General features: G+C 71.4%; 100 protein-coding genes, 1 tRNA gene, 2 pseudogenes and 1 riboswitch. Of the genes and pseudogenes, 17 read left to right on the top strand and 86 right to left on the bottom strand.

Going from position 1 to position 113,771, the window contains the following annotated elements:
• Positions 1 to 83: 83 nt before the first annotated feature.
• A complete protein-coding gene (locus tag ACFXAE_RS17310) occupies positions 84 to 524 on the bottom strand; it encodes an Lrp/AsnC family transcriptional regulator (RefSeq protein ID WP_030867874.1) in 441 nt (146 codons plus the stop codon).
• 267 nt (positions 525 to 791) lie between these two features.
• Here ACFXAE_RS17310 and ACFXAE_RS17315 point away from each other — a divergent pair, with 267 nt between their 5' ends.
• Positions 792 to 1,226, top strand: coding sequence for a hypothetical protein (locus tag ACFXAE_RS17315; protein ID WP_384714846.1), 435 nt, complete (start codon positions 792 to 794; stop codon positions 1,224 to 1,226).
• A 353-nt stretch (positions 1,227 to 1,579) separates the two neighbouring features.
• Here ACFXAE_RS17315 and ACFXAE_RS17320 read toward each other — a convergent pair whose 3' ends face one another.
• Positions 1,580 to 2,752: an acyl-CoA dehydrogenase family protein gene (locus ACFXAE_RS17320; protein ID WP_384715107.1), complete on the bottom strand. Its 1,173-nt coding sequence runs from the start codon at positions 2,750 to 2,752 to the stop codon at positions 1,580 to 1,582.
• A 326-nt stretch (positions 2,753 to 3,078) separates the two neighbouring features.
• On the opposite strand from ACFXAE_RS17320, the pseudogene ACFXAE_RS17325 reads away from it, so the two are divergent.
• Positions 3,079 to 3,671: pseudogene (locus ACFXAE_RS17325) on the top strand (glycosyl hydrolase family 18 protein); the annotation flags it as partial.
• 6 nt (positions 3,672 to 3,677) lie between these two features.
• On the opposite strand, the gene ACFXAE_RS17330 reads toward ACFXAE_RS17325, so the two are convergent.
• The 3 genes from ACFXAE_RS17330 to ACFXAE_RS17340 all read right to left on the bottom strand — a co-directional run bounded on the left by ACFXAE_RS17330 (position 3,678) and on the right by ACFXAE_RS17340 (position 6,092).
• Positions 3,678 to 4,334, bottom strand: a complete 657-nt coding sequence (locus tag ACFXAE_RS17330; protein WP_384714849.1) for a TetR/AcrR family transcriptional regulator — start codon at positions 4,332 to 4,334, stop codon at positions 3,678 to 3,680.
• Positions 4,335 to 4,428: 94 nt separating this feature from the next.
• Positions 4,429 to 4,569, bottom strand: a complete 141-nt coding sequence (locus ACFXAE_RS17335) for an SCO1431 family membrane protein (RefSeq protein ID WP_384714852.1) — start codon at positions 4,567 to 4,569, stop codon at positions 4,429 to 4,431.
• A gap of 140 nt (positions 4,570 to 4,709) precedes the next feature.
• Entirely contained in the window at positions 4,710 to 6,092 is a 1,383-nt protein-coding gene (locus ACFXAE_RS17340) for a peptidase C39 family protein (protein ID WP_384714855.1), read from the bottom strand.
• Positions 6,093 to 6,400: 308 nt separating this feature from the next.
• Between ACFXAE_RS17340 and ACFXAE_RS17345 the strand changes: the two genes are divergently transcribed.
• Together ACFXAE_RS17345 and ACFXAE_RS17350 are read left to right on the top strand one after the other, a co-directional pair.
• The gene (locus tag ACFXAE_RS17345) at positions 6,401 to 7,021 is read left to right on the top strand and encodes a uridine kinase (RefSeq protein ID WP_384715110.1); all 621 of its coding nucleotides are present in this window, start codon (positions 6,401 to 6,403) and stop codon (positions 7,019 to 7,021) included.
• Between the two features lie 429 nt (positions 7,022 to 7,450).
• Positions 7,451 to 9,313, top strand: a complete 1,863-nt coding sequence (locus ACFXAE_RS17350) for an AAA family ATPase (protein ID WP_384715113.1) — start codon at positions 7,451 to 7,453, stop codon at positions 9,311 to 9,313.
• 214 nt (positions 9,314 to 9,527) lie between these two features.
• On the opposite strand, the gene ACFXAE_RS17355 is transcribed toward ACFXAE_RS17350, so the two are convergent.
• The 9 genes from ACFXAE_RS17355 to ACFXAE_RS17395 all read right to left on the bottom strand — a co-directional run bounded on the left by ACFXAE_RS17355 (position 9,528) and on the right by ACFXAE_RS17395 (position 16,990).
• Positions 9,528 to 10,604, bottom strand: coding sequence for a hemolysin family protein (locus tag ACFXAE_RS17355; protein WP_384714858.1), 1,077 nt, complete (start codon positions 10,602 to 10,604; stop codon positions 9,528 to 9,530).
• On the bottom strand, positions 10,601 to 11,932 hold the full coding sequence (locus ACFXAE_RS17360; RefSeq protein WP_384714861.1) for a hemolysin family protein: 1,332 nt from the start codon (positions 11,930 to 11,932) through the stop codon (positions 10,601 to 10,603). The genes ACFXAE_RS17355 and ACFXAE_RS17360 overlap by 4 nt, the downstream gene beginning before the upstream one ends.
• A gap of 283 nt (positions 11,933 to 12,215) precedes the next feature.
• Positions 12,216 to 12,686 (bottom strand): PH domain-containing protein, encoded by a 471-nt coding sequence (locus ACFXAE_RS17365; RefSeq protein ID WP_384714864.1) that lies wholly within the window; start codon positions 12,684 to 12,686, stop codon positions 12,216 to 12,218.
• A gap of 19 nt (positions 12,687 to 12,705) precedes the next feature.
• Positions 12,706 to 13,590, bottom strand: a complete 885-nt coding sequence (hisG, locus tag ACFXAE_RS17370) for an ATP phosphoribosyltransferase (protein ID WP_384714867.1) — start codon at positions 13,588 to 13,590, stop codon at positions 12,706 to 12,708.
• 47 nt (positions 13,591 to 13,637) lie between these two features.
• The gene (locus ACFXAE_RS17375) at positions 13,638 to 13,910 is read right to left on the bottom strand and encodes a phosphoribosyl-ATP diphosphatase (RefSeq protein ID WP_029383007.1); all 273 of its coding nucleotides are present in this window, start codon (positions 13,908 to 13,910) and stop codon (positions 13,638 to 13,640) included.
• Positions 13,911 to 13,944: 34 nt separating this feature from the next.
• The gene (gene ribH, locus ACFXAE_RS17380; RefSeq protein WP_384714871.1) at positions 13,945 to 14,430 is read right to left on the bottom strand and encodes a 6,7-dimethyl-8-ribityllumazine synthase; all 486 of its coding nucleotides are present in this window, start codon (positions 14,428 to 14,430) and stop codon (positions 13,945 to 13,947) included.
• A gap of 21 nt (positions 14,431 to 14,451) precedes the next feature.
• Positions 14,452 to 15,741, bottom strand: coding sequence for a bifunctional 3,4-dihydroxy-2-butanone-4-phosphate synthase/GTP cyclohydrolase II (locus tag ACFXAE_RS17385; protein WP_384714874.1), 1,290 nt, complete (start codon positions 15,739 to 15,741; stop codon positions 14,452 to 14,454).
• Positions 15,738 to 16,379, bottom strand: a complete 642-nt coding sequence (locus ACFXAE_RS17390) for a nicotinamide riboside transporter PnuC (RefSeq protein ID WP_384714877.1) — start codon at positions 16,377 to 16,379, stop codon at positions 15,738 to 15,740. The genes ACFXAE_RS17385 and ACFXAE_RS17390 overlap by 4 nt, the downstream gene beginning before the upstream one ends.
• Complete coding sequence (locus ACFXAE_RS17395) at positions 16,376 to 16,990, bottom strand: riboflavin synthase (RefSeq protein ID WP_384714880.1); 615 nt, start codon at positions 16,988 to 16,990, stop codon at positions 16,376 to 16,378. Before ACFXAE_RS17395 ends, ACFXAE_RS17390 begins: the two co-directional genes overlap by 4 nt.
• Before the next feature lie 145 nt (positions 16,991 to 17,135).
• Positions 17,136 to 17,266: riboswitch (FMN riboswitch) on the bottom strand.
• Between the two features lie 292 nt (positions 17,267 to 17,558).
• Between ACFXAE_RS17395 and ACFXAE_RS17400 the strand changes: the two are divergent.
• Together ACFXAE_RS17400 and ACFXAE_RS17405 are read left to right on the top strand one after the other, a co-directional pair.
• Positions 17,559 to 17,738, top strand: a pseudogene (locus ACFXAE_RS17400) (hypothetical protein); the annotation flags it as partial.
• Between the two features lie 387 nt (positions 17,739 to 18,125).
• Complete coding sequence (locus tag ACFXAE_RS17405; RefSeq protein ID WP_384714883.1) at positions 18,126 to 18,884, top strand: SDR family oxidoreductase; 759 nt, start codon at positions 18,126 to 18,128, stop codon at positions 18,882 to 18,884.
• Between the two features lie 184 nt (positions 18,885 to 19,068).
• Here the strand turns inward: ACFXAE_RS17405 and ACFXAE_RS17410 are convergent, their stop codons facing one another.
• Entirely contained in the window at positions 19,069 to 20,259 is a 1,191-nt protein-coding gene (locus ACFXAE_RS17410; protein WP_384714886.1) for an ROK family transcriptional regulator, read from the bottom strand.
• Positions 20,260 to 20,410: 151 nt separating this feature from the next.
• Here ACFXAE_RS17410 and ACFXAE_RS17415 point away from each other — a divergent pair, with 151 nt between their 5' ends.
• Complete coding sequence (locus tag ACFXAE_RS17415; protein WP_384714889.1) at positions 20,411 to 21,616, top strand: MFS transporter; 1,206 nt, start codon at positions 20,411 to 20,413, stop codon at positions 21,614 to 21,616.
• Here the strand turns inward: ACFXAE_RS17415 and ACFXAE_RS17420 are convergent.
• Entirely contained in the window at positions 21,576 to 22,034 is a 459-nt protein-coding gene (locus ACFXAE_RS17420; protein ID WP_384714892.1) for an acyl-CoA thioesterase, read from the bottom strand. The two genes, ACFXAE_RS17415 and ACFXAE_RS17420, sit on opposite strands and share 41 nt — an antisense overlap.
• A gap of 177 nt (positions 22,035 to 22,211) precedes the next feature.
• Between ACFXAE_RS17420 and ACFXAE_RS17425 the strand changes: the two genes are divergently transcribed.
• A complete protein-coding gene (locus tag ACFXAE_RS17425; protein WP_384714895.1) occupies positions 22,212 to 23,615 on the top strand; it encodes a uracil-xanthine permease family protein in 1,404 nt (467 codons plus the stop codon).
• Here the strand turns inward: ACFXAE_RS17425 and ACFXAE_RS17430 are convergent.
• The gene (locus tag ACFXAE_RS17430; RefSeq protein ID WP_384715116.1) at positions 23,597 to 24,721 is read right to left on the bottom strand and encodes a glycoside hydrolase family 6 protein; all 1,125 of its coding nucleotides are present in this window, start codon (positions 24,719 to 24,721) and stop codon (positions 23,597 to 23,599) included. The two genes, ACFXAE_RS17425 and ACFXAE_RS17430, sit on opposite strands and share 19 nt — an antisense overlap.
• A gap of 172 nt (positions 24,722 to 24,893) precedes the next feature.
• On the opposite strand from ACFXAE_RS17430, the gene ACFXAE_RS17435 reads away from it, so the two are divergent.
• A complete protein-coding gene (locus ACFXAE_RS17435) occupies positions 24,894 to 25,580 on the top strand; it encodes a DUF5995 family protein (protein ID WP_384714898.1) in 687 nt (228 codons plus the stop codon).
• A 21-nt stretch (positions 25,581 to 25,601) separates the two neighbouring features.
• Here ACFXAE_RS17435 and ACFXAE_RS17440 read toward each other — a convergent pair whose 3' ends face one another.
• The 8 genes from ACFXAE_RS17440 to rpe form a co-directional block, all read right to left on the bottom strand.
• A complete protein-coding gene (locus ACFXAE_RS17440) occupies positions 25,602 to 27,299 on the bottom strand; it encodes a flavin monoamine oxidase family protein (protein ID WP_384714901.1) in 1,698 nt (565 codons plus the stop codon).
• Positions 27,300 to 27,342: 43 nt separating this feature from the next.
• Positions 27,343 to 28,131, bottom strand: a complete 789-nt coding sequence (locus ACFXAE_RS17445; RefSeq protein WP_384714904.1) for a carbon-nitrogen hydrolase family protein — start codon at positions 28,129 to 28,131, stop codon at positions 27,343 to 27,345.
• 439 nt (positions 28,132 to 28,570) lie between these two features.
• Entirely contained in the window at positions 28,571 to 29,761 is a 1,191-nt protein-coding gene (locus ACFXAE_RS17450; protein ID WP_384714907.1) for an MFS transporter, read from the bottom strand.
• Positions 29,762 to 29,892: 131 nt separating this feature from the next.
• A complete protein-coding gene (locus ACFXAE_RS17455; protein WP_103545112.1) occupies positions 29,893 to 30,345 on the bottom strand; it encodes an Lrp/AsnC family transcriptional regulator in 453 nt (150 codons plus the stop codon).
• 10 nt (positions 30,346 to 30,355) lie between these two features.
• On the bottom strand, positions 30,356 to 31,834 hold the full coding sequence (locus tag ACFXAE_RS17460) for an amino acid permease (RefSeq protein ID WP_384714910.1): 1,479 nt from the start codon (positions 31,832 to 31,834) through the stop codon (positions 30,356 to 30,358).
• 285 nt (positions 31,835 to 32,119) lie between these two features.
• Positions 32,120 to 33,562 carry a GuaB1 family IMP dehydrogenase-related protein gene (locus tag ACFXAE_RS17465; protein WP_384715119.1) on the bottom strand — a complete coding sequence of 481 codons (1,443 nt, stop codon included), beginning with the start codon at positions 33,560 to 33,562 and terminating at the stop codon, positions 32,120 to 32,122.
• 417 nt (positions 33,563 to 33,979) lie between these two features.
• Complete coding sequence (locus ACFXAE_RS17470; RefSeq protein WP_384714913.1) at positions 33,980 to 35,023, bottom strand: sugar-binding transcriptional regulator; 1,044 nt, start codon at positions 35,021 to 35,023, stop codon at positions 33,980 to 33,982.
• A 78-nt stretch (positions 35,024 to 35,101) separates the two neighbouring features.
• Entirely contained in the window at positions 35,102 to 35,788 is a 687-nt protein-coding gene (rpe, locus tag ACFXAE_RS17475) for a ribulose-phosphate 3-epimerase (RefSeq protein ID WP_384714916.1), read from the bottom strand.
• A gap of 161 nt (positions 35,789 to 35,949) precedes the next feature.
• Here rpe and ACFXAE_RS17480 point away from each other — a divergent pair, with 161 nt between their 5' ends.
• Positions 35,950 to 38,091: an MMPL family transporter gene (locus ACFXAE_RS17480; RefSeq protein ID WP_384714919.1), complete on the top strand. Its 2,142-nt coding sequence runs from the start codon at positions 35,950 to 35,952 to the stop codon at positions 38,089 to 38,091.
• Here the strand turns inward: ACFXAE_RS17480 and ACFXAE_RS17485 are convergent.
• Together ACFXAE_RS17485 and fmt are read right to left on the bottom strand one after the other, a co-directional pair.
• On the bottom strand, positions 38,072 to 39,490 hold the full coding sequence (locus ACFXAE_RS17485; protein ID WP_384714922.1) for an RsmB/NOP family class I SAM-dependent RNA methyltransferase: 1,419 nt from the start codon (positions 39,488 to 39,490) through the stop codon (positions 38,072 to 38,074). The genes ACFXAE_RS17480 and ACFXAE_RS17485 overlap by 20 nt on opposite strands.
• Positions 39,491 to 39,555: 65 nt before the next feature.
• Complete coding sequence (gene fmt, locus ACFXAE_RS17490; protein ID WP_384714925.1) at positions 39,556 to 40,488, bottom strand: methionyl-tRNA formyltransferase; 933 nt, start codon at positions 40,486 to 40,488, stop codon at positions 39,556 to 39,558.
• A gap of 334 nt (positions 40,489 to 40,822) precedes the next feature.
• On the opposite strand from fmt, the gene ACFXAE_RS17495 reads away from it, so the two are divergent.
• On the top strand, positions 40,823 to 41,365 hold the full coding sequence (locus ACFXAE_RS17495) for a hypothetical protein (RefSeq protein ID WP_384714927.1): 543 nt from the start codon (positions 40,823 to 40,825) through the stop codon (positions 41,363 to 41,365).
• Positions 41,366 to 41,540: 175 nt separating this feature from the next.
• On the opposite strand, the gene ACFXAE_RS17500 is transcribed toward ACFXAE_RS17495, so the two are convergent.
• From ACFXAE_RS17500 to pyrR, 14 genes are all read right to left on the bottom strand, one after another.
• Positions 41,541 to 43,688, bottom strand: coding sequence for a primosomal protein N' (locus ACFXAE_RS17500; protein WP_384714930.1), 2,148 nt, complete (start codon positions 43,686 to 43,688; stop codon positions 41,541 to 41,543).
• A gap of 315 nt (positions 43,689 to 44,003) precedes the next feature.
• The gene (metK, locus tag ACFXAE_RS17505; protein ID WP_384714934.1) at positions 44,004 to 45,212 is read right to left on the bottom strand and encodes a methionine adenosyltransferase; all 1,209 of its coding nucleotides are present in this window, start codon (positions 45,210 to 45,212) and stop codon (positions 44,004 to 44,006) included.
• Positions 45,213 to 45,450: 238 nt separating this feature from the next.
• Positions 45,451 to 46,653 (bottom strand): bifunctional phosphopantothenoylcysteine decarboxylase/phosphopantothenate--cysteine ligase CoaBC, encoded by a 1,203-nt coding sequence (gene coaBC, locus ACFXAE_RS17510; RefSeq protein WP_384714937.1) that lies wholly within the window; start codon positions 46,651 to 46,653, stop codon positions 45,451 to 45,453.
• A 120-nt stretch (positions 46,654 to 46,773) separates the two neighbouring features.
• A complete protein-coding gene (gene rpoZ / locus ACFXAE_RS17515) occupies positions 46,774 to 47,046 on the bottom strand; it encodes a DNA-directed RNA polymerase subunit omega (RefSeq protein WP_004933985.1) in 273 nt (90 codons plus the stop codon).
• Positions 47,047 to 47,108: 62 nt separating this feature from the next.
• Positions 47,109 to 47,666 (bottom strand): guanylate kinase, encoded by a 558-nt coding sequence (gmk, locus tag ACFXAE_RS17520; RefSeq protein ID WP_384714940.1) that lies wholly within the window; start codon positions 47,664 to 47,666, stop codon positions 47,109 to 47,111.
• A gap of 60 nt (positions 47,667 to 47,726) precedes the next feature.
• Entirely contained in the window at positions 47,727 to 48,050 is a 324-nt protein-coding gene (locus tag ACFXAE_RS17525) for an integration host factor (RefSeq protein ID WP_003977346.1), read from the bottom strand.
• Between the two features lie 256 nt (positions 48,051 to 48,306).
• Positions 48,307 to 49,152, bottom strand: a complete 846-nt coding sequence (pyrF, locus tag ACFXAE_RS17530; RefSeq protein ID WP_384714943.1) for an orotidine-5'-phosphate decarboxylase — start codon at positions 49,150 to 49,152, stop codon at positions 48,307 to 48,309.
• Positions 49,149 to 50,255: a quinone-dependent dihydroorotate dehydrogenase gene (locus ACFXAE_RS17535; protein WP_384714946.1), complete on the bottom strand. Its 1,107-nt coding sequence runs from the start codon at positions 50,253 to 50,255 to the stop codon at positions 49,149 to 49,151. The genes pyrF and ACFXAE_RS17535 overlap by 4 nt, the downstream gene beginning before the upstream one ends.
• Before the next feature lie 51 nt (positions 50,256 to 50,306).
• On the bottom strand, positions 50,307 to 53,615 hold the full coding sequence (carB, locus tag ACFXAE_RS17540) for a carbamoyl-phosphate synthase large subunit (protein ID WP_384714949.1): 3,309 nt from the start codon (positions 53,613 to 53,615) through the stop codon (positions 50,307 to 50,309).
• Positions 53,608 to 54,765: a glutamine-hydrolyzing carbamoyl-phosphate synthase small subunit gene (carA, locus tag ACFXAE_RS17545; RefSeq protein ID WP_384714952.1), complete on the bottom strand. Its 1,158-nt coding sequence runs from the start codon at positions 54,763 to 54,765 to the stop codon at positions 53,608 to 53,610. Before carA ends, carB begins: the two co-directional genes overlap by 8 nt.
• Positions 54,762 to 55,322 (bottom strand): hypothetical protein, encoded by a 561-nt coding sequence (locus ACFXAE_RS17550; protein WP_384714955.1) that lies wholly within the window; start codon positions 55,320 to 55,322, stop codon positions 54,762 to 54,764. The genes carA and ACFXAE_RS17550 overlap by 4 nt, the downstream gene beginning before the upstream one ends.
• The gene (locus ACFXAE_RS17555) at positions 55,319 to 56,605 is read right to left on the bottom strand and encodes a dihydroorotase (protein WP_384714958.1); all 1,287 of its coding nucleotides are present in this window, start codon (positions 56,603 to 56,605) and stop codon (positions 55,319 to 55,321) included. Before ACFXAE_RS17555 ends, ACFXAE_RS17550 begins: the two co-directional genes overlap by 4 nt.
• A 5-nt stretch (positions 56,606 to 56,610) precedes the next feature.
• The gene (locus ACFXAE_RS17560) at positions 56,611 to 57,591 is read right to left on the bottom strand and encodes an aspartate carbamoyltransferase catalytic subunit (protein WP_384714961.1); all 981 of its coding nucleotides are present in this window, start codon (positions 57,589 to 57,591) and stop codon (positions 56,611 to 56,613) included.
• Between the two features lie 103 nt (positions 57,592 to 57,694).
• Positions 57,695 to 58,270 (bottom strand): bifunctional pyr operon transcriptional regulator/uracil phosphoribosyltransferase PyrR, encoded by a 576-nt coding sequence (gene pyrR, locus ACFXAE_RS17565; RefSeq protein ID WP_384714964.1) that lies wholly within the window; start codon positions 58,268 to 58,270, stop codon positions 57,695 to 57,697.
• Between the two features lie 264 nt (positions 58,271 to 58,534).
• Here pyrR and bldD point away from each other — a divergent pair, with 264 nt between their 5' ends.
• Entirely contained in the window at positions 58,535 to 59,038 is a 504-nt protein-coding gene (bldD, locus tag ACFXAE_RS17570) for a transcriptional regulator BldD (RefSeq protein WP_030832813.1), read from the top strand.
• 221 nt (positions 59,039 to 59,259) lie between these two features.
• Here bldD and nusB read toward each other — a convergent pair whose 3' ends face one another.
• The 19 genes from nusB to ACFXAE_RS17665 form a co-directional block, all read right to left on the bottom strand.
• Positions 59,260 to 59,691, bottom strand: a complete 432-nt coding sequence (gene nusB / locus ACFXAE_RS17575; RefSeq protein WP_384714967.1) for a transcription antitermination factor NusB — start codon at positions 59,689 to 59,691, stop codon at positions 59,260 to 59,262.
• 2 nt (positions 59,692 to 59,693) lie between these two features.
• Positions 59,694 to 60,260, bottom strand: a complete 567-nt coding sequence (efp, locus tag ACFXAE_RS17580; RefSeq protein WP_384714970.1) for an elongation factor P — start codon at positions 60,258 to 60,260, stop codon at positions 59,694 to 59,696.
• A gap of 70 nt (positions 60,261 to 60,330) precedes the next feature.
• On the bottom strand, positions 60,331 to 61,437 hold the full coding sequence (locus ACFXAE_RS17585) for an aminopeptidase P family protein (protein WP_384714973.1): 1,107 nt from the start codon (positions 61,435 to 61,437) through the stop codon (positions 60,331 to 60,333).
• 258 nt (positions 61,438 to 61,695) lie between these two features.
• Complete coding sequence (locus ACFXAE_RS17590; protein WP_384714975.1) at positions 61,696 to 62,565, bottom strand: Pro-rich N-terminal domain-containing protein; 870 nt, start codon at positions 62,563 to 62,565, stop codon at positions 61,696 to 61,698.
• A gap of 126 nt (positions 62,566 to 62,691) precedes the next feature.
• The gene (gene aroB / locus ACFXAE_RS17595) at positions 62,692 to 63,786 is read right to left on the bottom strand and encodes a 3-dehydroquinate synthase (RefSeq protein ID WP_384714978.1); all 1,095 of its coding nucleotides are present in this window, start codon (positions 63,784 to 63,786) and stop codon (positions 62,692 to 62,694) included.
• Positions 63,783 to 64,298: a shikimate kinase gene (locus ACFXAE_RS17600; protein ID WP_384714981.1), complete on the bottom strand. Its 516-nt coding sequence runs from the start codon at positions 64,296 to 64,298 to the stop codon at positions 63,783 to 63,785. The genes aroB and ACFXAE_RS17600 overlap by 4 nt, the downstream gene beginning before the upstream one ends.
• Complete coding sequence (gene aroC, locus ACFXAE_RS17605) at positions 64,295 to 65,479, bottom strand: chorismate synthase (RefSeq protein ID WP_384714984.1); 1,185 nt, start codon at positions 65,477 to 65,479, stop codon at positions 64,295 to 64,297. The genes ACFXAE_RS17600 and aroC overlap by 4 nt, the downstream gene beginning before the upstream one ends.
• A gap of 183 nt (positions 65,480 to 65,662) precedes the next feature.
• Positions 65,663 to 66,022: a hypothetical protein gene (locus ACFXAE_RS17610; RefSeq protein ID WP_384714987.1), complete on the bottom strand. Its 360-nt coding sequence runs from the start codon at positions 66,020 to 66,022 to the stop codon at positions 65,663 to 65,665.
• A gap of 51 nt (positions 66,023 to 66,073) precedes the next feature.
• Complete coding sequence (locus ACFXAE_RS17615; RefSeq protein ID WP_384714990.1) at positions 66,074 to 66,901, bottom strand: shikimate dehydrogenase; 828 nt, start codon at positions 66,899 to 66,901, stop codon at positions 66,074 to 66,076.
• Positions 66,901 to 68,589: an endolytic transglycosylase MltG gene (gene mltG, locus ACFXAE_RS17620; protein WP_384714993.1), complete on the bottom strand. Its 1,689-nt coding sequence runs from the start codon at positions 68,587 to 68,589 to the stop codon at positions 66,901 to 66,903. Before mltG ends, ACFXAE_RS17615 begins: the two co-directional genes overlap by 1 nt.
• Positions 68,590 to 68,716: 127 nt before the next feature.
• Positions 68,717 to 69,181 carry a Holliday junction resolvase RuvX gene (gene ruvX, locus ACFXAE_RS17625; protein WP_384715122.1) on the bottom strand — a complete coding sequence of 155 codons (465 nt, stop codon included), beginning with the start codon at positions 69,179 to 69,181 and terminating at the stop codon, positions 68,717 to 68,719.
• Positions 69,182 to 69,207: 26 nt separating this feature from the next.
• Positions 69,208 to 71,877: an alanine--tRNA ligase gene (alaS, locus tag ACFXAE_RS17630; RefSeq protein ID WP_384714996.1), complete on the bottom strand. Its 2,670-nt coding sequence runs from the start codon at positions 71,875 to 71,877 to the stop codon at positions 69,208 to 69,210.
• Positions 71,877 to 72,266, bottom strand: a complete 390-nt coding sequence (locus ACFXAE_RS17635) for a hypothetical protein (protein ID WP_384714999.1) — start codon at positions 72,264 to 72,266, stop codon at positions 71,877 to 71,879. Before ACFXAE_RS17635 ends, alaS begins: the two co-directional genes overlap by 1 nt.
• A 7-nt stretch (positions 72,267 to 72,273) precedes the next feature.
• Positions 72,274 to 72,726: a DUF948 domain-containing protein gene (locus ACFXAE_RS17640; RefSeq protein WP_384715001.1), complete on the bottom strand. Its 453-nt coding sequence runs from the start codon at positions 72,724 to 72,726 to the stop codon at positions 72,274 to 72,276.
• Between the two features lie 199 nt (positions 72,727 to 72,925).
• Positions 72,926 to 73,540, bottom strand: a complete 615-nt coding sequence (rpsD, locus tag ACFXAE_RS17645; RefSeq protein ID WP_145870366.1) for a 30S ribosomal protein S4 — start codon at positions 73,538 to 73,540, stop codon at positions 72,926 to 72,928.
• A gap of 302 nt (positions 73,541 to 73,842) precedes the next feature.
• Positions 73,843 to 75,198, bottom strand: a complete 1,356-nt coding sequence (locus ACFXAE_RS17650) for a replication-associated recombination protein A (protein ID WP_384715005.1) — start codon at positions 75,196 to 75,198, stop codon at positions 73,843 to 73,845.
• Positions 75,199 to 75,241: 43 nt separating this feature from the next.
• On the bottom strand, positions 75,242 to 75,910 hold the full coding sequence (locus ACFXAE_RS17655) for a vitamin K epoxide reductase family protein (protein WP_384715008.1): 669 nt from the start codon (positions 75,908 to 75,910) through the stop codon (positions 75,242 to 75,244).
• Between the two features lie 264 nt (positions 75,911 to 76,174).
• Positions 76,175 to 77,437, bottom strand: a complete 1,263-nt coding sequence (gene hisS, locus ACFXAE_RS17660) for a histidine--tRNA ligase (RefSeq protein WP_384715010.1) — start codon at positions 77,435 to 77,437, stop codon at positions 76,175 to 76,177.
• Between the two features lie 12 nt (positions 77,438 to 77,449).
• On the bottom strand, positions 77,450 to 78,160 hold the full coding sequence (locus ACFXAE_RS17665; protein ID WP_384715013.1) for an MBL fold metallo-hydrolase: 711 nt from the start codon (positions 78,158 to 78,160) through the stop codon (positions 77,450 to 77,452).
• 183 nt (positions 78,161 to 78,343) lie between these two features.
• Here ACFXAE_RS17665 and ACFXAE_RS17670 point away from each other — a divergent pair, with 183 nt between their 5' ends.
• The gene (locus ACFXAE_RS17670) at positions 78,344 to 79,165 is read left to right on the top strand and encodes a peptidylprolyl isomerase (RefSeq protein ID WP_384715016.1); all 822 of its coding nucleotides are present in this window, start codon (positions 78,344 to 78,346) and stop codon (positions 79,163 to 79,165) included.
• 138 nt (positions 79,166 to 79,303) lie between these two features.
• Entirely contained in the window at positions 79,304 to 80,533 is a 1,230-nt protein-coding gene (locus tag ACFXAE_RS17675) for a DUF349 domain-containing protein (RefSeq protein ID WP_384715019.1), read from the top strand.
• 76 nt (positions 80,534 to 80,609) lie between these two features.
• On the opposite strand, the gene relA is transcribed toward ACFXAE_RS17675, so the two are convergent.
• From relA to pgsA, 15 genes are all read right to left on the bottom strand, one after another.
• Entirely contained in the window at positions 80,610 to 83,168 is a 2,559-nt protein-coding gene (gene relA / locus ACFXAE_RS17680) for a GTP pyrophosphokinase (protein WP_384715022.1), read from the bottom strand.
• A gap of 194 nt (positions 83,169 to 83,362) precedes the next feature.
• Positions 83,363 to 83,902, bottom strand: a complete 540-nt coding sequence (locus ACFXAE_RS17685) for an adenine phosphoribosyltransferase (RefSeq protein ID WP_384715025.1) — start codon at positions 83,900 to 83,902, stop codon at positions 83,363 to 83,365.
• Positions 83,899 to 85,017 (bottom strand): protein translocase subunit SecF, encoded by a 1,119-nt coding sequence (gene secF, locus ACFXAE_RS17690; protein WP_384715028.1) that lies wholly within the window; start codon positions 85,015 to 85,017, stop codon positions 83,899 to 83,901. Before secF ends, ACFXAE_RS17685 begins: the two co-directional genes overlap by 4 nt.
• 3 nt (positions 85,018 to 85,020) lie before the next feature.
• Complete coding sequence (gene secD, locus ACFXAE_RS17695) at positions 85,021 to 86,799, bottom strand: protein translocase subunit SecD (protein WP_384715031.1); 1,779 nt, start codon at positions 86,797 to 86,799, stop codon at positions 85,021 to 85,023.
• Between the two features lie 132 nt (positions 86,800 to 86,931).
• Positions 86,932 to 87,432: a preprotein translocase subunit YajC gene (yajC, locus tag ACFXAE_RS17700; RefSeq protein ID WP_384715034.1), complete on the bottom strand. Its 501-nt coding sequence runs from the start codon at positions 87,430 to 87,432 to the stop codon at positions 86,932 to 86,934.
• Between the two features lie 165 nt (positions 87,433 to 87,597).
• Complete coding sequence (gene ruvB, locus ACFXAE_RS17705; RefSeq protein ID WP_384715038.1) at positions 87,598 to 88,668, bottom strand: Holliday junction branch migration DNA helicase RuvB; 1,071 nt, start codon at positions 88,666 to 88,668, stop codon at positions 87,598 to 87,600.
• 42 nt (positions 88,669 to 88,710) lie between these two features.
• Positions 88,711 to 89,316, bottom strand: coding sequence for a Holliday junction branch migration protein RuvA (gene ruvA / locus ACFXAE_RS17710; protein ID WP_384715041.1), 606 nt, complete (start codon positions 89,314 to 89,316; stop codon positions 88,711 to 88,713).
• Positions 89,313 to 89,870: a crossover junction endodeoxyribonuclease RuvC gene (gene ruvC / locus ACFXAE_RS17715; protein ID WP_384715044.1), complete on the bottom strand. Its 558-nt coding sequence runs from the start codon at positions 89,868 to 89,870 to the stop codon at positions 89,313 to 89,315. Before ruvC ends, ruvA begins: the two co-directional genes overlap by 4 nt.
• A 108-nt stretch (positions 89,871 to 89,978) precedes the next feature.
• Positions 89,979 to 90,731 carry a YebC/PmpR family DNA-binding transcriptional regulator gene (locus ACFXAE_RS17720; protein ID WP_384715047.1) on the bottom strand — a complete coding sequence of 251 codons (753 nt, stop codon included), beginning with the start codon at positions 90,729 to 90,731 and terminating at the stop codon, positions 89,979 to 89,981.
• Between the two features lie 48 nt (positions 90,732 to 90,779).
• Positions 90,780 to 91,388, bottom strand: coding sequence for a pyridoxal 5'-phosphate synthase glutaminase subunit PdxT (gene pdxT / locus ACFXAE_RS17725; RefSeq protein ID WP_384715050.1), 609 nt, complete (start codon positions 91,386 to 91,388; stop codon positions 90,780 to 90,782).
• A 7-nt stretch (positions 91,389 to 91,395) separates the two neighbouring features.
• Entirely contained in the window at positions 91,396 to 92,307 is a 912-nt protein-coding gene (gene pdxS / locus ACFXAE_RS17730) for a pyridoxal 5'-phosphate synthase lyase subunit PdxS (protein WP_384715053.1), read from the bottom strand.
• Positions 92,308 to 92,448: 141 nt separating this feature from the next.
• Positions 92,449 to 92,991 (bottom strand): hypothetical protein, encoded by a 543-nt coding sequence (locus ACFXAE_RS17735; RefSeq protein ID WP_384715056.1) that lies wholly within the window; start codon positions 92,989 to 92,991, stop codon positions 92,449 to 92,451.
• A gap of 127 nt (positions 92,992 to 93,118) precedes the next feature.
• Positions 93,119 to 94,282: a glycosyltransferase family 4 protein gene (locus ACFXAE_RS17740; protein WP_384715060.1), complete on the bottom strand. Its 1,164-nt coding sequence runs from the start codon at positions 94,280 to 94,282 to the stop codon at positions 93,119 to 93,121.
• Positions 94,279 to 95,220 (bottom strand): phosphatidylinositol mannoside acyltransferase, encoded by a 942-nt coding sequence (locus tag ACFXAE_RS17745; RefSeq protein ID WP_384715063.1) that lies wholly within the window; start codon positions 95,218 to 95,220, stop codon positions 94,279 to 94,281. Before ACFXAE_RS17745 ends, ACFXAE_RS17740 begins: the two co-directional genes overlap by 4 nt.
• Positions 95,217 to 95,888 carry a phosphatidylinositol phosphate synthase gene (gene pgsA, locus ACFXAE_RS17750; protein ID WP_384715066.1) on the bottom strand — a complete coding sequence of 224 codons (672 nt, stop codon included), beginning with the start codon at positions 95,886 to 95,888 and terminating at the stop codon, positions 95,217 to 95,219. The genes ACFXAE_RS17745 and pgsA overlap by 4 nt, the downstream gene beginning before the upstream one ends.
• A 469-nt stretch (positions 95,889 to 96,357) precedes the next feature.
• On the opposite strand from pgsA, the gene ACFXAE_RS17755 reads away from it, so the two are divergent.
• Positions 96,358 to 98,556: an elongation factor G-like protein EF-G2 gene (locus ACFXAE_RS17755; RefSeq protein WP_384715069.1), complete on the top strand. Its 2,199-nt coding sequence runs from the start codon at positions 96,358 to 96,360 to the stop codon at positions 98,554 to 98,556.
• A gap of 219 nt (positions 98,557 to 98,775) precedes the next feature.
• The gene (locus tag ACFXAE_RS17760) at positions 98,776 to 100,431 is read left to right on the top strand and encodes a hypothetical protein (protein ID WP_384715072.1); all 1,656 of its coding nucleotides are present in this window, start codon (positions 98,776 to 98,778) and stop codon (positions 100,429 to 100,431) included.
• Between the two features lie 141 nt (positions 100,432 to 100,572).
• Here ACFXAE_RS17760 and ACFXAE_RS17765 read toward each other — a convergent pair whose 3' ends face one another.
• The 4 genes from ACFXAE_RS17765 to ACFXAE_RS17780 all read right to left on the bottom strand — a co-directional run bounded on the left by ACFXAE_RS17765 (position 100,573) and on the right by ACFXAE_RS17780 (position 105,157).
• A complete protein-coding gene (locus tag ACFXAE_RS17765; RefSeq protein ID WP_384715075.1) occupies positions 100,573 to 101,118 on the bottom strand; it encodes an HIT family protein in 546 nt (181 codons plus the stop codon).
• A gap of 170 nt (positions 101,119 to 101,288) precedes the next feature.
• The gene (gene thrS, locus ACFXAE_RS17770; protein WP_384715078.1) at positions 101,289 to 103,265 is read right to left on the bottom strand and encodes a threonine--tRNA ligase; all 1,977 of its coding nucleotides are present in this window, start codon (positions 103,263 to 103,265) and stop codon (positions 101,289 to 101,291) included.
• 93 nt (positions 103,266 to 103,358) lie between these two features.
• Entirely contained in the window at positions 103,359 to 104,594 is a 1,236-nt protein-coding gene (locus tag ACFXAE_RS17775) for a hypothetical protein (protein WP_384715081.1), read from the bottom strand.
• Positions 104,591 to 105,157: a DUF4365 domain-containing protein gene (locus tag ACFXAE_RS17780; RefSeq protein WP_384715084.1), complete on the bottom strand. Its 567-nt coding sequence runs from the start codon at positions 105,155 to 105,157 to the stop codon at positions 104,591 to 104,593. The genes ACFXAE_RS17775 and ACFXAE_RS17780 overlap by 4 nt, the downstream gene beginning before the upstream one ends.
• Before the next feature lie 168 nt (positions 105,158 to 105,325).
• On the opposite strand from ACFXAE_RS17780, the gene ACFXAE_RS17785 reads away from it, so the two are divergent.
• The gene (locus ACFXAE_RS17785) at positions 105,326 to 106,051 is read left to right on the top strand and encodes a 3'-5' exonuclease (protein WP_384715087.1); all 726 of its coding nucleotides are present in this window, start codon (positions 105,326 to 105,328) and stop codon (positions 106,049 to 106,051) included.
• A gap of 61 nt (positions 106,052 to 106,112) precedes the next feature.
• On the opposite strand, the gene ACFXAE_RS17790 is transcribed toward ACFXAE_RS17785, so the two are convergent.
• The 7 genes from ACFXAE_RS17790 to ACFXAE_RS17820 form a co-directional block, all read right to left on the bottom strand.
• Positions 106,113 to 106,184 (bottom strand) — tRNA-Val (locus tag ACFXAE_RS17790).
• A gap of 39 nt (positions 106,185 to 106,223) precedes the next feature.
• Positions 106,224 to 106,673 carry an SRPBCC family protein gene (locus ACFXAE_RS17795; RefSeq protein WP_384715089.1) on the bottom strand — a complete coding sequence of 150 codons (450 nt, stop codon included), beginning with the start codon at positions 106,671 to 106,673 and terminating at the stop codon, positions 106,224 to 106,226.
• A 34-nt stretch (positions 106,674 to 106,707) separates the two neighbouring features.
• The gene (locus ACFXAE_RS17800; protein ID WP_384715093.1) at positions 106,708 to 109,443 is read right to left on the bottom strand and encodes a Tat pathway signal sequence domain protein; all 2,736 of its coding nucleotides are present in this window, start codon (positions 109,441 to 109,443) and stop codon (positions 106,708 to 106,710) included.
• 202 nt (positions 109,444 to 109,645) lie between these two features.
• A complete protein-coding gene (locus tag ACFXAE_RS17805) occupies positions 109,646 to 110,245 on the bottom strand; it encodes a hypothetical protein (protein ID WP_384715095.1) in 600 nt (199 codons plus the stop codon).
• Between the two features lie 10 nt (positions 110,246 to 110,255).
• A complete protein-coding gene (locus tag ACFXAE_RS17810; RefSeq protein WP_384715098.1) occupies positions 110,256 to 111,131 on the bottom strand; it encodes a carbohydrate ABC transporter permease in 876 nt (291 codons plus the stop codon).
• Entirely contained in the window at positions 111,128 to 112,084 is a 957-nt protein-coding gene (locus tag ACFXAE_RS17815) for a carbohydrate ABC transporter permease (RefSeq protein ID WP_384715101.1), read from the bottom strand. Before ACFXAE_RS17815 ends, ACFXAE_RS17810 begins: the two co-directional genes overlap by 4 nt.
• A 14-nt stretch (positions 112,085 to 112,098) precedes the next feature.
• On the bottom strand, positions 112,099 to 113,388 hold the full coding sequence (locus ACFXAE_RS17820; protein WP_384715104.1) for an ABC transporter substrate-binding protein: 1,290 nt from the start codon (positions 113,386 to 113,388) through the stop codon (positions 112,099 to 112,101).
• Positions 113,389 to 113,771 lie beyond the last annotated feature (383 nt).

The raw sequence follows: 113,771 nt of genomic DNA on the forward strand, positions 1-113,771 counted from the left end.
CTCCTCGAACGCCGGAGGGGCTGAAGAGCAGCCCCTCCGGCGTTCGAGGACGAGGTTCGTCCAGGGCCGGCAATGCGCGGCGTTCAGATGCGCGGCGGGCGGGCTTCGTACGGGGTGGAGAGGACCACCGTCGTACGGGTGGAGACACCCGCCAGTGAGCGCACGCGGGCGAGCAGTTCCTCCAGTTCGTGCGGTGTGGACACGCGCACTTTCAGAATGTAGTTCTCGTCGCCCGCGACACTGTGGCAGGCCTCGATCTCGGGGACGCCGGCGAGACGGTCCGCGATGTCGTCGGGGGCGCTGGGGTCGAAGGGTTTGACCGAGATGAAGGCGGTCATGGGCAGGCCGACGGCCTCCGGGTCGACGACCGCGGCATAGCCGCGGATGACGCCACGCTGTTCCAGCCGGCGCACCCGCTGGTGCACGGCCGACGTGGACAGGCCCGTGGCCTTGCCCAGGTCTGTGTAGCTCATCCGCCCGTCCTTGACGAGCAGCTGCACGATCTGTCGGTCCAGCTCCTCCATGGCGCAAGAACCTACAGTGCGCTTGATCTCCTCGGATACCTGAGCCGCCCGGGTCATACCCGGTTCGTGATGTGCCGGGAACCGCCGCGCGCGGTCCGGGGGGACAAAGCCCCCGCACGGGGCACCCGCACGTGGCATGTGACGAATGCCACACCTGTCGGACGGTCTCCGTGATGTTCCCGTGATTACCCCGGAGGGGGGACGGGAAGTGCTTGCTGTGGTCGAGGCCGCAGTGCCTTCACGGCCCAGCCCGAGGGGGAGAACCCAATGCAGAGTCTTAAGCGCCTTGGTCGTACCACGTCCAAGCGGCAGCAGCCGGTCGTCGAGCTCGATCCGGAGTACGTCGAACCCGACGCCCCGGACGAGGAACCCGACGCCTACGACACCTTCGAGATGTACCGGGTCGTCTGCCCGGACTGCGCGCAGCCCATCGCCCTGCTCGCGGATGAGGACGTCCTGCCGGAGCACGCGCTGTGCGCCTCACCGTGGAACCCGTTCGGGCTCACGGTCTGCGCCGGCACCGGCCGCCGGGCCTCCGAGGCACGGCCGGCCGACGAATCCGTCACTCCCCAGGAGCAGGACACCGCCTTGCTGCTGACGCTCCCCCAGGGACTCGACTGGCGCACCCAGCCCTTCTCGCACGTCGGCGGTCCGGGCTCGCGTCCGATCCGGGTTCCGGCGATGCGGCGGCACGCCGCCTGAGCACGCGCCGGTACGAGGGCGGCGTCGTACGCCGCCCTCGTCCGCGTGGGACGGCGCCCTCGTCCGCGTGGGACGGCCGCGAACGCACGTCCTGTTCAGGGGGTCGGTGACCGCCCGGCCGCTCCCGCGTTGCCCGGGTATGACGACCCCCACGCACTCGACGACCGGGCGTCAACGCCATGTCCTCGTGCCACCGCCCACGGAGGCGGTCGCACCCGCGCCGCCCCGGCTCCCGGATCCGCCGATCTACCGCGATCTCATGCGGGCCTGGGCCGACCGGGGCCGCACGCTGCCCGGGCGGCAGGACCCGGAGTGGACCCGGCTCGCCGCGCCCTGGCGGGGGCCCGACCCGCTCAGCGGGTCTCCGGGCCCGCGAGGTGGCGGGCGATGACCATGCGCTGGATCTGATTGGTGCCCTCGACGATCTGCAGGACCTTGGCCTCGCGCAGGTAGCGCTCGGCGGGGAAGTCCGCGGTGTAGCCGTAGCCGCCGAGGATCTGCACGGCGTCGGTGGTGACCCGCATCGCCGTGTCGGTGCAGTGCAGCTTGGCCATGGCGGCCTGCTTGGCGAACGGCCGCCCCGCGTCGCGCAGCCGGGCCGCCGCCAGATACAGCGCGCGCCCCGCCTCGATCTGCGTGGCCATGTCGGCGAGCATGAACCGCAGTCCCTGGAAGTCGGCGATCGGCTTGCCGAACTGCCGCCGCTCGGTCGCGTAGCCGAGCGCCTCGTCCAGCGCCGCCTGGGCCAGGCCGATCGCGCAGGCGGCGATGCCGAGCCGGCCGCCGTCCAGCGCCGACAGGGCGATCGCGAAGCCCTGCCCCTCCTCTCCGACCCGCCGCGCGTCGGGGACCCGGACGCCGTCGAGATGGACCTGGGCGGTCGGCGAGCCCTTCATCCCCATCTTCTTCTCCGGCACGGCGGCGCTCAGCCCCTCGGCGTCACCGGGCACCAGGAACGCGGTGATGCCGCGCGGGCCCTCCTCACCCGTGCGGGCCATCACGGTGTAGAAGTCGGCGATGCCGCCGTGGGTGATCCATGCCTTGGTGCCGGTGATCACCCAGTCGCCCCCGTCGCGCACCGCCCTGGTGCGCAGGGAGGCCGCGTCGGAGCCCGAGGCGGGCTCGGAGAGGCAGTAGGCGCCGAGCAGGCCGCCGCCGAGCATCGCGGGCAGATGCTCGGCCTGCTGCTCCTTGGCGCCGTAGGCGGCGAGCGCGTAGGAGGCCAGGGTGTGCACGCTGACACCGAGGCCGACGGTGAGGCGGGCCGCGGCGAGCTCTTCGAGGACCTGGAGGTAGACCTCGTACGGCTGGTCGCCGCCGCCGTACTCGGCGTCGTAGGGCAGGCCGAGCAGTCCGGACTCGGAGAGCAGGGTGAACAGTTCGCGGGGGAAGCGTCCCGCGTCCTCCTCCTCGGCCGCCTGCGGGGCGACCTCGCGCTGCGCGATGTCGCGGACGAGCGAGATCAGGTCCCGGGCCTCGTCCGTGGGCAGTTGCCGGTCCACCGGCTGCGGGGCGCGGTCGGGCATGGCGACGCTCTCCTCCCTGTTCGGGCACATCGGCGTGCGCCTTGGGTGGAGGCGGCTCCGCCGGGGTCGTATCGGTGCCTGGCCGATGCTCGCACTCCCGGGTCTCGGAAGCTGCTGACCAGCGGCTGTGCGCTGCGAGTATGCCCGATCGGCCGCAGCAAGTCACTTGTTAACGACCGCTCACTTCAAGAAACCCCTCTCCGTCACGATCGGTCCGCACCATTGACCAACTGGTCCAGTCCTCCTGGTGTTTCGCTCCATCGGGTCATCGCGTTCATGACCATCGACTCGCGTTCCCCTCCCTCACGGGGAGACAACCGGATGCGATCCCCCACCGTCCCCGCACCCTGCGGGCGCTCGTGTCCGCCGCATGCGCCGCCGTGCTCGGCGCCGGACTGCTCGCCGGCGCGGGCGCCTCGGCCGCGACCGCGACCTCGGCTCAGGAGGCCGCCGGTTCCAAGGTCATCGGGTACTTCACCGAATGGGGCACTTACGACCGCGAGTACTACGTCAAGAACATCGGGACGCCGAGCTCCGCGGACAGGCTCACCCGCATCCGGGAGGACCCGAACACCTGCGGCGCCACCTGCGACACCAGCGGCCGGGACGCCTTCCGGAACCTGATGTCGGCGCTGCGTGCCACGTTCGGCTGCGGCGACCTGGTCACCGCGGCGATCACGGCGGACGCCACCCCGGGCGGAAGGATCGACGCGGCCGATGACGCGGGCGCCGCCCAGTACGTCGACTGGTACAACCCGATGACGTACGACTTCATCGGCGCCCGGGACGCGCCGGGCCCACCGGCCCGCACTCGGCGCTCACCTCGTACGACGGCATCCCGAAGGCGGACTTCCACGGTTCGGCGGCCATCGCGGGGCTCAAGGGTCTCGGCGTCCCCGCGTCCAAGCCGCTGCCCGGATCCGTCTCAGCCGTCGCGGCGGGCGGGCGCCGGTGCCGGGTGGGCGGGGTCCAGTTCCTCGATGGCGCGCAGGGCCCCGCCGAGCATCTTCACCAGCAGCTCGCTCATGGTCTCGCGGGACAGTTCACCGCGGTCGATCCACGCGAGCGCGGCACCCTCCACGCTGCACACCCAGGCCAGCAGCCCCATCCGCGCCACCGGTGCGATGTCGGTGCGGCCGTAGGCGCCCTCGGCGACGGTCGCGACGATGGCCTCGCGCACCCCGTCCCGGATCGCGTGCACCTCGGTGTCGAAGCCGACGCCGCCGCTGACGATCGCGCGGTAGGCGGCCTGGTTGTGCTCGGCGTACCGCAGATAGCTGTCGATGGTGCGGTGCACCCGCTCCACGGGCGGCAGTCCGGCCCCGCCGGCGGCGAAGGCGACCAGGCCGGCCACCGAGTCCTCGATGATCGCCAGGTAGTAGCCGCGCTTGGAGTGGAAGTAGTAGTAGATCAGCCCCTTGGCGACCTGCGCCTGGCGTGCGATGTCGTCCATCGAGAGCGCGTCGTACGACGTGTCCGCGAACAACCTCCGCCCGATGGCGATGAGTTCGGCGCGACGCGCGGACGAACGCTCGGTACCGCGCGCCGCGGGGCGTACGGCGGGCTGCCGGCTGATGTTCAATTTCGACCCAGGTCTTCCTGCGGGCGGTGGGACATCCCGCCGCAGTATGTCAGGTCGCCCCGAAGGCCCGGACCGGCATCCCCGTGACCTCGGGTTACAGCAGTCCCAGTTGGGTCACCAACATCGCGAGGACCACGACGAGGGTCCATCCCATGGCGTGTTCGAGGATCTTCGGGCCGTCCTCCCGGGGGCCGCCGGTGCGGGCACGAGTGACGGTGGCTGCGTTCGTGGTCATGGCTTCTCGCTGGTCTCTGTGGTGCGGTGGACTCCCCCTGCGACTGACGTCCACCTTGCCACCGTGAGCGGCTTTCGCGGCCGAGACATCGGTCACACGACAGGGGCCCCGGCCGCCCGGGGCCCGTCGGCCGGACCGGCTCAGCGCACGCCCACCGCCGCGAGCGCCCTGCGCTGCCGCGGGGTCGGCCGTGCCGGGAAGTAGAGGTAGCAGACTCCTCCGGTACCGGAGACCACCTTCCCGGAGGCGTTGTACCGCTTGGTCCGCAGCCAGATGTTCTCCCACTCGCGCCGCTCGTAGACACGGCGCACGGCCTCGTTGTCGTCCGAGGCGGGGTCGTTGGCGATCACATCGCCGTCGGTGGTGAAGCCGATCACCGTCATCAGATGCCCGGAGGTGCCGTACCCCGCCCCGGTCAGCTCCTCCGCCAGGAACGACTGCGACGTGATGGCCGGGATGCCCGCGGCGACCAGCGTCTCCAGGTCGGTGAGGGAGCCGAGGCGGGTGACCACGCCCTGGAGGCCCTCGAAGGTGGCCGCGTAGGCGGCGTTGAACGGCCAGTTGCCGCAGCCGGCGTACTGGTGGTCGTACGTGTACCGGGCCGCGTGGCAGATCTGCGGGTCGGTGTAGGACGGATCGACCCAGGACAGCTGCTCCTCGGTGAGCCGCCCGCCCCAGTACTCGATGATCATCTGCGAGGAGGTGGGGCTGCACCAGGCCTCGCCGCCGTTGTCGTACTCCGGGTACCGGCCCTTGTGGATCTCCTGCGAGTAGCGCGGGACGATCAGCTCCTCGGCGAGGCCGGGCTCCGAGGCGGGGACGGTGAACCGGTCGGGGACGTCGGAGCCCATCGCGCCGAGCCGCCACACCGTCGGGGTGAGCCGGGTGCCGGGGCGGCGGTGGAGGGTCAGCCGCAGCCGGTACGAGACGACGCGCAGGCCCGAGGCGGCGTCGTCCACGGAGAGCGTGTCCGTCCAGACGGTGCTCTTCCCGTCGCTCTGGCCGTCCACCGAGGTGCGCCGGACGTCCTGGTCGCCGGCGGCCCAGCGGCCCATGACGTACCAGGGGGTGTCCGTGCCGTCGGAGTACGTTCCCTTCAGCCCGATCTGGAGCCAGGTGCCCTCGGGGGTGTGCGCGTTCCAGGAGGCGATGACCTCCGTCGCCGGAACCCTGAGACGGTGCACGGGCGAGGTCCAGGTCGCGTACTCCCAGGCGGCCGTGCGGCCGGTGTGCGGGTCGGTGTAGTCCGTGGTGCCGGCGGGCCTCGCGATCACGAGGCCGGGGCGGACACCGGCGACGGCGCGGGTCCCGTCGACGGTGCCGCCGCGCCAGTCGGTGTACGAGATCCAGGCCCGGTTGTCGACGGGGCGGGCGGCGGTCCGGCCGGCGGTGCCGGTGGCGCGTCCGGCCGGGGTGCCGGCCGTCAGGGTGCCGGCGGACGCCGGGCCCACGCTCCCGGCGACGGCGGCGACGACCGCCGCGGCCAGGAGGTTTCTGCGGGACGGCAGTTCGGCTCTGCTCATGGGTGGAGGACCCCCAGGTGTCGGAGTCGGGACAGGACCAAAGCACGGCCGGCCGGACGGTGTACGTCCGCCGGACGGAGCGGGTGCGCCAACTATGAACGCAGCCGGGCGGATCCTGCCAGCACCCCGGCCGTACCGCGCCCGACCAACATGGGACTCGACCAATGGCGGGACCCGCGGCAGGCCTGTCCGGCCGAGGGCTCAAAGGCTTGAGGGCTTCTCCGTCCGGGCATCCGGGGCTCGTCCGTCCGGGGGCCTAGAGTGCTCCAGTAAGCCCTCCTCCCCCTTCCCCGCCCCAGGAACCAGCCATTCACGATCTCGCCTCCCGCATCCGCCGGCTCGCCCCCTCGTGCGGCCCGGTCCGGCTCGTCGGTGTCGACGGACACGCCGGCTCGGGGAAGTCGACGTTCGCCGTACGGCTGGCCGAGGCGCTGGGGGGCGCTCCGGTGCTGCGGCTCGACGACATCGCCAGCCACACCGAACTGTTCGACTGGACCGGGCGGCTGCTGAGCCAGGTGATCGAGCCGCTCGGCCGCGGCGAGACCGCGCACTACTCCCCCTACGACTGGCGGACCCGCCGCTTCGGACCGCCCCGCCCGCTGCCGCCCGCCCCCGTGATCGTCGTGGAGGGCGTCGGCGCGGGACGCCGGGCGCTGCGCCCGTATCTGGCGCTGCTGCTGTGGATGGATCTCCCCCGGGAGGAGTCCTGGTCACGGGGACGGACCCGCGACGGAGCGGAGCAGCGGGAGTTCTGGGACGGCTGGATCCGCGCGGAACACGAGCACTTCACCGGCGATCCCTCACGGCCCTTCGCCGGCCTTCTGGTGCGGCAGCGCCCCCAGGGATACGAGCTGCTTCCCGGGCCTGCCGGGGCGGGTGATTCACCCCCTCCCCTCACACACGGTGACGAGTCATCCGTGTTGTGGTGAACTCGTGAAGAGTGGTCCCGGACAAGTTGCCGGAGTACCCCAACTCGGCTTGACCGGGGGCGCGTACAGGTCTTACGTTCTCAATGTGCGGCCCTTCGGAGCCGCCGGCAGACGCGAAGCCCCCGGTTGTTCCCCCGTGATCGGGGGCTTCGTTCTGCCCTCCGCGCATTTTTCGGGCGCTCAGCGGCATATGACGATCACCCTGGGTCACCGCACGGGGTCCGCGCTCCCCCTCCCACCTCACCCTTCGGCGTGTACGGCACCCTACGGACGTGACGCCGCCGCAGGTACGATGCCCTCGGTGCGACCTACGGACGCCGCTTCGCGCACCTTGCAACTCCGGTCCGCGGCACAGCGGTTCGACCAACGGGAGCCGACGGGCGAGGACCGGCCGGCACACCGACGGGGGCACGGTTCGTGGGGGACGTGATGGACTTCGGCACGCAGAGCCCGCAGGCCCCGGCCGACCTCGCCTGGCTGCGAGGCGTGGACGCCTACACGATGGGCGCCTATCCGCAGGCGGAGGAGGAGTTCCGGGCCGCGGTGCGGATCGACCCCGGGATGGCCGACGGCTGGCTGGGTCTGCACGCGCTGCGCGTCGACACGACGACCGCGCTGCTCAGGATGTTCCGGCACCGGGAGCGCTTCGGCGAGCAGCGCACCCGGCACCGCCGCACCCTCAACTCCTGGTACTGGCTGGGCTGGTGGGTGCAGCCGGTACTGGAGAGCCCTCGCGATCTGCTGCTGGCGCACGCCTCCCACTGGCTGGACGGACGCCATGTCCCCGAACTGGACCGGGCGCTCGCCGGACTGCCCCCGGTGGACACCGATCCGCAGGTCCGTTTCCTGCACGCCTGCCGCGCCTACCTGGTCAAGGACTGGGAGCAGCTGGTCCGGCACACGGACTCCCTCGTCGAGGACCCGATGCTGGGCATCGAGGCCGGCCTGTTCGGCGGCATGGCACGGGTGCGACTGGAGATGTACGGACAGGCCGAACCGCTGCTGTCGGCGGCGCTGATGCGGTGCCGCAGCGAACAGCCGCAGCGCAAGGAGCTGCGCTACTGGCTGGCCCGCGCCCATGAGGGCACCGGCCGCAGCGCCGCCGCGCTCCCCCTGTACCGGGCCGTGCACCGGGTCGATCCGGCCTTCATGGACACCTCCGCCCGGCTCGCCGCGATCGCCGAGGGCGACGGGTACGACGACTCCGCCGATCTCGCCGCGATCACACTCACCGGGGCCGGGCAGGATGCCATGGACGGCCCCGACATGCTCGACCCTCTGTTCGGCACCGAGGGGCGTGACCTGCGGCTGTCCGAACCCGAGCCCGTGCCGGGTCCCCTTCCTCCGGTCACCGCTCCGGGCGTGCGGGAGCGGGCGGGCGCCGGGGCGTCACCGCTGCCCACCGGCCCCACGGACCCCGCGTTACTGGAGGAGGCACTCGCCGAACTGGAACGCATGGTGGGCCTGGAGCCGGTGAAACGGCAGGTCAAAGCGTTGTCGGCGCAGCTGAACATGGCGCGGCTGCGGGCCGGGCAGGGGCTTCCGGTACAGCCGCCGAAACGCCACTTCGTCTTCTCCGGACCGTCCGGGACCGGCAAGACCACGGTGGCCCGCATCCTCGGCCGGGTGTTCTACGCCCTCGGGCTGCTCGGCGGCGACCATCTGGTGGAGGCCCAGCGGGCGGATCTGGTCGGTGAGTATCTGGGGCAGACCGCGGTGAAGGCCAATGAGCTGATCGACTCCGCGCTGGGCGGGGTGCTGTTCGTGGACGAGGCGTACTCCCTGTCCAACTCCGGGTACGGCAAGGGGGACGCGTACGGGGACGAGGCGCTTCAGGTGCTGTTGAAGCGGGCGGAGGACAACCGGGATCATCTGGTGGTGATCCTCGCCGGGTATCCGGAGGGGATGGACCGGCTGCTGACCGCGAACCCGGGGCTGTCGTCGCGGTTCACCACGCGGGTGGACTTTCCCTCGTACCGGCCGCTGGAGCTGACCTCGATCGGTGAGGTGCTGGCGGAGGAGAACGGGGATGTGTGGGACGAGGAGGCGCTGGACGAGCTGCGGTCGATCGCCGGGCATGTGGTGGATCAGGGGTGGATCGACGAGCTGGGGAACGGGCGGTTCCTGCGGACGCTGTACGAGAAGAGCTGCGCTTACCGGGATCTGCGGTTGTCGGTGTATCCGGGGGCGTTGACTCGGGATGATCTGGCCACGTTGCGGTTGCCGGATCTGATGCAGGCGTATGGGGAGGTGCTGTCGGGGCGGGGGCCGACGGACCCACCGGGGTCGTGAGGCCCCGGTGGGCGGGCTGACGGGGGGGCGGGTGTCGGCTCGCCCCGCTGGAGGGGTGACTCCCCGCTCTCGGCTTCGCTCGAGCGGGGAGGACCCCCGTGAGCGGGAGGCGCCCCCACCGCCCACCCGTACCGCCCTGGGGGTACCTCCCAGGCCCTTGGGGCACTGGGGGAGGCACGGCTGCCCGCAGCTGAGGTGGCGCGGTTGCCCGCGGTCAGGTGGTCAGGGCCTCCTCCGGGGTTCCGCTCGCCCTCTGGGGGGTGACCGTCACCTCTCGGTGGGCGGGGTCGCGTACCTCGCCCACCAGGAGTTCCAGGACGTCCTCCAGGGCCACCAGGCCCACTGTCCTGCCGGAGGCGTCACAGACCTGGGCCAGGTGGGTCGCGGCGCGGCGCATCACCGTGAGGGCGTCGTCCAGGGGGAGTTCGGGGCGGAGGGTCGTCATCGGCCGCCACAGGCGCTGCGGGACGGCACGGTCGGAGTCCTCCAGGTCCAGTACGTCCTTGACGTGCAGGTAGCCCATGAAGGCACCGCTGTCCGCGGCCACCGGGAACCGGGAGTACCCGGTGCGGGCGGTGAGCTCCACGATCTGTCCCGGGGTGACCGCGGGCGTGACCGTCACCAGCGACTCGCGGTCCAGCAGGACGTCCGTCACCGGGCGGGAGCCCAGCTCCAGCGCGTCCTCCAGGCGCTCGGCCTCCTCGGGGTCGAGGAGACCCGCCTGGCCGGAGTCCTCCACCAGCCGGTTGAGCTGTTCGCTGGTGAAGACGGCCTCGACCTCGTCCTTCGGTTCGACGCGGAACAGCCGCAGGACGGCCTGGGCGCAGGCGCCGAGCGCGATCGTGACCGGCTTGCACAGACGGGCGAACCAGACCAGGCCGGGGCTCAGCCACAGCGCGGCCTTCCCGGGGGCCGCCATCGCCAGGTTCTTCGGGACCATCTCGCCGATGACGAGGTGGAAGAAGACCACCACGGCGAGCGCGATGACATAGCCGAGCGGGTGGATCACGCCGTGCGGCAGGTGCATCCACGCGAAGACCGGCTCCAGCAGGTGAGCGACCGTCGGTTCGGCGACGGCGCCCAGGGTCAGCGAGCAGACGGTGATGCCGAACTGGGCCGCCGCCATCATCTGCGGCAGGTGTTCCAGGCCGTACAGCACCTGGCGGGCGCGGGCGGTGCCGAGCGGTTCGATCTGGCTGCGGCGGACCGACACGAGCGCGAACTCGGCGCCGACGAAGAAGCCGTTGGCGAGCACGAGCAGCGCGGCGAAGAGGAGTTGCAGCACGCTCATCCGGCCACCTCCACCAGGGGCAGCGGGGCCGTTCTGACCAGGCGGACGCGTTCGGCACGGTAGTGACCGACCCTACGGACCGACAGCCGCCAGCCGGGCAGCTCCGCGCGGTCGCCGACGGCCGGGATCCGGCCGAGCAGATCGGCGACCAGGCCGGCCACCGTCTCGTAGGGGCCCTCGGGCACCTCCAGGCCTACGCGCAGCAGGGTGTCGACCCGGACGCCGCCGTCGACGTCCCAGGCGGGGTTGCCGTCCTCGGGCGGGGCGGGGACGAGTTCGGGGAGGTCCTGTCCGTCGTGCTCGTCACGCACCTCGCCGACGATCTCCTCGACGATGTCCTCCAGCGTGACGACGCCGGCCGTGCCGCCGTACTCGTCGACGACGACCGCGATGGGCTGCTCGCTGCGCAGCCGCGTGAGCAGCGGCCGTACGGGCAGGGTCTCGGGGACGAGCAGCGCCGGGCGGGCGATGCGGCCCACGGGGGTGCGCAGCCGGTCGCGCACGGACACCGCGAGGGCGTCCTTGAGGTGCACCATGCCGACGATCTCGTCGATCCGCTCCCGGTAGACGGGGAAGCGGGACAGACCGGTGGCCCGGGTCAGATTGACCACGTCCTCGGCGGTCGCCGAGGACTGCAGGGCGCTGACCTTCACGCGCGGCGTCATGACGTGCTGTGCGGTCAGTTCGCCGAGGGACAGGGTGCGGACGAAGAGGTCCGCCGTGTCCTGTTCCAGGGTGCCGGCCTGCGCGGAGTGCCGGGCCAGGGAGACGAGTTCACCGGGGGTGCGGGCGGAGGCCAGTTCCTCGGCGGGCTCGAGGCCCAGGGCCCGCACCAGGCGGTTGGCCACGGCGTTCAGCCCGGCGATGACCGGGCGGAAGAGCCGGGCGAACACGTGCTGCGGGCCGGCCACGAAGCGGGCGACCTGCAGGGGGCGGGACACCGCCCAGTTCTTCGGCACGAGTTCGCCGATCACCATCTGCACGGCGGAGGCCAGCAGCATGCCGACGACGACGGAGACACCGGGGACCGCGCCCTCGGGTATGCCGATGCCGGTGAAGGGGCCGTGCAGCAGTGCGGCCAGCGCGGGCTGGGCCAGCATGCCGACGACGAGGGAGGTGATGGTGATGCCGAGCTGGGTGCCGGAGAGCTGGAAGGAGAGTTCCCTCAGCGACTCGACGACCCGGCGGGCGCGCCGGTCGCCGCCCGCGGCGGCCCGTTCGGCGTCCGGTCGCTCGACGGTGACCAGGCCGAACTCGGCGGCCACGAAGAATCCGTTGGCCAGGATCAGCAGGAAAGCGGCTGCGAGAAGCAGCAAGGGGGTGGTCATGATGCCGCCGCCTCCGCATGGGCGCGGACCTCGTGGAACGGGTCCGCGCTTCGTCGGCAGGGGGCGGCGCAGGTACTACAGGACGATCCGTCCATCGCCGGAGAGGGTCACTCCTCGGGTAGCTGGAGCCCCTGTGCACCGGGCGGGGCGGCAGGGGCGGAAGGCGCGGTCCTCGCGCCTTCCGCCCACCAGATTAATCAAGACATGGGCGACTGCGTCAGGTGGACGTCCCCGGCGCTTCCCGGAGCCCGGCCCCGAACCGTTCCGGAGGGGCGGCCCCGGGTCAGCTCCTGGGTGCCTCGGGCCCGGCCGTGGAGTGGGCCTCGACGAGCGCCCGCAGGGCCCGCGCGTCGGCGACGGCCCGCTGTCTGGCGATGCCCGGCTGGATGCCGAGCGCGGGCAGGCTGGTGCCGTCGCTGAGGTCGAGGAAGACCCAGGGATCACCGGGACGGAGATTCACCCGCAGGACCTCCGCCCATTCCAGGCGGCGCCGGCTCACGATGTTGACGACGGTGACGCCCGTCCCGTCGGCGACGACCTTCGGCCGGGCCAGCAGGAACAGCACGCCGGCCAGCAGCGCGGCGGTGAACACGAAGCTGATCCGCTCCCCCGGACTGAGCTGGTCCAGCAGCAGCGCGATCAGGGTGATGACCACGAAGAGCGCGGTGCCGGCCGTGAGCAGCACCGCACGGGTGCGGCCCGGGCGGAAGGTGACGGGCAGTTCGGGCAGCCGGCCCGCGGTCGCGTCGGACATGGTGATGCTCCGGGCCCGGTCAGAGGCGGCAGGCGTGGATGGCCGTGGTGAGGATGGCGCGGGCGCCGATGTCGTACAGGTCGTCCATGATCCGCTGTGCCTCCTTGGACGGGACCATCGCGCGGACGGCGACCCAGCCCTCGTTGTGCAGCGGGGACACGGTGGGGGACTCCAGGCCCGGGGTGAGGGCGACGGCCTTCTCGAGCTGCTCGACGCGGCAGTCGTAGTCCATCATCACGTACGTCCGGGCGACCAGGACGCCCTGGAGGCGGCGCAGGAACTGCCGCACCTTGGGCTCCTCGCCGTCCGCGCCGGTGGTGGGGGTCCTCCCGGGCGAGTGTGTGCGAGCCCGGGGGAGGATGACGACGGCCTCGGACTGCATGATCGGCTCGCCGACGACCTCCAGGCCGGCGTTGCGCAGCGAGGTGCCCGTCTCGACGACGTCCGCGATGACCTGGGCGACACCGAGCTGGATGGCGGTCTCGACGGCGCCGTCGAGGTGGACGACGGAGGCGTCGATGCCGTTGTCGGCGAGGTGCCCCGCGACGATGCCCTCGTACGAGGTGGCGACCGTCTTGCCCTTCAGGTCCGCCAGGCCGCCGATGGTGCCCGGCTTGGTGGCGTAGTGGAAGGTGGAGCGGGCGAAGCCGAGGGGGAGGATCTCCTCGGCTTCGGCACCGGAGTCGATCAGCAGGTCGCGGCCGGTGATGCCGATGTCGAGCTGCCCGGAGGCGACGTAGATGGCGATGTCGCGCGGACGGAGGTAGAAGAACTCGACCTCGTTCGCCGGGTCGACGATCCGCAGTTCCTTGGACTCGCGGCGCTGCCGGTAGCCGGCCTCATGCAGCATCTCCGCCGCAGGGCCGGACAGGGAACCCTTGTTGGGGACGGCGATGCGCAGCATGAGGTCGGCTTCCTTCGTGTGAGGGGGTGCGGCGTGAACGGAAGGGTTCACAGGTGGGCGTAGACGTCGTCGAGGGAGATGCCGCGGGCGACCATCATCACCTGGACGTGGTACAGCAGCTGCGAGATCTCCTCGGCGGCCGCCTCCTTGCCCTCGTACTCGGCGGCCATCCAGACCTCGGCGGCCTCCTCGACGACCTTCTTGCCGATGGCATGGACGCCCTTGTCGACCAGCTCGGCGGTGCGGGAGGTGGCGGGGTCGCCGTGGGCGGCCTTCTGCTGGAGCTCGGTGAAGAGCTCCTCGAACGTCTTCTTGGACATGGTGGTCCTTACCCTACGCGGTGACGGGGCCTGCTCACCGCCAGGGTTCGGATACTGAACGCAGGCAGGCCGCGGTCGCCACGGCCGCGGTGACCGCCTCGTGGCCCTTGTCCTCGCTGGAGCCGGGCAGTCCGGCGCGGTCGAGGGCCTGCTCCTCGTCGTCACAGGTGAGCAGACCGAAGCCGACGGGCACGCCGGTGTCGACCGACACCTGGGTGAGGCCCTGGGTGACGCCCTGGCACACGTAGTCGAAGTGGGGCGTGCCGCCCCGGATGACGACGCCGAGGGCGACGACGGCGTCGTAGCCGCGGCCTGCCAGGACCTTGGCGACGACCGGGAGTTCCCAGCTGCCGGGGACCCGGAGCAGGGTCGGCTCGTCGATGCCGAGGTCGTGCAGGGCGCGCAGGGCGCCGTCCACCAGTCCGTCCATCACCTTCTCGTGCCACTGCGCCGCGATGACGGCGACCCGCAGGTCCCCCACATTGCGTACGGACAACTCCGGTGCACCCTTGCCGCTCACGTCTCTCCTCGGTGGTTCTCGTTACTGGTTGCCGCAGGCGGGCACGGTCGGCGTGTCCAGCCAGGGCAGGTCGTGGCCCATCCGGTCCCGCTTGGTGCGCAGGTAGCGGAGGTTGTGCTCGCTCGCCGTGACGGGCATCGGCTCGCGTCCGGTGACCTCGATGCCGTGGCGGACGAGCGCGTCGGACTTGTCGGGGTTGTTGGTCATCAGGCGGACGCCGCGGACGCCGAGGTCGGTGAGGATCTGCGCGCCGGCGGCGTAGTCGCGGGCGTCGGCGGGCAGGCCGAGTTCGAGGTTGGCGTCGAGGGTGTCCCGGCCGCGCTCCTGGAGTTCGTAGGCGCGCAGCTTGGACATCAGGCCGATGCCGCGTCCCTCGTGTCCGCGCAGGTAGACCACGACTCCGCGGCCCTCGGCCTGGATACGGTCCAGGGAGGCGTCGAGCTGGGGGCCGCAGTCACAGCGCCGGGAGCCGAAGACGTCGCCGGTGAGGCATTCGGAGTGGACGCGGACGAGGACGTCCTCGCCGTCGCCGATGTCGCCGTGGACGAGGGCGACGTGTTCGACGCCGTCGACGGTGGAGCGGTAGCCGTACGCGGTGAAGGTGCCGTGGGAGGTGGGCAGGTGGACCTCGGCCTCGCGGCGGACGGTGGGTTCGGCGGAGCGTCGGTAGGCGATCAGGTCCTCGATGGAGATGATCGTCAGGCCGTGCTTGCGGGCGAACGGGATCAGCTCGGGCAGCCGGAGCATGGTGCCGTCCTCGCCGGCGATCTCGACGATGGCGCCGGCCGGGCGCAGACCGGCGAGGCGGGCGAGGTCGACGGCGGCCTCGGTGTGGCCGTTGCGCACCAGTACGCCGCCGGAGCGGGCGCGCAGCGGGAAGATGTGGCCGGGGCGGACGAAGTCGTCGGCCCGCGCGGTGCCGCTCGCCAGCAGCCGGAGCGTGGTCGCGCGGTCGGCGGCGGAGATGCCGGTGGTCACGCCGTGGGCGCCCGAGCCGTCCACGGTGACGGTGAACGCGGTCCGCATGGACTCGGTGTTGTTCTCCACCATCAGCGGGATGCCGAGCCTGTCCAGCTCCTCGCCCTCCATGGGGGCGCAGATCATGCCGCGGCACTCGCTCATCATGAAGGCGACGATCTCGGGGGTGATCTTCTCCGCGGCGACGACGAGGTCGCCCTCGTTCTCGCGGTCCTCGTCGTCGACGACCACGACCGGGCGGCCGGCCGCGATGTCGGCGACGGCCTGCTCGACGGGGTCGAGCATGAGGTCCTCGACGCCGTCGGTGCTGTACAGGATCGGTGCCGTGCTCATGCGGGCGCTCCTTCCAGAGTGGGCCGCGCGTCGCGGGAGCGCAGCCACCAGTCGCGCAGTCCCCACAGGACGAGCGCGCCGTAGATGACGTAGACGAAACCGGAGAAGGCGAAGCCGTTGGCGAAGTTCAGGGGGACGCCGACGAGGTCGACGAGCAGCCAGGCGAACCAGAACTCGACCATGCCGCGGGCCTGCGCGTACATGGCGACGATGGTGCCGACGAAGATGTAGGCGTCCGGCCAGGGGTCCCAGGACAGGGACGGGTAGAGGGTGAACAGCCCGCCGACGGCGAGGGTGCCGACGGCCGCGGCCCCCAGGAGGAGAAGTCGTTCGGGGTTGGTCGCGAACCGTACGGCGACGGAGCCGTCCTGCGCCTGCCGCCGGCCGCGGTTCCACTGCCAGAAGCCCCAGGCTGCGACCAGCATGACGACGACCTGCTTGCCCGCGCTGCCCGAGAGGTGGGCGGTGGCGAAGGCCGTGAAGAGGATCAGCCCGGAGACGAACTGGGCGGGCCAGGTCCAGATGGAGCGGCGCCAGCCGAGGGCGAGGGCGATCAGACCGACCACGTTGCCGATCATGTCCGACCACTTGATGTGCTGGTCGAAGAGGGTGAAGGCCTCGGAGTTGAGCCAGTTCACCGGGCCGCCCCCTCACCGGTGGCGCGGTCGCCGAGCATCCGCTCGACGTACTTGGCGATGACGTCCACCTCGAGGTTGACCGGGTCGCCGGGCTGCTTGATGCCGAGCGTGGTCAGGGCGAGGGTGGTGGGGATCAGGCTGACGGTGAAGAAGTCGGGTCCGGCTTCGACGACGGTGAGGCTGATGCCGTCGACGGTGATGGAGCCCTTCTCCACTACGTAGCGGGAGAGGCCGGCGGGCAGGGAGATCCTCACGATCTCCCAGTTCTCCGACGGCTCGCGCTCGAGGATCTTGCCGGTGCCGTCGACGTGCCCCTGGACGATGTGGCCGCCGAGGCGGGAGCCGACGGCCGTGGGGCGTTCGAGGTTGACGCGGGAGCCGACGGCGAGGACGCCGAGGCTGGAGCGCTTCAGGGTCTCCGCCATGACGTCGGCGGTGAACTCGTCGCCCTCGTGCTCGACGACCGTGAGGCAGACGCCGTTGACGGCGATGGAGTCGCCGTGCCTCGCGCCTTCGGTGACGACGGGGCCGCGCAGCCGGAAGCGACAGGCGTCGTCGAGGGTCTCGACGGCGGTGATCTCACCCAGCTCTTCGACGATTCCGGTGAACACTTCCCGGGTCCTCCTGCCTCTTCGGGCACGGACTCCGGGGCTGTCGATGACGACAGAAACCGCGGACGAGGACACCGGGAGCGACGCCGGACAGGGCTCGCCCACACGGCGAACCGGTACGGCGGCGCGCATGGATGCCCGCCCGCCGCGCACTGCCTCCCATCCGGACTTTAACCGTCGGTCCAGGAATTTCACCTGGTCAACCGGTCGCTGGAGGCGACCGGGTCGCGGACTGTAACCGCCGGTTCGGACTTTCACCGACCCCGGAGTGCGCTGCTACTGGTACAGGGCCAGTGTGCCACGACCGGCCGTCGTCCATGCGGGCGAGGGCTGTGGAGTGGCTCACAGGAAGTGACGCGGAGACCGCCGAGAGTCGCGCGAGGAACAACTTCCCCGCCGTGACGCCCGCCTGACGGTCCGCCGAATTGGTCCATACCTATTGACGTTGTGGTCTAGTCCTCTTAGGGTCCGAGCCACCTTCCGTGGAGAGGAACCCACTGTGCCGCCCCCCTCGCGCCCCGGAGCGGGACCCGCGCCGCTCGCCTCCGCCGCCGCCGGCCTGCTGCTCGCCGCCAACCCGGCCACGGGGATGACGTGACCGGGCGTGGTCGGCGCGGAGATGGACCCGCAACTGCCCTACCAGGGCCACTTCGACCTGTTCAACAAGGTCAAGAAGCAGCACCCGGACATCAAGACACTGATCTCGGTGGGCGGTTGGGACGAGACCGGCGGCCACTTCGACGACTCCGCCCGGTGAGCCCGGCAACTGCGCCGGCCCGGCCTGGAACGCCTCGATCGCGTACGGCGGGGGCAGCGTGGTCTCCCACGGGGGGCACGCCTGGAAGGCACAGTGGTGACACAGGGCGAGGAGCCCGGCACCACCGGCGAATGGGGAGTCCGGCGGGTCCAGGGAACCTGCTGACCCCGTAGGACCGGCCCGGCGGCGGTGACGACGGCCCTTGCCCGCCGCCGGGCCTCACCACGCGCGGATGCGCCCGGCGCCGGACCCGGAGAAGCTGGACTCCGTACGGGGCGGGTCCCGGGACCGATGTCACATCCGCCGGTGGTCGATCCGTCCCGGCCGACGTGGGGTGCTCCGTCGGGGAGCCCCGGGGGTCCGAAGGGACGGAACAGCATGACCACGATCCTGGTGACCGGCGGTACCGGCACGCTCGGCCGGCACGTCGCCGAACGGCTGCGGACGGGCGGGCACGAGGTGCGGGTGCTCAGCCGGCACGCACGGCCGTACGCCGTCGATCTGCGCGAGGGCGGGAGCGGACTGGACGAGGCCGTCGCGGGCGTGGACACGATCGTGCACTGCGCGACGTCATCGCGCGGTGGCGACGAGGAGGCCGCGCGGAACCTGATCGCGGCGGCCCGGCGAGCCGGGGTGGGGCACCTCGCGTACATCTCGATCGTCGGTGTCGACCGGGTGCCGTTCGGTTACTACAAGTCCAAGCTGGCGGTGGAGCGGCTGGTCGAGGACTCCGGGATCGGCTGGACGGTGCTGCGCGCGACCCAGTTCCACGACCTGGTCCTCACGGTGCTCCAGGGCATGGCGAAGCTGCCGGTCCTGCTGCTGCCCGCCCGGGTGAAGGACCAGCCGGTCGACGTCACGGAGGTCGCGGACCGCCTGGCCGAGCTGGCCCGGGGCGCGCCGGCGGGCCGCGTCGACGACATGGGCGGTCCGGAGATCCGGACGTTCGACTCCCTGGCCCGCGCGTATCTGAAGGCCACGGGCCGCCGCCGCGCGGTGGTGAAGGTCCCGCTGCGCGGCGCGGCCTACGACGCCTTCCGCGAGGGCGGTCACCTCGCCCCGGAGCGGGCGGTCGGCAGGGGCACGTTCGACGAGTACCTGACGAAGCGGTTCGGAGCCGGCGTCACACACCGGTGAACGGGACGGCCGCCTCCCTCCCCCGCCGCGGCGGCCAAGCGGCCGGCCCGGCCGCGACCGGACAGGGCGGGTCACCTGCCCGGCCGAACCCGCCCGCGGCCGGGCTCCGACGCCGGGATCTCCGGAACGGTCCGGCCCGGCCCGGCCGGCGGTGTTCAGCGGCCGGCCGGGCCGTGAGCGGAGGCTAGTGCCCGGGCGCGCCGAACAGTTCGTCCTGGGCCTGGTCGCGGGCCGTCAGGAGGGCTCCGCGGAGCACCGCGCCGCCGCCCAGGGTGCTGGGCCGTACGTCGGCGGGCAGGGGTGACAGGGCGGCCAGACGGTCCCGCACCCGCGCGGCGAGCACCTCGCCGCCGGCCTGGCCGACCTCACCGCCCAGGACCACGTGGCCGGGATCGAGCAGCGCGACCACCGAGGCGACGCCCACCGCGATCCGGTCGGCCAGGGTGTCGAGGAAGCGTGCCTCGGGGGAGGCGGGTCCGGCCGCCGCGACGGCCGTCCGTACCGCACCCGCCGCCGGCGGCTCGGTCCCCGGCTCCGCCACGACGCCGTGCTCCTCCGCCAGCTCCGCGACCGCCGCCGCCCCCACCAGGGAGTGGAAGCCGCCCCCGCAGTCGGTGGCCGAGGGCAGACCGCGGGTGCCCGGGACGGGGAGGAAGCCGATCTCGCCCGTACCGCCGGAGGCGCCCTTGCGGAGGATCCCGTCGAGGATCACGGCGGCGCCGGTGCCGTGCCCCAGCCACAGCAGGACGAAGGTGTCCCGGTCGCGGGCCGCTCCGTCGCGCTGCTCGGCCAGCGCGGCCAGGTTGGTCTCGTTCTCCACGCTGACCCGGGCCTCGGGGAACCGTTCCTGGAGCGCGGCGACCAGGCGCCGGTGCCACTCGGGCAGGCCCGTGGAGTCGCGCAGTTCGCCGCTCGCGGGGTCGATCAGCCCGGGCGCCCCGATCCCGACGGTGTGCAGCCGGTCGGCGCCCGCCTCCTTCACCGTCCGCTCGACCAGCGCGACCGCCTGTTCGACCGCCGGTCCGGTCCCCGCGTCCCCGGTGATGGGCAGGGCGGCCTCGGCCAGTACGCCGCCGACGAGGTCCGACACGACCACGGTGACGCCCTCGGTGCGGACGTCCAGCGCGGCCAGGTGCGCCCGGTCCGCGACGATGCCGTACAGCTTGGCGTTGGGGCCGCGCCGCTGCTCTCCCGCCTCACCGGCCACCGCGATGAGTCCGGCCGCGGTGAGCCGCTCGACGAGGTCGGCGACGGTCGGCCGGGACAGCCCGGTCAGCTGCTTCAACTGCCCTGCGGTCAGCGGGCCTTCCTGTTGGAGCAGGCGCAGGGCGAGCCGGTCGTTGATGGCTCTGGCGGTGCTCGGGGATGCGGCCATGCCGGGATCCTTCCAGATCGGCGGAACCGGTCGGTGCGAGGACCGACGGCGCGGTGCGCGGGGACCGGTCGACACCCCTTATCTTTCAGGCAGGGTTCCTGATAGTTTACGGCGGCGCGTGCGGAGACCGACGACCGGGAGGGGCGGGACAATGAGCGCAGTGGTCCATCGACAGCTCGATGTGAGGCGGGCGCGGTACGCCGTGGCCGCCGTGTTCGCCGTGCACGGCGCCGTCACCGGCTCGTTCGCCACCCGCGTCCCCTGGATCCAGGACCACGCCGGGGTGAGCGCCGGGCAGCTGGGCCTCGCGCTCGCCTTCCCCGCGCTCGGGGCGTCCGTCGCGATGCCGCTCGCGGGAAGCATCAGCCACCGGTTCGGCGCCCGCACGGCGCTGCGCGGTCTGATCGCGCTGTGGACGCTCGCGCTGATCCTGCCGTCACTCGCCCCGAACCTGCTGACCCTCTGTCTGACCCTGTTCGTCTACGGCGCCACGGCCGGCATGTCCGACGTGGCGATGAACGCGCTGGGCGTGGAGGTGGAGAACCGGCTCGACAAGTCGATCATGTCCGGGCTGCACGGCATGTGGAGCGCCGGCGCCCTGGTCGGCTCGGCGGCCGGCACGCTCGCCGCCCACCTCGGCACGGACGCCCGGCTGCACCACGCGCTCGCGGCCGCCGCCTTGACGGTGGTGGGCGTGACCGCCTGTACCTGGGTGCTCGACCTGCAGCCCGCCGAGGACGAGGAGCCGCCGCCGCGGTTCGCGCTGCCGCCCCGCTCCGCGCTGCTCATCGGCGCGATCGGTTTCTGCGCGGTGTTCGCGGAGGGCGCGAGCCTGGACTGGTCGGCGGTCTACCTGCGCGACCAGCTGGAGACCTCGGCCGGTCTCGCGGCGGCCTGCACCACCGGTTTCACGCTCACCATGGCGGTCGCCCGGATCGCCGGGGACCACGTGGTGGACCGCTACGGCGCCGTGCGCACGGTCCGCGCGAGCGGTGTCGTCGCCCTGCTGGGCGGACTGCTGATCGTGTTCGCCGAGCACCCCGCGACGGCGATGGGCGGGTTCGCGCTGATGGGGCTCGGCATCGCGGTGGTCGTGCCGCTGTGCTTCGCCGCCGCCGGCCGCAGCGGCGCCAACCCGAGCCTGGCGATCGCGGGCGTCGCGACCATCACCTACACCTCGGGGCTGATCGCCCCGAGCGCGATCGGGCTGCTGGCCCAGGCGACCAGCCTGGTGGTGTCGTTCGTCCTGGTGACGGTGCTGTCGTGCGGCATCGCGGGCTTCGCGAGCGTGCTGCGCGCGGGAGACCGTACGAAGGTCACGCGTCCGGACGCAGCAGTTCCCGAGCCCCGTCCCTGAACGCCTCGCTCCAGGGCGCCGGGCGCAGGGTCGTGGCGTCCAGCCGCACCAGCACCCGGCTGCCCCGCGCGTAGGTCTCCGCCCCGTCCGCCGAGCAGAAGCGGAAGCCGTACGTGAGTCCGGTCGTGCCGAGCCGCTCCAGCCACAGGTGGACCGCGTACGTACCGGCGCGGGTCACCGGGGCCTCGTAGCCGATGCGCAGTTCCCGGACCGCGTTGCAGGCGTCGCCGGCCGCCACCCAGTCGCCGTCGAAGCGGACGCCCTTCTCCTGCCACAGCTCGGTCCACGCCCGCTCGACGAGCAGCGGATAACGGGCGTTGTGCAGCAGCCCCAGCGCGTCGAGGTCGTCGAAGTGGACGGTCACGGGGACCAGCCGGCCGTGGAGCAGGGCGGGGGCGAGCGGGGCTTCGGCGGTCACGGGTGGGACTCCTGGGACGTACGGAATGAGTGCCGCTCTCCATCGAACAGCGGTGCGCCCTCATCCTAAGCAGACGCTCAGCCGGGCCGGCCGCGCCCGCCCACCCGTACGAAGCACTGCTGCCCAGCCCTCACAATGGTCCGGACACGCTGCACATACGAACGAAAGCGACAGCCCATGGATCTCGGCGTCAGGTGGACACTCCACGGGGACGGCCGCACCCCGGCCCCCGGCGCGGTGGTCCGCCCCGACGAACGGCTCTCCTGGCCGCGCACGGCGGGTCTGGGTGCCCAGCACGTCGTGGCGATGTTCGGGGCGTCCTTCGTCGCCCCGGTGCTCATGGGTCTGGACCCCAACCTGGCGATCATGATGTCGGGGGTCGCGACCGCCGTCTTCCTGCTCGCCACCCGCGGCCGGGTGCCGAGTTACCTCGGCTGCTCGCTCTCCTTCGTCGGCGTCGCCGCGGTCATCCGGGCCGACGGCGGCTCCAGCGCCACCGTCACCGGCGCCGTGTTCGTGGTCGGGGCCGCGCTGTTCCTGGTGGGTCTCGCGGTGCGGCGGTTCGGAGCGCGGATCATCCACGCCGCGATGCCGCCGATCGTCACCGGCGCGGTGGTGATGCTCATCGGCTTCAACCTGGCACCGGTGACCGCCTCCACCTACTGGCCGCAGGACCAGTGGACCGCCCTGTTCGTGATGCTGTTCACCGGTCTGGCCGTGGTCTGTCTGCGCGGCTTCTGGTCCCGGATCGCGATCTTCCTCGGGCTGGTCTTCGGGTACGTCCTGTCCTGGGCGCTCGACCGGGTCTTCGGCCGGATCCACTCGGCGGACGCGAGCGGCCAGGTCACCGACCACTGGCGCCTGGACCTGTCCGGCGTGGGCCGGGCCGACTGGATCGGACTGCCCACCCTGCACGGCCCGTCCTTCGAGTGGTCGGCGGTCCTGGTCGCCCTGCCGGTGGTCATCGCGCTCATCGCCGAGAACGCGGGGCACGTCAAGGCGGTCGGCGAGATGACCGGCGACAACCTCGACGACAAGCTCGGCACGGCCATCTCCGCCGACGGCGTCGGCTCCATGCTGTCCACCGCGGTCGGCGGCCCGCCCAACACCACCTACTCCGAGAACATCGGCGTGATGGCCGCGACCCGCGTCTACTCCACGGCCGCGTACTGGGCCGCCGCCGGCTTCGCCCTGCTGTTCGGTCTCTGCCCGAAGTTCGGCGCGGTCGTGGCGGCCGTCCCGGGCGGGGTGCTCGGCGGGATCACCGTCATCCTGTACGGCATGATCGGCCTGCTCGGCGCGCAGATCTGGACCAACGCCAAGGTGGACCTGCGCAATCCGCTGAATCTCGTACCGGCCGCGGCGGGCATCATCATCGGCGTCGGCAATGTCTCGATCGAGTTCACCGACACCTTCTCGCTCAGCGGTATCGCGCTCGGCACGCTGGTCGTCATCACCGGCTACCACGCGCTGCGCGCCTTCGCGCCCGCCCACCTCAAGACGCAGGAGCCGCTGCTCGACGAGGGCACGTCCTCCTACGACACCGACGGCACCGGGGGCGATCAGCGCGCCAGGTCGTAGGCGTACGACGGGGTGAAGGTGCCCGGCGCCCCCTTGCAGCCGTCGGACTCCCCCGGCAGCTTCACCCACAGGTAGGCGTCGATGCCGGCCTCCCCGGTGCTCAGCGTCGGGGTCCGGCCGAGCTTGCGGCCCGCGGGGTCGCACCATGCGCCGTCCGACGGGGCACCGTTGCCGTTGCGGCTGGTGTCGATCACCGCGCCGAGGCCCGGCGGGCCGCCGAGGGCGTCCAGCACGGCACGGTCGTAGGCGATCTCGTCGGCCGTGGCGTGGAAGTTGGAGACGTTGCTGAAGACGCCGTCGGAGGAGGCGGCCGAGGCGGCCCCGGCCTGCCGCAGCAGGGCGGCCTGCTCGGCCGGGGCGTTCCAGCCGGAGTGCCCGGCGTCGAAGTAGACCCGCGCCCGGGGACCGGCCTCCTTCAGCACCCGGCCGGCCCGGGCCAGCGAGGCGAAGCGGTCGGCGCGCTGCCCGGCGGAGAGGCACTCGGACAGGGCGATCGCGTCGGGCTCCAGGATCACGATGACCTCGCTGTCGCCCAGTCCGGCGGCGAACCGGTCGATCCAGGCGTCGTAGGCGGCCGGATCGGGCGCCCCGCCCTGGGAGTGCCCGCCGCAGTCGCGGTCGGGAACCGCGTACGGCACGAGCACGGGCACCCGGCCCTGCGCCGCGCCGCCCGACACCACGGCACGCACCCGGGAGGTGATCGAGTCCGGGGAGTAGTCCGCGAACCACACGGCCGCCGGCCGGTCGGCTATCCGGGACTCGATGACCGCGCGGCGCGGGTCGTCGGGGTGCTCCCGCACCCAGTCCAGCACCTGGGACTCGGGGTGGCGGTAGAGACGGGTGGACACGGGGGCGGCCCGCCGCTTCTTCCCGGCCCCGGTCGCGGACGCCTTCGGGCTCGCCTTCTTCTCCGGACTCGCCGTGGGTGAAGGGGACCTCGTCGCCGACGGGGAGGGTGACGGCGGGGGCACGACGGGCAGCGGTTCCAGGCGTGGTGACGAGGTCACCCCGGGACGGGCCTCGTCCGCGCCGCGCCCGTCACCGACCGCCGACATCATCCCGGTGGCGGTGCCGACCGCGACCACCACGGAGGCCGCCGCGACCATCGCGCCGCGCCGGGCGGCACGCCGGCGCTCGGCCCTCCGCGCGGACAGGCGCCGGGCACGCGAGCCTGACACGGTGCTGCTCCCCTCCCCCACGACGGGCGCGTTCCCCCGTTCCGGGGAAGCGTCGGGCCCGCCGCCACTGGTCCCAGCCTAAAGGTGCGACTCTGCGCTCATGCCGCGATGCGAACAAGTCCTCACACCTGTGGACGGGGTCATCTCCCGTATGCGTGCGCTCGACGCGGCCCTGCCCGCGCGGGACGGGGTCGCGGTGTTCAACCGTGTCTACCTCACCGTCACGGAGGCCGTGGACCGGCGGATCGACGCGGGCCGTTTCCCGGACACGCGGGCGGCGATCACGCTGGACGTGCGGTTCGCGGAGCGCTATCTGGCGGCGGTGGACGCGGTGCCGAAGGAGCGGCGGCCACCGGCCTGCTGGCGTCCGCTGTTCCAGTTCCGCCGGCATCCCGGCGTACGTCCGCTGCAGTTCGCGCTCGCGGGCATCAACGCGCACATCGGCCACGATCTCGCGCTCGCCGTCGTGGACACCTGTCGCACGCTCGCCTGCGAACCCGTCGATCTGGAGGACGAGTTCGACCAAGTGGGCGATCTCCTCCTCTCGTTGGAGGACCGGATCCGCGAGGAGCTGACCCCGGGCCCCGAGTTGCTGCGGATCGCCGACCCGCTGACCCATCTGCTGGGCGCGTGGAGCCTGGAGCGCGCCCGGGACGCGGCCTGGACGGCGGCCCGCGCCCTGTGGGCGCTGCGCGGGCTGCCGGACGTCGCCGGGGAATTCACCGAACGCCTGGACACGGCGGTGGGCTTCGCCGGCCGCATGCTGCTCACCCCGCTGCCGGACTGATCCGGCGGCGGGGAAGCGGGCTCAGTCCTCGGGGAGCTCCACCGGGGCGATCTCGTCGTAGAGGTCGCCGGGGCCCGGGTTGGTCGGATCGGTCTCGCCGCCGAAGTGGTGCATGACGCCCCAGACCGCGTTCAGCGCGGTCTGGACGGCGCCCTCCGCCCAGCCGGCCGTCCAGGAGATGTCGTCACCGGCGAGGAAGATGCCCCGCTTGTCCTCGGGCAGCGCCTCCTGCATGAAGTGGGTGAACAGGCGGCGCTGATAGCGGTAGTGGCCGGGCAGGTTGGCCTTGAACGCGCCCATGAAGTAGGGCTCGTTCTCCCAGGAGACGGTCACCGGGTTGCCGATGACGTGCTTCCTGATGTCGACCTTGGGGTAGATCTCGCCGAGCGACTTCAGCATGACCTCCATCCGCTCGTTCGCGGACAGCGGCAGCCACTTCAGGCTGTCGTCGCACCAGGTGTAGGAGAGGCAGATGACGGCGGGCTTGTCCGGGCCGTCGTCCAGGAGGTACGTCCCACGGGTCATCCGGTCGGTGAGCGTCATCGACATGACGTCCCGGCCGGTCTCCTCGTCCTTGTCGAGCCAGAACGGCCGGTCCACGGGCACGAAGAGCTTGGAGCTCTCCATGTAGTGGGTGCGCTCGATGGCGGTCCAGTGGTCGATCGGGAAGAGCGAGTCGTCGCAGGCGATCTTGGACAGCAGCATCCAGGACTGGGCGGTGAAGATCGCCGCCCGGTAGGTACGGATGTCGCCGTCGGCGTCCGTCACCGTGATCCGGCTGCCCGCGGTGCGGTTGAGCCGGGTGACCGCCGGGCGGGGCTCGCCGTCCCTGTGCAGGGACTTCAGTGAGGTGCCGTACGGCCAGTGGACGATCTTCTCCGGCTCGCGCTCCCACAGGCGCAGGGGCAGCTGCTGGGAGCCGCCGACGATGCCGCGGTGGTGGTCGTCGGCCTCGGTGTAGACGACGCGGAGGATCTCCAGGATGGAGTTGGGGAAGTCGGTGTCCCAGCCGCCGGTGCCGAAGCCGACCTGGCCGAAGATCTCGCGGTGGCGGAAGGACTTGAAGGCCTCGGAGTCGCAGAGGAAGCCGTAGAAGGTCTGGTTGTCGAACTTCTCGACCAGCTTCGCCCAGATCTCCCGGATGCGCGGGACGTCGCGCTCGCGCAGGGCGCGGTTCATGTCGGAGAAGTCGGCACCCTCTTCGAGGCACTTGGCCCAGGCGTCGGCGACGTCCCGGTAGACCTGGGGCAGGTCGTCGAGGGTCTCGGCGTAGTGCGACTCGCCCTTCAGGTCGACGACGGTGGACGGCGTCGCCTCGGCGAGGGGATTGGGGAAGGGACGGGTCCGCAGTCCGACCAGGTCGATGTAGTGCTGGAGCGCCGTGGAGGACGGCGGGAAGCGCATCGCGCCCATCTCGGCGGTCAGCGAGGGGTCGCACCCGTCGAAGCCGACGGTCCGCAGCCGGCCGCCGATCCTGTCGGCCTCGTAGACGACGGGCTTGAGGCCCATCTTCATCAGCTCGTACGCGGCGACGATGCCGGACAGGCCGCCGCCGATCACCGCGACCTCGGTGCCGTGCTCGGTCGCCGGTACCTGTCCGAGGCCCGCCGGGTGGGCGAGGAAGTCGTCGTACGCGTACGGGAAGTCCGGGCCGAACATGGTGATCGGCGGCTGCTGCTCGTCGGCGTGCTCGATCGCGTTGGGCACGGTGGACGTCATGGGGTACGGACTCCTTGCACAGGTGAAGCGGGGGGCGGGGTGTTCAGACGAGGGACCCGTAGAGGCCGGGGCGGCGGTCGGTCAGATACGGGTTCGCCTCGCGGGAGGCGGCGAGGAACACCGGGTCGGCGTCGGCGAGGACCAGTTCCTCCCGGCGGCCGGCACGGGTGCGGGCCACTCCGTCGGGTCCGGCGAGGGTGGACAGCCCGACGAACTCGAACTCGCCCTCGCGGCCGACCCGGTTGACGTACGCCACGTACATCTGGTTCTCGAAGGCCCGCACCGGCACCAGGTGCTCGGCGACGAACTGGAACGGGTGCATCTGCGCGGTCGGCACCAGCAGGAGGTCGGTGCCGGCGAGGGCGTGGGCGCGCACGTTCTCCGGGAACTCGACGTCGTAGCAGATCATCAGGCCGACGGTGAGGCCGTTCAGCTCGGCCTGGACGACGGGCCGCTCGCCCGGTGTGAAGTGGTCGCGTTCGAAGCAGCCGAAGAGGTGGGTCTTGCGGTGGTTCGCGAGGCGGGTGCCGTCGGCGGAGATCAGCTGCACGGAGTTGAAGACGCGCTCGCCGTCCCGCTCGGGGTAGCCGTAGGCGACCGCCAGGCCGTGCCGGGCGGCGCTCTCCGCGACCGCGTCGGCCGCGTCGCCGTCGGCGGTCTCGGCGAGCCGGCCGATGTCGTCGCCGATCGCGTACCCCGTGAGGAACAGCTCCGAGGTGACGAGCAGCCCGGCGCCCGCGGCGGCGGCACGGCCGGCCGCCTCGTCGAGGACCTCGAGGTTCTCGGCGACGGATCCGGGCCGTCCGGAGCTCTGGAGCAGGGCGGTGCGCATGTGTGTTCCTCGTCGGTACGCGGGGGTTCGGGGGGCCAGTTAGAAGGTACGGTCGGCCGGCTCGGGCGGACAAGGCGGAGCCGTTGCGCGTCGGTGAGCGGTTCGTTGCGTCCGGTCCGGGGGTGGCGGCGATTCGTTGCGCGGGTCCTGTCCCCACGGCGTCGGTGGGCGCGGTGGGATCGCGGCCCGGCGCCGTACGGAGGGCTCCGCGTGGATGTGGGCCGGGGGTGCCCGCGCGGCCCGGCGCTTGCGGGGTGCCCCCCACTCCCGGCTTCGCTCGAGCGGGGCCTCATGAGCGGGAGGTACCTCCACCGCCCACCCGTGCCGCCCTGGGGGCACCTCCCAGGCATTCAAGGCACTGGGAGGCACGACTGCCCCCGGGAGCGGAGGCGTGCTGCGGCGGTTGCCCACGGGAACACGGGGGCGGCGGCACATGCCCTCACGGTCGCGCCTTGGCAGCCCCGGCGAGCAGCAGCACAGCCGTCGCCAGGTACGGCACCGCGAACACCGCGAAAGCGGTGCTGTGCGCGCCGCCCGAGGCGATCAGCGCGTAGCCGCCGTAGACCGCGACCGTCGCCAGCTCCGTGCCCAGGCCCGCCACCGAGGTGAGGGTGGCGCGGCCGGTGCCCTCGATGCGTCGCTGGAGACGGGCGTCGGCCAGCACGGTCGCCGCCTGGAAGCCACCGAAGGCGAGGGCGACGAGACCCAGCCCCCAGGGAGTGCCCTCGGCCGCGCCGACGGCCAGGGCGAGGCCGGCGCCGGCCAGCAGCGCGGCCAGCCCGCCCGTGCCGAACCGCTCGCCCTCCCCGGCCAGCAGGCTTCCCACGGTGGCACCGGCCCAGATCAGCAGGAGCAGCCAGGGCACCGTCCCGTCGGCGGCACCGGTCCCCCGCACCAGCAGCGGCGTGTACTCGTCGAGGGCTCCCCAGACGGCGCTCACGGCCGGGACGAGCAGCAGCGCCCCGCGTACGGACCGGTCGGCGCGGGCCTCGGCGAGTCCGGCGCGCAGGGCCGCCGTCCAGCTCCCGTGTCCGGTCCCCGGGGTGCGGTGCTCGGGGAAGCGGAGTGCCGTGGCCGCCGCCAGCAGACACACCAGCACGCTGGCGGCCCCGACGGCGGTGTGGCCGCCCCGGGCGAACACGGGGCCGGCGAGTCCCATCGCCGCCATGACGGCGACCAGTCCGGCCGCGCGGGCCCGGCCCATGGTCCGGGCGTAGCGGGCGGCCGCGTCGAGCCGTTCCAGTTCGTCGTGGACCAGGGCCTCGAGCGCGCCGGAGCCGAGCGCTCCGCCGGCGCCCCACAGCACGAAGCCGACGGCGAAGGCGCCGTACGACGGGAGCAGCACCCACAGGGCGAAGCCGGCGGCGGTCAGCAGCGGGCCGAGCCACAGCAGCAGCCGGCGGGAGACGGCGTCGGCCCAGGCGCCGGAGGGGACCTCCAGCAGCACGCCGGTCACCGACCAGAGGGCGAACAGGGACGAGATCTGCCAGACGGACAGACCGGTGTCGCTGAACAGCAGCGCGTACACCGGGTAGAGCAGGATGAAGTCTTCGAGGAACGCGTAGCCGTACAGCGTGGTCGTCAGCCGTCGCACGCGGACGTCGGAGGCACGCGTGGGCGTGGGAGTCATGAGGCCTTCCCGTAAGGGCGGTTCGGACACCGGACGTGGAGGACGTACGGCGTCCGAGGCGGCCCTCGGGAGGCGCGATCGGTGGATCAATGTCGCCAGGTCATGACACCGATACTACGGCGTGCGGCGTCTCAGGCGGGCGATCCCGACGAGAACCGCCGCAGCAGCGGGGACAGCACCAGCACGGACTTGGTCCGCTCGACGAACGGCTCGCCCGCGATGCGTTCCAGGACCCGTTCGAAGTGGCGCATGTCGGAGGCGAAGACCTGAGCGACCGCGTCCGCGTCACCGGTGACGGTGGAGGCGGCCACGACCTCCTGGTAGCGCTCCAGGCCCCGCTGGATGGTCTCCGGGGAGGTGTTGCCGCGGCAGTAGATCTCGACGAACCCCTCCGTCTCCCAGCCGAGGGCGGCCGGGTCCACCCGTACGGTGAATCCGGTGATGGCCCCGGTGGCGCGCAGCCGGTCCACGCGCCGTTTCACGGCGGGCGCGGACAGGCCGACGAGCTGGCCGATGTCCGCGTAGGAGCGGCGGGCGTCCTCGGCGAGGGCGTGCACGATGCGTTCGTCGAGATCGTTCAGCACTGCGGGTCGTTCACTTCGTTTCTGGTGCGGCGGGGGCGGCGAGCCGGGAGCGGCGGTAGCCGTACAGGAAGTAGAACACGAGGCCGACGGCCATCCAGACACCGAAGACCACCCAGGTGACGGTGGACAGGCTGCCCATCATCCACAGGCAGAACGCGAGGCCGACGGCGGGCAGGACCGGGGACAGCGGCACCCGGAAGGTGCGGGGCATGTCGGGACGGGTCCGGCGCAGCACCACGACGGCCACGTTGACCAGCGCGAAGGCGAACAGGGTGCCGATGCTGGTGGCGTCGGCGAGCTGGCCGAGCGGGACGGCGGCGGCCAGCACGCCGCAGAACAGGGACACGATCACGGTGTTGGTGCGGGGCGTGCCGGTCTTCGGGCTGACCCTGGCGAACGCCTTGGGCACCAGCCCGTCCCGGGCCATGGCGAACAGGATGCGGGTCTGGCCGTAGAGCACGGTCAGGACGACGCTCGCGATGGCGATGACGGCGCAGAACGCCAGCAGGGTGCCCCAGAAGCTCTGGCCGGTGACCTCGCGCATGATCTGGGCGAGCGCGGCCTCGGAGTCGGTGAAGTGCTGCCAGGGCTTGGCACCCACGGCGACGGCGGCGACCAGGACGTACAGCGCGGTGATGACGGCGAGCGACAGCAGGATCGCGCGGGGCAGGTCGCGCTGGGCGTTCTTCGCCTCCTCGCCGGCGGTGGAGGCGGCGTCGAAGCCGATGTACGAGAAGAAGAGCGTCGCCCCGGCGGCGCTGACGCCGGCCATGCCGAGCGGCATGAAGTTCTCGTAGTTGCCGGAGCGGAAGCCCTGGACGCCGATGGCGCAGAACAGCACCAGGGCGCCGATCTTCACGACGACCATGATCGTGTTGGCGCGGGCGGACTCGCGGGCGCCGCCCATCAGGAACGCCATGGCGAGCAGGACGACGATCAGCGCGGGCAGGTTGAAGACGCCGCCGTCGCCGGGCGGGGCGGAGAGCGCGGCCGGGATGGTGACACCGATGGTGCCGTCGAGCAGCTCGTTCAGGTACTCGCCCCAGCCGACGGCGACGGCGGCGACCGAGACGCCGTACTCCAGCATCAGGCACCAGCCGCAGACCCAGGCGATCAGCTCACCCATCGTTGCGTACGCATACGAGTAGGAGGAGCCGGAGACCGGGATGGCGCCCGCCAGCTCCGCGTAGGAGAGGGCGGAGAAGAGGGCCGTCAGACCGGCGATGACGAAGGACAGGGTGACGGCCGGACCGGCCTTGGGAACCGCCTCGCCGAGGACGACGAAGATACCGGTGCCGAGGGTGGCACCGATGCTGATCATGGTCAGCTGCCACAGTCCGAGGGAGCGCCGCAGCGAGCCGCCCTCACCCTGGCCACCCTCCGCGACCAGGCGTTCCACGGGCTTGCGGCGCATGAGGCGCGCGGCGACGCCCGGGGACAGCGGGGCGGCGGGGTGGCCGTTGTGCGGGGGTGCGCCTTGGTCGAGCACGCGCTGACTCCTTCGTCGCTGCCGGTCTTCCGCGGCAGGGACCGACGGCGTCCCGCGACAGCCGGGACCCGTCGAGCGGGGTCCTCGCCGCACCACGTACAGCGCGTAACCCTACGAGGTTCTTCGTTGCTCCTGAAATGCAGCAACCTTGCGCACCCCCGCAAGATCATTGCGTTACCGGCGGGGACGCGGGTGTTCGTTGCGCGAGGGCTTTCGACCGTTGCGCGCCGGCCCCCGTCGGCCCCGGGGCGGGGTCGACGGGGGCCGGACGGGAGTGAGGAGCCGTCAGCTCCAGCTGGCGTGCAGCGGCTTGCCCTCGGCGTAGCCGGCGGCGCTCTGGACGCCGACGACGGCCTTCTCGGCGAACTCCTCGAGCGATCCGGCCCCGGCGTAGGTGCAGGAGGAGCGGACGCCCGCGATGATCGAGTCGATCAGGTCCTCGACGCCGGGGCTGGCCGGGTCGAGGAACATGCGGGAGGTGGAGATGCCCTCCTCGAACAGTCCCTTGCGGGCGCGGTCGTACGCCGACTCCTCGGAGGTGCGGTTGCGCACGGCACGCGCGGAGGCCATGCCGAAGGACTCCTTGTAGGGGCGGCCGTCCGCGTCGTGCTGGAGGTCGCCCGGGGACTCGTAGGTCCCGGCGAACCAGGAGCCGACCATCACGTTGGACGCGCCGGCCGCGAGGGCCATCGCCACGTCGCGCGGGTGCCGGACACCGCCGTCGGCCCACACGTGCTTGCCGTACTTCCTCGCCTCGGCGGCGCACTCCAGGACGGCGGAGAACTGGGGCCGGCCGACGCCGGTCATCATGCGGGTGGTGCACATGGCGCCGGGGCCCACGCCGACCTTGACGATGTCGGCGCCGGCCTCGATCAGGTCGCGGACGCCCGCGGCGGCGACGACGTTGCCGGCGACGATCGGCACCCGCGGGTCGAGGTCGCGAACCAGCTTCAGCGCGCCGATCATCGACTCCTGGTGCCCGTGCGCGGTGTCGATGACGAGCGTGTCGACGCCGGCGTCCAGCAGTTGCCGGGCCTTGCCCGCCACGTCGCCGTTGATGCCGACGGCGGCGGCTATGCGGAGCCCGCCCCGCGCGTCGGTGGCCGGGGTGTACAGGGTGGCGCGCAGGGCGCCCTTGCGGGTCAGGATGCCCGCCAGACGGCCGTCCTCGTCCACGGCGGGCGCGTAGCGGCGATTGGCCGCGTCGAGGGTGTTGAAGGCCTCGCGCGGGTCCATGTCCGCGTCGATGAGGATCAGGTCCTTGGACATGACCTCCTCGAGCTGGGTGAAGCGGTCCACTCCGGACAGGTCGGTGTCGGTGACCACGCCGACCGGCCGGTGTCCGTCGTCGACGACGACGCCCGCGTTGTGCGCGCGCTTGGGCAGCAGGGCGAGCGCGTCGGCGACGGTCTGATGCGGGGCCAGCACGATCGGGGTGTCCAGGACGTGGTGGCGGCCCTTCACCCAGGAGACGACCTCGGTGACGACCTCGATCGGGATGTCCTGCGGGATGACGACGAGTCCACCGCGACGGGCCACGGTCTCGGCCATGCGGCGTCCGGCGATGGCGGTCATGTTCGCGACGACCAGCGGGATGGTGGTGCCGGTGCCGTCCGGCGAGCTGAGGTCCACGTCCTGCCGCGAGCCGACCGCGGAGCGGCTCGGCACCATGAAGACGTCGTCGTACGTCAGGTCGTACGCGGGCTGGATGTCGTTGAGGAAACGCACGTGCTGCACATCCCAGTCGATCAGAGGTGGCCCCCGGACAGGTCAGCCAGGGGGAAGAGCACGTACTTCATTGTCCCATGACGACCGGAATGCCAGCCCCGGGCAGATCGTCCAGGCTGGTCAGAGCCCTGCTCGGAGGATCCTCCAAGAGCCGGCGCCGCGGTGAGCGAGGCGGTCCGCCGCCTCGGCATCGGAAACCGGCGTGCCGGCGGTGGAGGACACCTCTCCCCCCTGCGCCATGAGACGACGGACAGGACCGACAAGACGCCGATCGGCCCCGGCACCGAGGACACCTGCGGCACGGCCCCGCCGTACCGTCCGCCGGACTGCGCACGGTCCGGCCGGTGGGCGCGGGAGCGGGGCCCGTCGCGGCACCGTGATGCCGGTGCCGGCGGGCCCGCCCCGTCCCACCCGGCGTCAGGGACCGTCCGGGTCCGCGCGGTTGAGGGCGGACCGCGGGGCGGTCCCCGCCGTCATCAGGTAGTCCGCGGCCGATGTGTCCGTCACCAGGCTGGTGACGAGGCCGGAGCGCAGTACGGCGTCGATCGCGGGCCCCTTGCGCTGGCCCCCCGCGATCGCGACGACCTCGGGGACCCGGCGCAGCTGGTCGGTCTTGACCGTGATGCACCGCTCCCCCAGGTCCCGGCCGACCCGGCGCCCCTCCACGTCGAAGAGGTGGGCGGACATCTCCGCGGCGACACCGAGGGAGGCGTAGTGCGCCCGCTCCTCGTCGCTGAGCATGTCGTGCACCGTGGAGATGCCCGGCTCCCAGGAACCGATGGAGACGCAGGCGACGGTGACCTTGTCGAAGTACTCGAAGGCCCGCGCGATGCCGGTCTGGTGGCGCAGTGCCTGAGCGGTGGCCGCGTCCGGCAGCAGCATCGGCGCGTAAATGGGGTGGGCGTCGCCGCCCGACACCTGCGCGGCGCGCCGCACGGCCTCCACCGAGCCGCGCTCGGCGGTCCCGGCGTCGTACACGCCCGTGAGCTGCACGACCGTACAGGGCGGCAGCCGGTCCAGGGCCGCCGCCATGTGGATGGTGGACCTGCCCCAGGCCAGACCCAGCACGTCCCCTTCGTCGACCAGCTCGCCGAGCAGGTCGGCGGCCACCTCTCCCAGGTTCTCGGGGTCGGGTGTCTCCTCGGACTCGGGCGGGGACTCGACCACGACGGCGTGCCTGAGGCCGTAGCGGGCGCGGAGCGCGTCGGAGCGCTCGGCGTCCAGCTCGGCCGGCACGCGGATCTCGATCCGTACGAGATCCCGTTCGAGGGCGGTCTCCAGGACCCGGGCCACCTTGAAGCGGCTGACGCCGAACTCCTCGGCGATCTGGATCTTGGATTTGCCCTCGAGGTAGAAGCGGCGGGCCATGGCCGCCGCCTGCACCAGCTCAGCGGGTCCCATCCGCATGGCTGACCGGCCCGCCGACATACCCGACACGGCGATCTCCTCACTGCTGTTCACACTCTGGATTCGCCGTTCATCCTTGCAGATCCGGCGCGGTCGATCAGCCCTGCCGGGCGCCGTTCACGTTCCTGACGCTCAGTGGTCGCATGCCCACGACGCCTTCGCCGTCGCGGCCTCCGCCTGGTTGCGCAATGCACGTACCGCCTCGGCCGGGTCCGATGCCCCGTACACGGCGGAACCCGCGACGAAGACATCGGCGCCGGCGTCCGCGCACCGCTCGATGGTGGACGCCGAGACCCCGCCGTCGACCTGGAGCCAGAGCTCGAGACCGTGCTTGTTGATCAACTCGCGGGTGCGGCGAATCTTCGGAAGCATGATGTCGAGAAAGGCCTGGCCCCCGAATCCCGGCTCGACCGTCATGATCAGCAGCATGTCGAGTTCGGGGAGCAGGTCCTCGTACGGCTCGACGGGGGTCGCCGGCCTCAGCGCCATGGAGGCACGGGCGCCCTTGGCGCGGATCTCCCGGGCGAGCCGCACGGGCGCGGTGGCCGCCTCGGCATGGAAGGTGACCGAACCGGCCCCCGCCTCCACATACTGGGGCGCCCATCGGTCGGGGGCCTCGATCATCAGATGGCAGTCCAGCGGAGTGTCCGTCGCCCGGGCGAGCGACTCCACGACCGGCACACCGAGCGTGAGGTTCGGGACGAAATGGTTGTCCATGACGTCGACGTGGAGCCAGTCGGCTCCTTCCACCGCCTTCGCCTCGTCGGCGAGGCGGGCGAAGTCGGCGGACAGGATGCTGGGGCTGATCTGCGGGGCCATGCGTCAAGACTGCCATGCCCTCCGGGGGTTGTGCGCATGGGTCCCGTGCGGGGACGGTCGTGCGTGGCCTGCGGGCCGGTCGCGGCCGGTCGCGCCCACGCGGCGGAGCCGTGGATGTTACTGTCCCGCGCCCTTTGCGGGGCGCTGCTGCGGAGGTGGCTGTGACAGGTGGCCGAGGTGTCGCGCGGCTGGTGTGCGGGCGGCGTTCCAAATGGCTGGTGCTCGGTCTGTGGGTGGTGGTGCTGTTCTCGGTGGCGCCGTTCGCCCAGAAGCTGGCCGATGCACAGGACAACGACGCGGCCTCTTGGCTGCCGGGGTCCGCCGAGTCCACGCAGGTGCTGGAGATCTCCGAGGACTTCCGGCCCGAGCAGATCCCCGCGATCGTGGTCTACGCGCGGGACAGCGGGCTGACGGCCGCCGACCGGGCGCGGATCGCCGAGGACGTGGAGCAGCTCAAGCGGCTGAGCGACCACGGCATCAGGGGTGACGAGACCCGCGGCCCGGCCTTCGACCGGGAGGCCGGCCCCCGTGCCGCGCAGATCTTCGTGCCGATCACGATGGACGCACAGGGCTGGGAGCGGATCGGACCCGCCGTCGACGCCGTCCGGGACGACGTCGGCGAGAGCGGCGACGGGCTCGCGGTGCACATCACCGGCCCCGGCGGCACGTCGGCGGACTTCGCCGAGGCGTTCGAGGGCATCGACTCCACGCTGCTGCTGTCCGCGATGGCCGTCGTCGTCGTGATGCTGCTGATCACCTACCGCAGCCCCACCCTGCTGCTGGCGCCGCTGCTCGCGGTGATCTGCGCGCTGTTCACGGCGCAGGCCCTGATCTACTTCCTGGCCGAGTACGCGGGCCTGACGGTCAACGGGCAGAGCGCCGGCATCCTCACCGTGCTCGTCTTCGGCGCGGGCACCGACTACGCCCTGCTGCTGGTCGCCCGCTACCGGGAGGAGCTGCGCCGGCACGAGGACCGGCACGAGGCGATGGCGCTGGCCCTGCACCGCGCGGGCCCGGCGGTGCTCGCCTCCGGCGCGACCGTCGTCCTGAGCATGCTGGTGCTGCTGACCGCCGAGATGAACTCCACCCGGGGCCTCGGCCCGGTCGCCGCGATCGGTGTCGCGGTCGCCCTGCTGGCCATGCTGACGCTCTTCCCGGCGCTGCTGGTCATCTGCGGCCGGTGGATCTTCTGGCCGGTGATCCCGCACCACGGCGCCCCCGACCCGGCCGAGCGGGGCGTGTGGGCCCGCACCGGCCGCGGCATCGCCCGCCGCCCGCGCCTGATCTGGGGCGTGACGGCGGTGGTGCTGGCGATCTGCTCGCTGGGCCTGATCCAGCTCCGCGCGGAGGGCATCGGCAACGCGGACGCGTTCACCGGGAAACCGGACTCGATCACCGGGCAGGAGGTCTCCGCGCGGTACTTCCCGGCCGGCAGCGGCGATCCGCTGGTCGTCGTCGGCAACCGGGCGCAGGCCGAACAGGTCGGCCGCGCGGTCGCCGGTACGGAGGGGGTCGTGCCGGAGTCCCTCGGACTGCCCCCGGGCACGAAGCCGTCGTTCGAGGGCAAGGTGCTCTTCGAGGCCACCATGACCGCCCCGTCGGACAGCGAGGCGGCCAAGCAGACCGTGGAGCGGGTCCGTGACGCCGTCCACGCGGTACCGGACGCCGACGCCCGGGTCGGCGGCGGTACGGCGGCGCTGCTGGACATGGACAGGGCGACCACCCACGACAACATGCTGATCATCCCGCTGGTGCTGGTGGTCGTCCTGCTGATCCTGTGCGCGCTGCTGCGCGCCCTGATCGCCCCGCTGCTGCTGATCGCGACGGTGATCCTGTCGTTCGCGGCGGCGCTCGGCCTCAGCGCCCTGGCCTTCCGGCACGTCTTCGACTACGCGGGCGAGTCGACCGACTTCCCGCTGTTCGTGTTCGTCTTCCTGGTGGCGCTGGGCATCGACTACAACATCTTCCTGACCACCCGCATCCGCGAGGAGGCCATCCGCCAGGGCACCCGGCCGGGCGTGGTCACCGGCCTCGCGGCCACGGGAGCCGTCATCACCTCGGCGGGCCTGGTCCTCGCCGGCACCTTCGCCGCCCTCGGCACGCTGCCCATGGTCGCGTTCGCCGAGATCGGCTTCGCGGTCGCCCTGGGCGTGCTCCTGGACACCTTCGTGGTGCGGTCGGTGCTGGTCACGTCCCTGTTCCTGGACGTCGGCCCGAAGGTGTGGTGGCCGCACCCGCTGGCCCACGAGGACGGCGGCGAGGTGAGGGAGCCCGAGGAGAGCGTCAGCCGGTCCGGCGGATGAGGGCCAGGTACATCGCGTCGGTGCCGTGCAGATGCGGCCACAGCTGTACGTCGGGGCCCTCGCCCAGATCCGGTACGCCGGGCAGCAGCGGCCGGGCGTCGATCAGATCGGTGTCCGGGTACTGCTTGAGGAGGTCGGCGACCACGGCCCGGGTCTCCGCGAGGTGCGGGGAGCACGTGGCGTAGCCGACGACACCGCCGACCCGTACGGACTCCAGGGCGGTGCGCAGCAGCCCGCGCTGGAGGGGGGCGAAGCCGTCCAGATCCTCCGGGCGGCGCCGCCAGCGCGCCTCGGGGCGGCGGCGCAGGGCGCCCAGCCCGGTGCACGGCACGTCGACCAGCACCCGGTCGAAGCTTCCGGGGAGCCACGGCGGGCGCGTCCCGTCGGCGGCGACGACCTGGTACGGTCCCGGGTTCCCGGCGAGCGCCTTCGCCACAAGACCGGCCCGGTGCGGCTGCTTCTCGGAGGCCAGCAGCACGGCGCCCCGCTCGGCGGCGAGCGCGCCGAGCAGCGCGGCCTTCCCGCCCGGTCCGGCGCACCCGTCCAGCCACATCCGGTCGGGTCCCTCGACGGGCACGTCGGCGAGCGCGAGCGCGACGAGCTGGCTGCCCTCGTCCTGCACGCCGGCCCGGCCCTCCGCGACCGCCGGGACGGCGCCCGGCTCCCCGCCCTCGGTGAGCCGCACCGCGTACGGCGACCAACGGCCGGCGACGGCGGCCTCCTCGTCGAGCAGTTCGGCGGTCGTCGCCCGCCCGGGACGGGCGACCAGGGTCACCTCGGGCCGCTCGTTGTCGGCCCGCAGCAGCTCCTCGATGCCGGCGCGTCCACCACCGAGGGAGTCCCACAGCGCGGAGACGACCCAGCGGGGGTGCGAGTGCACGACGGCGAGGTGGTCCTCGGGGTCCTCGTCGTAGGGCGGCGCGACCCGCTCCAGCCAGCCGTCGAGATCGTCCTGCGCGATTTTCCGCAGCACGGCGTTGACGAATTTGGCGCGGCCGTCGCCGAGCACCACCCGGGCCAGCTCGACGGTGGCGGACACGGCGGCGTGCGTCGGGATCCGCGTACCGAGCAGCTGGTGCGCGCCGAGGTTCAGCACGTCCAGTACCGGCGGGTCCACCTCGCGCAGCGGCCGGTCGACACAGGCGGCGACGACCGCGTCGTACGTCCCCTGACGGCGCAGCGTGCCGTACACCAGCTCGGTCGCGAGTGCCGCGTCGCGTGCGTCGAAGTCGCCGTTCTCCCGCGCCTTGCGCAGCAGCGGGGGCAGGACGAGGTTGGCGTACGCGTCCCGCTCGTCGACGGCCCGCAGGGCCTCGAAGGCGAGGATGCGGACGGGGTCCTTCTCGGGCCGGCGGTAGGGCTTGGCGGGCCTGCGGGGCCGACGGGGCTGGTCGCTCACGAAAAAGTGCTCCGGATGTGGGGTGAAGTGCGCGGTCCAGCCTACGTCGTGAAGGTCCCGGGGCGTCAGGCGCCGACGGTCTCCCCGGCGGCGATCCGCACCCCGCGCGCCCAGTCCGCCGCCCGCATCGGCTTCTTGCCCTGGGGCTGCACCCACAGCAGCTCCACGGCGTACGAACCGGTGCCCACGTACACGTTGTTCTTGCCGACGGACAGCTGCCCGGGCGCGAGGTCGGCCAGATCCGGTACGGGGGCGGCCTGCACGATCTTGAGGCGCTCGCCCCGGAAGGTGGTCCAGGCGCCGGGCGCGGGGGTGCAGCCGCGCACCACCCGGTCGACGCGCAGCGCCGGGGCGCCCCAGTCGACGTGGGCGTCCTCGACGGTGACCTTGGGGGCGAGGCTGATGCCGTCCGCGGGCTGCGGCACGGCCTTCAGGGCGCCGTCCTCGATGCCGTCCATGGTGGCGGCGAGCAGCCCGGCGCCGGCGAAGGCGAGCCGGGTGAGCAGGTCGCCGCTGGTGTCGGTGGGGCGGATCTCCTCGGTGACGGTGCCGTAGACGGGCCCGGAGTCGAGACCCTCCTCGATGAGGAAGGTGGCGGCGCCGGTGATCTCGTCGCCGGCCATGATGGCGTGCTGCACGGGCGCGGCGCCGCGCCAGGCGGGCAGCAGCGAGAAGTGCAGGTTGACCCAGCCCCGGGCGGGGATGTCGAGGGCGGCCCTGGGGAGGAGGGCGCCGTAGGCGACGACGGGGCAGCAGTCCGGCGCGATCTCCTTGAGCCGCTCCAGGAACTCCGGGTCCCTGGGCCTGCCCGGCTTCAGTACCTCGATCCCGGCCTCCTCCGCCCGCTCGGCGACGGGGGAGGCGACGAGCCTGCGCCCCCGTCCGGCGGGCGCGTCGGGCCGTGTGACGACGGCGGCCACCTCGTGCCGCCCGGAGGCGAGAAGAGCGTCCAGTGCGGGAACGGCGACCTCGGGGGTACCGGCGAAGACGAGCTTCATGGGGTGCTTGGGGCCTCTCGGGCGAGGACGGGCAAGGGCGGCGCACCAGTCTATGGGGGTGTCGACGGAACCACCCGTGCGGGGAGAGCCGCCGACGGCGAGGCAGCCCCACGGCAAACGTCCGCCTCTGGACCCACTGGAAACGGGTGGTACGCGGTGGGGAGACACGCCGAGGCCGAAGGCCGAGGCGCACACCCCCGCCGGGGGCGTGCGCATATGCCGCCACGCCCCCACCCCGTGACCAGCGGAGCGATCCCGCGTTGGTCAAGAAAGAGTTGACCACGGGCCCCGACACGGGCTCGATTCCTTTCACGCCGGTTCGAGAGGCTTGTTCATGGCCGACCACGCAACCCACGACGCCCAGGCTCGGGCCAGCCTGCACTTGCTGGTGCGGGACATCGAGCGGGTCCGCCGGCAGGTGGACGCGCTGCGCACACTCACCGCCCAGCTGGGCAACGTCTACCGCCCGCGCCGCTCCGGCCCCTCCACGGGCTTCGTCGTCTACGGACGTGCCCCCGCCCCCACGGTCCGTCTCGCCCAGGAGCTGCGGGACAGTGTCGAGACCCTGGTCACGGCGGCCGTGGACTTCGACCGTTCCCTGGGCTTCTCGTGGGACGCCGTGGGCTCGGCGCTCGGGGTCACCAAGCAGGCGGTCCACCGCCGCTACGGCGCCCGTCGCACCGCCGCCCAGGCGTCCGCGGCCGCCGAGGCCGCCGCGGAGGCGCCGGGCACGCGCACGGTGAACGCGGTCGCCGGCGTCACCGCGGTGCCGACGGTCCCCGCGGCCCACTCCATGCCGACCCAGCCCACGGCCGGCAGTCCGTCCCTCCTCGACGACCCACGCCCGACGGCCTTACCCTCCCCCCGCAACGGCTGAGCCCCCGCTCGCCGCACCCCGCCGCGCCCTCCCGGGAGGCACCCCCCCCCGCCCGGGGGCGCGCCGCCCCCCGCGGGGGGGTGTAAAAAAAAACACACCCACCCCGCGCGCGCCCCCCCGCCGCGCCCCCCCGGGTGGCCCCGCCTCCGGGAGGGCGCGGCGCGTCCCGGCGGGTTCAGCCGATGTCCGGGGGGTCGATCCGGATCCATACGGGGGTCTTCCCGCCCCGGGCCGTGCGTGTCGCCTGGGCGGACTTCAGCGCGGCGGTCAGTGCGGCGCCGCTGCCGGGAGGTACCCGGACCAGTGCCCGGTCCCAGTGCTCGCCGGGGGGCGGTGCGCCCGGCCGGCGCGGGCGGCCCGCCGGGGTGACCGGCAGGGGCACCGGACCCAGGATCTCCGCCCGCGCGGGCAGCTCCACCGCGCGGAGGAACTCGGCCACCGCCTCACCCGGCCCCGACACCGCCGCCATCCGGGACACCGGCGGGAACCCCAGTTCGCCCCGCTCGGCCAGTTCCCGTACCGCGTGCCCGACCGGGTCCCACCGGACCAGCGCCTGCACGGGACGCAGGGTCGGCTCGGCGACCACGACCACCGTGCCGCCCGCCGGCTGCGGCCGGACCAGCGCCGCCGCGCCGATCCAGCGGCGCAACGCGTCCTCGCCGGCCCGCAGATCGGGCCGGCTCAGCATGGCCCACCCGTCCAGCAGCAGCGCCGCCGCGTAACCGCCCTCGGCCACCGGCTCCGCGCCGGGTGTGCTCACCACCAGCGCGGGTGTCCCCGGCACCGTGTCCAGCACGTGCTCGCGCCCCGAGGTCCGCACCGGGACCGCGGGGAAGGCCCGGCCCAGCTCCTCGGCGGTCCGCCGCGCCCCGACCACCTGGGCCCGCAACCGGAACCCGCCGCACTCGGGGCAGTGCCAGCCGCCCTCCTCGCGCCCGCACCATTCACACCGCAGGTCGTCGGCCCCCTGTGCCTGCAACGGCCCGGAGCAGTGCCGGCACCGCGCGGGAGCCCGGCAGCCGGCGCACGCCATCCGCGGCACATAGCCACGGCGGGGCACCTGCACGAGCACCGGCCCGTGCCGCAGCCCCTCCCTGGCGGCCTGCCAGGCGAGGCTCGGCAGCCGCGCCGCGCGGGCGGCCTCGTCACGGGCGAGGTCCCCGTCCCCCACGGTCCGCACCAGCGGCGCGGCGGCCCGCACCCGCTCCCTCCCGGCGACCAGCGGCCGGGCCCAGCCGGTCTCCACCAACTGGGCGGCCTCCACGGTGCAGTTCCAGCTGCCCAGCAGGAAGCCGCACCTGTCCTGCGCCGCCCGCAGCAGCAGCACTTCGCGGGCATGCGGCTGCGGGGCGTGCTGCTCGCTGTGGCTGTCGTCGCCGTCGTCCCAGACGGCGACCAGTCCGAGGTCCCGCACCGGCGCGAACATCGCCGCCCGCGTCCCGATGACGGCCCGTACGGAGCCCCGCCGCACGGCGAGCCACCGCGCGTACCGCTTCTCCGGTCCGGCGTCGGCGGTGAGGACCGCGTGCCGCCCCTCCCCCAGCAGTTCGGTGAGCGCCGCGTCGACGCGGGCCACGGTCCTTCCGTCCGGCAGGACGACCAGCGCGCCGCGCCCGGAGGCCAGGGTCGCGGCGACGGCCCGGGCCAGTTCCTCGCTCCACCGCGGCCCCGGCAGCGCGTTCCACACGGCCCGTGGGGCGCCTCCCGAGGCCAGGGACTCCAGGAACGCGGGCCCCTGCTCGTACCGCTCCCAGGAGTCGGGTGCGGGCGCCGGGGGTGGCGGCAGCGGGTCGGGCGAGGGCCGTCGCTCCGCGCGGGCGCTGCGCGGCGGCACGGCGAGCTGGAGGACGTCGGCGAGGCTGCCCGCGTACCGGTCGGCGACCGCGCGGGCGAGGCCCAGCAGCTCCTCGCCGAGCACCGGTTCGGGCGAGACGACCTGCGCCAGTGCCGCCAGGGGCCCCGGGTAGTCGGACTCGGCGAGGCGCTCGACGAGGAACCCGTCGATCAGCCCGCCGCCCTCACGCCGCCCCTCCCGCACCCGGTGCCGTCCGGCCCCGAACCGTACCCGCACCCGCACCCCCGGTTGCGCGTCGGCGTCCAGCTCCTCGGGCACGGCGTAGTCGAAGTAGCGGTCGAGGTGGAGCACGCCCTTGTCGACGAGGACCCGGGCGACGGGCAGCTCCTCGGCGAGCGCGGCGCCGCGCCAGGTGCGCGGTTTGGCCCGGGGCGCCCTGGCCTTGCGCACGCTCTCCCGGATGAGCGCGAGCTGCTCGGGCGGCGCGCCCTGCGCGCCGCCCTCCTGCTGTCCGTTCTCGCTGCTCACGCCTGCATTCTTACCAAACACGACTGACAGCGGCGCCGGACCCGGGATCGGCCTCGGGTACGGGCGGAGGCCCGAAGGCGCTTCCGCCTCGGGCCACTCGGCCGTACCGGTCCAGGACCGTCAGCGGGATCCGCACCTGCGAGGGGGCCGCCCGGAAGCATCCGTGCCCTTCGCACCGGGCGGTGGCGTCGCTGCACCGCGGGTGCGGGACTCACTCGTGCGGCGTGCACGGGCAGGTACGGCGCTCCGTACGCGCCGAGGCCCGGCGGCCCCTCGGAAGGGGCCGCCGGGCCTCGGGGAGACGCGGGGCGGGACTTACAGCCCCGCCGCCTTGCGCAGGGCGTCCACGCGGTCGGTGCGCTCCCAGGTGAAGTCGGGCAGCTCACGGCCGAAGTGGCCGTAGGCGGCGGTCTGGGCGTAGATCGGGCGCAGCAGGTCGAGGTCGCGGATGATCGCGGCCGGGCGGAGGTCGAAGACCTCGTCGATGGCCTTCTCGATCTTCTCGGTGTCGATCGTGGCGGTACCGAAGGTCTCGACGAACAGGCCGACCGGCTCGGCCTTGCCGATGGCGTAGGCCACCTGGACCTCGCAGCGGGAGGCGAGGCCGGCCGCGACGACGTTCTTGGCGACCCAGCGCATCGCGTACGCCGCCGAGCGGTCCACCTTGGACGGGTCCTTGCCGGAGAAGGCGCCGCCGCCGTGGCGGGCCATGCCGCCGTAGGTGTCGATAATGATCTTGCGGCCGGTGAGGCCGGCGTCGCCCATCGGGCCGCCGATCTCGAAGCGGCCGGTCGGGTTCACCAGCAGCCGGTACTGCTCGGTGTCGAGCTTGATGCCCTCGTCCAGGAGCGCCTTCAGCTCCGGCTCCACGACGAACTCGCGGATGTCGGGGGCGAGCAGCGACTCCAGGTCGATGTCGGAGGCGTGCTGGGAGGAGACGACCACGGTGTCCAGACGGACCGCCTTGTCGCCGTCGTACTCGATGGTGACCTGGGTCTTGCCGTCCGGGCGCAGGTAGGGGATGGTCCCGTTCTTGCGCACGTCGGACAGGCGCTTGGCCAGGCGGTGCGCGAGGAAGACCGGCAGCGGCATCAGCGTCGGCGTCTCGTCCGTCGCGTAGCCGAACATCAGGCCCTGGTCGCCGGCGCCCTGCCGGTCGAGCTCGTCGTCGTCGCCCTCCACGCGGGCCTCATAGGCTGCGTCGACGCCCTGCGCGATGTCCGGGGACTGCGCGCCGATCGACACCGACACGCCGCAGGAGGCGCCGTCGAAGCCCTTCTTCGAGGAGTCGTAGCCGATCTCCAGGATCTTGTTGCGCACCAGCGTCGCGATGTCCGCGTACGTCTTGGTGGTGACCTCACCGGCCACGTGCACCAGACCGGTGGTGATCAGGGTCTCGACGGCGACCCGGGAGGTCGGGTCCTCGCGGAGGAGCGCGTCGAGAATGGTGTCGCTGATCTGGTCAGCGATCTTGTCGGGGTGACCCTCGGTCACGGACTCCGAGGTGAACAGACGACGGGACACAACGCTCCCTGGGGTTGCAGCGGCTGCTGGCTGATCATTGGCGGACGGCGGGGGCTGCACCCGTACGCCGTCCGTGGAACAGTTTATCGGTCGCGCTTCGCCGCGGGCCCCCCTGTCTCGTCTCGCGAGAGCGCTGTGACCTGCGGCACGGGCATTCTGCCCATGCGGGGCGGGGTTGGCCAGAGGCGCCACGCCCCGAACGGGCGGGTTCCGGGGAACCGGACGACGAATGAATCACTCATCCGAGGCGTTCGGCCACCAGGTCCCACACGGTTTCGGCCAGGGCTTCCTTCGGGCCGTGCGCGACGGGGGTCTCGCTGCCGTCGGCGCCCAGCACCACGGCCTCGTTCTCCTCGGAGCCGAAGGTCTTGCGCTCCCCCACCTCGTTCACCACCAGCAGGTCACAGCCCTTGCGCTTCAGCTTGGCGCGGCCGTTGGCGAGCACGTCGTCGGTTTCGGCGGCGAAGCCGACGATCACCTGTCCGGCGCGCGCCCGGTCACCGGAGATCTCGGCGAGGATGTCCGGATTCCGCACCAGGGTGACGGGCTCGGGCTCCTGGTCGTCCTTTTTCTTGATCTTGCCGGTGGCGTAGGCGGCCGGCCGGAAGTCGGCGACGGCCGCGGCCATCACCACGGCGTCCGCGTCGGCGGCGGCGCCGAGGACGGCCTCGCGCAGCTCCACGGCGGTCCCGACCCGGACGAGGTCCACGCCCGCCGGGTCGGGCAGGGCGGTGTCGGCCGCGATCAGGGTGACGCGGGCGCCGCGGGCGGCGGCGGTGCGGGCGAGGGCGTAGCCCTGCTTGCCTGAGGAGCGGTTGCCGAGGAAACGGACGGGGTCGAGGGGCTCGCGGGTGCCTCCGGCGCTGACGACGACGTGCCGGCCCCGGAGGTCGGGCTCGGTGACGCCGCGGGCCAGCACCCGGCGGCAGACCTCGAAGATCTCACCCGGGTCGGGCAGCCGGCCCTTGCCGGTGTCGACGCCGGTGAGACGGCCGACGGCCGGTTCGATCACGACGGCGCCGCGGCGGCGCAGGGTGGCCACGTTCTCCCGGGTGGCCGGGTGCTCCCACATCTCGGTGTGCATGGCGGGGGCGAAGACCACCGGGCAGCGGGCGGTGAGCAGGGTGTTGGTGAGCAGGTCGTCGGCCAGGCCGTGGGCCGCCTTGGCCAGCATGTCCGCGGTGGCGGGGGCGACGACCACCAGGTCCGCGTGCTGCCCGATGCGCACGTGCGGCACCTCGTGGACGTCGTCCCAGACCTCGGTGGAGACCGGATTGCCGGAGAGCGCGGACCACGTGGCGGCGCCGACGAAGTGCAGCGCGGAGGCGGTGGGGACGACCCGGACGTCGTGTCCCGACTCCGTCAGCCGCCTGAGCAGCTCACAGGCCTTGTACGCGGCGATGCCGCCACTGACCCCCAGAACGACCTTCGGCTTGTCCACCGTCTCTCCCCGGATTTCGGAAATGTGCGACCACCCCCATGAGACACCACAGGCCCGGCAACGTGCTGCCGGGCCTGTGGAAAAGTCAGCTGCAATCAGCTGGTACGACTTACCGACCGATTACTGACCGGGGCCTTCGACCGCCTCGGAGGTCAGCAGGCCCGCGTTGATCTCGCGCAGGGCGATCGAGAGCGGCTTCTCGTGGACGTGGGTGTCGACGAGGGGACCCACGTACTCGAGCAGGCCCTCACCGAGCTGCGAGTAGTACGCGTTGATCTGGCGGGCCCGCTTGGCCGCGTAGATCACGAGGCTGTACTTCGAGTCCGTGGCCTCGAGGAGCTCGTCGATCGGCGGGTTGATGATGCCCTCGGGCGCGGAGATGGAAGAGGACACGCTCTACCTTCCGATGGATGGGAAAGATTCAGTCGGCGTGACCGGTGAACGATTGCTCACGATCACACGACGTTCATCAAGGCTAGCAGCTCGCGGGCCACGTCCTCGACGGCGGTGTTGACCAGGGTGGTGTCGAACTCCGGCTCGGCCGCCAGCTCGGTCTTCGCGGCACCCAGCCGGCGCTCGATGACCTCGGGCGACTCGGTGCCCCGGCCCGTGAGTCTGCGCACGAGCTCCTCCCAGGAGGGAGGAGCCAGGAACACCAGCTGAGCCTCGGCCATGGACTCACGGACCTGCCGCGCGCCCTGGAGGTCGATCTCCAGCAGCACGGGCACACCCGCCTCCAGGTGCTCCAGCACCGCCGCGCGGGGGGTGCCGTAACGGTTGCCGGCGAACTCGGCCCACTCCAGCAGCTCGCCGTTGGCGATCAGCTTGTCCATCTCCTCGTCGGTGACGAAGAAGTAGTGGACTCCGTGCTGCTCCCCGGGGCGGGGCGTACGGGTCGTCGCCGACACCGAGAGCCAGACCTCGGGGTGTTCCTTGCGCATATGGGCGACGACCGTGCTCTTGCCGACCCCGGAAGGGCCGGAGAGCACGGTCAGCCGCGGACGTTCAGTCATGCAGCGATTATTCCAGCAATCACGGGATGTCCGGGACGCAGGCCCCGGACTGGCCCGTACTCAGGAACCGGTGCTGCCGAACTCGCGCTCCAGGGAGGCGATCTGGTTGGAACCGAGACCACGCACGCGGCGGCTCTCGGAGATGCCCAGTCGCTCCATGATCTGCTTGGCGCGGACCTTGCCCACGCCCGGCAGGGACTCGAGCAGGGCGGAGACCTTCATCTTGCCGATGACGTCGTTCTCCTGGCCCTGCTTGATGACCTCGTGAAGGGAGGCGCCGGAGTGCTTGAGTCGATTCTTGACCTCGGCCCGCTCCCGGCGAGCCGCGGCGGCCTTTTCGAGCGCGGCTGCGCGCTGTTCAGGGGTAAGGGGCGGAAGAGCCACGCCTACGTCACCTCGGATGTCGAACTGTCGGATACGGACCGGTGAGGAACCTAGTCGCCCCACACCAGGGGAGCCACGAGCCACACACTCGCCCGTTCACTCTCCGTCGGAGACTAGCGGCCAACTCCGCCGGAGTCAGCGAGAACTGCGGAAAAGTCCTGGTCAGCCTTCGTCAGGACGGACATTTAAGACATATTCCCCTGGATTTGAGGATGTATCCAGAGTCCGACGACCACGGATTCCCTCGTCGGCCGCTTCAGGCCGGCGTCACGGCGGCCCTGATCTCCTCCGCGAACCGCTCCGCGGCGTCACGCAGAGCGACCGCGCGGGGACCGTGGCGCAACACTCCCCGGCTGACGTTCGGTACGACATTGCGCACCGCGCCGCCGAAGACCGCCGGAAGATCGGCCGCCGTGGCACCCTGCGCGCCGATACCGGGCGCGAGGATCGGCCCGCCCATGTCCAGGTCGTACGAGGAGAGGTCGCCGAGCGTCGCGCCGACCACCGCGCCGAAGGATCCGAGCGGCTCCTCCCCGGCGTTCTCGACGGCCAGGTGCCCGAGCACGGTCGCCCCGACGGTGCGCCCGTCGGGGCGGATCGCGTGCTGGACCTCGCCGCCCTCCGGGTTGGACGTCAGCGCCAGCACGAACAGCCCGGTGCCGGTCTCCCGGGCCAGCGCGACGGCCGGGCTCAGCGAGCCGTAGCCGAGGTACGGCGAGACGGTGAGCGCGTCGGAGAACAGGGGAGCGTCCTTGTGCAGGAAGGACTCGGCGTAGGCGGCCATGGTGGAGCCGATGTCGCCGCGCTTGGCGTCCATGACGACCAGCGCCCCGGCCTCCCGCGCCTCGCGCACCGTCGTCTCCAGGACGGCGACCCCGCGCGAGCCGAAGCGCTCGAAGAAGGCGCTCTGCGGCTTGAGCACCGCGGTCCGGTCGGCCAGCGCCTCGACGACCGTGCGGCTGAACCGCTCCAGGCCCGTGACGTCGTCGCTCAGGCCCCACTCGGCGAGCAGGGAGGCGTGCGGGTCGATGCCCACGCACAGCGGGCCCCGCTCGTCCATCGCGCGGCGCAGCCGCGCGCCGAAGGGTTCCGGGCCGGTCATACCGTCGTCCTCACGTCGGCGCCCACCGCGTCGGCGAGCGTGGCGTACGGGCTGGTGCGCAGCCGCGCGGCGAGCCCCTTGTGCATGGCGCGGCCCCAGAAGGGGCCTTCGTAGATGAAGGCGCTGTATCCCTGGACCAGCGTGGCACCGGCCAGGATGCGCTGCCAGGCGTCCTCGGCGTTCTCGATGCCGCCGACGCCGACCAGGGTGATCCGGTCGCCCACGCGCGCGTAGAGGCGGCGCAGCACGTCCAGGGAGCGCGCCTTGAGGGGGGCGCCGGAGAGGCCGCCGGTCTCCTGGCCGAGGGCGGGTGAGGACGTCAGACCGAGTCCCTCGCGCGCGATGGTGGTGTTGGTGGCGATGATCCCGTCCAGGCCGAGTTCCACGGCGAGGTCGCCGACCGCGTCGACGTCCTCGTCGGCGAGGTCGGGGGCGATCTTCACCAGCAGCGGCACCCGGCGGGCCGGGACGGTCCGGTCGGCGGCCTCGCGGACGGCGGCGAGCAGCGGGCGCAGGTGGTCCACGGCCTGGAGGTCGCGCAGTCCGGGTGTGTTCGGGGAGGAGACGTTGACGACCAGGTAGTCGGCGTACGGCGCCAGCCGCTCGGCGGACTTCACGTAGTCGGCGACGGCCTCGGCCTCCGGTACGGCCTTGGTCTTGCCGATGTTGACGCCGACGACCGTCCTGAAGACGGGCGTGCGGGAGGCCAGGCGGGCCGCGACGGCGAGCGACCCCTCGTTGTTGAAGCCCATGCGGTTGATCAGGGCCCGGTCGGCGACCAGACGGAACAGCCGCTTCCCGGGGTTGCCGGGCTGCGGCTCCCCGGTCACCGTGCCGATCTCGACGTGGTCGAATCCGAGCATCGCCATGCCGTCGACGCCGACGGCGTTCTTGTCGAAGCCGGCGGCGAGGCCGAAGGGGCTGTGCAGGCGCAGCCCGAGGGCCTCGGTGCGCAGCTCCTTGTGGCGGGGGGCGAGCACGGCGGCGACGAAGGTGCGCAGGCCGGGGACGCGCGCGACCAGGCGGATCCAGCGGAAGGCCAGGTGGTGGGCCTGCTCCGGGTCCATCCGCCGGAAGAGCAGAATGAAGAGAATCTTGTACATGGTGTCCTCGTGAAGAGGGGGACACCGTTTCCGGTGTCCCCCTGGGAGCTGCTAGTCGCGGGCCGCGGTCAGATGTTCCGCGTGTTCCTGGAGTGAGCGGACGCCCACGTCACCGCGGTTGAGCGCGTCGATGCCCTGGACCGCGGCGGCGAGCGCCTGGACCGTCGTCAGGCAGGGTACGGACCGTGCCACGGCGGCCGTACGGATGTCGTAGCCGTCGAGGCGGCCACCGGTGCCGTACGGGGTGTTGACGATGAGGTCGACCTCGCCGTCGTGGATGAGCTGGACGATGGTCTTCTCGCCGTTCGGACCGGTGCCCTCGGACTGCTTGCGCACCACGGTGGCGCTGATGCCGTTGCGCCGGAGGACCTCGGCGGTGCCGGAGGTGGCCATCAGCTCGAAGCCGTGGGCGACCAGCTCGCGCGCGGGGAAGATCATCGAGCGCTTGTCGCGGTTGGCGACCGAGATGAAGGCGCGGCCCTTGGTGGGCAGCGGTCCGTAGGCGCCGGCCTGCGACTTGGCGTACGCCGTGCCGAAGACGGAGTCGATGCCCATGACCTCGCCGGTGGAGCGCATCTCCGGGCCGAGGACGGTGTCGACGCCGCGGCCGTGGATGTCCCGGAAGCGGGACCACGGCATCACGGCCTCCTTGACGGAGATCGGCGCGTCCAGCGGCAGCTCGCCGCCGTCGCCGTTCGCCGGGAGCAGGCCCTCGGCGCGCAGTTCGGCGACGGTGGCGCCCAGCGAGATCCGCGCGGCGGCCTTCGCCAGCGGCACCGCGGTCGCCTTCGAGGTGAAGGGGACGGTGCGCGAGGCGCGCGGGTTGGCCTCCAGCACGTAGAGGATGTCCCCGGCCAGCGCGAACTGGATGTTGATCAGACCGCGCACGCCGACACCGCGCGCGATGGCCTCCGTGGAGGCGCGCAGCCGCTTGATGTCGAAGCCGCCCAGCGTGATCGGGGGCAGGGCGCACGCCGAGTCGCCGGAGTGGATGCCGGCCTCCTCGATGTGCTCCATGACGCCGCCGAGGTAGAGCTCCTCGCCGTCGTACAGGGCGTCCACGTCGATCTCTATGGCGTCGTCGAGGAAGCGGTCGACCAGGACCGGCCGGGAGGGGCTGATCTCCGTGGACTCGGCGATGTAGGACTCCAGCCGGGTCTCGTCGTAGACGATCTCCATGCCGCGTCCGCCGAGCACGTAGGACGGGCGGACGAGGACCGGGTAGCCGATCTCGTCGGCGATGGCCTTGGCCTCGGCGAAGGTGGTGGCGGTGCCGTGCTTGGGGGCCGGCAGGCCGGCCTCCGCCAGGACCCGGCCGAAGGCGCCGCGGTCCTCGGCGGCGTGGATGGCCTCCGGGGAGGTGCCGACGATCGGCACGCCGTTGTCCTTCAGCGCCTGCGCCAGGCCCAGCGGAGTCTGGCCGCCGAGCTGGACGACGACGCCCGCGACCGGTCCGGCCTGCCGCTCGGCGTGGACGATCTCCAGCACGTCCTCCAGGGTGAGCGGCTCGAAGTACAGCCGGTCGGAGGTGTCGTAGTCCGTGGAGACGGTCTCCGGGTTGCAGTTGACCATCACGGTCTCGTACCCGGCGTCGCTCAGCGCGAAGGAGGCGTGGACGCAGGAGTAGTCGAACTCGATGCCCTGGCCGATGCGGTTGGGGCCGGAGCCCAGGATGATGACGGCCGGCTTCTCGCGCGGCGCGACCTCGGTCTCCTCGTCGTAGGAGGAGTAGAAGTACGGCGTCCTCGCGGCGAACTCGGCGGCGCAGGTGTCGACCGTCTTGTAGACCGGGCGGATGCCGAGCGCGTGCCGGACCTCCCGGACGACGTCCTCGCGCAGGCCGCGGATCTCGCCGATCTGCTGGTCGGAGAAGCCGTGCCGCTTGGCCTCCGCGAGCAGCTCGCGGGTCAGCTCGGGGGCGGCGGCCAGCTCGTCGGCGGTCTCCTTGATCAGGAAGAGCTGGTCGACGAACCAGGGGTCGATCTTCGTGTACTCGAAGACCTCCTCCGGCGTGGCGCCCGCGCGGATGGCCTGCATGACGGCGTTGATCCGGCCGTCGGTCGGCCGGACGGCCTCGCGCAGCAGCTCGCTCTTGTCGCCGGGCTCGCCGACGAAGGTGAACTGGCTGCCCTTCTTCTCCAGCGAACGCAGCGCCTTCTGGAAGGCCTCGGTGAAGTTGCGGCCGATGGCCATGGCCTCGCCGACCGACTTCATGGTGGTGGTGAGGGTGGAGTCGGCGCTCGGGAACTTCTCGAAGGCGAACCGGGGGGCCTTCACGACCACGTAGTCGAGCGTCGGCTCGAAGGAGGCCGGGGTCTCCTGCGTGATGTCGTTGGGGATCTCGTCGAGGGTGTAGCCGACGGCGAGCTTGGCGGCGATCTTGGCGATCGGGAAACCGGTCGCCTTGGAGGCGAGCGCCGAGGACCGCGACACGCGCGGGTTCATCTCGATGACGATGACCCGGCCGTCCTCGGGGTTCACCGCGAACTGGATGTTGCAGCCGCCGGTGTCGACGCCGACCTCGCGGATGATCGCGATGCCGACGTCGCGCAGCACCTGGTACTCGCGGTCGGTCAGCGTCATCGCGGGCGCGACGGTGATCGAGTCGCCGGTGTGCACGCCCATGGGGTCGAAGTTCTCGATGGAGCAGACGACCACGACGTTGTCGTTCTTGTCGCGCATCAGCTCCAGCTCGTACTCCTTCCAGCCGAGGATGGACTCCTCCAGGAGCACCTCGGTGGTCGGCGAGAGGGTGAGGCCCTGGCCGGCGATGCGGCGCAGCTCCTCCTCGTCGTGCGCGAAGCCGGAACCGGCGCCGCCCATGGTGAAGGACGGGCGGACGACGACCGGGTAGCCGCCGAGCTCCTCGACGCCCTTGAGGACGTCGTCCATGGAGTGGCAGATGTGGGACCGGGCGGACTCGCCGTGGCCGATCTTCTTGCGGACCTCCTCGACGACCTCCTTGAACAGGTCGCGGTCCTCGCCCTTGTTGATGGCCTCGACGTTGGCGCCGATCAGCTCGACGCCGTACTTGTCGAGGACGCCGTTGGCGTGCAGGGAGATCGCGGTGTTGAGGGCCGTCTGGCCGCCCAGGGTGGGCAGCAGGGCGTCGGGCCGCTCCTTGGCGATGATCTTCTCGACGAACTCGGGGGTGATCGGCTCGACGTAGGTGGCGTCGGCGATCTCCGGGTCGGTCATGATCGTCGCCGGGTTGGAGTTCACCAGGACGACGCGCAGGCCCTCGGCCTTGAGGACGCGGCACGCCTGGGTGCCGGAGTAGTCGAACTCGGCGGCCTGGCCGATGACGATCGGACCGGAGCCGATGACCAGGACGGACTGGATATCGGTGCGCTTAGGCACGCTGGCCCTCCATCGGGACTGTGCTCATCAAAGACGTGAAGCGGTCGAACAGGTAGGCGGCGTCGTGCGGGCCCGCCGCCGCTTCGGGGTGGTACTGGACGCTGAAGGCCGGGCGGTCGAGCAGCCGGAGGCCCTCCACCACGTTGTCGTTCAGGCACACGTGGGACACCTCGGCGCGGCCGAACGGGGTGTCGGAGACCTTGTCCAGCGGGGCGTCGACGGCGAAGCCGTGGTTGTGCGCGGTGACCTCGACCTTGCCGGTCGTACGGTCCTGCACCGGCTGGTTGATGCCGCGGTGGCCGTACTTCAGCTTGAAGGTGCCGAAGCCGAGCGCGCGGCCCAGGATCTGGTTGCCGAAGCAGATGCCGAACAGCGGGGTGCCGCGCTCCAGGACCGCCCGCATCAGGGCGACCGGGTGGTCGGCGGTGGCGGGGTCGCCGGGGCCGTTGGAGAAGAACACGCCGTCCGGGTTCACGGCGTAGACGTCGTCCACGGTCGCCGTGGCCGGCAGGACGTGCACCTCGATGCCGCGTTCGGCCATGCGCTGCGGGGTCATGCCCTTGATGCCGAGGTCGACGGCGGCGACGGTGAACTTCTTCTCGCCGATCGCGGGGACCACGTACGGCTCGGTGGTGGCGACCTCGGCGGACAGGTCGGCGCCCTCCATCTCGGGCGCTTCCTTGACGCGGGCCAGCAGGGCGGCGTCGTCGCGCACGGCGTCGCCGCTGAAGATGCCGACGCGCATGGCGCCGCGCTCGCGCAGGTGCCGGGTGAGCGCGCGGGTGTCGATGCCGCTGATGCCGACGACGCCCTGCGCGTCGAGCTCCTCGTCCAGCGAGCGCCGGGAGCGCCAGTTGGAGGGCGTGCGCGCGGGGTCGCGCACGACGTAGCCGGAGACCCAGATCCGCTTCGACTCGGCGTCCTCGTCGTTGACGCCGGTGTTGCCGACGTGCGGGGCGGTCATCACCACGACCTGGCGGTGGTACGACGGGTCGGTGAGGGTCTCCTGGTAGCCGGTCATGCCGGTGGAGAACACCGCTTCGCCGAAGGTCTCCCCCACCGCCCCGTAGGCACGACCGCGGAAGATCCGGCCGTCCTCCAGGACGAGTACGGCGGGAACCTTGGTGGTTCCCCTGGTGGAGGTTGTCATCGTGCGCCTTCCGTCTTGTTGATCATCTGGTTCAGGGCCTCGGCCCATTCGTTGTGCTCGGCCGCGTGGTCGGAGCGGAAACCGGAGTCGATCAGCCGGTCGCCGTGCGCCCAGGTGACGACCAGCAGGCCGCCCTCGGTGAGGACCTTGCCGGCGATGCCCTTGTCGAGCCGGGCCCCGCGCAGCGCGTGGGCCGGGACGAAGAAGTCGTTCGCACCGGGTCGTACGACGTCCAGTCCGGCGTCCGTCAGCGTGAGCTCGGCCCGGCTACGGGTGCCCAGACCGTGCGCCACGATGCGGTCGAGCCACTGACCGGCGGTGGTGGAGCCGTGGTAACGGCCGCTCATCGTCAGTTTCGCCGGACCGGGGTCGTCCGGCGCGCCCGGCAGCTCGGGCAGGTCGCCCTGGAGCGTGCCGCGCCACTTCCAGCCCTCGCGCATCAGCCAGTAGACGAGCGCCACGAAGAGGGCGAGTCCGACGACCCAGCCGATCCGGGCGGCCCAGTCGGTCACTTCCGCCGATTCCTTCTCGGCGGCCAGCAGGAGTACAGGTGTCACGTGAGCTTCCCGTCGACGAGCGTGGCCTTGCCCCGGAGCCAGGTGTGCGTGACACGGCCCGGCAGCTCGCGGCCCTCGTACGGGGTGTTGCGGCTGCGCGAGGCGAAGCCCGCGGGGTCCACAAGGCCACGGTATGCCGAGTCGACGAGGGTGAGGTTGGCGGGCTCACCTGCCGAGACGGGGCGGCCGTGGCCCTCGGCCCGTCCGATGCGCGCGGGTGTGAAGGACATGCGGTCGGCGACGCCGGCCCAGTCCAGCAGACCCGTGTCGACCATGGTCTCCTGCACCACTGACAGCGCGGTCTCCAGGCCGACCATGCCCATGGCGGCGGCGGCCCACTCGCAGTCCTTGTCCTCGTGCGGGTGCGGGGCGTGGTCGGTGGCGACGATGTCGATCGTGCCGTCGGCGAGCGCCTCGCGCAGCGCCATGACGTCCCGCTCGGTGCGCAGCGGCGGGTTGACCTTGTAGACCGGGTTGTACGACCGGACCAGCTCGTCGGTGAGGAGCAGGTGGTGCGGGGTGACCTCGGCGGTGACGCGGATGCCGCGGGACTTGGCCCAGCGAACGATCTCGACGCTGCCGGCGGTCGACAGGTGGCAGATGTGGACGCGGGAGCCGACGTGCTCGGCGAGCAGCACGTCCCGCGCGATCACCGACTCCTCGGCGACGGCCGGCCAGCCGCCGAGCCCCAGCTCGGCGGAGACGACGCCCTCGTTCATCTCGGCGCCCTCGGTCAGCCGCGGCTCCTGTGCGTGCTGGGCGACGACCCCGTCGAAGGCCTTCACGTACTCCAGGGCGCGGCGCATGATCACGGCGTCGTGGACGCACTTGCCGTCGTCGGAGAAGACGGTGACGCCGGCCGCGGACTCGTGCATGGCGCCCAGCTCGGCGAGCTTCTTCCCCTCCAGGCCGACGGTGACGGCGCCGATGGGCTGCACGTCGCAGTAGCCGGACTCCTGGCCGAGCCGCCAGACCTGCTCGACGACGCCGGCGGTGTCGGCGACCGGGAAGGTGTTGGCCATGGCGAAGACGCTGGTGTAGCCGCCGCTCGCCGCCGCGCGGGTGCCGGTCAGCACGGTCTCGGAGTCCTCACGGCCGGGCTCGCGCAGGTGGGTGTGCAGGTCGACCAGGCCGGGCAGCAGGACCTTGCCGTCGGCCTCGACGACCTCCGCGCCCTCGGCGGGCAGGTTCTGGCCGACCGCCTCGATGACGGAGCCGTCGATCAGTACGTCCTGCGGCTCGCCACCGAGCACCCTCGCACCACGGATCAGGATCTTGCTCATGGTTCTTACTTCTCCTCGGTGGTACGGGCGTGGGTCACGGCGGGTTCGTTGCCGCCCAGCAGCAGGTAGAGGACGGCCATCCGGATGGAGACTCCGTTGGTGACCTGCTCGATCACGGTGCAGCGGTCGGAGTCCGCGACCTCGGCGGTGATCTCCATGCCGCGGACCATCGGGCCGGGGTGCATCACGATGGCGTGCCCGGGCATCCGCGCCATGCGGTCGCCGTCGAGGCCGTAGCGGCGCGAGTACTCCCGCTCGGTGGGGAAGAACGCGGCGTTCATCCGCTCGCGCTGGACGCGCAGCATCATCACCGCGTCGGACTTGGTCAGCGTCGAGTCGAGGTCGTACGACACCTCGCAGGGCCAGCTGTCGACGCCGACCGGCAGCAGGGTCGGCGGAGCGACGAGGGTGACCTCGGCTCCGAGGGTGTGCAGCAGGTCGACGTTGGAGCGGGCGACCCTGCTGTGCAGGACGTCGCCGACGATCGTGATGCGCCGGCCGGACAGGTCCTTCCCGAGTCCGGCGTCCCGGCCGACCAGCCGGCGCCGCATGGTGAAGGCGTCGAGGAGGGCCTGGGTGGGGTGCTGGTGGGTGCCGTCGCCCGCGTTGATGACGGCGGCGTCGATCCAGCCGGAGGTGGCCAGGCGGTACGGGGCTCCGGAGGCGCCGTGCCGGATGACCACGGCGTCGACGCCCATGGCCTCCAGGGTCTGGGCGGTGTCCTTCAGGGACTCGCCCTTGGACACGCTGGAGCCCTTGGCGGTGAAGTTGATGACGTCCGCGGACAGGCGCTTCTCCGCGGCCTCGAAGGAGATGCGGGTGCGCGTGGAGTCCTCGAAGAAGAGGTTCACGACGGTCCGGCCGCGCAGGGTCGGGAGTTTCTTGATCGGCCGGTCGGCGACCCGGGCCATCTCCTCGGCGGTGTCGAGGATCAGGACGGCGTCGTCGCGGGTGAGGTCGGCGGCCGAGATGAGATGACGCTGCATCTGTCAGGCTCCGTAAGGCAGTTCAATGAGGCGAAATCGGGCAGACGGGTACGCGCGTGGGCGTGCCGGGCCGGCGCACGCCGTCGGCGTGCGCTCCGCGGTGCTACTGGGCGGTCTGCTTGGCGCCGAGCAGCACGGTGTCGCGACCGTCCTCCTCGGCGAGCAGGACCTTGACCGTCTCCCGCAGCGACGTGGGGAGGTTCTTGCCGACGTAGTCGGCGCGGATGGGCAGTTCGCGGTGGCCGCGGTCGACGAGGACGGCGAGCTGCACCGCGCGGGGGCGCCCGATGTCGTTCAGCGCGTCGAGGGCGGCGCGGATGGTGCGGCCGGAGAAGAGCACGTCGTCGACGAGGACGACCAGTCGGCCGTCGATGCCGTCACCGGGGATCTCGGTGCGGGCCAGCGCACGCGGTGGGTGCATGCGCAGGTCGTCGCGGTACATGGTGATGTCCAGCGAGCCGACCGGGACCTTGCGCTCGGTGATCTGCTCCAGCTTGGCGGCGAGCCGCTGGGCGAGGAAGACGCCTCGGGTCGGGATGCCGAGGAGCACCACGTCGTCGGCGCCCTTGGCGCGTTCGACGATCTCGTGGGCGATGCGGGTCAGTACCCGCGCGATGTCGGGGCCTTCGAGAACGGGCCGCGCATCGGACTGCGTGTTCTGCGTGTCCTGCTTGTCCATGTGACACGGACCTCCTTCTCCGCCTCACGGGACGGATCTTAAAGGACGTCGGATTGCGTCGCTCAGACTATCAGGCCGTGATTCCCGCGGAGCGACACCCTCGATCACTCCAATGGCGTAGCCGATCTTCGCTACCACGGAAGAGTCGGTGTGGACCATTCGGCTTGACGCACGAGAGTAACGCTGCGTAACCTCACAGTGAGTTACCAGCCGCGCGGCATGGAAACCAGCCAGAGCCGCGTCGACACAGTGCCGGGGAGCTATATGTCCAGCGAATACGCCAAACAGCTCGGGGCCAAGCTCCGGGCGATCCGCACCCAGCAGGGCCTTTCCCTCCACGGTGTCGAGGAGAAGTCCCAGGGCCGCTGGAAGGCGGTCGTGGTCGGTTCGTACGAGCGCGGCGACCGCGCCGTGACCGTGCAGCGCCTCGCGGAGCTGGCGGACTTCTACGGGGTCCCGGTGCAGGAGCTGCTGCCGGGTACGACCCCGGGCGGCGCCGCCGAGCCGCCGCCGAAGCTGGTCCTGGACCTGGAGCGGCTGGCCACGGTGCCGGCCGAGAAGGCGGGCCCGCTGCAGCGGTACGCGGCGACGATCCAGTCGCAGCGCGGTGACTACAACGGCAAGGTGCTCTCGATCCGCCAGGACGACCTGCGCACCCTCGCCGTCATCTACGACCAGTCGCCCTCGGTCCTCACCGAACAGCTGATCAACTGGGGCGTCCTGGACGCGGACGCGCGCCGCGCGGTGGCCGCGCACGAGGAGGCGTAACCGCTCCGCGGGTACGCAGAAACGTGCCGCCGGGGTGGCCGGAACCTTACGGGTTCCGGCCACCCCGGCGGCTTTTCCACGCCGTGAGGGCAACGCCCCGAAGGGCGCGGGGCTGTATCGATGTACGGCTCCGCCGCGTGGGCGCGATCGACCACGGACGACGCGCAGCCGTCTGCACGGCCGCGCCCCTACGGCGCACAGGCACAAGAACGCCGGACCGCTTACGCCTCGCGGCGAAGCGACGGCTTCAGCTCCTTGAGCCGGCCCAGCAGCCCGTTCACGAACGAGGGCGACTCGTCCGTCGAGAACTCCTTGGCCAGCTGCACCATCTCGTCGAGGACAACGGCGTCCGGGGTCTCGTCGACCCAGATCAGCTCATAGGCGCCCAGTCGCAGAATGCTGCGGTCGACGACCGGCATCCGGTCGAGCGTCCAGCCGACCGAGTACTGGGCGAGCAGCTCGTCGATGCGCTGCGCGTGCTCCGCGTAGCCCTCGACGAGCTGCATCGTGTACTCGCTCACCGGCGGCTGCCGGGTGTCGGACCGGGCGTGCCGGACCCAGTCGGCGAGGACGGTCAGGACCCCGGCGCCGCGCTGGTCGCCCTCGAAGATGATCTGGAAGGCGCGCTTGCGGGCCGTGTTGCGGGCAGCCACGGTTAGCTGTTCACCCGGCCGAGGTAGTCGCTGGTGCGGGTGTCGACCTTGATCTTCTCACCGGTGGTGATGAAGAGCGGGACCTGGATCTGGTAGCCGGTCTCCAGTGTGGCCGGCTTGGTGCCGCCGGTGGAGCGGTCACCCTGGACGCCCGGCTCGGTCTCCTGGATCGTCAGCTCGACGGCGGCCGGGAGCTCGACGAAGAGCACCTCGCCCTCGTGCTGCGCGACGGTGGCGGTGAAGCCCTCGACGAGGAAGTTGGCGGCGTCGCCGACGGCCTTGCGGTCGACCATGAGCTGGTCGTAGGTCTCCATGTCCATGAAGACGAAGTACTCTCCGTCCATGTAGGAGAACTGCATGTCGCGCTTGTCGACGGTGGCCGTTTCGACCTTGACGCCGGCGTTGAAGGTCTTGTCGACGACCTTGCCGGAGAGCACGTTCTTGAGCTTGGTGCGCACGAAGGCCGGGCCCTTGCCGGGCTTGACGTGCTGGAACTCGACGACGGACCAGAGCTGGCCGCCTTCGAGCTTGAGCACCATGCCGTTCTTGAGGTCGTTCGTGGAAGCCACGGTTGCGGAATCTCCTGGACTGGACTGACGTGGACGACGGCCGGAGTGTGCGCCTGCGCCCAGCGCGGGGCTAGAGCGCGAGCAGCTCCTTGGTCGTGATGGTGAGTAGCTCGGGTCCGCCGTCCGCCTCGGGGCGTACGACGAGCGTGTCATCGATCCGGACTCCGCCCCGGCCCGGGAGGTGAACCCCCGGTTCGACGGTGACCGGCACACAAGCGTCCAGTTTACCCATGGCCGCGGGGGTCAATTGAGGGTCCTCGTCGATTTCGAGTCCTACGCCGTGACCGGTGAGCACGGGGAGCGCCTCGGCGTACCCGGCTGAGTCCAGGACGTGGCGTGCCGCGCGGTCCACGTCACGGCAGGCGGCGCCGGGGGCGAGGGACTCGCGGCCGGCGCGCTGTGCGGAGAAGACCAGGTCGTACAACTCGATCTGCCAGTCCGCGGGAGCCGTGCCGATGACGAACGTACGGCCGATCTCGCAGCGGTAGCCGCGGTAGGTGGCGCCGAGGCAGACGGAGAGGAAGTCGCCCTCCTCGACGCGGCGGTCGGTGGGACGGTGGCCGGGGCGGCCGGCGTTCGGGCCGGTGGCGACGGAGGTGGGGAAGGCGGGGCCGTCGGCGCCGTGGTCGACCAGGCGGCGCTCGAGTTCCAGGGCGAGGTGGCGTTCGGTGCGGCCGACGAGGATGGACTCCAGGAGTTCGCCGAGGGCCTGGTCGGCGATCTCCGCGCCGATGCGGAGGCAGGAGATCTCTTCCTCGTCCTTGACGATGCGGAGCTGTTCGACCGCACAGCCGATGCCGGCGAGGCGGAGGCGGGGGGCGGCGTCGCGGATCGCGTGGTGGCGGGTGACGGTGAGATGGTGCTCCTCGACGGCGAGGGAGTCGACGCCCTGGCCGACGGCGAGGTCGGCGGCCGCGAGGGCGGCGTCGCCGCCGATGCCGGGTACGACGTGCACACGGAGGGCTTCGTCGGGGCGGCTCTGCGGTGAGCGGTCCTCGGGCGGGCCGGCGCAGACCAGCAGGTCCTCGGTCCTGCCCAGCAGCAGCACGGCGCCTTCGGGGGCTGCGCCGGCGAGGTAGCGCACGTTGGCGGGGCGGGACACCAGCGCCGCCGCGCTGCCGCCCGCGTTGCAGCATTCCCGTAGCCGCGTCCGGCGGACCGCGTAGACCTCTGACATTCTTCGAGCGTAGGAGCGGTGGCCGGATGTCGCCGGTCGAACGGGGCCGAGTGGGGGTGCTGCGGGGGCGCGTGCGGTTGCGTCGTGGGGCCGGGGGTGTGGCGGTGCGGCCCTGCGACTGCACCTGCGATACCCGGCTGCGGGCAGTCGTGCCGCCGGGGCGGCACGGGTGGGCGCGGCGGCGCCCCGCGAGCGCGGGGAAGTGACACCCCGGCACCGGTGCTGTCACGACACGGGACGGCTACAGGAGCCTCGCGTTCACCACTGCGGAGGGCTCGCTATCGCGCGGGCCAGGACGTCGTCCAGGATGCGGGCCGTTTCCGGTATGCCCAGCTGGGAGTTGTCGATGATGGGGAGACCCGAGCCGTACCAGCCGGCCATCCGGCCGTGGATACGGGCCACCTCCTCGTCGGTGAGGCGTCGATTGCCGGAACGTTCCGCGTTGCGTTCCAGGACGATGTCCAGGCCGGGGAGGAGGACGACCGGCAGCAGACCGGGGCCGACGTGGCGCTTCCAGCCGCCGAGGCCCACGACCGGCCGGTCGGGGAAGACCGCGTCGTCGAGGATGCACGAGATCCCGTTGGCCAGGAAGTTGCGGGCGGCGAAGCCGCAGGTGCGGCGGGCCAGGCGGTACTGCGCCTCCGAGTGGTCGTTCCACCCGGACTGCGGGTCGGCGAACCCCGAGCGGACCCACTCGCGTACGTCGTCGAGGCTGATGTGGGCCGTCGGGACCTGACGGTGGTCCGCCCAGTACTTGGCCACACTCGTCTTGCCGGCGCCCGCGGGGCCTATGAGCAGCACGGCGATGATCGTGCCGGCCGGGTCGGGGGCCGCGGGAGCCTGCGGTGGCCTGGGCATGGCGACCGGGCCGCCGGGCGGCAGCGATACGTGGCCGGTGGTGTCCGGCGGCGGGGGCATCGAGGCGTGCCGCGGGCCCGCGGGGGGCGGGGTGGGCCCGGGCGGGGGCGCGGGATAGCCCGGTGCCGGAGGAGGCACGGGCACAGGGGCGGGTCCCTGGTGCGCTCCCGGGTGCTGGCCCGGGTGGTGTGCGGCCGGTGACCAGCCGACGGCCGGTCCGTGCCCCGGCTGGTGGGGCGGCGGCAGCGGAGAACCCACTGCGTGCTGCATCCGGTGCCACTCCGTCTCGTACAGGCGATGGGGTGTCGGCAGCGGGGGCGCCCCGCGTGCTACCGAACGGTACCGCCCCCTGCCGTCGTTGTGTGAACGGCCGGGGGCGGTGATGAGTGCCCGGGGCTACTCCCCGACCTCGCCGTACGCGGCGAGCAGCACGGCCGGGTCCGGGCCTTCGAACACCGTGGGCCTGGCGAGGCCGTCGAGGACGATGAAGCGCAGCAGGTCGCCGCGGGACTTCTTGTCGACCTTCATGTTCTCCAGCAGCTTGGGCCACTGGTCGTAGCGGTAGTGCAGGGGGAGGCCGACCGATTCGAGGACCGTGCGGTGACGGTCCGCGGTGGCGTCGTCCAAGCGGCCCGCGAGGCGGCCCAGTTCGGCGGCGAAGTGCATGCCGACGGAGACCGCCGCGCCGTGGCGCCACTTGTAGCGCTCGTTCTTCTCGATGGCGTGGCCGAGGGTGTGGCCGTAGTTCAGGATCTCGCGGAGACCCGATTCCTTCAGGTCGGACGAGACGACCTCCGCCTTGACCCGGATCGAGCGCTCGATCAGTTCCGCGGTGTGCGGGCCCGACGGGGTGCGGGCGGCCCGGGGGTCGGACTCGATGAGGTCCAGGATCACCGGGTCGGCGATGAAGCCGGCCTTGATGACCTCGGCGAGTCCGGAGACGTAGTCGTTGACCGGGAGGGAGTCCAGGGCGGCCAGGTCGCACAGCACGCCGGCGGGCGGGTGGAAGGCGCCCACCAGGTTCTTGCCCTCGGCCGTGTTGATACCGGTCTTGCCGCCCACGGCCGCGTCCACCATGGCGAGCACGGTGGTCGGGATCGCGATCCAGCGGACTCCGCGCAGCCAGGTCGCGGCGACGAATCCGGCCAGGTCGGTGGTGGCGCCGCCGCCCACGCCCACGATGACGTCGGTGCGGGTGAAGCCGGACTGGCCCAGCGCCTTCCAGCAGTAGGCGGCGACCTCGGCGGTCTTGGCCTCCTCCGCGTTGGGCACCTGGACGGCGACCGCCTCGTAGCCCTGGCCGGCCAGGTCGGCACGGAGCGCGTCGCCGGTTTCGGCGAGGGCCTCGGGATGCACGATCGCGACCCGCTTGGCCTTCTCGCCGATCAACCCGCCGAGTTCGCCCAGGAGCTGACGGCCCACCAGGACCTCGTAGGGGTCGGTGCCCGCCGTGCCGCCGATGGCGATCCGCGTCACTGCCTCGCTGCTCATGCGTCCTTCAACTCCAGTGCGTTCAGGGCCGCCTCGGTGACTTCCTCGGGTGTGCGGCCGTCGGTCGGTACGACGGCCGTGGCGGCCTCCTCGTACAGGTGCCGGCGGGCCTCCATCAGCTCGCGCCACTGCTTGCGCGGATTGACCGCGAGGAGGGGGCGGGCGGCGTTGAGACCGGTGCGCTTGACCGCCTCCTCGACGTCCATCGAGAGGTACACGACCCGCTGTCCCGCGAGCAGTGCGCGCGTGTCCGCGTCGAGGATCGCGCCGCCGCCGAGCGCCAGGACGCCCTCGTGCTCGGTGAGCGCGGTGCGCACCGCGCGTTTTTCGACGGCGCGGAAGGCGGGCTCGCCCTCGTCGACGAAGATGTCGGCGATGGTCCTGCCCTCAGCGGTGACGATGTCGTCGTCGGTGTCCCGGTAGCCGACGCCCAGCCGCTCGGCGAGCAGCCGTCCCACGGTGGACTTGCCCACGCCCATCGGGCCGACCAGCACGATGACCGGTGAGCTCATCGGATGGCCAGGTTCTCGAGGTACGACGTCACGTTGCGGCGGGTCTCGGTGACGCTGTCGCCGCCGAACTTCTCCGCGACCGCGTCCGCGAGGACCAGGGCGACCATGGCCTCGGCGACGATGCCGGCGGCCGGCACGGCGCACACGTCGGAACGCTGGTGGTGGGCAGCGGCCTCCTCGCCGGTGACGACGTCCACGGTCTTCAGCGCCCGCGGCACGGTGGCGATCGGCTTCATCGCCGCGCGTACGCGCAGCAGTTCACCGGTGGTGAGGCCGCCCTCGGTGCCGCCGGAGCGGCCCGACGCCCGCTTGATGCCCTCGTCGGTGGCGAGGATCTCGTCGTGCGCCTTCGAGCCGGGGACGCGGGCGAGGTCGAAGCCGTCGCCGACCTCGACGCCCTTGATGGCCTGGATGCCCATGAGGGCGGCGGCCAGGCGGGCGTCCAGGCGGCGGTCCCAGTGGACGTGGGAGCCGAGGCCGACCGGGACACCGTACGCCAGTACCTCGACCACGCCGCCGAGGGTGTCGCCGTCCTTGTGGGCCTGGTCGATCTCGGCGACCATCGCCTTCGAGGCGTCCGCGTCCAGGCAGCGCACCGGGTCCTCGTCCAGCCGCTCCACGTCGGCGGGGGTCGGGTGGACGCCGTACGGCGCCTTGGCCGCGGCCAGCTCGACGACGTGGCTGACGATCTCGATGCCGGCCGTCTCCTTCAGGTACGACCGTGCCACCGCGCCCAGCGCCACGCGGGCCGCGGTCTCGCGGGCCGAGGCGCGCTCCAGGATCGGGCGGGCCTCGTCGAAGCCGTACTTCTGCATGCCGGCCAGGTCGGCGTGGCCGGGGCGGGGACGGGTCAGCGGGGCGTTGCGCGCCAGGCCGGCCAGCACCTCCGGGTCGACCGGGTCGGCCGCCATGACCTGCTCCCACTTCGGCCACTCGGTGTTGCCCACCATGACCGCGACCGGGGAACCCATGGTCAGACCGTGCCGGACGCCGCCGAGGAAGGTGACCTCGTCGCGCTCGAACTTCATCCGGGCGCCGCGGCCGTAGCCCAGCCGCCGCCTCGCGAGGTGGTCCGCCACCATGTCCGTGGTGATCGGCACGCCGGCGGGAAGGCCCTCCAGCGTCGCGACGAGTGCGGGACCGTGCGACTCACCCGCGGTCAGCCAGCGCAACCTGCTCAACGGTGCTCCTCCATGCTCGCGCCCCGGTGGTGCCCTGCGTACACGCCTCTTCGCGTACGGCTGTGGCGTGACAGGGTGCGCGGCCCCGGTCCGCCACCTCCGATCCTCCCATGTCCGGGCCGGGTGTCCGGCCGCCGGTCCATCAGGCGGACGGGCGGGAGCATGGGCCGGGCGGTGGAATGATCAGGCCGGGCCGTCGCCCTGGCGGGGCCGGGGCGCGTGGGCGCCGAGGAAGTCGGCGCCGCTCGGCCGCGGTGCGGAGGCGCCCAGGTGGTCGGCCCCGCTGCCCTGCCGCGGCGGTGCGTACTGGCCCAGGTGGTCCGCGCCGCTGCCCTGACCGTGCTGGGCCGCCGCGTGGATCGGCTGCCCGTTGCGGACGGCTCGACGGTACGCGATCTTGCGTTTGATCTTGACACCCCAGGACGCGACGACGGCGAGCACGATCAGGGCCAGCACCGTGATCTGCACCCAGTCGGGCAGGAAACCCAGCACGGACTCGAATATCTGGGACTTCACCGACGCCAGCGGCATGCCTGCGGACATGGAACGCGCTCCCCTCCCCTGTTCCGCCCCCTGCGGAACCGAGGGTGGATCTTAGCGGGCCCCGAGAGCCCGCTCGCCCGCTTTTCGCATGGCGTCCAGCGGAGCCGGTGAACGCCCCGTCATCTGCTCCACCTGGAGCACGGCTTGGTGCACCAGCAGGTCCAGCCCGCTGACCACGGCGCCCCCGTACGCCGACCAGCGGGCGGCGAGAGCGGTCGGCCACGGGTCGTAGAGCACGTCGAAAAGGGCCACCGGACGCTCCGGAACGGCCCTGGCGAGGGTGTCCGTGACACCGGCCGGGGTGGTGCTGACGACCAGCGGGGCGTGCAGCGCCTGCTCGGCGGCGTCCCAGGCGGCGATGCGCACCGCGACGTCGAGCCGCTCGGCCCACTGCCGCATCTCCGCCGCCCGGGCCTCGCTGCGGACGTAGACCGTGACCTCGCCCGAGCAGATCCGGGCCAGCGCGGCCAGCGCGGAGGAGGCGGTGGCGCCCGCGCCGAGGACGGCGGCGGACTCCACCTTGTCGATGCCGTGCTCGCGCAGGGCGGCGACCATTCCGGGGATGTCGGTGTTGTCGCCGGTCCGGCGGCCGTCCGGCGTGCAGACGACCGTGTTGACCGCCTCGACCGAGGCCGCGGTCTCGCTGATCGAGTCGAGCAGCGGGATCACCGCCCGCTTCAACGGCATGGTCAGCGACAGTCCCGCCCACTCGGTCCCGAGCGTGTCGAAGAAGCCGGGCAGGGACTTCTCGTCGACCTCGAAACGGTCGTACGTCCAGCCTTCCAGGCCCAGCTCGGCGTAGGCGGTGCGGTGCAGCACCGGGGAGAGCGAGTGGGCGATCGGTGAGCCGAGTACGGCGGCCCGGCGGGCGGCGGACATCAGTTGCCCCTCGACGCGTTGAACTTGTCGACGAGCTTCTGGTGCTCCTCGATGGTCTTGGCGAACTCGGTCTTGTTCACGCCGTCCGTGGCGACAAAGTACATCCAGCCGTCGCCCGTCGGGTTCAGCGCGGCCTTCAGCGCCTCCTCGCCCGGGTTGCCGATCGGACCGGGCGGCAGGCCCTTGTTGGTGTACGTGTTGTACGGGTCGGGGTTGCTGTTGATCTCCGACTCGGAGATGTCGATCTCGCTCTGGCCCTTGAGGTAGTTGAAGGTCGAGTCGAACTGAAGTTCCTGGTTCGTCTCGGTGTTGGTGGTCTTGAGGCGGTTGTAGATCACCTCGGACATCTTGCGGAAGTCGTCGTGGGTCTTGCCCTCCGCCTGGACCAGGCTCGCGACCGTCACCAGCTCCCACGGCCCTTCGAGACCGAGGCTCTCGGCCTTCCCCTCGAAGTCCAGCTCCTCGTACTTCTCGGTGGCACGGGCCACCATCTGCTTCAGCACGGACTTGGGTTTCTGGCCCTCGGCGACGGAGTAGCTGGACGGGTAGAGGAAGCCCTCCAGCGGATCCTTGACGTTCTCGTGGTTCACCGCCCAGTCGGGCAGACCCAGGGTCTTCCACTCGGTCTCGGCCACCTCGGCGGTGGTGCCCGCCTTGACGCCGAGGCGTTCGTCGATCGCCTCGTAGATGACGGCGTTGCGCCTGCCTTCCGCGATGATCAGACTGTTACGGCTCTTCGGACTGAGCATCAGTTCGACCGCGCTCGCGGCCGACATCTCCTTCTCCAGCGTGTAGACGCCGTCCTGGATGCTCTTGCCCTGCGGATTGGCGGACTGGGCCGCGACGAAGGCGTCGACGCTCTTGACCACGCCCATCTTCTTGAGCTCCTGGCCGATGGCGTACCCGCCGGAGCCCTTGGGGATGGTGACGGTCACCTGCTCGCCGTTGCCGGCCCCCGCGAAATCCGGGGCGCTGCCGAAACGATCCTGGTAGAACTGGTAGCCGAAGTAGCCGACACCGGCGAGGCCGCCGCCGAAGACCACGACCACCACGAGACAGGCCAGGCCGCTGCGTCGTTTCTTCTCCCTGCCGCCCCGGCCCTGGCGTTCGCCGCGCCCGCGCCGGTCGCCCGGCTCGTCATCGTCGTCGCCGCCACCCGCGAAGAACGCGTGTTCGCCCTGGTCGGGGCCCGGGTCCCAGTCCGTGCTCGGCTCGGGTTCGGCGCTGCGGCGACCGGGTGGTTCCGGCGGCGGGTAGGCGTCGGGGGTGCCGTAGTAGTCGGGCTGCTCCCCGCCGTACGTCCCTGACTGCTGCGCGTACGGGTCCGTCGGACCGGCGGCGTAGGGGTCCTGCGGGTAGGAGCCCGTGGGCCAGCCGTTCTGGTCGTACTGCGGTTGTTGCTGCTGAGGGGCGTACTGCTGCTGGTCGTACTGCTGCTGGTCGTACTGCTGCTGTTGCCGCTGGTCGTACTGCGGGTACTGCTGCCCGTCGTACCCGTGCTGCTCGCCGGTGCCCCAGTCGCCGTACTGCTGCTGCGTCTGCGGCTGCTGCGGATAGTGCTGTGGCTGGCCGCCGTAGGGGGACTGCTGACCCTGCTGGGTCTGCTGTCCGCCCCATCCGCCGTCCCCGTACAACGGGTCGTCCGGATGCCACGGTTCGGAGCCCTGGCCCCGGCCATACTCAGTCATCGATCCCCTAGAGCCGCGAGGCAACGGGCACGCGGCCACCTGAAGACCACGGCTCCCGTCCCGCCTCTCTCCGTGCGGCGGCTGTTCGAACACCGTCCGCATCGCGCGGAACGTTACCGTATCGCGATCAGATGACCACTTCGACGCCCTCGCCGGGTGGTCTGCCTGACACCCGTTCGGATTCCAGTGCCTGCTGGAGGATGATCACAGCGGCGGCCTGGTCGATGACCGAGCGGCCCTTCTTGGACTTGACGCCGGAGGCACGCAGTCCCCGGCTCGCCGTGACCGTGGTCATCCGCTCGTCGACCAGGCGCACCGGGACGGGCGCGATGCCGCGGGCCAGCTCCTGCGCGAAGCCCCTGACCTTGACCGCGGCCGGGCCCTCGCCCCCCTTGAGGGAGCGGGGAAGACCGACCACGACCTCGATCGGCTCGTACTCCTCGACGAGCTGCTTCAGTCGGCGGTGCGCCGCCGGAACATCGCGTCCGGGGACGGTCTCCACCGGAGTGGCGAGGATCCCGTCGGGGTCGCACGAGGCGACCCCGATACGGGCGTCTCCCACGTCGACGGCGAGTCGGCGGCCCCGGCGCAGCGCCGGGGCGTCCCGCTGGTCCTCGCTCACTTGGCGGTGTTCGCCACGAGCCGCTCGACGGCGTCGACGGCCTCGCCGACGGCCGCCGGGTTCTGGCCGCCGCCCTGGGCGACGTCCGGCTTGCCGCCACCGCCGCCGCCGAGGGTCTTGGCGGCGGCGCGGACCAGGTCACCGGCCTTGAGGCCGCGCTCGCGGGCGGCCTCGTTGGTGGCGATGACCGTGAGCGGCTTGCCGTTGCTCACGGTGAACAGGGCGACGACGACGGCCCGGCCGCCCTGGATGCGGCCGCGCACGTCGAGGACCAGCTTGCGCAGGTCGTCCGGAGTGGTGCCGTCGGGGACCTGGCCGGTGACGAGGGCGATGCCGTGGACGTCCTTGGCGGACCCGGCGAGACCGGCGGCGGCCTGGAGGACCTTCTCGGCGCGGAACTTCTCGATCTCCTTCTCGGCGTCCTTGAGCTTGCCGAGCATGGCGGAGACCTTCTCCGGAAGCTCCTCCGGGCGGCCCTTGATGAGCTCCTGGAGCTGGGCGACGACCGTGTGCTCGCGGGCGAGGAAGTTGTAGGCGTCCACGCCGACCAGGGCCTCGATACGACGCACGCCGGAGCCGATGGACGATTCGCCGAGCAGCTTCACCAGGCCCAGCTGGGCGGTGTTGTGCACGTGGGTGCCGCCGCACAGCTCCTTGGAGAAGTCGCCGATGGTGACGACGCGCACGCGCTCGCCGTACTTCTCGCCGAACTCGGCGATGGCGCCCTGCTTCTTGGCCTCGTCGATGCCCATGACGTCGGCGCGCACGTCGAGGTCGCGGGCGAGCACCTCGTTGATCTTCTGCTCGACGTCGGTCATCACGGCCGTCGGTACGGCGGACGGGGAGCCGAAGTCGAAGCGGAAGCGGCCGGGCTGGTTCTCGGAGCCGGCCTGGGCGGCCGTCGGGCCGAGGGCGTCGCGCAGCGCCTGGTGGGTGAGGTGGGTGGCCGAGTGGGCGCGGGCGATGGCCGTGCGGCGGCGGCCGTCGATGGAGGCGTGGGCCTTGGCGCCGACGGTGACCTCGCCCACCTGGACGACGCCCTTGTGGACGTACACGCCCGGCACCGGCTTCTGGCAGTCGCGGATCTCGATGACGGCGCCGGTGTCGACCTTGATGCGGCCGGTGTCGCCGATCTGGCCGCCGCCCTCGGCGTAGAAGGGGGTGCGGTCGAGGACGATCTCGACCTCGTCGCCCTCGGTGGCGGCCGGGGAGGAGGCGCCGTCGACGAGGATGCCGACGATCGTGGACTCGCTCTCGGTGTCCGTGTAGCCGACGAAGTCGGTGGCACCGGCCTGGTCGGCGATCTCCCGGTAGGCGCCGGCGCCGGCGTGGCCGGTCTTCTTGGCCCGGGCGTCGGCCTTGGCGCGCTCCCGCTGCTCCTTCATCAGGCGGCGGAAGCCGTCCTCGTCCACGGTCAGGCCCTGCTCGGCGGCCATCTCCAGGGTGAGGTCGATCGGGAAGCCCCAGGTGTCGTGGAGCAGGAAGGCCTTGTCGCCGGCGAGGACGGTGCCACCGGTGGCCTTGGTGTCGCTGACGGCGGTGTCGAGGATGTTGGTGCCGGCCTTCAGCGTCTTGAGGAAGGCGTTCTCCTCGGCGAGGGCGACCTTCTCGATGCGCTCGCGGTCGGTGATCAGCTCGGGGTACTGCTGCCCCATCATCCCGATCACGACGTCGACCAGGTCCTTGACGACCGGACCGGTGGCGCCGAGCAGGCGCATGTTGCGGATGGCGCGGCGCATGATGCGGCGCAGCACATAGCCGCGGCCCTCGTTGCCGGGGGTGACGCCGTCGCCGATGAGCATCACGGAGGTGCGCATGTGGTCGGTGACCACGCGCAGGGAGACGTCGGAGGCGTGGGCGTCGCCGTAGGCCACGCCGGTCAGCTCGGTGGCCTTCTCGATGACGGCCATGGAGGTGTCGATCTCGTACATGTTCTGCACGCCCTGCAGAATCATGGCGAGCCGCTCCAGGCCGAGGCCCGTGTCGATGTTCTGGCTCGGCAGGTCACCGAGGATCGGGTAGTCCTTGCCCGGACCCTCGCCCCGCTCGTACTGCATGAAGACGAGGTTCCAGATCTCCACGTACCGCTCGTCGTTGACGGCGGGGCCGCCCTCGACGCCGAACTCGGGGCCGCGGTCGTAGTTGATCTCGGAGCAGGGGCCGCAGGGGCCGGGGACGCCCATGTCCCAGTAGTTGTCCTTCTTGCCCAGCCGCTGGATGCGCTCGGACGGGACACCCACGACGTCGTGCCAGATGCGCTCGGCCTCGTCGTCGTCCTGGTAGACGGTGATCCACAGGCGCTCGGGGTCGAGGCCGTAACCGCCCTTGTCCTGGGAGCTGGTGAGCAGCTCCCAGGCGTACTTGATGGCGCCTTCCTTGAAGTAGTCACCGAAGGAGAAGTTGCCGCACATCTGGAAGAACGTGCCGTGGCGGGTGGTCTTGCCGACCTCTTCGATGTCGGGTGTGCGCACGCACTTCTGCACGCTGGTGGCGCGGTCGAAGGGCGGCTTGACCTCGCCCAGGAAGTAGGGCTTGAAGGGCACCATGCCGGCCGGGACGAGCAGCAGAGTCGGGTCGTCCGCGATGAGCGACGCCGAAGGGACGACGGTGTGCCCGCGCTCCTCGAAGAAGCTCAGCCAGCGGCGGCGGATCTCGGCCGACTCCATCAGTGGTCCTCATTCCGGTTGTACGGGTACGTCTTGTACGTCTCGTGCGTCTGGTGCGTCGACTTCCGCGCCGGGCCCTCGACGTACTTGGGGCTGTTGCGGTTCTCGATGACGGCGTAGCTCCGGGGCGCGGGGAGTTCGCGGTCGACGGGGGCGTTGAGTCCCAGCGCGTCGCCCAGTTCGGCTTCCCGCCGGGCCATGTTGTCGCGGACCTCGAGCGCGAAGTCGACCGCGCGGTCCTTGAGCCGTCCGCCCGCCTCGATCGCCTTGTTCGCCGCGGCGACGGCGAGGTGCTCGGGCGTCAGCTGCTTGATCTTGCGGTTGACCTTGGTGGTGGCCCACACTCCGGCGGCGACGCCGCTGGTGAACCAGAACGTTCGGCGGAACATCGCTGGGTCAGTCCCTCTTTCCCCGGGTCCGCTTGTCACGCCGCGCGCCCGGGACGGTGCGGCCCACGATCACGTCGCGCCTCGGCTCCTTGGCCGGGGCGTCGTCCTTGCGGCCGCTGACGGCCCGGCGCACGCCGTAGCCGAAGGCCGCGACCTTGACCAGGGGGCCGCCGAAGGTGGAGGCCACGGTGGTCGACAGCGCGGAGGCGTTGGAGGTGACCTCCTGGACGTCGGAGGCGATCGCGTCGACCCGTTCGATCTGGGTCTGCGCGGAACGCACCGCCGCCGAGGCGTCCGCCAGCAGGGGGACGGCCTGGTCGGTCACGTCCGCCACGAGTCTGGTGGTCGCCCGTAGCGTCTGGGCCAGCCTCGCCAGCGCGACGGCGAGGAAGGAGACCAGGATCGCCCAGAACACGGCCACCAGGATTCCGGCCACCTCGCCACCGGACACTGTGTGCACCCGCTCCCTTGAAACGCGCCTGAACATCGAGAAGTCGTGGGGTCGAGCCTATCGCGCCGGTGACGGGACTCCGTACCGGATTACCGTCCGCCACCGGCGGAGGCGCCATACGGAGCGGCACGGAGCGAGTCGAGCCCGCCGTCTCCCGCCGGGAAGGGCGGGGAGACGGCGGGCTCGGGATACCGCGTGCCTGCTGGGATCAGCGGGCGTAGTACTCGACGACGAGCTGCTCGTCGCAGATCACCGGGATCTCCTTGCGGTTCGGCTCACGGTCCAGGCGGAACGCCAGGGACTTGAGGTTCACCTGGAGGTAGCGCGGGGTCTCACCGTCGGGGGCGAAGCCGCCTTCACGGGCGATCGTGAAGAGGGTCTTCTCCTTGGAACGGTCGCGGACCTGCACGACGTCGTCCGGGCGGACACGGAAGGAGGGCTTGTCGACCTTCTTGCCGTTGACCTGGATGTGGCCGTGGACGACCATCTGGCGGGCCTGGTAGATCGTGCGGGCGATGCCCGAACGCAGGACCAGCGCGTCGAGACGGCGCTCGAGCTCGATGATCAGGGCCTCGCCGGTCTTGCCCTGCACCTTGGAGGCACGCTCGTAGGCGCGGACGAGCTGACGCTCGGACACGTCGTACTGCGCGCGCAGACGCTGCTTCTCCAGCAGACGGACCTTGTAGTCCGAGTTCTGCTTGCGGCCACGGCCGTGCTCACCCGGCGGGTAGGGGCGGGCCTCGAAGTACTTGACGGCCTTCGGGGTCAGCGCGATGCCGAGGGCACGCGACTTCTTGACCTTGGGGCGGGACTGGTTCGCCACTTCTTTTCCTTTTCCTTTTCGGCTGCCTCAGGGGTTACGGGAGGTCGCATCCGCAGCCGGGGAATTCCCCTCAGGCCCACGAGGGACTTGATGGGCAGCCGCTCCCCTGGTCTGGGCACATACGTGCAGCACACGAACGGCCCACCGACCGGTCCCGGGACTGACGGGGGGTGGTGGGCTGCCCGCGACACCTACGACGGTGCGCGACGCTCCTGGATCGAAGATCCGGCTGGGTGTCCCGCCTGAGGCGCCGACCGGGGCCGGACACGGGACTCAGCACTTCGACCGAGTCTACAGGGTGGTCAGGACCGCTTCCGACCGAGGTGCTTCCTGGTCCACTCCACCGCGTCCGCGTACCGCGCCTCCGCGCCGTGCCGGGTGGGCTCGTAGTACGCGCGGTCCTTCAGCGCGTCCGGTGCGTACTGCTGTGCGGCGATGCCCTCGGGCAGGTCGTGCGGGTACACGTACCCCTGTGCGTGCCCCAGTTCGGCCGCGCCCTTGTAGTGCCCGTCGCGCAGGTGCGGCGGCACGGGTCCGGCCAGTCCCTTGCGTACGTCGTCCAGGGCGGCGCCGATCGCCGTGGTGGCGGCGTTGGACTTGGGCGCGAGGGCGAGGGCGATGGTGGCGTGGCTGAGGGTGAGGGCGGCCTCGGGGAAGCCGATCATGGCGACAGCCTGGGCGGCGGCGACGGCGATCGGCAGCGCGTTCGGGTCGGCGAGGCCGATGTCCTCGCTGGCGGAGATCATCAGGCGGCGGGCGATGAAGCGGGGGTCCTCGCCGGCCTCGATCATGCGGGCCAGGTAGTGCAGGGCGGCGTCCACGTCCGAGCCTCGGATGGACTTGATCAGGGCGCTGGCGACGTCGTAGTGCTGGTCGCCGTCGCGGTCGTACTTCACCGCGGCCCGGTCGACCGTCTCCTCCAGCGTGGCCAGGGTTATCTCCGGCTCGCCCTTGTCGAGCGCGGCCCCGGCGGCGGCCTCCAGGGCGGTGAGCGCGCGGCGGGCGTCGCCGCCGGCGATACGCAGGAGGTGGTTCTCGGTGTCCCCGGGAAGCGTGACGGCGCTCTTCAGGCCCCGCTCGTCGGTGAGGGCGCGCTTCAGCAGGTCCCGGATGTCGTCGTCGGTGAGCGGTTCGAGGGTGAGCAGCAGGGACCGGGAGAGCAGCGGGGAGATGACCGAGAAGTACGGGTTCTCGGTGGTCGCGGCGATCAGGGTGACCCAGCGGTTCTCCACGGCCGGGAGCAGGGAGTCCTGCTGGGCCTTGCTGAACCGGTGGATCTCGTCGAGGAAGAGGACGGTCTCCTGGCCGTACCCGCCGGAGGCGCGGCGGGCGCCTTCGATGACCGCGCGGACCTCCTTGACGCCCGCGGTGATCGCCGACAGCTCGACGAAGCGCTTGTTGGTGGCCTTGGAGACGACGTGGGCCAGGGTCGTCTTCCCGGTACCGGGCGGCCCCCACAGGAACACCGACGACGGCCCCGCGGGGCCCGAGGCGCCCTCGCCGACCAGTCTGCGCAGGGGGGAGCCCGGCTTCAGCAGGTGCCGCTGGCCCACCACCTCGTCGAGGGTGCGCGGGCGCATCCGGACCGCCAGGGGGCTGCCGGTCGGGTCCTTCTCCTGGCGTTCTTCTGCTGCGGCGGTGAACAGGTCGGGCTCCACGCTGAAACCCTAAGGCACCGCACCGACAGCCCGGGGCGGGCGGTCAGCTGGTCCAGAACTCCCACCAGCGGGTCAGGATCAGCATGCCGATGATGCCGATGTGCAGGACCGGCAGGACCCAGGTGAACTCGCCGAAGAAGCTCTTCAGCCAGCCCGGGGCGGGCAGGAGACCCTGGCGGATGTTGAACGACGTCACGTACCAGAACATGATGATCGTGGCGACCCAGGCCAGGCAGCACCACAGGCACAGGGCGTTGATCCGGTACAGGGACTGGAACATCAGCCAGGCGCAGAAGACGGTGCCGAAGAGGGTGCCCGCGTTGAACGTGAGCCAGTACCAGCGCGGGAAGCGGGCCCCGGCGAGCAGACTGATGCCGACGCAGACGACGATGCCGTAGGTGACGAGGCCGAGCATCGGGTTGGGGAAGCCGAAGACGGAGGCCTGGTCGCTCTCCATGACGCTGCCGCAGGAGACGACGGGGTTGAGGCTGCAGCCGGGGACGAACGTCTCGCCCTTGACCTTGGCCTCGAGCAGCTTGAACTTGTCGAGCGTGATCACCCACGCGGCGAGCACACCGGCGGCGCCGGTGATCACCAGGAGCAGGGCGAGCGCCCGGCTCGCGCCTTCCGCGCGCGGTGCGGAGGCGGTGCGCCGCGGTGCGGCCGAGGGTTCGGGCTCCATGTCGACGTCCCTGACTGTCGTCTTGCTCATCACGCCGATTCCGTCACTGGGGAGTGTGGACCTGCTTCGGGCAGGGGCCATTGTGCCGTACGGGGCTGCGGGTTCGCTGTTGTGCGGGCATAAGGACATACCGGTGTTGGCCCGTGAGTGTGCGGTTCCGGCCGATGTCCGCGGGACGGCCGCGCATACGCTCCGTCCTGGATCATTCGGTCGGGTGAAGCCATCCGTACGCGTTGACGACGAAGGCGCCGGTGCCCTGTGCGGGCATCCGACGCCTTCTTTCGTACGAGGGGGTCAGCCGAGCCGTGACTCCAGTTCCGCCACGATCTCGTTGACGCCGACCGCCGTCTGCTCACCGGACTCCATGTCCTTGAGCTGGACGACGCCCTCGGCGAGGTCGCGTTCACCGGCCACGATGGTGTAGCGGGCGCCTGAGCGGTTGGCGTTCTTCATGGCACCCTTGAGGCCCTTGCCGCCGTAGCTGAAGTCCGCGGCCACGCCGTTCTTGCGCAGTTCGGTGACCTTGGCGAACAGCACCCGGCGGGCCTCCTCGCCGAGCGGTACGGCGAACACGCTGGTGGTGGCGGGGAGTTCGAGCTCGACGCCCTCCGCCTCCAGGGCCAGCACCGTGCGGTCGACGCCCAGGGCCCAGCCGACCGACGGCAGCGCGGGGCCTCCGATCATCTCGGACAGGCCGTCGTAGCGGCCGCCGCCGCCCACCGCGGACTGGGAGCCCAGGCCGTCGTGGACGAACTCGAAGGTGGTGCGCGTGTAGTAGTCCAGGCCGCGCACCAGCTTGGGATCGTCCTCGAAGGAGACGCCCGCCGCCGTGATCAGCTCGCGGACCTCCTCGTGGTACGCCTTGCAGGCGTCGCAGAGGAAGTCGCGCAGCAGGGGAGCGCCGGTCAGCTGCTTCTGCACCGACTCCCGCTTGTCGTCCAGGACGCGCAGCGGGTTGATCTCCGCGCGGCGCAGCGTGTCCTCGTCCAGGTCCAGGCCGCGCAGGAAGTCCTGCAGCGCGGCACGGTACACCGGGCGGCACTCCTGGTCGCCGAGGCTGTTGAGCAGGATGCGGAAGTCACGCAGGCCCAGCGAGCGGTACGCCTGGTCGGCGAGGATGATCAGCTCGGCGTCCAGCGCCGGGTCCTCCGCTCCGATCGCCTCGGCCCCGACCTGGGAGAAGTGGCGGTAACGGCCCTTCTGGGGGCGCTCGTAGCGGTAGTAGGAGCCGGAGTACCAGAGCTTGACCGGGAGGTTGCCCGCCTTGTGCAGGTTGGCCTCCAGGGCCGCACGCAGCACGGAGGCGGTGCCCTCGGGGCGCAGGGCGAGCCGGTCGCCGCCCTTGGTCTCGAAGGCGTACATCTCCTTGGTCACGATGTCGGTGGACTCGCCGACACCGCGTGCGAACAGCTCGACGTTCTCGAAGCCGGGCGTCTCGATGTAGCCGTAGCCGGAACCCCGCAGCGGGGCGGCGATGGCCTCGCGGACGGCGAGGTACTTGGCGCTGTCCGGCGGGATCAGGTCGTACGTGCCCTTGGGGGCCTTGAAGGTGCTCACGGAAGTCTCTCGTCACATTCCTCGTCGGGGAGCCTCGGTCGTGGCTCCCTGGCCGGCGGCCACCTGCCGCAGATAGGGGTTGGTGGCGCGCTCCTGGCCGATGGTCGTCTGGGGGCCGTGGCCGGACAGCACCACGGTCGAGTCGTCGAGCGGCAGGCACACGCGGGCCAGGGACTCGAGCATGTCGTCCATGGAGCCGCCCGGCAGGTCGGTGCGTCCGATGGAGCCGGCGAACAGCAGGTCGCCCGAGAACATGACCGGCGGGATGTCCGCCGCCTCGGGCAGGCCGAAGGTCACCGACCCCTTGGTATGGCCCGGCGCGTGCGCGACGGAGAACGCGAGGCCCGCCAGCTCCAGCCGCGCGCCGTCGGTCAGCTCCTTGACGTCGTCCGGCTCCCCCACCGTCAGCTCGCCCATCAGCGGCATGCCGATGGCGCGGCCGATGCCCTTCTCGGGGTCGCTCATCATGTACCGGTCCTCGGGATGGATCCAGGCCGGCACGTCGTGCGCTCCGCAGACCGGGACGACCGAGGCGACGTGGTCGATGTGGCCGTGGGTGAGGACGACGGCGACGGGCTTGAGCCGGTGCTTGCGGACCGCCTCCGCGACGCCGTCGGCGGCCTGGTGGCCGGGGTCGATGATCACGCACTCCTCACCGGCGGCGGGGGCGACGAGATAACAGTTCGTCCCCCAGGCCCCGGCGGGGAACCCGGCAATGAGCACGATCGTCCTTCGTTGTGTCGGTACGGGAGGCTTGTGACGGGGCTGCGCCCGTGGTCAGAGCCTACCGGCGCTGCCGATTCCTCAGCGAACCCATATACGGTACGGGGCACACGCAGGCGGTCGGCTCACCGCACGCACGCACGCGTACCGGCCGGCACACGAGACGCATGAGGAGAGAACCCGGTGGTCAGCCAGGAACAGCGGCGGCGTCAGCTCGCCCGGGAGAAGTTCTTGCGGCAGCAGCAGCGGCGCACCGAAGCGCGTCGGAAGTCGCGGACGCGCAACTCGGTGATCGCGTCCGTGCTCGGCGTGCTCCTCGTGGGCGGCGTCACGCTGTACACGACAGGGGCGCTCGAGCAGGACGACGACAAGACCAACGCGAACGCGGAGGTCACGCCGAGTGCCTCGGCGCCGGACAAGGCGCCGGACCCGTGCGACAAGCCCGCGGAGGGCAAGGTCGAGACACAGACCTGGAAGAAGGAGCCGGCGCTCGCCATCGACAAGTCGGCGAAGTACACCCTGAAGCTGGACACGACCTGTGGCGAGATAGACGTGGCGCTGAAGGCGTCGGCGGCCCCGCACACGGTCAACTCGTTCGACTTCCTGGCGAAGAAGGGCTACTTCGACCACAGCAAGTGCCACCGGCTCACCACGAACGGCATCTACGTGCTGCAGTGCGGTGACCCGACGGGCACCGGTACCGGCGGTCCCGGCTACACGATCCCGGACGAGAACCTGAAGGACAAAAGCCTGAAGGACAACATCTACCCGGCGGGCACGGTCGCGATGGCCAACACCGGGCAGAAGGACAGTGGCGGCAGCCAGTTCTTCCTGGTCTACCAGGACAGCCAGCTTCCGCCCAGCTACACCCCGTTCGGCACCCTCTCGGACGCCGGCATGAAGGTGCTGAAGAAGATCGCCGGCGCCGGGGAGAGCACCGGAGCGGGTGATGGGGCGCCCAACGCGACGGTCGTGATCGACAAGGCGACCGTCATCGAATCCTGACCCCCAACTGCGAAATTTCGGTCGCGCGGGATGCGGACAGGCATCCCGTCGGTCGCCTATGTTGGCCGTGACGAAACTGTGGACGATGCCCGGGGGAGCTTCGAGAACCCCTCGACGGCATCATGTGGAGGAGGCGCTGTGAGCAGCGACCCGTGGGGCCGCGTCGACGAGACGGGGACCGTGTACGTGCGTACGGCCGACGGCGAGCAGGTCGTCGGTTCCTGGCAGGCCGGCTCCCCCGAGGAGGCGCTGGCCTACTTCGAGCGCAAGTACGAGGGCCTGGTTGTCGAGATCGGCCTCCTCGAGAAGCGAGTGAAGACCACCGACCTGTCGTCCAAGGACGCCCAGACCGCGATCGGGCACCTGCGCGAGCAGGTGGACGCGCACCACGCGGTCGGCGACCTGGACGCCCTCAGGGCCCGGCTGGACAAGCTCGTGGAGCTGGTGGAGGCACGCCGCGAGGAGCGCAAGGCACAGCGGGCCAAGCAGTCCGACGAGGCGCGGCACGCCAAGGAGGCGCTGGTCGTCGAGGCGGAGGAGCTGGCGCAGTCCGACCAGTGGCGGGCCGCCGGTGAGCGCCTGCGGTCCCTGGTGGACACCTGGAAGGGCCTGCCGCGGCTGGACCGCAAGTCGGACGACGAACTGTGGCACCGGTTCTCACACGCGCGGTCGGCGTTCTCCAAGCGGCGCAAGCAGCACTTCGCACAGCTGGACGCGCAGCGCGAGGACGCCCGCCAGGCCAAGGAGCGACTGGTCGCGGAGGCCGAGTCGCTGTCGAACTCGACGGACTGGGGGGCGACGGCCGCCCGCTACCGCGATCTGATGACGGAGTGGAAGGCCGCGGGCCGCGCCCAGCGCGAGCACGAGGACGATCTGTGGAACCGCTTCCGCGGCGCCCAGGACGTCTTCTTCGCCGCCCGCAGCTCGGTCTTCGCCGAGCGTGACGCGGAGCAGACCGAGAACCTCAAGCTCAAGGAGGAGCTGGCCGAGGAAGCCGAGAAGCTTCTGCCGATCACGGATCTGAAGGCCGCGCGGGCCGCGTTCCGCGGGATCAACGAGCGCTGGGAGGCCATCGGCCATGTGCCGCGGGACGCCCGGCCGAAGGTCGAGGGCCGGATGCACACCGTGGAGCGGGCCCTGCAGGAGGCCGAGGAGACCGAGTGGCGCCGGACGAACCCGGAGGCACGCGCGCGTGCCGCGGGTCTGACCGGTCAGCTCCAGGCCGCCGTGGACAAGCTGGAGGGCCAGATCGAGCAGGCCAGGGCGCAGGGCAACACCGCCAAGGCGGAGAAGCTCGAGCGGGAGCTGGAGGGCCGCCGGGCCCTGCTGGACCAGGCGCTGAAGGGTCTGCACGAGTTCGGCGGCTGAACTCTCGCACGGCACACGAAAGAGGGGCTCCCGTACCTCGGGTACGGGAGCCCCTCTTTCGTGTGTCCGTCGTCCGCTACGTGCGGTTGCGGGCCGAGGTCACCCGGTAGACGTCGTAGACGCCCTCCACGCCGCGTACGGCCTTCAGGACGTGGCCAAGGTGCTTCGGGTCGCCCATCTCGAAGGTGAAGCGGGAGGTGGCCACCCGGTCGCGGGAGGTCTGGACGGCCGCCGAGAGGATGTTGACGTGCTGGTCGGACAGCACGCGCGTGACGTCCGACAGCAGCCGGGACCGGTCGAGGGCCTCGACCTGGATGGCGACCAGGAAGACCGAGGACTGGGTGGGCGCCCACTCGACGTCGAGGATCCGCTCGGGCTCCCGGGACAGCGAGTCGACGTTGACGCAGTCGCTGCGGTGCACCGATACGCCGCTGCCCCGGGTCACGAATCCGATGATCGGGTCGCCGGGCACCGGCGTGCAGCAGCGGGCCAGCTTCACCCAGACGTCCTCGACGCCCTTGACGACGACACCGGGGTCGGCGCTGGAGCGGCGCTTGCGGCTACGGGCCGGCGGGACCGACTCGTCGATCTCCTCGGTGGCGGCCTCCTCGCCGCCGAGGGCCTGGACGAGCTTCTGCACGATGCTCTGCGCGGAGACATGGCCCTCGCCGATCGCCGCGTACAGCGCGGAGATGTCCGAGTAGCGCATCTCGTGCGCCAGCGTGACCAGCGAGTCGCCGGTGAGGATGCGCTGGATCGGCAGGTTCTGCTTGCGCATCGCGCGGACGATGGAGTCCTTGCCGTGCTCGATGGCCTCGTCGCGGCGCTCCTTGGAGAACCAGGCGCGGATCTTGTTGCGGGCGCGCGGCGACTTGACGAAGCCGAGCCAGTCGCGGGAGGGGCCGGCGCCGGCCGCCTTGGAGGTGAAGACCTCCACCAGGTCGCCGTTGTCGAGGGTCGACTCCAGCGGCACGAGGCGGCCGTTGACCCGTGCCCCGATGGTGCGGTGGCCGACCTCGGTGTGGACCGCGTACGCGAAGTCCACCGGCGTGGCACCGGCGGGAAGCGCTATGACGTCGCCCTTGGGGGTGAAGACGAAGACCTCGTTGCGGGACAGGTCGAAGCGCAGCGATTCCAGGAACTCGCCGGGGTCCTCGGTCTCCTTCTGCCAGTCCAGGAGCTGCCGCAGCCACGCCATGTCGTTGAGGTGGTCGTCCTTGCTCTTGCCGGACGACTTGGGCGCGTCGGTGCGGACCTTGGAGGCGCCGGCGACGGCCTCCTGCTTGTACTTCCAGTGCGCGGCGATGCCGTACTCGGCGCGGCGGTGCATGTCGAAGGTGCGGATCTGCAGCTCGACGGGTTTGCCGCCGGGGCCGATGACCGTCGTGTGCAGCGACTGGTACATGTTGAACTTGGGCATCGCGATGTAGTCCTTGAACCGGCCGGGGACCGGGTTCCATCGCGCGTGCACCGTGCCGAGGGCCGCGTAGCAGTCGCGGACGGTGTCCACGAGGACGCGGATGCCCACCAGGTCGTAGATCTCCGCGAAGTCACGGCCGCGGACGATCATCTTCTGGTAGACGCTGTAGTAGTGCTTGGGACGGCCGGTGACGGTCGCCTTGATGCGGGCGGCGCGGAGGTCCTGCTGCACCTCGTCGGTGACGATGGCGAGGTACTCGTCGCGCTTGGGGGCGCGCTCGGCGACCAGGCGGACGATCTCGTCGTACATCTTGGGGTAGAGGATCGCGAAGGCGAGGTCCTCCAGTTCCCACTTGATGGTGTTCATGCCCAGGCGGTGGGCGAGCGGCGCGTAGATCTCCAGGGTCTCGCGCGCCTTCTTCTCCTGCTTCTCGCGCTTGAGGTAGCGCATGGTGCGCATGTTGTGCAGGCGGTCGGCGAGCTTGATGACCAGGACGCGCGGGTCCTTGGCCATGGCGACGACCATCTTGCGCACGGTCTCGGCCTGCGCGGCCTCGCCGAACTTGACCTTGTCCAGCTTGGTGACGCCGTCGACGAGCAGGGTGACCACGTCGCCGAAGTCGCGGCGCAGGTCCTCCAGGCCGTACTCGGTGTCCTCGACGGTGTCGTGCAGCAGTCCGGCCATCAGCGTGGCCGGGTCCATGCCCAGCTCGGCGAGGATGGTGGTGACGGCGAGCGGGTGCGTGATGTACGGGTCGCCGCTCTTGCGCTTCTGGCCGCGGTGCCAGCGCTCGGCGACCTGGTAGGCGCGTTCGATCTGGCGGAGCGTGGCGTTCTCGATCTTGGGATCGTTGCTGCGCACGATCCGCAGCAGCGGCTCGAGGACCGGGTTGTACGGGTTCGCGCGCTGGACGCCGAGGCGGGCGAGGCGGGCGCGGACGCGGTTGGAGGAGCCGGAGCGCGGCTGGCCGGTGTTGGGGCGGCCCAGAGACGCGGAGCGCTCGGGCGATGGGGGTCCCCCCGCTCGGGCGGGGTCAGGAGTGGGGGACGGCTTGGGGCGCGGCTGCTCGGGCTTGTCGACGGGCGCCGACTGGGCATGCCGGACCGGCCCGCGCGTGTCGTTCTTCGCGTGGGGCGCGCTCGGCGCGGGCTTCGCCGTGGCCGCCGAGGCGGACTCGGGCTTGGCGGCGGTCAGGTGCTGGGCCTCGTCTGGCAAGAGGGCTCCTCGTGCGCGATCCGGGTCCCCCGGTCAGGCTCCGGACACCCCATGGTAGCCATCCCGTGCCCGTGGATCGCCTGTGGGCGGATGTGAGGACGGTCCACTCCTGAAACACCCGAGGCGGGCACCGGATTCCTCCGGGCCCGCCCGAGCGGTGTTCCCTGTGCGCGGTTCGCGTGCGACACCGCTGGTCAGACCGTGAGCAGCGCCTCCAGCGGGGCGCCGGCCAGGGCCGGTTCCAGCCGGGCGCGGCCGCCGAGGAAGCCGAGCTCCATCAGTACGGCCAGGCCCGCGACCTCGGCACCCGCCCTGCGGATGAGCTGGACCGACGCCTCGGCGGTGCCGCCGGTGGCGAGGACGTCGTCGACCACCAGAACGCGGTCGGCGGCGCTCAGGTCCTCCGCGTGCACCTCGATCTCGGCGGAGCCGTACTCCAGGTCGTAGGCCTGGCTGAGGGTGGCTCCGGGGAGCTTGCCCGCCTTGCGTACGGGGATGAAGCCGAGGCCCGCACGGACGGCGACCGGGGCGCCGAGGATGAACCCGCGGGCCTCCAGGCCGACGACCTTGGTGGCGCCGGTGGCGCGGGCGATGTCGGCCAGGGCGTCGCTGAGCGCGGCGAACGCCGCGGGATCCGCCAGGAGCGGGGTGATGTCCTTGAACATCACGCCCGGCTCCGGGTAGTCCGCCACGTCCCGGATGCGGCGGAGAAGCAGTTCTCTGATCTCGGTCATCGGCGCTTCCCCGAGGGACGGCCCCGGCCGCGGGTACGGGAGGCCGGCTGGTCGCGCGGGCCGACGACCGCGGGTGCGGCGTCCTCGGGCTCCTCGTCGTAGTCCTCGTCGGTGACCGGGGCCTCCTGCGCCTCGCCCGCGGCCGCGCCCTGGGCGCGCTTGGCCAGGATGCGCTTCTTCAGGGACTTCATCGCCGGCTCGCGCTCCTTGAGGTCGGCGACGAGCGGGGTGGCGATGAAGATCGAGGAGTACGCGCCGGCGGCGAGGCCGACGAACAGCGACAGCGAGATGTCGTTCAGCATGCCGGCGCCGAGGACACCGCCGCCGATGAACAGCAGACCGCCCACCGGCAGCAGTGCGACCACGGTGGTGTTGATGGAGCGGACCAGGGTGCTGTTGATGGACCGGTTGGCGATCTCGCTGTAGGTCCAGCGGGTCTGCTTGGTGATGTCCCGGGTCTGTTCCTTGAGGCTGTCGAAGACGACGACCGTGTCGTACAGCGAGTAACCGAGGATGGTGAGCAGACCGATCACCGTGCCCGGCGTGACCTCGAAGCCGACGAGGGCGTAGATGCCGACGGTGATGGTGATGTCGTGGATCAGCGCGACGAACGCGGCGAGCGCCATGCGCCATTCGAAGGCGATCGCCAGGTAGATCACGACCAGGATGAGGAAGATGCCGAGGCCCTGCCAGGCCTTGTTGGCGATCTGCTCGCCCCAGCTGGGACCGACCAGTTCGGCGTTGATCTGCTCGCCGTCGAGCTTGAGGTCCTCGGCGAGCGTGTCCTTGATCTTGTCCGACGTGCTGGTGTCGATGCCCGCGATCTGGATGCGCATGCTGCCGTCGCCGAGCTGCTGGACGATCGCGTCGTGACCGGAGGCGTCCTCCGCGTACTCCTCGGCCTGGGCGACCGAGACGCTCATGTTCTTCGGGGTGGTGAAGGCCGCTCCGCCCTGGAACTCGATGCCCATGTGCAGGCCGCGCACCGCCAGGCCGAGGATGGCCGTGATGGTGATCAGGATGGAGACGCCGTACCAGATCTTGCGGTTCTTGACGAAGTCGTAGCCGACCTCGCCGTGGTGCAGTCGGGCGCCGAGGGTGCCGAGCTTCGACATCTCTCACGCCTCCTTCGTCTGGGCAGGGGCGGAGGGACGGCGGGTACGGCGCAGGGGCGGCTTCGCACCCAGCGCCTTCGGGTCGAGACCGGACCACTTGTGGCCGCTCGCGAAGAACTTCCGGCGGGCCATCAGCGTGAGCAGCGGTTTCGTGAAGAAGAACACCACCACGACGTCGAGCACGGTGGTCAGACCGAGCGTGAACGCGAAGCCCTGGACCTTGCCGACGGTGACGACGAAGAGCACCGCGGCGGCGAGGAAGGACACGAAGTCGGAGACCAGGATGGTGCGCCGGGCGCGCGGCCAGGCCCGCTCCACGGAGGGGCGCAGGGTGCGGCCCTCGCGGATCTCGTCCCGGACCCGTTCGAAGAACACGATGAACGAGTCCGCCGTGATGCCGATCGCGACGATGGCACCGCACACGGCCGGCAGGTTGAGCGCGAAGCCGATGGCCGGACCGAGCAGCGACATGATCACGTAGGTGAGGGCGGCGGAGACCAGCAGCGAGAGGATCGCGATGAAGGACAGGCCGCGGTAGTAGACCAGCAGGTAGAGGACGACCAGGGCGAGGCCGATGGCACCGGCGATCAGACCGGCCTTCAGCTGCTCACCGCCGAGCGCGGCGGTGACGGTGTTGACGCTGTCCTCGCGGAAGGTCAGCGGCAGGGCGCCGTAGGACAGCATGTTGGCCAGTTCCTGCGCCGACTGCTGGGTGAAGTTGCCGGAGATCTCGGCGTTGCCGCCGGTCAGGGCCTGGCTGACGTACGGGTCGGAGACGACCTCGTTGTCCAGGACGATGGCGAACTGGTTCTGCGGGGACTGGTTCTGGGCGAGCTGGCCGGTGATGTCGGCGAACTTCTTGGCGCCCTTGTCGCTGAAGTCCATGGTGACGACCCAGCCGGCACCGGTCTGGGTGTTCAGGACGGCGCTGGCCTCGTCGACGTCCGTGCCGTCGACCGCGGCGGGGCCGAGGATGTACTTCTGCCACTGGCCCTGGGAGTTCTGGCCGCAGGCCACGGTCGAGTCGGTGGCCTTGGAACCGTCACCGGCCTTGGCGCGGACGCTCTCCTTGGTGCAGTCGAGCGCGGCGTACTGCGCCTGGAGCTTGCTGTCCGCGTCGCCGGAGGTGCCGCCGGTCGCGGAGGGGCTGGCCCCGTCCTCGGCCGTGCCGCTCGGGGAGGCGGACGGGGTCTCGTCGGCCTTCAGGGCGTCGGTGACGGCACGGCCCTGGGTGGTGGCGCTCGCCGACGGGGAGGAACCGTCGGTCGCCTTCTCCGTGGCCTTGTCGGTGGCCTTGTCGGTCGCCTTGTCCTTGTCGGAGTCCTGCTCCGCGCCGTCGCCGGTAGCGCTGGGCGTGGGAGCGGCGCCGCCACCGGCGAGTTCGGTGGCGATCACGGGACGGAAGTAGAGCTTGGCGGTGGTGCCGACCTGTTCCCGGGCCTGCTCGGAGTTCGTGCCCTTGGGAATGTTGACGATGATGTTGCGGGTGCCCTGCGTCTGGACCTCGGCCTCGGAGACACCGAGACCGTTGACCCGCCGCTCCATGATGGAGACCGCGGTGTCCATGTTGGTCTTGTTGATCGCGGACTCCTGGCCGGCCTCGGGGACCGCCGCCAGCGTGATGCTCGTGCCACCGGCCAGGTCGATGCCGAGACGCGGAGTGGTGTGCCCGGAGGCGAACATCCCTCCGGTGAGCGCCACGATGGCGATCAGGATCAGAGCCAGCGAGCGCCACGGCTTACTTGTGGCGCTCGCGTTCCGTCCCTTTTTGACTGCTGCCACCTTCTCGTACTCCCTCTCGGGCCGCCTCGCGCCGGATCGACGGGCGGGCGGCCATGACATGGTGTCGGGACTCCGTGCGAGCCGGGCATGTCCCGGGGCGCGCGGCCAGCACCCGCGCGCCCCGGGACACGACTACTTCGCGTCGGAGTCGCCGTCGGACTTCTTCGACTGCGCTTCCGCCTTGGCCTCGTCGGCGGTGTCGGCGTCGGCCGGCTCGTCGGCCGCGTCCTTCTTGCCGAGGTCGACAGGCGTGTCGTCGGAGGCGGCGGCAGCGTCGGAGGAGTCGTCGGTCTCGGTGAGGGAGGAGGCGTCGTCGGGGACGACGTCGGCGTCGGACTTCAGGTCGTGCTCGATGCCGTGGACGATGCGGTTGTACTCCTCGTCGGTCAGGACGGCACCGATCGAGTTCTTGGCGAACAGCAGCTCCACACCCGGGCCGGCGTCGAGGAGGACCGTGTCCTCACTGACCTCCTTGACCGTGGCGTACATGCCCCCGATGGTGCGGACGCCGGAACCGGGCTGCATCTGGTTCCGCATGTCGATGGCCTGCTGCTGCTTCTTCTTGGCCGACCGGGTCATCAGGAACATGGCCCCGATGAGCACAATGAACGGGAGGAGGGTCAGGAGACTCACGGGTCGGAACTTCCTTCACACGACCGCGATGGTGAACGGCCTGATGGTTGGGGGTATGTACTGCCGCCGACAAGGGTGGCATCGGCGGAGTCTAAGCGAGTCCGCGCGCAGGGAACAACGCTCAGCATGGCACCGGGGTTCCTGCCTGCGCCATCGTCCTCACCGTCACGCCCCGAACAGGTCCCCTTGTCCGTTTCCGGGGGCCTGTGAGCGGGGCGGCGTGAGGCCGAGATGCGCCCATGCCGCCGGGGTGGCGACCCTCCCGCGCGGGGTGCGGGCGAGCAGGCCCTCCCGTACGAGGAAGGGTTCGGCCACCTCCTCCACGGTCTCACGTTCCTCGCCGACCGCGACGGAGAGCGTGGACAGGCCGACGGGTCCGCCGCCGAAGAGCTTCAGCAGGGCCTCCAGCACGGCCCGGTCCAGCCGGTCGAGGCCCCGGGCGTCGACCTCGTAGACGGCGAGGGCCGCCGCGGCGATGTCCTTGGTGATCACCCCGTCGGCCTTGACCTGCGCGTAGTCCCGGACACGGCGCAGGAGGCGGTTGGCGATACGGGGCGTGCCGCGGGACCGGCCGGCGATCTCCGCGGCGCCCGCCGGGTCGATCTCCACGTCGAGGAGGATCGCCGAGCGGTGGACGACCCGCTCCAGCTCGGCGGGCTCGTAGAACTCCATGTGCGCGGTGAAGCCGAAGCGGTCGCGCAGCGGGGGCGGCAGCAGGCCGGCCCGGGTGGTGGCGCCGACCAGGGTGAAGGGGGGCAGTTCGAGGGGGATGGCGGTGGCGCCGGGGCCCTTGCCGACGATCACGTCGACGCGGAAGTCCTCCATCGCCATGTAGAGCATCTCCTCGGCGGGCCGGGACATCCGGTGGATCTCGTCGAGGAAGAGCACCTCGCCCTCCTGGAGGGAGGAGAGGATCGCCGCGAGGTCGCCGGCGTGCTGGATGGCGGGGCCCGAGGTGATGCGGATGGGGGCCTCCATCTCGGCGGCGATGATCATCGAGAGGGTGGTCTTGCCGAGGCCGGGGGCTCCGGAGAGCAGCACGTGGTCGGCGGTGGCACCCCGCGCGCGTGCGGCGCGCAGCACGAGGTCGAGCTGCTCGCGGACCTTCTCCTGGCCGATGAACTCGCCCAGGTCCTTGGGGCGCAGGGCGGCCTCGACGGCCTGGTCCTCGCGGTCGGCGGACGCACCGACGAGCCGCTCCTCGGCGGAGGTGTCGGTGGTGTCGTCCCAGTTCATGTGCGTATGCCTCAGCTCTTCGTACGGGCCAGGGGGCGCGGGCTATCGGGCGCGGTTCAGCGTCTGCAGGGCCGCCTTCAGCAGCTGCCCCACCTGTGGGGTGCCTTCGGCGGCCTCCGCCCGGGGTGCCACGGCGGACACGGCCTCGTCGGCCTCGCGGGTCGCGTACCCGAGGCCGATCAGGGCGGCGTGCAACTGGTCGCGCCAGCCGCTGGTGACCGGTGCGCCGACGGCGGGGGCGCCGAGCGGCTCGCCGAGTCGGTCCTTGAGCTCCAGGAGCAGCTTCTGGGCGCCCTTCTTCCCGATGCCGGGGACGGCGGTCAGCGCCTTCTCGTCGCCGGTGGCGACTGCTCTGCGCAGGGCGTCGGGGGCGTGCACGGCGAGCATCGCCTGGGCCAGCCGGGGGCCCACGCCGCTGGCGGTCTGGAGCAGCACGAAGACCTGGCGCTCGTCGTCGTCGGCGAAGCCGTACAGGGTCAGGGAGTCCTCGCGGACGACGAGGGAGGTGGCGAGTTTCGCGGGCTGTCCGACGCGGAGCGCGGAGAGCGTGTTCGGCGTGCACTGGACGGCCATGCCGACCCCGCCGACCTCGACCACCGCGGCGTCGGGAGCGAGGGCGGCGACCGTGCCGCTGACGAAGGCGATCATGCCGTACGGCCTTTCGATGTGTGCGGGGCTCGGGGGGCTTTCGAGGCGTGCCGGGCGACGGCCTGCTGGAGCCGGTTCTGCGCGGGGGCGCGCCAGATGTGGCAGATGGCGAGTGCGAGGGCGTCGGCGGCGTCCGCGGGCTTCGGCGGCGCGTCCAGCCGCAGCAGCCGGGTGACCATGGCGCCGACCTGCGCCTTGTCGGCGCGGCCCGAGCCGGTGACGGCGGCCTTGACCTCGCTGGGCGTGTGCAGGGCGACGGGGATGCCCCGGCGGGAGGCGCACAGGATGGCGACGGCGCTGGCCTGGGCGGTGCCCATCACCGTACGCACGTTGTGCTGGCTGAAGACGCGCTCCACGGCGACGCACTCGGGCCGGTGCTCGTCCAGCCACTGTTCGAGGCCCTGCTCGACGGCGACGAGGCGGTGGCCGAGGTCGGCGTCCGCCGGCGTGCGGACGACGCCCACGCCGAGCATGGTGAGCGGCCGCCCGGCGACGCCCTCGACGACGCCGACACCGCACCGGGTCAGCCCCGGGTCCACCCCCAGTACGCGCACGTGCCGCCCCTTTTCCCTCGATCACCTGTTTGTGCAGGCTATCGGGTGCCACTGACAAAGCGACGGGCCGACGGAAGTGTCCCGCCGGCCCGTTGAGCAGTGGACGCCTTACGCGTCGACCTTCTCCATGATCTCGTCGCTCACGTCGAAGTTGGCGAAGACGTTCTGCACGTCGTCGCTGTCCTCCAGCGCGTCGATGAGCTTGAAGATCTTCTTGGCGCCCTCCTCGTCCAGCTCGACCTGCATGGTCGGGACGAAGTTGGCCTCGGCGGAGTCGTAGTCGATCCCGGCGTCCTGCAGGGCGGTGCGCACGGCGACCAGGTCGGTGGCCTCGCTGAGCACCTCGAAGTTCTCACCGAGGTCGTTGACCTCCTCGGCGCCCGCGTCGAGGACGGCGGCGAGGACGTCGTCCTCGCTCAGCTCGCCCTTGGGGACGATCACCACGCCCTTGCGGTTGAACAGGTAGGACACCGAGCCCGGGTCGGCCATGGAGCCGCCGTTGCGGGTCATCGCGACGCGCACGTCCGAGGCGGCGCGGTTGCGGTTGTCGGTGAGGCACTCGATGAGCACCGCGACACCGTTCGGACCGTAACCCTCGTACATGATCGTCTCGTAGTCGGCGCCACCGGCCTCCAGGCCGCCGCCGCGCTTGACCGCGGAGTCGATGTTCTTGTTCGGGACCGACTGCTTCTTCGCCTTCTGGATGGCGTCGTACAGCGTCGGGTTGCCCTCGATGTCGACGCCGCCCATGCGCGCCGCGACCTCGATGTTCTTGATCAGCTTCGCGAAGAGCTTGCCGCGCTTGGCATCGATCACGGCCTTCTTGTGCTTCGTCGTAGCCCATTTAGAGTGGCCGGACATCTGCCTGTCTCCTTCGCGTAACCCATCTCTGCAACGAACGCAGGAATCCTACAAGGACTGAGCCGCCCGGTTCGCGCGCACCATGTCGACGAAGAGGCCGTGCACGCGGTGGTCACCGGTCAGTTCCGGGTGGAACGACGTGGCCAGCGCGTTGCCCTGGCGGACGGCGACGATGTGGCCGCCGTGCTCGGCGAGCACCTCGGCCCCGGCGCCGACGGACTCCACCCAGGGGGCGCGGATGAAGACACCCTCCACGGGATCGCCCCCGACGCCCTTGACGTCGACCGCGGCCTCGAAGGACTCGTTCTGCCGTCCGAAGGCGTTGCGGCGCACGATCATGTCGATGCCGCCGACGGTCTCCTGGCCCGAGCGCGGGTCGAGGATCTTGTCGGCCAGCATGATCATGCCGGCGCAGGTGCCGTAGACGGGCATGCCCTCGCGCACGCGCGCGCGGAGGGGCTCCATCAGGCCGAAGAGAACCGCCAGCTTGGAGATCGTGGTGGACTCCCCGCCGGGGACGACCAGGCCGTCGACCTCGGCGAGTTCCTCGGGGCGCCTGACCGGCCTGGCCACGGCGTCGGCCGCGGCCAGGGCGACGAGGTGCTCCCGTACGTCGCCCTGGAGGGCCAGGACGCCTATGACGAGTGCGTCGCTCATGAGGGGCTTACCAGCCGCGGTTGGCGTAGCGCTCGGTCTCGGGGAGGGTGTCGCAGTTGATGCCGACCATGGCCTCGCCGAGGTTGCGGGACGCATCCGCGATGATCTTCGGGTCGTCGTAGAAGGTGGTCGCCTTGACGATGGCGGCGGCGCGCTTGGCCGGGTCGCCGGACTTGAAGATGCCGGAGCCGACGAAGACGCCCTCGGCGCCGAGCTGGCGCATCAGCGCGGCGTCGGCCGGGGTGGCCACGCCACCGGCGGAGAAGAGGACCACGGGGAGCTTGCCCAGCTCGGCGACCTCCTTGACCAGCTCGTACGGGGCACGCAGCTCCTTGGCGGCCGCGTACAGCTCGTTGTTGTCGTAACCGCGCAGGCGGGCGATCTCGTTCTTGATCTGGCGCAGGTGGCGCACGGCCTCGACGACGTTGCCGGTACCGGCCTCGCCCTTGGAGCGGATCATGGCGGCCCCCTCGGCGATGCGGCGCAGGGCCTCGCCCAGGTTGGTGGCACCGCAGACGAAGGGGGTGGTGAAGGCGAACTTGTCGCTGTGGTTGACCTCGTCGGCCGGGGTGAGGACCTCGGACTCGTCGATGTAGTCGACGCCGAGCGACTGGAGCACCTGGGCCTCGACGAAGTGGCCGATGCGGGACTTGGCCATCACGGGGATGGAGACCGCGTCGATGATGCCCTCGATCATGTCCGGGTCGGACATGCGGGCCACGCCGCCGTCCTTGCGGATGTCGGCCGGGACCCGCTCCAGGGCCATGACGGCGACGGCACCCGCGTCCTCGGCGATCCTGGCCTGCTCCGGCGTGACGACGTCCATGATCACGCCGCCCTTGAGCTGTTCGGCCATGCCGCGCTTCACGCGGGCGGTGCCGGTCTCGGGACCCTGGTTTTCGGAGAGCGTGCTGGACACGAATGACCTCGCTGAGGGGAAGGAGGGGGGTTTCTGCAGCACCGAGGAAACGCGAGCGGAGCAGTCCACAGCAAGGGCCAATGGGAAGCCGGTGGATCGTTTTCGGTCGGCGGCGGTCCGCCGTGTGGCCGGGTGACGCGGTCAGGCCGCCCGCTCGATCAGGGCGGCCGGGGGCTCGTCGTCCATCTCGAAGGCCATCGGGAAGGGCGCGTGCCCCGCCAGCCGGAACCAGCGCACCTTGCGGTGCCGTCGCAGCGCCCGCGCGGCCCGTACGGCGTCGTTGTGGAAGCGGCGGGCCATCGGCACCCTGCGCACCGCCTCGGCGAGCTCCAGGGCCGCCTCCTCTCCCCCGGGCGCCTCCCTGACCACGTCCACCTGCTGCGCGTCGCCGAACACCGCGCGCAGTGCCTGGCTGAGCTCGCTCTCCGCGACCTCGCGCTGCTCCTCGGCCGCCTGCCGCGCGGCGTGCGCGGCCTCGTAGAGCACGATCGACGCGGCGGGGTCGAGCACTCCCGAGGTGGCCAGTTCCTGGGCCACGGAGGCACGGCGCAGCAGTTGGGCGTCGAGCGCGGCCCGGGCGGCGTCGATACGGGCGTGCAGCCGGTCCAGGCGTCCCGCCGTCCAGCTCAGGTAGAGGCCGACGGCGACGAGGGCGACGAGGATCCAGATGAGGGTTGCGGTCACGGACGGCAAGGCTACCGGGGGCTGTGGGCCCTGCCCTCCTTCCGGCCAGGACGGCCTCGTCCTCACACCCCCCGCTCCCGGCCCCGCTCGAGCGGGAGGACCCCCGTGACGGGCCGGCCGGTTGTCCTCAGTCCCGTGCCAGGCCCAGCCGGGCCCTCAGCCCCGTCGTGCGGTCGTCCGTCGCCACCGCCGCCGCGCCCGCCGTCACCGTCTCGTAGACCGACAGGATGTCCGCGCCGACCGTCGACCAGTCGAAGCGGCGGACGTGGGCGCTGCCGCGTTCGCGGAGCTCCGCGCGGCGTTCCGGGTCCTCCAGCAGCCGTACCGCCGCCTGCGCGAGCGCGTCCGGGTCCTCGTTGGCGAACAGTTCGCCCGCCGCACCCCGGTCGAGGACCTGGGCGAACGCGTCCAGGTCGGAGGCGAGCACCGGCGCACCCGCCGACATCGCCTCGACCAGGACGATGCCGAAGCTCTCCCCGCCGGTGTTGGGCGCCACGTACAGGTCGACGCTGCGCAGGAAGCGGGCCTTGTCCTCGTCGCTGACCATGCCGAGGAACTCCACGCGCGGGCGCAGCTCCCGGGGCAGCGACTCGACGGCCTCCTTCTCGTCGCCGCGCCCGGCGACCAGCAGCCGCGTCTGCGGCCGGGCGGCGAGGATCTTCGGCAGGGCCTTCATCAGCACCGGCAGGCCCTTGCGGGGCTCGTCGATCCGGCCGATGAAGCCGAGGGTGTCGCCCTGCCACTCCGGTCTGGGCTCGGCCTTGGCGAAGAAGTCGACGTCGACGCCGTTCGGGATGACCACCGCGTCGCCGCCCAGGTGCTCGACGAGGGTGCGGCGCGCGTACTCGCTCACCGCGATGCGCGCGCTGATCTTCTCCAGGGCGGCCTGGAGGATCGCGTACGCGGCGATCATCGCGCGGGAGCGCGGATTGGAGGTGTGGAAGGTGGCGACGATCGGCCCCTCGGCCGCCCAGCAGGTCAGCAGGCCGAGCGAGGGCGAGGTCGGCTCGTGGATGTGGACGACGTCGAAGGCGCCCTCGTGCAGCCAGCGCCGTACCCGCGCGGCGGACAGGAAACCGAAGTTGAGCCGGGCCACCGAGCCGTTGTACGGCACCGGCACCGCGCGGCCGGCCGAGACGACGTACGGCGGCAGCGGGGTGTCGTCGTCGGCCGGGGCGAGGACGGACACCTCGTGACCGAGCCGGATGAAGTACTCGGCCAGGTCACGGATGTGGAACTGGACGCCTCCCGGCACGTCCCAGGAATACGGGCAGACGATGCCGATCCTCACGAGGTTCCCTTCCGGTCCTGCTCGGGGGCCGTCGCGGGGTCCCGCGCGGGGTCGAGGTCCTTCAGCCACAACCGCTGCAGCATGTGCCAGTCCTCCGGGTGGTCGGCGATACCCGTGGCGAAGGCGTCGGCCAGCGCCTGCGTCATGACGGACGTCTTCTCGGGGCGCGTACCTGACGCGGGGACCTCGACCGGCGGATGGATCCGGCCCCGCATCACCGGCGACTCGTCGTACCAGAGGGTCACCGGCAGCAGCCGTGCCCCGGTGTGCTGGGCGAGCAGCGCGGGGCCGCCCGGCATCCGGGCCCGCTCGCCGAAGAAGTCGACCTCGACACCGGAGGCGGACAGGTCACGGTCGGCGACCAGGCAGACCAGTCCGCCGCCGCGCAGCCGCCGGGCCAGGGTGCCGAAGGCGGAGCCGCCGCTGTGCGGCAGCACCTCCATGCCGAGGCCCTCGCGGTAGGCGACGAACCGGTCGTACAGCGTCTCCGGCTTCAGGCGCTCGGCGACGGTGGTGAACGGGATGCCGAGCCCGGTGGTGACCCAGGCGCCGGCGAGATCCCAGTTGGCGAGGTGCGGCAGCGCGACGATGACGCCCTTGCCGGCCGCCAGGCCGTCGGTCACGTGGTGCATGTCCTCGACGTCGACGCCGGCCGCGATGCGCTCGGTGCTCCAGGCGGGCAGCCGGAAGGACTCCATCCAGTAGCGCAGATACGACCGCATGCCCGCGCGGGACAGCTCGGCGAGCCGTGCGGGGCTCGCATCGGGCACCACCCGCGCGTAGTTGCTCTCCAGCCGGAGCACGCGCTCGCCGCGCTGTTTCCAGGCGAGGTCGGCGATGGTCCGGCCGAGACGGACGGCGACCGGTTCGGGCAGTCGCTTCACAGTGCCCCAGCCGGCGCCGTACAGGGCGTCGGTGAGCCGTTCCCTGGCGCTCACTTCGCGGCCTCGCTCCCCTGGGCCTCCTGCCGCTCCGCGGCCTCCGCCTCGGCGGACTCACGGCGCACGGTGACCACCCGCTGGATCAGCGTGACCAGGCTGCCGACGGCGACGATCCACAGGGCGACCGGCAGCAGGTGCTGGATGCCGGGCACACCGAACGCGTGCAGGCCCGCGAGACCGGCCGCGACCAGCGAGACCACCAGCCGTTCGGCCCGCTCGACCAGACCGTTGACGGCGACCGGCAGGCCGATCGACTCGCCGCGCGCCTTGGTGTACGACACCACCTGGCCGCTGGCCAGGCAGAAGATCGACACCGCGCACAGGGCGATGTTGTCGCCGTCCCCGGCGTACCAGAGGGCGAAGCCGCCGAAGACCGCTCCGTCGGCGACCCGGTCCAGGGTGGAGTCCAGGAAGGCGCCCCAGCGGCTGGAGCGGCCCAGCTGGCGGGCCATGTTGCCGTCGACGAGGTCGGAGAACACGAACAGCGTGATCACGACCGTGCCCCAGAAGAACTCCCCCATGGGGTAGAAGACCAGCGCGCCCGCGACCACACCGGCGGTGCCGATGAGCGTGACCGTGTCCGGGCTGACCCCCCGCCGGATGAGAAACGCGGCGAACGGTGTGAGGACACGCGTGAAGAATGCACGCGCGTACTTGTTCAGCATGGCCTTCCCGACGGTCGGTGGGGCCGCGCGGCCCCTGCTGGCCACCCGGCGGGCCCAATCGTAGCCACGCCCGCGCGGGGGCGACGGCGGGGCACCCGTACACCCGCACGGGGGTAGGCCCCTGTCCGGCGGATCGTGCCGCGGACGCGGTGCCCGGCGCGCGCTCCCCCACCGCCCGAAGGGCGCGGGCCGTACCACCGGCCGCGTTGCCGCCACTCGCCGGCTCCCCACGCCCGGTTTCGCCCGAGCGGTGGGCTCTCTGGGCGGGGCCACCCCGTCGCCCCCGCTCACCCGGGCCGCAAGGCGCCGCCGTGAGCGGGGGCGGAGACCGGGATCACGTCCTTCGTATGGACGCACCGTGACGGGAGTGGAAAGCTCGAAGGACCGCGGGCGTCGCCGGAGCCGCACCGCACGCGGATTCCGCGGGTCCGCGCCCACAGTGACCTCACCGTGCACGGGAGGCAGGATCATGGGCGACAAGGCGCACACACACCCCGGAGCCGCCGGCAGGGCGCAGGCGGCCGACCACCCCACGTCCGTACGGAATGTGGTGCTGGTCGGCCACTCCGGATCGGGCAAGACGACTCTGGTGGAGGCTCTCGCACTGACCGCGGGGGCGGTGAACCGGGCGGGCCGGGTGGAGGACGGCGGCACCGTCTCCGACTACGACGACATCGAGCACCGGCAGCAGCGCTCCGTACAGCTCTCCCTGGTGCCCCTCGAATGGGACGGCATCAAGGTCAACCTTCTGGACACCCCCGGATACGCCGACTTCGTCGGGGAACTCAGGGCCGGTCTGCGGGCGGCGGACGCGGCCCTCTTCGTCGTCTCGGCCTCGGACGGCGTGGACGGCTCGACCCGCATGGTGTGGGACGAGTGCGCGGCGGTCGGTATGCCGCGCGCCATCGTCGTCACGCACCTGGAGGCGGCCCGCGCGGACTTCGGGGAGATGACCCGCGTCTGCGCGGAGACGTTCGGCGGCGACGACCCCGACGCCGTGCTGCCGCTGTACCTGCCGCTGCACGGCCCGGAGGGACCCGACGGGCACGCGCCCGTGACGGGTCTGACCGGACTGCTGTCGCAGAAGCTGTTCGACTACTCCACCGGCGAGCGCAAGGAGTCCGAGCCCGGCGAGGACCAGCTGCCGCTGATGGAGGAGGCCCGCGGCCGGCTCATCGAGGGGATCATCGCCGAGAGCGAGGACGAAACCCTCATGGACCGCTATCTCGGCGGCGAGCAGGTCGACGTCAGGACGCTGATCGAGGACCTGGAACGGGCGGTCGCGCGCGGGGTGTTCTTCCCCGTCCTGGCCGCCGCGCCCGCCGCCGACGGCGCCCGTCAGGGACTCGGCACGGTCGAGCTCCTGGAGCTGATCACGCGCGGCTTCCCGACCCCCCTGGAACACGGCGCCCCGCGCGTGACCACCGTCGACGGCAGGCCGCGCGAGCTGAAACCGTGCGACCCGAACGCCCCGCTGGTCGCGGAGGTCGTGAAGACCTCCTCCGACCCGTACGTCGGCCGGCTCTCGCTGATCCGGCTCTTCTCCGGCACCCTGCGCGCCGACCAGACCGTGCATGTCTCCGGCCACGGACTCGCCGACCGCGGTCACGAGGACCACGACGTCGACGAGCGGATCGGCGCCCTGTCCACGCCGTTCGGCAAACAGCAGCGGCCGGTGTCGCACGTCATCGCGGGCGATCTCGCGTGCGTGGCGAAGCTCGGCCGTGCGGAGACCGGGGACACCCTGTCCGCCAAGGACGACCCGCTGCTCATGGAGCCGTGGGACATGCCCGATCCGCTGCTGCCGCTGGCCATCCAGGCGCACAGCAAACCCGACGAGGACAAGCTCTCGCAGGGCCTGTCCCGGCTCGTGGCCGAGGACCCGACGATGCGGCTGGAACAGAACCAGGACACCCACCAGGTGGTGCTGTGGTGCCTGGGCGAGGCGCACGCGGACGTGGCCCTGGAACGGCTGCGCAGCCGCTACGGCGTCCAGGTCGACGTCGTACCGCACCGGGTGTCGCTCAGGGAGACGTTCGGCGGCAGGGCGGCAGGGCGCGGCCGGCACGTCAAACAGTCCGGCGGGCACGGACAGTTCGCCATCTGCGAGATCGAGGTGGAGCCGCTGCCGAACGGCTCGGGCATCGAGTTCGTCGACAAGGTGGTCGGCGGCGCGGTGCCGCGCCAGTTCATCCCCTCCGTCGAGAAGGGCGTACGGGCCCAGGCCGTCAAGGGAGTCGCCACGGGGCATCCGCTGATCGACGTCCGCGTGACACTCATCGACGGCAAGGCGCACTCCGTCGACTCCTCCGACGCCGCGTTCCAGACGGCCGGCGCGCTGGCCCTGCGGGAGGCGGCCGCGGACGCGAAGATCCATCTGCTGGAGCCGGTGGCCGAGGTGAGCGTCCTGGTCGGCGACGACTACGTCGGCCCCGTGATGAGCGACCTGTCCGGCCGGCGCGGCCGGGTGCTCGGCACCGAGCAGTCACCCGGCGGACGCACCCTCGTCAAGGCCGAGGTCCCGGAGATCGAGATCGGCCGGTACGCCGTCGACCTGCGCTCCCTCTCGCACGGCACCGCCCGGTTCAGCCGCCGGTACACGCGGCACGAACCCATGCCGTCGCAGGTGGCGGAACGGGTCAAGGAAGAGGCGCGTACCGCCTCGTAGCCGGTGCCGGGCGCCCCCGGTGGGACCCGGCGGGCGCCCGCGTACGCACCTCGCACCGGGGCGACTTCGGAATGCTTCACTCCGTGGTGGCGGACGGCTTCGGCCGTCCACCGACGGACGGCAGCGGGTACGGATACGCTGAAGACCTGATCAACAGGTGTGCGCAGCAAGGAAGTCGGGAAGGCCGCAAGACGACAGTCGCGGCGATCGGGGGCGGGAATGACCGTTGAGAGCGGTTACGCGGATTTCTTCGGTCCGCAGGTGCCGCGCACGGGCGACGAGGGGCAGACGCCGACGTTCGCGCTGGCCTCGGCGGCCTATCGGGACAACGAGGCCGAGGAGATACTCAAGGCCAACAACGAGTGGCACACATCAGCCGTCAGCAAGCCCAGGGTGAAGCTGTTCCGGCCGAATCTGGGCGAGGCGTTCTCCAGGGCGGTCATCGACCGGATGCTCGGCTCCGGCCGCGCGCCGCTCATCCAGTCCTTCGGCACCCAGCCCCAGGTGGTGGTCGAGCACTCGCTGGCGGCGCACCGCATCCGCCGCGAGCGGGACAACTGGCTGAGCGCCGTCATGGTCCTGTGCGGGCTGCTCTTCCTGCCCGGTCTGCTCGTGTGGCTGCTGGTCTTCCAGATCCGTACGACGATGGCCAGGCGGGAGGACAAGCGGGCCGGCGCGCTGGCCACCACCCTGCTGGTCGCGGTGGGCGCCCTCGCCGTGCTGTTCCTGCTCCGCATGCCGTTCGACGGGTTCTGGGGCTGGTACGCGCGCGCGTCGGTGGTCGCCCCGGTGCTGGGCTGGTTCTGGGCCAAGCGGATCTGCGAGCGCACGGCGAAGGACCTGCGCGAGCGCTGGGACAGCCTGCTCTCCGGCAGCAGCGTCGGCGCCAAGGTGCCCGAGGCGGTGCCGAGCAGCCCCGGCGAGACGGCGGCCGAGCAACTGCGCCAGTCCCTGGCCCGGCTCAGCGCCGAGCAGCAGTCCAACTCCGTCTTCTACGCCGGACCCAAGGGCATACTCGGCATGGGCACCCGCTGGGGCAGCTGGCAGCTCGCCGAGGACCTGGTGCCCGTCGACCCGGACCGGGAGATCAACCCGTTCCGCAGCTGGGACGTCATCAGGGCCATCCACGACCGGCTGCGGATGCTGGAGCGCGGGCCACTGCACACCGGGGGCTTCCCCAAGCCGTCGGTACGGCACTGGATCGTCACACCGATCGGGGAGAACGCCACGTCGGTGTCCCGGCCGGAGGGCACGGACGTCGAGGCGTACCAGATCAAGTCGCACGCCATCCAGGACATCTGCAACAAGCAGCAGTTCGGTGCCGGTGACCGGCACTACCTGGGCGTGCAGTGGACGCTGTGGGACGGCCAGCTGGTGATCACCATGCTGATCACCGTGACCGTGCTGCACGAGACGCTGCGCATCGAGGTCACCGGGCATGCGCTGGGGCCGGTGCACTCGCTGTTCACCAGCAAGCCGGCGGCCAAGGAGAAGGAGGTCCAGAAGTCGATCAGGTTCTGGGAGACCCGGAAGGTGAAGCTCCCGCTGGTCGACTCGGACGAGGTGGTGCGCCTGGCCGCCCGGGCCCCGCTGACCTGGTACCCGCCGCTGCTGTACTGGCTGGGCGGCAAGCTGAGCCTGCCGGAGCCGTTCGGTCTGCGGCACGCGTGGGCGGACAAGCCGTGGCGGCACCGGTTCATGGCGGACGACGCGCTGCGGGCGGCGACCCCGGTGCTGCGGGTGGTGCACACGGCGGCGATCAAGGTGCTGGAGGAGAACGGCGTGGACACCACGAAGTTCGGTGCGCGGTCGTCGTCCCTCAGCGCCGCGGTGCAGGAGGCCGCGCCCAAGAAGGCCGACGTGTACGACGCGTAAGCGTCACGTACGGCGGGTTGCGGCCGGGCGGGGGTGAGCGGGGCGGCTCGGCGCCGGCGAGGTGCCGCCGCGCCCACCCGTGCCGCCCTGGGGGTACCTCCCAGGCCCTTGAGGCACTGGGGGAGGCACGACTGCCCGCGGTTACGTCGGCCAGGCCTCCGCGAGCATCTTCCTCGTGTCGGCCAGCAGCTGCGGCAGCACTCTCGTGTGGCCGATCACAGGCAGAAAATTGGTGTCGCCACCCCAGCGGGGCACGATGTGCTGGTGAAGATGGGCGGCGATGCCCGCGCCGGCCACCGTGCCCTGGTTCATGCCGAGGTTGAAGCCGTGCGCGCCGGACGCGGTACGCAGGGCCGTCATCGCCTGTTTGGTCAGCTCGGCCAGCTCGGCCGTCTCCGCGTCGGTGAGATCCGTGTAGTCGGCGACATGCCGGTAGGGCACAGTCATCAGGTGGCCGCCGTTGTAGGGGTAAAGATTGAGCACCGCGTACACCTGCTCGCCCCGCTTGATGATCAGACCGTCTTCGTCGGACTTGGCCGGGAGGGAGCAAAACGGGCAGCCCTCGCCGGCATCGGGGCTGCTCGGCTTGTTCTCACCCTGGATGTAGGCCATCCGGTGAGGCGTCCAAAGACGCTGGAACGCGTCGGGCGTTCCCACTCCCCACTGCTGCTCCGGCTCACTCGTCATGAGATGCAGCATATGGCGTCGGTTCCGCGCGTATGGAAAGGCCCCCGGGACATTCCCCTCCCGGGGGCCGATCCCCGCGCATGCGGGGAGCAACAGCACCTGCGTGTGTCCGACAACGGGTATGAACGGACCATCCCCGCGGAACCATCCCCGCGCTGGCGGGGAGAGCGTCAGACCTGAACCCGGCGCTCCACCACATCAACGAGCTTCGCCAGCGCCTGGTCACGCGGGATGCCGTTCTCCTGCGAACCGTCGCGGTAGCGGAACGACACCGTGCCCGCGTGCATGTCCTCGTCACCGACGATGATCATGAACGGGACCTTCTGCTTCTGCTGCGTGCGGATCTTCTTCTGCATCCGGTCCGAGGAGGAGTCCACCTCGACACGCAGCCCCTTCCGCCGTGCCTCGCCCGCGAACTCCTCCAGGTACTGCACGTGAGCGTCACCCACCGGGATACCCACCGCCTGGACCGGGGCGAGCCATGCCGGGAACGCGCCCGCGTAGTGCTCCAGGAGCACGGCGAAGAACCGCTCGATCGAGCCGAAGAGCGCGCGGTGGATCATGACCGGGCGGGTCTTGGAGCCGTCCGCGGCGGTGTACTCCAGGTCGAAGCGCTCCGGCAGGTTGAAGTCGAGCTGGATGGTCGACATCTGCCAGGTGCGTCCGATGGCGTCCTTGGTCTGGACGGAGATCTTCGGGCCGTAGAACGCGGCGCCGCCCGGGTCCGGGACCAGGGGCAGACCCTGCTTCTCGGCGACCTGGCGCAGCGTCTCGGTGGCCTCTTCCCACGCCTCGTCGGAGCCGACGAACTTCTCCGGGTCCTTGGTGGACAGCTCCAGGTAGAAGTCGGTCAGACCGTAGTCCCGCAGCAGGTTCAGGACGAAGGTGAGCGTCTTGTCGAGCTCCTCCGACATCTGCTCGCGGGTGCAGTAGATGTGCGCGTCGTCCTGGGTGAAGCCGCGGGCCCGGGTCAGGCCGTGCACGACGCCCGACTTCTCGTACCGGTACACGGTGCCGAACTCGAACAACCTCAGGGGCAGTTCGCGGTAGGACCGTCCCCGCGCGTCGAAGATCAGGTTGTGCATCGGGCAGTTCATGGGCTTGAGGTAGTAGTCCACGCCCTCGTCGAGCTGCATGGGCGGGTACATGCCGTCGGCGTACCAGTCCAGGTGGCCCGAGGTCTCGAAGAGCTTCCCCTTCGTCGCGTGCGGGGTGTAGACGAACTCGTAGCCCTCCTCCTCGTGGCGGCGCCGCGAGTAGTCCTCCATGACCCGGCGGATGATGCCGCCCTTGGGGTGGAAGACGGCGAGGCCGGAGCCGATCTGCTCCGGGATGGAGAACAGGTCCAGCTCGCTGCCGAGCTTGCGGTGGTCGCGCTTCTCGGCCTCGGCGAGGAACTCCAGGTGCGCCTTCAGCTCCTCCTTGGAGGGCCAGGCGGTGCCGTAGATGCGCTGGAGCTGCTTGTTCTTCTCGCTGCCGCGCCAGTACGCCGACGCGTTGCGCATCAGCTTGAAGGCCGGGATGTTCCGGGTGGTGGGCAGGTGGGGGCCTCGGCAGAGGTCCTTCCAGCACAGGTCACCGGTCTTGGCGTCCAGGTTGTCGTAGATCGTCAGCTCGCCGGCGCCGACCTCGACGTCCGCGCCGTCGTCGTGCGAGGCGGAACCCTTGAGGCCGATCAGTTCCAGCTTGTACGGCTCGTCGGCGAGCTCCTCGCGGGCGGCCTCGTCGGTCACCACGCGGCGGGAGAAGCGCTGGCCGCGCTTCTGGATCTCCTGCATCTTCTTCTCGATGGCCTTGAGATCCTCGGGCGTGAACGGCTTCTCCACGTCGAAGTCGTAGTAGAAGCCGTCCCGCACCGGCGGGCCGATGCCCAGCTTGGCCTCGGGGAACAGCTCCTGCACGGCCTGGGCCATGACGTGGGCGGTGGAGTGACGCAGGATGTTCAGGCCGTCCTCGGAGGAGATCTCCACTCCCTCGACGGTCTCGCCGTCCTGGACCTCGTGGGCGAGGTCCTTGAGCTCACCGGACACGCGGGCGGCGACGATCGAGCGCTCGCCGGCGAAGAGCTCGGCGGCCGTAGTGCCCGTCGTCACCACGCGTTCTTCCCGCTCGGAATCCCGCTGGATGATCACACGGACGTCTGACACCGGTCTCTCCTGACTGAAGGCTGTGGTCGCGGCGCCATACCGGAGCGCACGCATGGGTGCGATCGTACCGACCCGGGCCCGCCGACCGCGAAATCATTCCCCGCAGTCCGGCCCGCAGGCCTCCCCGAAGAAGGCCGCGGTCTCGGCGTTCGCCTGGAGCGCCTTCATCAGCCGGTCCCGTTCGGCCTCCTCGACCTGCACCGGCGCCAGCTCGTCGACGTCGGTGAGCCGGCGGAAGCCGCCGCGGCTCTCCAGCCGCCCGCGCACCCGCACCGGCAGTCCGACGAGATGGGCGTGTCCGGCGATGCGGTAGTCCTCCTCGCCGAGTGCGAACCGGACGTGGCCGACCTCGGCCCCGGCGAGCACCCGCAGCCGGACGGTGCCCTCACCACGCGGCCCCGGCCTGTGCATCCGCACCACCGTGCCGGTGATCCGCACCGTGACGGACGGCTCCGCACGCCGGTAGCGCAGGCCGGCCTCGAGCAGGACGGGCAGGTCGCCGGGTGAGAACTCGACGGGTTCCGCGGCGGCGGCGCAGCCTTCGGGCACACCGGCCGCCGGCGCCCAGGCCACGGCGATCCGGGCGCCCTCCGTGCCCCGGACCAGGGCGACGAGGGCCTCGGTGAGTTCATGGCTGACGCCGGACGTGACCGCGGTGTCGAAGGCGTCCATGCCGCCGGTGGCCCGGCGGTAGTCGATGGCCTCGCGGGCGGCGTGCAGGGCGTGGTGGAGGCGTACGGCGAGGGAGCGGCCGGTGGTGACGGGGGCGAACGCGGTCAGCCGGCGTCCGCCGGGTGCGGGTCCGACGAGGACGGTGTCCAGGGCGGCGGCGGCCGTGCGGCGGTGCCGGGCGCCGTGGAAGCCGGCTCGGGCACGGGTGGCGAGGGCGGCGGCGAGCAGGGTCCGGCGGGCGGCGGAGCGCAGCTGTTCCTCCGTGGTCCAGGCGGTGGCGCCGCCGGGTCCTGCCGGTATGCCGCGCCACCACTGGATCTCGTCGCTGGGTACGGCGAGGGCGAGCAGGATCTCACGGGCGGAGGGCGCGGCGCTGCGGGACAGGGCGAGCAGGACCTCGGTGAGCAGGTCCTCGCTGTCGGGGAAGGCGCGGCTCACCGGTACGAGCAGGCTGGTGCCGGTGCCCGCTCCGGGCGGGGTCCAGCGGCCGTAGCGTCCGGTGGCGCCGCCGCGCCGTTGCCAGCCGTGCCGGTGCAGGAGGGCGGTGAGCACGGCGGGGTCGATCTCGGCGGGCTCGGGCGGCCCGCCGTCGAAGGCGGCGTCGGCGGGGTGGGGGCGTACGGGTCGCAGGGGCTCCCCGGTCGGGCGGTGCGTCACGGTTTTCCTCCCGTCCCGACCCGCGTCATGATCTCGCACAGCGCCCGGTCGTCGAAGATCTGTGAGGTGGGGATCCGTACGGTGGTGCGGTGCCGGCCGGTCACGGGGTGTCCGGCGAGGTTGGTCCAGTAGCAGCAGTGCCGCAGGTCGAGCCGGTCGTGGTCGGCGCGGAGCCAGTCGTCCTGGGAGCGCGGCACGATCATCACGACCAGGATCCTGTGCACCGAGACCGGGGTGCGGGCGAGCTTCTCCAGGTGCGCGTTGTCGAGCGTGAAGGAGAAGGAACGGCCCGGCGGGTTCGGGGGGAGCTGGTAGGTCGCCTTGAGCTGCACCTTGATGGTGACCTCGTCGTCGACGGTGTGGCCGGCGGCGCTGTGGCTGACGTGCCAGTCGATGCCGTTGTCCGGGAAGGGTTGGGACAGTGAGCAGCCCGCGGCGGCCGCGACGGCGTGCAGATGGCCGACCTGCAGTGTCTCCATGCAGGCGGTGGTGGCGAGAGTGCCGCGAGTGGGTGGTGTGCGCTCGGGCAGCAGCCCGCCCCGTTCGGGCTGCGCGATGGCCATGGCCAACAGCCTTCCAGAACAAGGGTTTCCCCGCTGTGGGTCGTTGAACTGCGAAGACCCGTACTCCTGTTGTCTCCTTCCGGCGTACGGCGCAAACAGCCCGGGTATCACCGTTTCGGGCAGCGGACTGTGTGTCGGCTGCCGATGGTGAACGAGGGGTTGTTGGGTATGGCGTGCTGGTACGAAGGGCCGTTGGCCGCTTTCGACACGGAGACGACGGGTGTGGACGTCGAGGCCGACCGGATCGTGTCGGCCGCCCTCGTCGTCCAGGACGCGCCGGGCACCCGGCCGCGGGTGACCCGCTGGCTGGTGAATCCGGGGGTGCCGGTGCCGGCCGGGGCGACGGAGGTGCACGGGCTGACGGACGAGCATCTGCAGCGCGACGGCCGCTGGCCGGCGCCGGTGATGTACGAGATCGCGGAGGCGCTGGCGGAGCAGGCCCGGGTGGGCCGCCCGCTGGTGGTGATGAACGCGCCGTTCGATCTGACGCTGCTGGACCGGGAGTTGCGCCGTCATCGGGCGTCGTCGCTGGGCCGCTGGGTCGAGCGGACGCCGCTGCTGGTGCTGGATCCGCGGGTGCTCGACAAGCACCTGGACCGCTATCGCAAGGGCCGGCGCACGCTGACCGACCTGTGCGCGCACTACGGCGTCGAGCTGGAGGCGGCGCACGACGCGGCGGCGGACGCGGCGGCCGCGCTGGAGGTGAGCCGGGCGGTGGGGCGGCGTTTCGCGTCCCGGCTGGAGCGGCTGTCCCCCGGTGAGCTGCACACCCTGCAGGCGGTGTGGCACGCGGCGCAGGCGCGGGGCCTGCAGGCGTGGTTCGCGCGCACGGGCACGGACGAGGTGGTGGACCCGGCCTGGCCGCTGCGTCCGGATCTGCCGGCGGCGGCGTGAGAGTCGCCCTTGTCCGGGGGTGCAAAAAGCCGGTCCGTCGGGGACGGACCGGCTTTCCCGGTGGGCGATACTGGGTTCGAACCAGTGACCTCTTCGGTGTGAACGAAGCGCTCTCCCACTGAGCTAATCGCCCGGGAACGCACTGAACAATACAGGTCCGGGGACGGTTCCTTCAAACCGCTTCCAGGTGGGCGGCCAGGCCGCGCCGGCCGGCCCGCATCATCAGGGCGTGGTTGACCCGGAGGACGGGCCGTCCCGGCACGGCGAGCAGGCGCAGCAGTGGCTTGCGGACGTGGACCTCCTGCTCGTAGTGGGCGAGACAGCCGTGGGGCCCCAGACGGGTGACGGTCCAGCGGGCCCAGCCGTCGATGTCGCCGGACAGGCCGGCCTCCAGGATTCCGGTCTCCGCGTCGCGCCGGCCCTCCCGCACGGTCGAGGTCAGGTCGTAGGGCAGCAGGGAGCGGATCGTGACGATCCCGCTGGTGTCGTCGAGCCGGGTGACGTCCCGTACCTGGGGCCACCACAGGGGGTAGTCCTCGATCCGCTCCAGGACCCGGTGGACCACCGGGGCGGGCGCGGGCAGGGTCCACAGACTGCGGAAGCGGTAATGGTTCCAGTCCATGGACGCAGTGTGCCCGCCCGCGCCCGTGATGTGCCTACGGCATCCGGTCCCCCAGCAGTGCCAGGTTCTCGATGGCGGCGAGGCCGTAGAGGGCGGTGTCGTTGGTGGACACCCAGGTGGCCTCACTGCCGGCGACCAGCGCCGTCGGGCCGCTCACCTTCTCCGTCTTCCAGGGCGCCGACTCCTTGTAGCCGTCGGAGTTGTAGAACTTGTCCCAGGCCCGCTTCGCCAGCTTCTCGTCGCCGGTCCGCACGGCGGCGTAGGCGTCGAGGCGGGAGTGGCCCTGGAAGAGGATCAGGTTGCCGAAGTGGGAGCCGTAGCGCGCGGCCTGTTCGGTCCTGCTCGCGTTGAAGTAGCGGCAGTAGTCGTAGTAGGCCTCGTTGAACTCCGGCATGTCGACGAGGTCGATCAGCTCGGCGCAGAGTTCGTTCAGGCCGAAGACCGCCGACAGGTGGGAGACGCCCACCACGGGCTCGTCCGCGATCGCGAACCTCCCGGTGTCGAGGTCGTACAGGCCGGTGCCCTGGACGAAGCCGTTGGGCTGGGCGGCGATGGTCTCCATGGTGGACAGGACGCGGGCCCTGGCCTTCTCCCACTTCGGACCCTTGCGTTCCCACTCGGTGAGCCAGGCGGAGACCAGTCCGCTCCAGTCGGTGCCGAAGCCGATCGACAGGGCGTTGCGGTCCGGCGTGTACGGCTCGGTGCGGATCTTGCGGATGGGGTCGAGGACGAGGAAGGTCTCGTCGGAGTCGACGCATGCGCGCATGAGGTCGCCGACGCGTTCGTCGGCGGTGAGGAAGTAGTAGTAGCGGCGGTAGGTGGTGTTGGCGATGCGCTGCTGCTTGGCGCTGTCGGCGAAGTGCTGGACGCCGTGCCGGGTGCCGAGGCCGGCCCACTCGCCGATGTGGTAGACGTCGACCTCGCCGGTGTGGCGGGTCATCGCCTCGGCGAAGCGGAAGATGTCGGCGCGGCCGGAGCGCAGGTACGCGTACCAGAGCCACAGGTCGGGTGAGAGCTCGGAGTTGTCCCAGGCGTAGCCGCCGACGTCGTACCGCCACTGGTGCCGGACGGTGTCGTAGGTGTGCATGATGTCGCCGTAGTCCCAGAAGCCGTACCAGCGGCGCTGCTCCACCTGGTCCTTGTAGTAGGTGAAGAGGAAGTCGAGGTGGTCCTCGATCTTCGCCTTGGCCGGGGTGGAGCGGTCCGGTTCGGCGAACAGGCCCTTGCCGAAGACCCCGGCGGCGATCAGCTGCCCCGGCGGGGCGGCGAGCTGCGGGAGGACGCGGACGGCCTCGACCTGTTCGGCGAGCCTCTCGGCGCTCGGGGTGGACTCGTTGGCCCAGAAGAGGAGTTCGGAGGTGCGGGCGATGCCGTACGGGGTGCCGAACCCGGGCTCGTAGTCCTCGTAGGTGATGTTGAGGCCCTCGAGCTGTTCGGGGAAGGTGTCCTGGCCCATGCCGTCGTGGTAGAAGCGCAGGTCCATGGGCTGGGCCTCGGGTGACCAGAGCCAGAGGGTGACCTCGGCCTCGTCGGTGTGGGCGTCGCGGACGTCGAGCTGGGCGGGGTGCTTCTCCCAGAAGTCGCGCAGGCCGAAGGAGAGGCCGCCGCTGACGCCGCCGACGTAGCCGAAGCCGGAGGCACGGCGGCCACCGCCTGCGCCGATCCAGCCGTAGCCCTTCTTGGTGCGCTTGCGCAGGGTGAAGCCGTCGGCGGAGAGCTGGGAAAGGGTGTAGTCGCCCCATTCGGGGATGTACTGCAGGCGGGTGGTGACGCGTTGGTCCCAGGTGGCGGGGTCGGGGAGCTTCTCGCCGGCGAACTGGGCCGCCTGGACGGCGGCTCCCGGGTCGCGGCGCAGTCCGGTGATGCCCTTGACGGCCTCGCGGAGCAGGCCGGTGCCCTCGCCGCCGAGGCGGATGTGGCGGTCGTAGGACTCGTCGCGCATCGGGACGGTGAAGCGGACGCCGAGGCCCCGGATGAAGTCGCCGCTCGCCTTGCCGGGCTCCTGCTTTCCGTCGTAGGTGATGGTGTGCACCATGCGGAAGGAGTCGGCGCCGGCGTAGAAGTAGAGGCGGACGGAGAAGGGCAGCAGGTTCCGGTGGCCCTTGCGGTGCTTGCCGTCGACGCGGACGACCGCGCGGACGGGGCCGTCCTGTTCGACGGTGACGTCGGTGACGGCGCCCTCGAAGCGTTCGGTCCTGACGGTGGTCTGGTCGCCGTCCTCGTATTCGGGCTGGCGCAGGACGACGAGGCGGCCGTTCCTGGCGATCTCGGTGGAGCCGCGGTGGACCGACTTGACGAGGGTGGCGCCGGACGTGCCGATCCGGGCGGTGATGACGCCGGTGGAGACGTCGATGGTGCCGCCGCGCCTGTCGACGGTGACCTTCTTCTCGGGTGCGGCGGGCGCCCCGGTGGTCAGGGTGAGCTTGCCGGAGCCCGAACTCACCGCGTGCGCGGTCCACTTGAGGGAACCGTCGGGCCAGTAGGCGAGCGGCCAGGACTGGACGGGGACGGACTTCCCGTCGGCGTCGGTCAGCGCGAAGGTCTGGTCCTCCTGGTGGGCGCCCCTGGGCCAGGGCACGCCCACGGTGGAGCCGGGGGCCGCGCCGAGGCCGCCGTCCTCCAGCCAGTCCAGGGTCACCGGGTCCGCGTCGGCGGCCTCCGCGCGGGGCGCGGCGGCGGCGTTCTGCGTTCCCAGGGCCCAGCTGAACTGGGCGGCGGCTCCGGCGACGGCGGCCGCCTTGAGCAGGGATCTGCGGGGGATGGGGGACATGGCCTTTCCTTTCCGTTCCGTTGGCAGGAGGTGCGTCCGGATCCTGCCGGGGTCGCGGGGTCCGGCACGCACATCTGCGAGGCGCCGTCGCCTGAAGCCGGCCTGATCCGAACGACACCCCCTACGTGCAAGGTGGTGTCAAGGGCATGACAGACAGAGGTGCGGCGCCGGAGCACCGACCTCGAAAGAGGGGCACCGCCCGTCAGCGGTGCCGGTACCGCTCCTCCACGGCGACGGCCGCCGCCGCGACGGCCCCCAGGACGGGGACCGCCAGTGGCGGGACGAACCAGGCGGACAGGGCCACGACGGCCAGCCCGCAGACGACCAGGAAGGATCCGGCGGGATCGAGCACGGTCCGCCGCCCGGCATCCGCGAGCAGCGCCCGCCAGGACGCGCCCGGCGTCCAGACGGCGGTCGCCCGCAGCAGGGCCACGGCGGCCCCGATCAGCGCGAAGACGCCGACGGCCCCGACGAGCGGCCCACCGGGAAGTCCGGCCCGGGCGGCGAGGACGTCCACCCCTACCGCGACGGCCACCGCCCACCCGGCGAGCCCGACGGCCCACCCGCCGCGCACGGCCGTACGGAAGTCCAGGGCGAACTCCCGCAGGCCACCGCCCTGGTGGGTGGCACGCCGCCGCAGGTGCCGGGCGCCGGCGGCAAAGGCCGCGGGGTAGGTGACGATGCCGAGGCAGGCCACGGTGATCCACACGCCGGTGAGCAGGCACTCGGCGAAGACCGCGAAGCGCTCGCCGAACACGGACTCCCTGCGCGGGGCGCGGGCCTTCACGCGTGCTTGCGCCATGGTGACCACCTCAGCCCTTCAGTCCGGAGGTCGCCATACCGTCGATGAGATAGCGCTGGAAGGCCATGAAGAAGGCGATGACCGGCACCAGCGCCACCAGCGACATCGCGATCATGCTGCCGTAGTTCGAGACGCCCTCCTGGTCGCGGAACATCATCAGGCCGAGCGAGACGGTGTACTTCTCGGGGGTGTTGAGGTAGATCAGCGGCCCCATGAAGTCGTTCCAGGCGTTGATGAAGGTGAAGATCGCGCTGGTGATGATCGCGGGCCGGCTCAGCGGCAGCACGATCGACCAGTAGGTGCGCAGATGCCCGCAGCCGTCGAGCTTGGCGGCCTCGTCCAGTTCCCTGGGCAGTCCACGCATGAACTGCACCATCAGGAACACGAAGAAGGCCTCCGTGGCCAGGAACTTGCCCGCGACCAGCGGCACCAGGGTGTCGGTGAGCTCCAGGTTGCGGAAGAGCACGTACTGCGGGATGAGCAGCACGTGGTACGGCAGCAGCAGCGTGCCGATCATCAGTGTGAAGAGCAGGTTCCGCCCGGCGAAGCGGATCTTGGCGAAGGCGTACGCGGTCAGCGAGCTGGACAGCACGACACCGACCACGGCGAGGACCGCGTACATCAGCGAGTTCCAGAAGAAGCTGCCGATGGAGATGCCGGAGATGCCGTCGGCGAGCCCGGAGAAGTTCGCCCAGACCGGCTCGGTCGGCAGCAGGTCGAGGCTGGCGATGATGTCCTTGCTCGGCTTGAACGAGGCGCCGACCACCCAGATCACGGGATAGAGGACGACCGCGAGGACGGCGAGCGCGCCCACGTGCCAGGCGATCGATCCGAAGCGCCGCCGCTCGTCCGCGGTGGGCAGGGCGGGGCTGGTGGCACTGGTCACTTGGCGGCCTCCTCGTAGTGCACCCACTTCTTCTGCGACCAGAACAGGACCGCCGTCACGAGCGCCACCGCGATCACCAGCGTCCAGGCCATCGCGGAGGCGAAGCCCATCTGGGCCTCCTTGAAGCCCTTCTGGTAGAGGTAACAGGTGTAGACGAGCGTGGCGTCGGCGGGCCCGCACCGGGTGTCGGAGACGACGTAGGCGGAGCCGAACACCTGGAACGCGTGGATGGACTCCAGCAGCACGTTGAAGAACAGCACCGGGGAGATCATCGGCAGCGTGATGTTCCAGAACCGCCGCAGCGGGCCGGCCCCGTCGACCTCGGCGGCCTCGTACAGCTCCTGCGGTACCTGCTTGAGGCCGGCCAGGAAGATGACCATGGGGGCGCCGAACTGCCAGATGCTCAGGGCCACCAGGGCGTAGATGACGTAGTCCGGGTTGCCGATCCAGCCACCCACGTCGAGACCGAAGATCTTCTGCGTGCGGTCCACGACCGCGTCGTCCGAGAACAGCGCCCGCCACACGAAGCCGACGGAGACGCTGGCACCGATGAGCGAGGGCATGTAGAACGCGGCCCGGTACAGTCCCTGTCCGCGCCGCTTCTGCGCGAGCAGCAGCGCGATGCCGAGTGCGAGCAGCAGCTTCAGGGGGGTCGCCACGACGACGTACTTGAGCGTGACCTCGACCGACTTCTGCCAGCGCGGGTCCTGGAACATCGTCGTGAAGTTGTCCAGCCCCACCCACTGGGGCGGCGTGAACAGGTTGTAGCTGGTGAACGCGTAGTACAGCGACGCGATCATCGGCCCCGCCGTGAGCAGCAGGAACCCCGCGATCCACGGCGACATGAAGAGATAGCCGGCGAGATTCTCGCGGCGCCGCCCGCGCCGCCCGGCGGCGGGAGCGGCGGGCCGCTTCCCGGCCGGGCGCACGGGCGCTTCCTTGACGAGCGTCATGGTGGTACGTCCCCTCAGCCGGCGAACGCGGCCTTGGCCTCGCCGAACAGTGCCTTGGCGGCGTCGGCCGGCTTGGCCTTGCCCTGGGCGACCTCGCCGCCGATGCGCAGGAACGCCGCCTCGATGACGTCGGCGCCGGACGGGTGCGGAGTGATCTTGCCGAGGACGCCGGCCGCGGCCACCTCCTCCTCGTACGCCTTGACGCCCTTGTTGTTCTCGTCGGTGGGCGTGAACGCCTCGTACTGCTCGGTGGTGGCGAGGATGCCTCGGTCGTAGCCCATGATCTTGCCGACCTCGGGGTCGTGGACCATGAAGTCGATGAACTGGGCGACCTCCTTGGGGTGCTTGGTCCCCGAGAAGCCGCTCAGCATCAGCGAACCGAGGTACTGGCCGGTGGCCTTGCCGTCCGTGGTGGGGATCGGCGCGAGCCCGTAGTCCGACTCGCCCTCGCCCTCGTAGCGGATGGAGAAGTTGTCCCAGGTGAACTCGGACGCCGCGAGGCCCGCCGAGAGCGCCGACAAGGGCTTGACCTGCTCGACCTTCTTCGGGTCGGCGACGAGCCCGGACCGCACGCGCTTGTAGCCGTCCTCCCACCACTGCGTCAGATCGTCCTCGGTGAAGCCGAGATCGGTGTCCGTGAAGAAGGCCTTGCCGTTCTGGCGCAGGTAGAGGTCGTAGAGGTACATGATGCTGAAGTAGCCGGTGTCACCGGCGATCTTCAGCTTGTCCTGGATCGTCTGCAGCGCGTCGAAGTACTCGTCCCAGGTCCAGCCGAACTTCGCCTCCACGCCGGCCTTCTCGAAGGCCTTGAGGTCGATGACGAGCGACATGGTGTTGGCGCCGACGGGGACGGCGATCTGCTTGCCGTCGACCTGACCGTTCGCCAGAACGCCGTTGCGGAAGTTGTCCAGGCTCAGGTTCCCGGCGTCCGCCTGCGACTTGAGATCCAGCAGAACACCGCGCTTGTCGTACTTGCGCAGGAAACCGACCGCGTTCTGGAAAACGTCCGGCGGATTCCCGCCGGAGGCCTGGGTCTGGAACTTCTCCCAGAACGCCTCGTAGTCGGTGAATTCAGGCTTGATCTTGATCTTCGGGAACTTCTTCTCGAAGAGCGCGATCGTCTTCTTGATGGCGATGGTGCGCGGTTCGCCACCCCACCACGCGTAGCGGAGCGTCACCGTCCCGTCTCCGGAACCGCTGCCGCCGCCACACGCGGTGGCCGTCGCACCCAGCCCCGCGACGGCCAGCGAGGCCCCCGCCGCTTTGAGGATCGTCCGCCTCTCCACATTCCCACCCTGCTGCATATGAGCCTCCCCAGCGACGTTCGCTTCCGCCTCATGAATCGTTTCAAGTAAGCGCTTGCTGGCACAAGTTACGGAGGGCCTACGGGCACGTCAATGATTCGGACAGGAATTCATGGGCGCCGCGAACCGGCACCGGTGGCGGCCACCTCGCCCGCAGGGCCGCGTCCGGCCGCAAACGCCCAGGTAGACGCCTCGGGGCCGACCGACCGAACACCGCGGGGCCGGCGGGGACGAGCGCGACGGAAGGTCACGGTTGAATGAAGGCGACCGGAAGCGGAACGCCTCGGACACACGGGAGAAGCCCTCGCCCGGCGACACCCCGCCGCGGACGCACCACGCCGACCGCATACGACAAGGCGGCCCGGCTCACCACTGGTGAGCCG

The sequence above is a fragment of the Streptomyces sp. NPDC059454 genome, assembly GCF_042749965.1.
Lineage (GTDB): Bacteria > Actinomycetota > Actinomycetes > Streptomycetales > Streptomycetaceae > Streptomyces.

Excerpts from the sequence above, each read along its gene's own strand:
- ACFXAE_RS17440 (WP_384714901.1), bottom strand. The coding sequence starts at position 27,299 with ATGACGTCCACCGTGCCCAACGCGATCGAGCACGCCGACGAGCAGCAG.
- ACFXAE_RS17350 (WP_384715113.1), top strand. The coding sequence starts at position 7,451 with ATGGACTTCGGCACGCAGAGCCCGCAGGCCCCGGCCGACCTCGCCTGG.
- ACFXAE_RS17785 (WP_384715087.1), top strand. The coding sequence starts at position 105,326 with ATGGCGTGCTGGTACGAAGGGCCGTTGGCCGCTTTCGACACGGAGACG.
- aroB (WP_384714978.1), bottom strand. The coding sequence starts at position 63,786 with ATGAGCAGCGAGGCAGTGACGCGGATCGCCATCGGCGGCACGGCGGGC.
- ACFXAE_RS17405 (WP_384714883.1), top strand. The coding sequence starts at position 18,126 with ATGACCACGATCCTGGTGACCGGCGGTACCGGCACGCTCGGCCGGCAC.
- ACFXAE_RS17655 (WP_384715008.1), bottom strand. The coding sequence starts at position 75,910 with ATGAGCAAGACGACAGTCAGGGACGTCGACATGGAGCCCGAACCCTCG.
- ACFXAE_RS17820 (WP_384715104.1), bottom strand. The coding sequence starts at position 113,388 with ATGCAGCAGGGTGGGAATGTGGAGAGGCGGACGATCCTCAAAGCGGCG.
- ACFXAE_RS17415 (WP_384714889.1), top strand. The coding sequence starts at position 20,411 with ATGAGCGCAGTGGTCCATCGACAGCTCGATGTGAGGCGGGCGCGGTAC.
- ACFXAE_RS17765 (WP_384715075.1), bottom strand. The coding sequence starts at position 101,118 with ATGACGAGTGAGCCGGAGCAGCAGTGGGGAGTGGGAACGCCCGACGCG.
- ACFXAE_RS17375 (WP_029383007.1), bottom strand. The coding sequence starts at position 13,910 with ATGTCCAAGAAGACGTTCGAGGAGCTCTTCACCGAGCTCCAGCAGAAG.
- ACFXAE_RS17430 (WP_384715116.1), bottom strand. The coding sequence starts at position 24,721 with ATGGTCGCGGCGGCCTCCGTGGTGGTCGCGGTCGGCACCGCCACCGGG.
- ACFXAE_RS17425 (WP_384714895.1), top strand. The coding sequence starts at position 22,212 with ATGGATCTCGGCGTCAGGTGGACACTCCACGGGGACGGCCGCACCCCG.
- ACFXAE_RS17755 (WP_384715069.1), top strand. The coding sequence starts at position 96,358 with ATGGGCGACAAGGCGCACACACACCCCGGAGCCGCCGGCAGGGCGCAG.
- ACFXAE_RS17340 (WP_384714855.1), bottom strand. The coding sequence starts at position 6,092 with ATGAGCAGAGCCGAACTGCCGTCCCGCAGAAACCTCCTGGCCGCGGCG.
- alaS (WP_384714996.1), bottom strand. The coding sequence starts at position 71,877 with ATGGAGTCGGCCGAGATCCGCCGCCGCTGGCTGAGCTTCTTCGAGGAG.
- ACFXAE_RS17385 (WP_384714874.1), bottom strand. The coding sequence starts at position 15,741 with ATGAGCACGGCACCGATCCTGTACAGCACCGACGGCGTCGAGGACCTC.
- pyrR (WP_384714964.1), bottom strand. The coding sequence starts at position 58,270 with ATGGACAAGCAGGACACGCAGAACACGCAGTCCGATGCGCGGCCCGTT.
- ACFXAE_RS17450 (WP_384714907.1), bottom strand. The coding sequence starts at position 29,761 with ATGACTCCCACGCCCACGCGTGCCTCCGACGTCCGCGTGCGACGGCTG.
- pdxT (WP_384715050.1), bottom strand. The coding sequence starts at position 91,388 with ATGAGCGACGCACTCGTCATAGGCGTCCTGGCCCTCCAGGGCGACGTA.
- ACFXAE_RS17760 (WP_384715072.1), top strand. The coding sequence starts at position 98,776 with ATGACCGTTGAGAGCGGTTACGCGGATTTCTTCGGTCCGCAGGTGCCG.
- ACFXAE_RS17560 (WP_384714961.1), bottom strand. The coding sequence starts at position 57,591 with ATGCAGCGTCATCTCATCTCGGCCGCCGACCTCACCCGCGACGACGCC.
- ACFXAE_RS17590 (WP_384714975.1), bottom strand. The coding sequence starts at position 62,565 with ATGCAGCACGCAGTGGGTTCTCCGCTGCCGCCGCCCCACCAGCCGGGG.
- ACFXAE_RS17365 (WP_384714864.1), bottom strand. The coding sequence starts at position 12,686 with ATGTCCGACGCGACCGCGGGCCGGCTGCCCGAACTGCCCGTCACCTTC.
- fmt (WP_384714925.1), bottom strand. The coding sequence starts at position 40,488 with ATGAAGCTCGTCTTCGCCGGTACCCCCGAGGTCGCCGTTCCCGCACTG.
- ACFXAE_RS17320 (WP_384715107.1), bottom strand. The coding sequence starts at position 2,752 with ATGCCCGACCGCGCCCCGCAGCCGGTGGACCGGCAACTGCCCACGGAC.
- ACFXAE_RS17310 (WP_030867874.1), bottom strand. The coding sequence starts at position 524 with ATGGAGGAGCTGGACCGACAGATCGTGCAGCTGCTCGTCAAGGACGGG.
- ACFXAE_RS17615 (WP_384714990.1), bottom strand. The coding sequence starts at position 66,901 with ATGTCCGCCGCCCGCCGGGCCGCCGTACTCGGCTCACCGATCGCCCAC.
- ACFXAE_RS17355 (WP_384714858.1), bottom strand. The coding sequence starts at position 10,604 with ATGAGCGTGCTGCAACTCCTCTTCGCCGCGCTGCTCGTGCTCGCCAAC.
- ACFXAE_RS17315 (WP_384714846.1), top strand. The coding sequence starts at position 792 with ATGCAGAGTCTTAAGCGCCTTGGTCGTACCACGTCCAAGCGGCAGCAG.
- ACFXAE_RS17600 (WP_384714981.1), bottom strand. The coding sequence starts at position 64,298 with ATGAGCTCACCGGTCATCGTGCTGGTCGGCCCGATGGGCGTGGGCAAG.
- ruvB (WP_384715038.1), bottom strand. The coding sequence starts at position 88,668 with ATGAACTGGGACGACACCACCGACACCTCCGCCGAGGAGCGGCTCGTC.
- pyrF (WP_384714943.1), bottom strand. The coding sequence starts at position 49,152 with ATGACCGGCCCGGAACCCTTCGGCGCGCGGCTGCGCCGCGCGATGGAC.
- rpe (WP_384714916.1), bottom strand. The coding sequence starts at position 35,788 with ATGGCCCCGCAGATCAGCCCCAGCATCCTGTCCGCCGACTTCGCCCGC.
- ACFXAE_RS17360 (WP_384714861.1), bottom strand. The coding sequence starts at position 11,932 with ATGACCACCCCCTTGCTGCTTCTCGCAGCCGCTTTCCTGCTGATCCTG.
- ACFXAE_RS17585 (WP_384714973.1), bottom strand. The coding sequence starts at position 61,437 with ATGTCAGAGGTCTACGCGGTCCGCCGGACGCGGCTACGGGAATGCTGC.
- ACFXAE_RS17610 (WP_384714987.1), bottom strand. The coding sequence starts at position 66,022 with ATGTCCGCAGGCATGCCGCTGGCGTCGGTGAAGTCCCAGATATTCGAG.
- ACFXAE_RS17495 (WP_384714927.1), top strand. The coding sequence starts at position 40,823 with ATGGCCGACCACGCAACCCACGACGCCCAGGCTCGGGCCAGCCTGCAC.
- ACFXAE_RS17635 (WP_384714999.1), bottom strand. The coding sequence starts at position 72,266 with ATGTTCCGCCGAACGTTCTGGTTCACCAGCGGCGTCGCCGCCGGAGTG.
- ACFXAE_RS17535 (WP_384714946.1), bottom strand. The coding sequence starts at position 50,255 with ATGTACAAGATTCTCTTCATTCTGCTCTTCCGGCGGATGGACCCGGAG.
- ruvA (WP_384715041.1), bottom strand. The coding sequence starts at position 89,316 with ATGATCGCCTTCGTCAGCGGCACGGTCGCCGCCCTCGCTCCCGACGCC.
- ACFXAE_RS17555 (WP_384714958.1), bottom strand. The coding sequence starts at position 56,605 with ATGAGCAAGATCCTGATCCGTGGTGCGAGGGTGCTCGGTGGCGAGCCG.
- carA (WP_384714952.1), bottom strand. The coding sequence starts at position 54,765 with ATGACAACCTCCACCAGGGGAACCACCAAGGTTCCCGCCGTACTCGTC.
- ACFXAE_RS17410 (WP_384714886.1), bottom strand. The coding sequence starts at position 20,259 with ATGGCCGCATCCCCGAGCACCGCCAGAGCCATCAACGACCGGCTCGCC.
- bldD (WP_030832813.1), top strand. The coding sequence starts at position 58,535 with ATGTCCAGCGAATACGCCAAACAGCTCGGGGCCAAGCTCCGGGCGATC.
- ACFXAE_RS17805 (WP_384715095.1), bottom strand. The coding sequence starts at position 110,245 with ATGGCGCAAGCACGCGTGAAGGCCCGCGCCCCGCGCAGGGAGTCCGTG.
- secF (WP_384715028.1), bottom strand. The coding sequence starts at position 85,017 with ATGTCGAAGCTCGGCACCCTCGGCGCCCGACTGCACCACGGCGAGGTC.
- mltG (WP_384714993.1), bottom strand. The coding sequence starts at position 68,589 with ATGACTGAGTATGGCCGGGGCCAGGGCTCCGAACCGTGGCATCCGGAC.
- gmk (WP_384714940.1), bottom strand. The coding sequence starts at position 47,666 with ATGACTGAACGTCCGCGGCTGACCGTGCTCTCCGGCCCTTCCGGGGTC.
- ACFXAE_RS17815 (WP_384715101.1), bottom strand. The coding sequence starts at position 112,084 with ATGACGCTCGTCAAGGAAGCGCCCGTGCGCCCGGCCGGGAAGCGGCCC.
- ACFXAE_RS17435 (WP_384714898.1), top strand. The coding sequence starts at position 24,894 with ATGCCGCGATGCGAACAAGTCCTCACACCTGTGGACGGGGTCATCTCC.
- ACFXAE_RS17335 (WP_384714852.1), bottom strand. The coding sequence starts at position 4,569 with ATGACCACGAACGCAGCCACCGTCACTCGTGCCCGCACCGGCGGCCCC.
- ACFXAE_RS17780 (WP_384715084.1), bottom strand. The coding sequence starts at position 105,157 with ATGGCCATCGCGCAGCCCGAACGGGGCGGGCTGCTGCCCGAGCGCACA.
- ACFXAE_RS17445 (WP_384714904.1), bottom strand. The coding sequence starts at position 28,131 with ATGCGCACCGCCCTGCTCCAGAGCTCCGGACGGCCCGGATCCGTCGCC.
- ACFXAE_RS17800 (WP_384715093.1), bottom strand. The coding sequence starts at position 109,443 with ATGTCCCCCATCCCCCGCAGATCCCTGCTCAAGGCGGCCGCCGTCGCC.
- ACFXAE_RS17720 (WP_384715047.1), bottom strand. The coding sequence starts at position 90,731 with ATGTCCGGCCACTCTAAATGGGCTACGACGAAGCACAAGAAGGCCGTG.
- hisG (WP_384714867.1), bottom strand. The coding sequence starts at position 13,590 with ATGCTGCGCATCGCCGTCCCCAACAAGGGTTCCCTGTCCGGCCCTGCG.
- pgsA (WP_384715066.1), bottom strand. The coding sequence starts at position 95,888 with ATGCTGAACAAGTACGCGCGTGCATTCTTCACGCGTGTCCTCACACCG.
- ACFXAE_RS17795 (WP_384715089.1), bottom strand. The coding sequence starts at position 106,673 with ATGGACTGGAACCATTACCGCTTCCGCAGTCTGTGGACCCTGCCCGCG.
- ACFXAE_RS17685 (WP_384715025.1), bottom strand. The coding sequence starts at position 83,902 with ATGACCGAGATCAGAGAACTGCTTCTCCGCCGCATCCGGGACGTGGCG.